Source organism: Desulfovibrio faecalis (genome assembly GCF_053570625.1).
Genome location: NZ_JBRBQR010000001.1, coordinates 1,750,001 through 1,865,343, shown reverse-complemented (window position 1 = coordinate 1,865,343; position 115,343 = coordinate 1,750,001). Strand labels below are relative to the sequence as shown.

General features: G+C 54.9%; 89 protein-coding genes, 1 tRNA gene, 2 rRNA genes and 3 pseudogenes (2 of these 95 running past the window's edge). 47 read left to right on the top strand and 48 right to left on the bottom strand.

Features of this window, described 5'->3' with window-relative positions; all coding sequences use genetic code 11:
- The 3 genes from ACUZ79_RS08330 to groL all read left to right on the top strand — a co-directional run.
- On the top strand, nt 1–1,515 hold the 3' end of the coding sequence (locus ACUZ79_RS08330; protein ID WP_449251296.1) for a hypothetical protein. The gene continues 1,563 nt to the left of window position 1, outside the view; 1,515 of the gene's 3,078 nt are visible here — the last part of the coding sequence; its start codon lies off the left edge, out of view; the stop codon is at nt 1,513–1,515.
- A 382-nt stretch (nt 1,516–1,897) separates the two neighbouring features.
- Complete coding sequence (gene groES, locus ACUZ79_RS08325; RefSeq protein ID WP_022659228.1) at nt 1,898–2,185, top strand: co-chaperone GroES; 288 nt, start codon at nt 1,898–1,900, stop codon at nt 2,183–2,185.
- Between the two features lie 42 nt (nt 2,186–2,227).
- Nucleotides 2,228–3,880 (top strand): chaperonin GroEL, encoded by a 1,653-nt coding sequence (groL, locus tag ACUZ79_RS08320; RefSeq protein WP_192112017.1) that lies wholly within the window; start codon nt 2,228–2,230, stop codon nt 3,878–3,880.
- Nucleotides 3,881–4,210: 330 nt separating this feature from the next.
- Here the strand turns inward: groL and ACUZ79_RS08315 are convergent, their stop codons facing one another.
- From ACUZ79_RS08315 to ACUZ79_RS08195, 25 genes are all read right to left on the bottom strand, one after another.
- Entirely contained in the window at nt 4,211–6,823 is a 2,613-nt protein-coding gene (locus ACUZ79_RS08315; protein WP_449251295.1) for a PEP/pyruvate-binding domain-containing protein, read from the bottom strand.
- Nucleotide 6,824: 1 nt separating this feature from the next.
- Nucleotides 6,825–7,202, bottom strand: a complete 378-nt coding sequence (locus ACUZ79_RS08310; RefSeq protein ID WP_449251294.1) for a response regulator — start codon at nt 7,200–7,202, stop codon at nt 6,825–6,827.
- A gap of 50 nt (nt 7,203–7,252) precedes the next feature.
- A complete protein-coding gene (locus ACUZ79_RS08305; protein WP_449251293.1) occupies nt 7,253–8,956 on the bottom strand; it encodes a sensor histidine kinase in 1,704 nt (567 codons plus the stop codon).
- Nucleotides 8,956–11,598, bottom strand: a complete 2,643-nt coding sequence (locus ACUZ79_RS08300; RefSeq protein WP_449251292.1) for a PEP/pyruvate-binding domain-containing protein — start codon at nt 11,596–11,598, stop codon at nt 8,956–8,958. Before ACUZ79_RS08300 ends, ACUZ79_RS08305 begins: the two co-directional genes overlap by 1 nt.
- 166 nt (nt 11,599–11,764) lie before the next feature.
- Nucleotides 11,765–13,282, bottom strand: a complete 1,518-nt coding sequence (locus ACUZ79_RS08295; protein WP_240824567.1) for a FliI/YscN family ATPase — start codon at nt 13,280–13,282, stop codon at nt 11,765–11,767.
- A gap of 6 nt (nt 13,283–13,288) precedes the next feature.
- The gene (locus ACUZ79_RS08290; protein WP_449251291.1) at nt 13,289–14,908 is read right to left on the bottom strand and encodes a FliH/SctL family protein; all 1,620 of its coding nucleotides are present in this window, start codon (nt 14,906–14,908) and stop codon (nt 13,289–13,291) included.
- A gap of 37 nt (nt 14,909–14,945) precedes the next feature.
- Nucleotides 14,946–15,941 carry a flagellar motor switch protein FliG gene (gene fliG, locus ACUZ79_RS08285; RefSeq protein ID WP_240824569.1) on the bottom strand — a complete coding sequence of 332 codons (996 nt, stop codon included), beginning with the start codon at nt 15,939–15,941 and terminating at the stop codon, nt 14,946–14,948.
- A 46-nt stretch (nt 15,942–15,987) separates the two neighbouring features.
- Nucleotides 15,988–16,191 carry a flagellar M-ring protein FliF gene (locus tag ACUZ79_RS08280; RefSeq protein ID WP_449251290.1) on the bottom strand — a complete coding sequence of 68 codons (204 nt, stop codon included), beginning with the start codon at nt 16,189–16,191 and terminating at the stop codon, nt 15,988–15,990.
- Nucleotides 16,172–17,815 carry a flagellar basal-body MS-ring/collar protein FliF gene (gene fliF / locus ACUZ79_RS08275; protein ID WP_240824571.1) on the bottom strand — a complete coding sequence of 548 codons (1,644 nt, stop codon included), beginning with the start codon at nt 17,813–17,815 and terminating at the stop codon, nt 16,172–16,174. Before fliF ends, ACUZ79_RS08280 begins: the two co-directional genes overlap by 20 nt.
- 315 nt (nt 17,816–18,130) lie before the next feature.
- Nucleotides 18,131–18,577: a flagellar hook-basal body complex protein FliE gene (gene fliE / locus ACUZ79_RS08270; RefSeq protein ID WP_449251289.1), complete on the bottom strand. Its 447-nt coding sequence runs from the start codon at nt 18,575–18,577 to the stop codon at nt 18,131–18,133.
- A 207-nt stretch (nt 18,578–18,784) separates the two neighbouring features.
- Complete coding sequence (flgC, locus tag ACUZ79_RS08265; protein ID WP_240824572.1) at nt 18,785–19,222, bottom strand: flagellar basal body rod protein FlgC; 438 nt, start codon at nt 19,220–19,222, stop codon at nt 18,785–18,787.
- Nucleotides 19,223–19,294: 72 nt separating this feature from the next.
- Nucleotides 19,295–19,708: a flagellar basal body rod protein FlgB gene (gene flgB / locus ACUZ79_RS08260; RefSeq protein ID WP_240824573.1), complete on the bottom strand. Its 414-nt coding sequence runs from the start codon at nt 19,706–19,708 to the stop codon at nt 19,295–19,297.
- Nucleotides 19,709–19,932: 224 nt separating this feature from the next.
- The gene (locus tag ACUZ79_RS08255; RefSeq protein WP_449251288.1) at nt 19,933–20,463 is read right to left on the bottom strand and encodes a 3'-5' exonuclease; all 531 of its coding nucleotides are present in this window, start codon (nt 20,461–20,463) and stop codon (nt 19,933–19,935) included.
- Between the two features lie 2 nt (nt 20,464–20,465).
- Nucleotides 20,466–20,888 (bottom strand): hypothetical protein, encoded by a 423-nt coding sequence (locus tag ACUZ79_RS08250; RefSeq protein ID WP_022659212.1) that lies wholly within the window; start codon nt 20,886–20,888, stop codon nt 20,466–20,468.
- Nucleotides 20,889–20,919: 31 nt separating this feature from the next.
- A complete protein-coding gene (locus ACUZ79_RS08245) occupies nt 20,920–21,408 on the bottom strand; it encodes a thermonuclease family protein (protein WP_240826053.1) in 489 nt (162 codons plus the stop codon).
- A gap of 122 nt (nt 21,409–21,530) precedes the next feature.
- Nucleotides 21,531–23,762, bottom strand: a complete 2,232-nt coding sequence (gene feoB / locus ACUZ79_RS08240) for a ferrous iron transport protein B (protein ID WP_449251287.1) — start codon at nt 23,760–23,762, stop codon at nt 21,531–21,533.
- A 436-nt stretch (nt 23,763–24,198) separates the two neighbouring features.
- Nucleotides 24,199–24,474, bottom strand: coding sequence for a DUF2325 domain-containing protein (locus tag ACUZ79_RS08235; protein ID WP_022659208.1), 276 nt, complete (start codon nt 24,472–24,474; stop codon nt 24,199–24,201).
- Between the two features lie 208 nt (nt 24,475–24,682).
- Nucleotides 24,683–25,450 (bottom strand): tryptophan synthase subunit alpha, encoded by a 768-nt coding sequence (gene trpA / locus ACUZ79_RS08230; RefSeq protein WP_240826055.1) that lies wholly within the window; start codon nt 25,448–25,450, stop codon nt 24,683–24,685.
- A 2-nt stretch (nt 25,451–25,452) separates the two neighbouring features.
- Nucleotides 25,453–26,646, bottom strand: a complete 1,194-nt coding sequence (gene trpB / locus ACUZ79_RS08225; protein ID WP_240826056.1) for a tryptophan synthase subunit beta — start codon at nt 26,644–26,646, stop codon at nt 25,453–25,455.
- Nucleotides 26,643–27,275 (bottom strand): phosphoribosylanthranilate isomerase, encoded by a 633-nt coding sequence (locus ACUZ79_RS08220; RefSeq protein ID WP_449251286.1) that lies wholly within the window; start codon nt 27,273–27,275, stop codon nt 26,643–26,645. Before ACUZ79_RS08220 ends, trpB begins: the two co-directional genes overlap by 4 nt.
- Nucleotides 27,269–28,102 (bottom strand): indole-3-glycerol-phosphate synthase, encoded by an 834-nt coding sequence (locus ACUZ79_RS08215; protein WP_449251285.1) that lies wholly within the window; start codon nt 28,100–28,102, stop codon nt 27,269–27,271. Before ACUZ79_RS08215 ends, ACUZ79_RS08220 begins: the two co-directional genes overlap by 7 nt.
- Entirely contained in the window at nt 28,092–29,684 is a 1,593-nt protein-coding gene (gene trpD, locus ACUZ79_RS08210; protein WP_449251284.1) for an anthranilate phosphoribosyltransferase, read from the bottom strand. Before trpD ends, ACUZ79_RS08215 begins: the two co-directional genes overlap by 11 nt.
- The gene (locus ACUZ79_RS08205; RefSeq protein ID WP_449251283.1) at nt 29,665–31,122 is read right to left on the bottom strand and encodes an anthranilate synthase component I family protein; all 1,458 of its coding nucleotides are present in this window, start codon (nt 31,120–31,122) and stop codon (nt 29,665–29,667) included. Before ACUZ79_RS08205 ends, trpD begins: the two co-directional genes overlap by 20 nt.
- A gap of 345 nt (nt 31,123–31,467) precedes the next feature.
- A complete protein-coding gene (locus tag ACUZ79_RS08200; protein ID WP_240826063.1) occupies nt 31,468–33,660 on the bottom strand; it encodes a glutamine synthetase III family protein in 2,193 nt (730 codons plus the stop codon).
- 348 nt (nt 33,661–34,008) lie between these two features.
- Nucleotides 34,009–34,431, bottom strand: a complete 423-nt coding sequence (locus ACUZ79_RS08195) for an FKBP-type peptidyl-prolyl cis-trans isomerase (RefSeq protein ID WP_298998664.1) — start codon at nt 34,429–34,431, stop codon at nt 34,009–34,011.
- Nucleotides 34,432–34,842: 411 nt separating this feature from the next.
- Here ACUZ79_RS08195 and lysA point away from each other — a divergent pair, with 411 nt between their 5' ends.
- The 4 genes and pseudogenes from lysA to ACUZ79_RS08175 form a co-directional block, all read left to right on the top strand.
- Entirely contained in the window at nt 34,843–36,111 is a 1,269-nt protein-coding gene (gene lysA, locus ACUZ79_RS08190; RefSeq protein ID WP_449251282.1) for a diaminopimelate decarboxylase, read from the top strand.
- 1 nt (nt 36,112) lies between these two features.
- Entirely contained in the window at nt 36,113–37,525 is a 1,413-nt protein-coding gene (locus tag ACUZ79_RS08185) for an MATE family efflux transporter (protein WP_449251281.1), read from the top strand.
- Between the two features lie 87 nt (nt 37,526–37,612).
- Nucleotides 37,613–38,506: a DUF2156 domain-containing protein gene (locus tag ACUZ79_RS08180; protein ID WP_240826067.1), complete on the top strand. Its 894-nt coding sequence runs from the start codon at nt 37,613–37,615 to the stop codon at nt 38,504–38,506.
- A gap of 577 nt (nt 38,507–39,083) precedes the next feature.
- Nucleotides 39,084–39,128 (top strand): annotated as a pseudogene (locus tag ACUZ79_RS08175) (SEC-C metal-binding domain-containing protein); the annotation flags it as partial.
- On the opposite strand, the gene ACUZ79_RS08170 reads toward ACUZ79_RS08175, so the two are convergent.
- Together ACUZ79_RS08170 and ACUZ79_RS08165 are read right to left on the bottom strand one after the other, a co-directional pair.
- Complete coding sequence (locus tag ACUZ79_RS08170) at nt 39,125–39,388, bottom strand: hypothetical protein (protein ID WP_449251280.1); 264 nt, start codon at nt 39,386–39,388, stop codon at nt 39,125–39,127. The pseudogene ACUZ79_RS08175 and the gene ACUZ79_RS08170 overlap by 4 nt on opposite strands.
- Before the next feature lie 210 nt (nt 39,389–39,598).
- Nucleotides 39,599–40,960, bottom strand: coding sequence for a methyl-accepting chemotaxis protein (locus ACUZ79_RS08165; RefSeq protein ID WP_449251279.1), 1,362 nt, complete (start codon nt 40,958–40,960; stop codon nt 39,599–39,601).
- A 107-nt stretch (nt 40,961–41,067) separates the two neighbouring features.
- Here ACUZ79_RS08165 and ACUZ79_RS08160 point away from each other — a divergent pair, with 107 nt between their 5' ends.
- Nucleotides 41,068–42,309, top strand: coding sequence for an ISL3 family transposase (locus ACUZ79_RS08160; RefSeq protein WP_449250523.1), 1,242 nt, complete (start codon nt 41,068–41,070; stop codon nt 42,307–42,309).
- Here ACUZ79_RS08160 and ACUZ79_RS08155 read toward each other — a convergent pair.
- From ACUZ79_RS08155 to ACUZ79_RS08145, 3 genes and pseudogenes are all read right to left on the bottom strand, one after another.
- Complete coding sequence (locus tag ACUZ79_RS08155; protein WP_449251278.1) at nt 42,257–42,763, bottom strand: Tll0287-like domain-containing protein; 507 nt, start codon at nt 42,761–42,763, stop codon at nt 42,257–42,259. The genes ACUZ79_RS08160 and ACUZ79_RS08155 overlap by 53 nt on opposite strands.
- 779 nt (nt 42,764–43,542) lie before the next feature.
- A pseudogene (locus tag ACUZ79_RS08150) lies at nt 43,543–43,940 on the bottom strand (transposase); the annotation flags it as partial.
- A gap of 170 nt (nt 43,941–44,110) precedes the next feature.
- Complete coding sequence (locus tag ACUZ79_RS08145) at nt 44,111–45,232, bottom strand: DegT/DnrJ/EryC1/StrS family aminotransferase (RefSeq protein ID WP_449251277.1); 1,122 nt, start codon at nt 45,230–45,232, stop codon at nt 44,111–44,113.
- Between the two features lie 930 nt (nt 45,233–46,162).
- On the opposite strand from ACUZ79_RS08145, the gene ACUZ79_RS08140 reads away from it, so the two are divergent.
- The 24 genes and pseudogenes from ACUZ79_RS08140 (at nt 46,163) to ACUZ79_RS08025 (ending at nt 77,065) form a co-directional block, all read left to right on the top strand.
- Nucleotides 46,163–47,605, top strand: coding sequence for a ketoacyl-ACP synthase III (locus tag ACUZ79_RS08140; protein ID WP_449251276.1), 1,443 nt, complete (start codon nt 46,163–46,165; stop codon nt 47,603–47,605).
- Between the two features lie 3 nt (nt 47,606–47,608).
- Nucleotides 47,609–47,836: an acyl carrier protein gene (locus ACUZ79_RS08135; protein WP_449251275.1), complete on the top strand. Its 228-nt coding sequence runs from the start codon at nt 47,609–47,611 to the stop codon at nt 47,834–47,836.
- Nucleotides 47,833–48,591, top strand: a complete 759-nt coding sequence (locus ACUZ79_RS08130; RefSeq protein ID WP_449251274.1) for an SDR family NAD(P)-dependent oxidoreductase — start codon at nt 47,833–47,835, stop codon at nt 48,589–48,591. Before ACUZ79_RS08135 ends, ACUZ79_RS08130 begins: the two co-directional genes overlap by 4 nt.
- Before the next feature lies 1 nt (nt 48,592).
- Nucleotides 48,593–49,582 carry a glycosyltransferase family A protein gene (locus ACUZ79_RS08125; protein WP_449251273.1) on the top strand — a complete coding sequence of 330 codons (990 nt, stop codon included), beginning with the start codon at nt 48,593–48,595 and terminating at the stop codon, nt 49,580–49,582.
- 3 nt (nt 49,583–49,585) lie between these two features.
- The gene (locus tag ACUZ79_RS08120) at nt 49,586–50,221 is read left to right on the top strand and encodes an acetyltransferase (protein WP_449251272.1); all 636 of its coding nucleotides are present in this window, start codon (nt 49,586–49,588) and stop codon (nt 50,219–50,221) included.
- A 103-nt stretch (nt 50,222–50,324) separates the two neighbouring features.
- A complete protein-coding gene (locus ACUZ79_RS08115; RefSeq protein WP_449251271.1) occupies nt 50,325–51,887 on the top strand; it encodes a radical SAM protein in 1,563 nt (520 codons plus the stop codon).
- A gap of 101 nt (nt 51,888–51,988) precedes the next feature.
- Nucleotides 51,989–54,118, top strand: coding sequence for a hypothetical protein (locus ACUZ79_RS08110; protein ID WP_449251270.1), 2,130 nt, complete (start codon nt 51,989–51,991; stop codon nt 54,116–54,118).
- Between the two features lie 82 nt (nt 54,119–54,200).
- Entirely contained in the window at nt 54,201–54,884 is a 684-nt protein-coding gene (locus tag ACUZ79_RS08105; protein ID WP_449251269.1) for an acylneuraminate cytidylyltransferase family protein, read from the top strand.
- A 32-nt stretch (nt 54,885–54,916) separates the two neighbouring features.
- On the top strand, nt 54,917–56,761 hold the full coding sequence (locus ACUZ79_RS08100; protein ID WP_449251268.1) for a glycosyltransferase: 1,845 nt from the start codon (nt 54,917–54,919) through the stop codon (nt 56,759–56,761).
- A gap of 436 nt (nt 56,762–57,197) precedes the next feature.
- Nucleotides 57,198–58,001, top strand: coding sequence for a radical SAM/SPASM domain-containing protein (locus tag ACUZ79_RS08095; protein WP_449251267.1), 804 nt, complete (start codon nt 57,198–57,200; stop codon nt 57,999–58,001).
- A 206-nt stretch (nt 58,002–58,207) separates the two neighbouring features.
- Nucleotides 58,208–59,455, top strand: a complete 1,248-nt coding sequence (locus ACUZ79_RS08090; protein ID WP_449251266.1) for a class I SAM-dependent methyltransferase — start codon at nt 58,208–58,210, stop codon at nt 59,453–59,455.
- Between the two features lie 892 nt (nt 59,456–60,347).
- Nucleotides 60,348–62,078: a hypothetical protein gene (locus ACUZ79_RS08085; protein ID WP_449251265.1), complete on the top strand. Its 1,731-nt coding sequence runs from the start codon at nt 60,348–60,350 to the stop codon at nt 62,076–62,078.
- Between the two features lie 11 nt (nt 62,079–62,089).
- On the top strand, nt 62,090–62,842 hold the full coding sequence (locus ACUZ79_RS08080; protein WP_449251264.1) for a methyltransferase domain-containing protein: 753 nt from the start codon (nt 62,090–62,092) through the stop codon (nt 62,840–62,842).
- Nucleotides 62,839–64,887, top strand: coding sequence for a glycosyltransferase family 2 protein (locus ACUZ79_RS08075; RefSeq protein WP_449251263.1), 2,049 nt, complete (start codon nt 62,839–62,841; stop codon nt 64,885–64,887). The genes ACUZ79_RS08080 and ACUZ79_RS08075 overlap by 4 nt, the downstream gene beginning before the upstream one ends.
- 574 nt (nt 64,888–65,461) lie before the next feature.
- The gene (locus tag ACUZ79_RS08070) at nt 65,462–66,265 is read left to right on the top strand and encodes a class I SAM-dependent methyltransferase (protein WP_449251262.1); all 804 of its coding nucleotides are present in this window, start codon (nt 65,462–65,464) and stop codon (nt 66,263–66,265) included.
- A 143-nt stretch (nt 66,266–66,408) separates the two neighbouring features.
- A pseudogene (locus ACUZ79_RS08065) lies at nt 66,409–66,611 on the top strand (transposase); the annotation flags it as partial.
- Nucleotides 66,612–66,862: 251 nt separating this feature from the next.
- Nucleotides 66,863–69,157, top strand: coding sequence for a phage/plasmid primase, P4 family (locus tag ACUZ79_RS08060; RefSeq protein WP_449251261.1), 2,295 nt, complete (start codon nt 66,863–66,865; stop codon nt 69,155–69,157).
- Nucleotides 69,158–69,376: 219 nt separating this feature from the next.
- On the top strand, nt 69,377–69,664 hold the full coding sequence (locus tag ACUZ79_RS08055; protein ID WP_449251260.1) for an HNH endonuclease signature motif containing protein: 288 nt from the start codon (nt 69,377–69,379) through the stop codon (nt 69,662–69,664).
- Nucleotides 69,665–69,883: 219 nt separating this feature from the next.
- Entirely contained in the window at nt 69,884–71,506 is a 1,623-nt protein-coding gene (locus ACUZ79_RS08050) for a terminase large subunit (RefSeq protein WP_449251259.1), read from the top strand.
- 67 nt (nt 71,507–71,573) lie between these two features.
- A complete protein-coding gene (locus tag ACUZ79_RS08045; RefSeq protein WP_449251258.1) occupies nt 71,574–72,101 on the top strand; it encodes a hypothetical protein in 528 nt (175 codons plus the stop codon).
- Between the two features lie 628 nt (nt 72,102–72,729).
- Nucleotides 72,730–73,944: a phage major capsid protein gene (locus ACUZ79_RS08040; RefSeq protein ID WP_449251257.1), complete on the top strand. Its 1,215-nt coding sequence runs from the start codon at nt 72,730–72,732 to the stop codon at nt 73,942–73,944.
- Nucleotides 73,945–73,993: 49 nt separating this feature from the next.
- Nucleotides 73,994–74,470, top strand: coding sequence for an HK97 family phage prohead protease (locus ACUZ79_RS08035; protein WP_449252172.1), 477 nt, complete (start codon nt 73,994–73,996; stop codon nt 74,468–74,470).
- The gene (locus ACUZ79_RS08030; RefSeq protein WP_449251256.1) at nt 74,467–75,666 is read left to right on the top strand and encodes a phage portal protein; all 1,200 of its coding nucleotides are present in this window, start codon (nt 74,467–74,469) and stop codon (nt 75,664–75,666) included. Before ACUZ79_RS08035 ends, ACUZ79_RS08030 begins: the two co-directional genes overlap by 4 nt.
- 235 nt (nt 75,667–75,901) lie before the next feature.
- Nucleotides 75,902–77,065 carry a tyrosine-type recombinase/integrase gene (locus ACUZ79_RS08025; protein ID WP_449251255.1) on the top strand — a complete coding sequence of 388 codons (1,164 nt, stop codon included), beginning with the start codon at nt 75,902–75,904 and terminating at the stop codon, nt 77,063–77,065.
- A 41-nt stretch (nt 77,066–77,106) separates the two neighbouring features.
- Here ACUZ79_RS08025 and ACUZ79_RS08020 read toward each other — a convergent pair.
- A tRNA-Glu gene (locus tag ACUZ79_RS08020) sits at nt 77,107–77,182 on the bottom strand.
- A gap of 151 nt (nt 77,183–77,333) precedes the next feature.
- On the opposite strand from ACUZ79_RS08020, the gene ACUZ79_RS08015 reads away from it, so the two are divergent.
- From ACUZ79_RS08015 to ACUZ79_RS07995, 5 genes are all read left to right on the top strand, one after another.
- On the top strand, nt 77,334–78,719 hold the full coding sequence (locus tag ACUZ79_RS08015; protein WP_449251254.1) for an NlpC/P60 family N-terminal domain-containing protein: 1,386 nt from the start codon (nt 77,334–77,336) through the stop codon (nt 78,717–78,719).
- Nucleotides 78,716–80,290: a dephospho-CoA kinase gene (gene coaE, locus ACUZ79_RS08010; RefSeq protein ID WP_449251253.1), complete on the top strand. Its 1,575-nt coding sequence runs from the start codon at nt 78,716–78,718 to the stop codon at nt 80,288–80,290. The genes ACUZ79_RS08015 and coaE overlap by 4 nt, the downstream gene beginning before the upstream one ends.
- A 139-nt stretch (nt 80,291–80,429) precedes the next feature.
- Nucleotides 80,430–82,487: an ATP-binding protein gene (locus ACUZ79_RS08005; RefSeq protein ID WP_449251252.1), complete on the top strand. Its 2,058-nt coding sequence runs from the start codon at nt 80,430–80,432 to the stop codon at nt 82,485–82,487.
- A 15-nt stretch (nt 82,488–82,502) separates the two neighbouring features.
- The gene (gene ybaK / locus ACUZ79_RS08000) at nt 82,503–82,991 is read left to right on the top strand and encodes a Cys-tRNA(Pro) deacylase (RefSeq protein ID WP_240825856.1); all 489 of its coding nucleotides are present in this window, start codon (nt 82,503–82,505) and stop codon (nt 82,989–82,991) included.
- 134 nt (nt 82,992–83,125) lie between these two features.
- A complete protein-coding gene (locus ACUZ79_RS07995; RefSeq protein ID WP_449251251.1) occupies nt 83,126–83,977 on the top strand; it encodes a PhzF family phenazine biosynthesis protein in 852 nt (283 codons plus the stop codon).
- 115 nt (nt 83,978–84,092) lie between these two features.
- Here ACUZ79_RS07995 and ACUZ79_RS07990 read toward each other — a convergent pair whose 3' ends face one another.
- From ACUZ79_RS07990 to ACUZ79_RS07945, 10 genes are all read right to left on the bottom strand, one after another.
- Entirely contained in the window at nt 84,093–84,281 is a 189-nt protein-coding gene (locus ACUZ79_RS07990) for a rubredoxin (RefSeq protein ID WP_022659169.1), read from the bottom strand.
- Between the two features lie 15 nt (nt 84,282–84,296).
- Nucleotides 84,297–84,836: a bacterioferritin gene (locus tag ACUZ79_RS07985; protein WP_449251250.1), complete on the bottom strand. Its 540-nt coding sequence runs from the start codon at nt 84,834–84,836 to the stop codon at nt 84,297–84,299.
- Nucleotides 84,837–84,941: 105 nt separating this feature from the next.
- The gene (locus ACUZ79_RS07980) at nt 84,942–85,349 is read right to left on the bottom strand and encodes a Fur family transcriptional regulator (RefSeq protein ID WP_022659167.1); all 408 of its coding nucleotides are present in this window, start codon (nt 85,347–85,349) and stop codon (nt 84,942–84,944) included.
- A gap of 287 nt (nt 85,350–85,636) precedes the next feature.
- Nucleotides 85,637–86,629, bottom strand: a complete 993-nt coding sequence (locus tag ACUZ79_RS07975; protein WP_449251249.1) for a glucokinase — start codon at nt 86,627–86,629, stop codon at nt 85,637–85,639.
- Between the two features lie 27 nt (nt 86,630–86,656).
- A complete protein-coding gene (gene rfaE1 / locus ACUZ79_RS07970) occupies nt 86,657–88,114 on the bottom strand; it encodes a D-glycero-beta-D-manno-heptose-7-phosphate kinase (protein ID WP_449251248.1) in 1,458 nt (485 codons plus the stop codon).
- A gap of 19 nt (nt 88,115–88,133) precedes the next feature.
- Nucleotides 88,134–90,119, bottom strand: coding sequence for a glycosyltransferase (locus tag ACUZ79_RS07965; protein ID WP_449251247.1), 1,986 nt, complete (start codon nt 90,117–90,119; stop codon nt 88,134–88,136).
- 60 nt (nt 90,120–90,179) lie between these two features.
- A complete protein-coding gene (locus tag ACUZ79_RS07960) occupies nt 90,180–91,370 on the bottom strand; it encodes an ABC transporter permease (RefSeq protein ID WP_449251246.1) in 1,191 nt (396 codons plus the stop codon).
- A 258-nt stretch (nt 91,371–91,628) separates the two neighbouring features.
- The gene (locus tag ACUZ79_RS07955) at nt 91,629–92,816 is read right to left on the bottom strand and encodes a glycosyltransferase family 2 protein (protein ID WP_240825865.1); all 1,188 of its coding nucleotides are present in this window, start codon (nt 92,814–92,816) and stop codon (nt 91,629–91,631) included.
- 139 nt (nt 92,817–92,955) lie between these two features.
- Complete coding sequence (locus ACUZ79_RS07950) at nt 92,956–93,441, bottom strand: hypothetical protein (RefSeq protein ID WP_240825867.1); 486 nt, start codon at nt 93,439–93,441, stop codon at nt 92,956–92,958.
- 185 nt (nt 93,442–93,626) lie between these two features.
- Nucleotides 93,627–94,718 carry a glycosyltransferase gene (locus ACUZ79_RS07945; protein ID WP_449251245.1) on the bottom strand — a complete coding sequence of 364 codons (1,092 nt, stop codon included), beginning with the start codon at nt 94,716–94,718 and terminating at the stop codon, nt 93,627–93,629.
- Nucleotides 94,719–94,947: 229 nt separating this feature from the next.
- Between ACUZ79_RS07945 and ACUZ79_RS07940 the strand changes: the two genes are divergently transcribed.
- From ACUZ79_RS07940 to ACUZ79_RS07930, 3 genes are read left to right on the top strand one after another with little or no spacing between them, the layout of a single operon-like run.
- Nucleotides 94,948–95,973, top strand: coding sequence for a hypothetical protein (locus ACUZ79_RS07940; protein WP_449251244.1), 1,026 nt, complete (start codon nt 94,948–94,950; stop codon nt 95,971–95,973).
- Nucleotides 95,973–96,740 (top strand): alkaline phosphatase family protein, encoded by a 768-nt coding sequence (locus tag ACUZ79_RS07935; RefSeq protein WP_449251243.1) that lies wholly within the window; start codon nt 95,973–95,975, stop codon nt 96,738–96,740. Before ACUZ79_RS07940 ends, ACUZ79_RS07935 begins: the two co-directional genes overlap by 1 nt.
- Complete coding sequence (locus ACUZ79_RS07930; RefSeq protein WP_449251242.1) at nt 96,703–97,632, top strand: DMT family transporter; 930 nt, start codon at nt 96,703–96,705, stop codon at nt 97,630–97,632. Before ACUZ79_RS07935 ends, ACUZ79_RS07930 begins: the two co-directional genes overlap by 38 nt.
- A 170-nt stretch (nt 97,633–97,802) precedes the next feature.
- Here ACUZ79_RS07930 and ACUZ79_RS07925 read toward each other — a convergent pair whose 3' ends face one another.
- Nucleotides 97,803–98,231 (bottom strand): cupin domain-containing protein, encoded by a 429-nt coding sequence (locus ACUZ79_RS07925; protein WP_449251241.1) that lies wholly within the window; start codon nt 98,229–98,231, stop codon nt 97,803–97,805.
- Between the two features lie 363 nt (nt 98,232–98,594).
- Between ACUZ79_RS07925 and trpS the strand changes: the two genes are divergently transcribed.
- From trpS to ACUZ79_RS07890, 7 genes are all read left to right on the top strand, one after another.
- Nucleotides 98,595–99,662 (top strand): tryptophan--tRNA ligase, encoded by a 1,068-nt coding sequence (gene trpS / locus ACUZ79_RS07920; RefSeq protein WP_209819116.1) that lies wholly within the window; start codon nt 98,595–98,597, stop codon nt 99,660–99,662.
- Between the two features lie 164 nt (nt 99,663–99,826).
- Nucleotides 99,827–100,267, top strand: coding sequence for a MarR family winged helix-turn-helix transcriptional regulator (locus ACUZ79_RS07915; RefSeq protein ID WP_449251239.1), 441 nt, complete (start codon nt 99,827–99,829; stop codon nt 100,265–100,267).
- An 84-nt stretch (nt 100,268–100,351) separates the two neighbouring features.
- Nucleotides 100,352–100,753: a pyridoxamine 5'-phosphate oxidase family protein gene (locus tag ACUZ79_RS07910; RefSeq protein ID WP_449251238.1), complete on the top strand. Its 402-nt coding sequence runs from the start codon at nt 100,352–100,354 to the stop codon at nt 100,751–100,753.
- Nucleotides 100,754–100,948: 195 nt separating this feature from the next.
- Entirely contained in the window at nt 100,949–101,602 is a 654-nt protein-coding gene (locus ACUZ79_RS07905; protein WP_449251237.1) for a DUF599 domain-containing protein, read from the top strand.
- A 548-nt stretch (nt 101,603–102,150) separates the two neighbouring features.
- Nucleotides 102,151–102,651 (top strand): hypothetical protein, encoded by a 501-nt coding sequence (locus ACUZ79_RS07900; protein WP_449251236.1) that lies wholly within the window; start codon nt 102,151–102,153, stop codon nt 102,649–102,651.
- 48 nt (nt 102,652–102,699) lie between these two features.
- Nucleotides 102,700–103,266 (top strand): lipid-binding SYLF domain-containing protein, encoded by a 567-nt coding sequence (locus tag ACUZ79_RS07895; RefSeq protein ID WP_240825879.1) that lies wholly within the window; start codon nt 102,700–102,702, stop codon nt 103,264–103,266.
- Nucleotides 103,267–103,735: 469 nt separating this feature from the next.
- On the top strand, nt 103,736–105,907 hold the full coding sequence (locus ACUZ79_RS07890) for an EAL domain-containing protein (protein ID WP_449251235.1): 2,172 nt from the start codon (nt 103,736–103,738) through the stop codon (nt 105,905–105,907).
- Between the two features lie 159 nt (nt 105,908–106,066).
- Here ACUZ79_RS07890 and ACUZ79_RS07885 read toward each other — a convergent pair whose 3' ends face one another.
- The 6 genes from ACUZ79_RS07885 to ACUZ79_RS07860 all read right to left on the bottom strand — a co-directional run.
- A complete protein-coding gene (locus ACUZ79_RS07885; protein WP_449251234.1) occupies nt 106,067–106,870 on the bottom strand; it encodes an ATP-binding protein in 804 nt (267 codons plus the stop codon).
- Nucleotides 106,871–106,957: 87 nt separating this feature from the next.
- Nucleotides 106,958–108,853, bottom strand: a complete 1,896-nt coding sequence (cooS, locus tag ACUZ79_RS07880; RefSeq protein WP_449251233.1) for an anaerobic carbon-monoxide dehydrogenase catalytic subunit — start codon at nt 108,851–108,853, stop codon at nt 106,958–106,960.
- 240 nt (nt 108,854–109,093) lie between these two features.
- Complete coding sequence (locus tag ACUZ79_RS07875) at nt 109,094–109,798, bottom strand: Crp/Fnr family transcriptional regulator (protein WP_192113761.1); 705 nt, start codon at nt 109,796–109,798, stop codon at nt 109,094–109,096.
- A 1,067-nt stretch (nt 109,799–110,865) separates the two neighbouring features.
- On the bottom strand, nt 110,866–112,056 hold the full coding sequence (locus ACUZ79_RS07870) for an IS256 family transposase (RefSeq protein WP_449250312.1): 1,191 nt from the start codon (nt 112,054–112,056) through the stop codon (nt 110,866–110,868).
- A gap of 269 nt (nt 112,057–112,325) precedes the next feature.
- A 5S ribosomal RNA gene (gene rrf / locus ACUZ79_RS07865) occupies nt 112,326–112,440 on the bottom strand.
- Nucleotides 112,441–112,486: 46 nt separating this feature from the next.
- A 23S ribosomal RNA gene (locus tag ACUZ79_RS07860) occupies nt 112,487–115,343 on the bottom strand; it runs 77 nt beyond the window's last position.

The window sequence follows — 115,343 nt, the reverse complement described above, 5'->3', positions numbered from 1 at the left end:
ATACCGCAGCTGCAGGAATTTTATGCGCTTTCGCCGCTGGGTTCGCGCATCGGCACGGACTCCACCAGCCGCTCGCACCACACCCACGGCATGGGGCTTGTGTTTGTGGAAACGCTGCCCCCCAAGGCCCGCGCTGTTCTGCGCCGCGAAGACAATGCCCTGCGCCTCACCCTGCCCGTGCATACGGATATTTACCGCTTCACGCATTACCATGAGCCAGCGCAGCCGCAACCATGGTGGCAGCGCCTGCTCAGGCACGTTCCCGGCCTTGGCAATCTGGGCTGCCACCGGGTGCGCGGTTGGGGCCTTGAAAAAAATACCACCAGCGTGGGCCATGACGGCAACCTTGTGACCCTGGGCGGTGTTGACGCCAAGGGCGTGAACCGCGAAATGCAGCAGACGCCCGGCCCGGAAAAAGGGGAAATCCCTTTCTGGTCGCCCGAATACATGAACAGCGACATTGTCAATGTTCTCAAAATCCTGGCAGGTTTTTTGCCCGCGCAGTGGGCCTTTAGCTATGTGGACGGCTGGTGGGTGCTCACATGGTTTGGCGCGCTTATATGGTTTGCCATTACAGCGGTGCGCAACGTGGGGCAGGCTGTTGTGGGCGGTGGGGCCTTTACCCGCTCTGTGCTTGTGCCGTGGAAACGCTATGTGAGCTGGAGCCGCATGGCTGATTCACTGTTTTACACGGGCATATCCGTTCCGCTGCTTGAGGTCGTGGTGCGCCTGTGGCTCTTGCAGGACTTCATGGGCTTGACGGTGCAGGACAACGCGCTTGCGGTCTATACGGTCATAGCCATGATCAACAGCGCCTATATTTCAGGGCACAACATTTACCGTGGCCTGCCCAAGGAAGCCATTGTCGGCAACCTCTTTCGTAGCGCGCTTTCCATTCCGCTTTCCATGATCATGGGGCAAGGCTTGCTGCTCTGCTTTACCGCGATGCACCTGCCTGATCCCATAAACCTGATGCAGAACTGCGCGGCCATTGTTTCCAAATGTTCGTCCGACATGGTGGCATCCATCATTGAAGGTTTTGCCGACCGCAACATGTATCTGCGCATGCGGCAATGTGATTACGACAGCAAGTTTACGCAGATATACAAAAGCCTGGCCCGGCAGGAACTGCTGTTCCCCAGCAAAGACCTTGAAACAATGCTGCAAGACCCTGCGGAATACTGGCGCATGCTGTACGGCAAAGACCGCGCAGCAGCACGGCAAATAGTAACGCACCTTCTGGACATGATGTACATGTGGTATTATCAGCCCCGCGCCCGGGAGGTATTCTGGCGCAAGCTGTGCGCTCTGCCGCAAGAGGAACGGCGCATTGTCATTGGCATGCACGCCCTGCTCTCGCTCGAACGGGAAATCAGCACCCTCATTCTTGAGGGCCTGCTGAAAAAAGATTTTGCCCGTGCATTGGCCTTTTATCTGCAAAATAACAGGGCCTATGTGAAGGAACTCCGCCGCGAGGCGCGGTCAAAACTGGGCACATGCCCCTGCCTGTGCTGACTTTGCATGGGCCGAGGCACGAATAAGAAAACAGCATCAGGACAAGTCGAGCTTGACTGCGCGCTCTGCCTCCGGTAGTGCTCCTTGCCCAAAGTATTGAGCGCGGTTACACCGCAGAGAAAAGGCATCCGGAGCGGGGCAAAACTCAACATGCTTGATTTGTTTGATTTTTTATTTTTTTACAAAAAAAAGTAAAAAAATCAGTCCAAACCCCTTTTCAAGCTCCGAGCGCGTCTTATTTCTATGCCGGTGCGGAACTGAAGCGAAGTGTAACTGGCTTCGGTTCATAACGCGCAATATTTCCAGCGCGGCCTCAGCGATGCGGCCGCTGCTGCGTCCTAAATGGACAATAATAATATCATTTCCGGGAGGATTTGACGTCATGAAGCTGAAGCCCCTTAACGACCGTGTGCTGGTCAAACGCCTTGAATCCGAAGAAAAGACCGCCGGTGGCCTGTTTATCCCTGATACGGCCAAGGAAAAGCCTTCCAAGGGTCAGGTTGTTGCTGCCGGTCCCGGCAAGGCTGGGGAAAATGGCGAACGCGTCGCTCTGGCTGTGAAAGCGGGCGACATGGTGCTGTTCAACAAGTATGCTGGCACCGAAGTCAAGCTGGACGGCGTTGATCACCTTGTGATGCGCGAAGAAGACATTCTCGCCATTATTGACTAACTCCCACTGCTGCCGAATTATATTTCAGGAGGAAAATTTCCAATGTCCGCTAAAGAAATTCTTTTTGACGTTAAAGCCCGTGAAAAACTTGCCCGTGGCGTCGACAAGCTCGCCAATGCCGTTAAAGTGACCCTTGGCCCCAAGGGCCGCAATGTCGCCATTGAAAAGTCCTTCGGCGCTCCCGTCATCACCAAGGACGGCGTGACCGTGGCCAAGGAAATCGAACTGACCGACAAGTTCGAAAACATGGGTGCCCAGCTCGTCAAGGAAGTGGCCTCCAAGACCTCTGACGCCGCTGGCGACGGTACCACCACCGCCACCATTCTGGCCCAGGCCATCTACCGCGAAGGCACCAAGCTTGTGGCCGCCGGCCGCAACCCCATGGCCATCAAGCGCGGCGTGGACAAGGCTGTTGAAGCCCTGATCGCCGAGCTGTCCAACCTGGCCAAGCCCACCCGCGACCAGAAGGAAATTGCCCAGATCGGCACCATTTCCGCCAACTCTGACGCCACCATCGGCAACATCATCGCCGAAGCCATGTCCAAAGTGGGCAAGGAAGGCGTGATCACCGTTGAGGAAGCCAAGGGTCTGGAAACCACCATGGATGTGGTGGAAGGCATGCGCTTTGACCGTGGCTACCTCTCCCCCTATTTCGTGACCAACACCGAAAAGATGGTCTGCGAAATGGACAATCCTTACATCCTCTGCACCGAGAAGAAAATCTCCAGCATGAAAGACATGCTGCCCGTGCTTGAACAGGTTGCCAAGGTGAACCGTCCGCTCATGATCATCGCCGAAGACGTGGAAGGCGAAGCCCTTGCCACTCTGGTGGTCAACAAGCTGCGCGGCGCCCTGCAGGTTGTGGCCGTGAAGGCCCCCGGCTTCGGCGACCGCCGCAAGGCCATGCTTCAGGATATCGCCGTGCTGACCGGCGGCCAGGTGGCTTCTGACGACACCGGCTCCAAGCTTGAAAACATGACCCTTGCCGAACTTGGCACCGCCAAGCGCATCGTCATTGACAAAGAAAACACCACCATCGTTGACGGCGCTGGCAAGGGCGACGACATCAAGGCCCGCGTGAAGCAGATCCGCGCCCAGATCGAAGACAGCACCTCCGACTACGACCGCGAAAAGCTCCAGGAACGCCTGGCCAAGCTCGTGGGCGGCGTGGCCGTTGTGCATGTGGGCGCTGCCACCGAAGTGGAAATGAAGGAAAAGAAAGACCGCGTTGAAGACGCCCTGAACGCCACCCGCGCTGCCGTTGAAGAAGGCATCGTGCCTGGCGGCGGCACTGCGCTGATCCGCGTTTCCAAGGTGCTGAACGACATCAAGCCCGCCGACGACGACGAACTTGCTGGCGTGAACATCATCCGCCGTTCCATTGAAGAACCCCTGCGCCAGATCGCCCACAATGCCGGCTTTGAAGGCTCCATCGTGGTCGAAAAGGTTCGCCAGGGCAAGGACGGCTTCGGCTTCAACGCCGCCACCGGCGAATACGAAGACCTCATCAAGGCTGGCGTTATCGACCCCAAAAAGGTTACCCGCACGGCCCTGCAGAACGCCGCTTCCGTGGCTTCCCTGCTGCTGACCACCGAATGCGCCATTGCTGAAAAGCCCGAACCCAAGAGCGCGGCTCCTGCCATGCCCGACATGGGCGGCATGGGCGGCATGGGTGGCATGGGCGGCATGTACTAAGCCAGCCCTACGGCTCATACGCTTGAATAATGAAAAAGGCTCCCGTTTCGGCGGGAGCCTTTTTTGCGTTGACGAAGTGAGCGCTATCAGAAAGCAGGAGTAGGCTGACTTTGCACCAACCAGTCAATTTTCATGGAAAACAAAGGGGAAAAATCAGGCCAGACAATTCCAGTTGTGAGCGCTACAGGGTAATTCAATGTGCCCCACCAGAGCAGATATCTCTGGAACCTTTACTTGCGGCAGGCAAAAGCCTGCCTGTTCACATTTTGTATCAAGGATTTTCAGGAAAAACCTTGCAATGCGGTTAACTCATATCATTCATAACCTGCTCTAATTGCCCGACGGTAAAGGTCTGTCGAGCAGCGAGGCCATGTCGCCGCCCAGTTTTTCCCTGAGGGCTGCGGCGCGCTCCTGCTCAAGCATGATCATGTCCACCTGCCGGGTGTGAATGAGCAGGTAGCCGAGCATACGGGTTTTTTGCAAAATTTCGGCAGCGGGGAAGTTTTCCGCCACGGCAAAGAGCGAATCGTCCTTCACGTCAGCGCGGAAGCCATGCGCCTCCAGCAGGTCAGCCACCATGCGGGCGCGCAGGCGGCGGCGCTGGCGGTCGGCGGCCCCGCCCTTGAACTGGAAGCTCACAAAATTTTCATGATTATTTGCGCCTGCAAGGCTTTCCACCGTACAGAAGTGGTAGCCGTAGCGGGCCTGCAAAATCATGTAATTATCAGAAATAATAAAAAAGTTTTTGTTGGACATGGCATTGGGCGCAGTGCTTTCCAGGTCCGGATTCATGGTGCTTTCAATCATCACGCTCATGAAGCCCGAGGCGCTTGCCGCAGGCGGCCCGGCCCAGGGCACGGCCACCATGCCGTCCCACAGCGCCAGCATGGGCGTACTGGCAATATCGGCGATATCCACCACCGCGCCGCCCACATGCCGCCTGAAACCGCCGCCCATGTCCACAATCCAGTACTGAAGCTTGACCCCGGCCTTGAGTTGTTTGCCCATGCGCTGGTTGACGTCCGAGCCCTCCTCAAACATGAGCTGTACGGATTTCTCGTGGCAAAAGCGGGTAATGTCGTGCAGGGTCTGGCAATGCTCCGGCGCAAACTCCGGTGATTCCGGGTCCAGCAGATGCAGGGGAACCATCAGGGTCGCCAGGGCCTCAAGCCGCTGGTGCACCGGGCTGCCTTCCATGAGATTGGGCGGCTCCGTCACCTGAGCGGCAAGCTCGGGATTCAGCCCCGCAAACACGGCGCAGCGCACGGCATCCAGAGTGGCGTCTCCGGCATTGTCCAGCAGGCTACAGGCATTGGGCAGGCTGAACACGGCAGGCAGGCGGTATTCCCGCGCCACAGAGGCCAGATGCCCCGCCATGCCGCCCGTTTCGCTGACCATGCCAGACGCACGCGAAAGCAGAGGGGCCCAGCGGGGCAAGGCCCGTTCGACCACCAGAATACCGCCCTTGGGGAAGGAAAGCATATCCGCTTCCTTGCGGGCCACAAACACAGGCCCCATGCCCACGCCGGGGCTTACGGCAACGCCGCCGCAAGCCAGCATGGAAAGGCCTTCAGGCAAATCTTCCGCCAGGATTTTACACTCGCCCGGCCCCACCGCTGCACCGTCAGCAACATCGGCCCGATTTTCAGTGGCGGCATCCGCCTCGTGCAGGGGGCGACTTTGCAGCACCACAATACGCCCATTGCGGGAATCAAGCGCCCATTCCACATCCTGCGGCTCGGCGTAGTATTCTTCCAGCGCCAGCGCCACCTGGGCAAGGTCTGCGGCCTGCGCATCGGTGAGGCTGGCTGGCACACCTGCAAGCCCGGCGAGAGTCTTGCTTATGGGCTGCGGCGGATTGGTGCGGGTAAAAATAAAAACATCAGGTGTAACCGCGCCGTCCACCACTGCCTGAGGCAGCCCCGGCACGGCATTGAGCAGCACCTGTTCCTGCCCGCGCGCGGCAGCAACAGGATCCCGGCTATAGGCCACGCCGCCAGCGGCAGCTGGCACCATGGCAAGCACCCCCACGCACATGGGCGCAGCATCGTCTGGGATACCGTGCTGATACCGATAGCTCATGGCGGTTACGGCATACTTGCTGGCGATAATTTCTTTCCAGACTTCGCAGGCTTCTTCCGGCGGCACGTTAAGTTCGGAGCGGTACTGCCCGGCAAAGGAGACGCCAAGCGAATCCTCGCCCACGGCGCTGCTGCGCAGTGCAAGGGCAAGACCCGGCCCGGCCCGGCGCTGCATGGCGGCCACAGCCTCGGTAATTTCCTGCTCCAGTTCCGGCGGCAACGGCGCGCTGAGCACGGCCTGCTGCAATGCCGCAGAAAGGCTGAAAACTTCATCCAGGCTGTGCATATCCGTAGCCTGAATGCGGCGGTTCAGTTCGCTGTGCAGGCCGCTGTATTCCATAAAGCGGTAGTAGGCGCTGACCGTCACGGCAAAACCGTCCGGCACGTCCAGACCTGCATGGGCCGCCACTTCGCCCAGATTGGCCATCTTGCCGCCCACAAGGGTGATGTGGTGCAGGCGGATATCGCCAAGCGGCATGATATTGGGGCCGTCCTGATGCGGCTGATCTTCAAGCAGATTCTGCATCTGCTCACGAATGCGGTCAAAGGCCTGCTGCAAAGGCTCGTAGCCTTCATCTGAAAGTGCGTTGAGGTCGCGCACCATCTGAAAAACCGCCGTTACGGCGCGAGTGCTTACGGCATGCACATAATCCATGCCGAAAGGCTGCGCGCCAGAGAGGTGCTCCTCCACATCGCTCATGGCCTCAAGGGCTGTCTTGTTGGACGACAGCAAGCGGCGGAAGCGCGTGCAACGCTCCCTCAGGTGGGCCTTGAAAGCCTCCTCACGGGCAAGCTGTTCCGCGTCCGGCTCACCCGAGCCATCGCGCCCCAGCCACTTTCGCAGGCAGTCGAGCACCGTCATGTCACATAGCGGACCGGGCCGCTTCCTCCATCTTGATAATCAGCTCGCTGATGGCTACGGGTTTGAGCATGTAGTCATACGCGCCCAGATCAAGCCCCTGCACGGCCACGCCCATGCAGGCATGCCCCGTAAGCAGAATGACAGGCAGATTGGGGGCTTTTTCCTTCATGTGGCGCAGGGCTTCCAGACCATCCATGCCAGGCATGCGCACATCCATGACCACAATCTGGAACATCTCGCCCGATTGCAGGGCTTGGTCCAGCAGATCGAGGGCCGACTGCCCATCGGGCGCGGTTACAACTTCCATACCGCGCCGGGTAAGGCGTTTTTCCATCAGTTCCAGAAATTCCACTTCGTCGTCCACAAACAATGCGCGCATGGAGGCCTCCTTCATATGGCAGCATGCCCCATTGGGGCCGCCTAGTGGTATTATGCTTCTGCGCTTTCTTCAGGCGCGAGCTGCGGCGGTTCCGCAGGCAGAAAAATATTGAATGTGGTGCCGTGCCCAAGTTCGCTCTGCACGTCTATGCGCCCACCGAGCTTTTCAAGAATGGTGTAGCAGATGGCAAGGCCAAGCCCCGTGCCCTCGCCCACCTTCTTGGTGGTAAAGAAGGGGTCGAAAATCTGCCGCAGGGTTTCCTGATCCATGCCCGGCCCGGTATCGGTAAAGGAAACGCGCACTCCGGCACGCCAGGGCTGCGTGCTGACGGTCAGGGTGCCATTCTTGCCCATGGCATCAATAGCATTGTCTATCACATTGATGAATATCTGTTCAAGCTGGGCCGGGTCGGACAAAATTACGGGAACATGCGCATCGTACTGCCGCACGATGGCGATATTGCGGTTGGCGGCTTCGGTTTTGAGCATCTCCACGGCCTGATCTGCCAGGGAGCTGATAAGAATTTCCGTACGGCCCGGATTCATGCGCCGCCCAAAGCCCAGCATGCGCTGGGTGATACCCTTGGCGCGCTTGACGTGCTGCTCGATTTTCTCCGTACTATCGAAAATTTCTTTGTAATTTTTCATGGTTGACGGGTCTTCATCGTCTAGAAGGTCGCGTATCCAGCCCGCGTTTTCCTGAATGAGCATCAGGGGATTGTTGACTTCGTGCGCTACGCCAGCCGCCATCTTGCCCAGAGCGGCCATCTTGCTTGACTGCAACATGCGCGCGTCAATGTGGGCCTGCTTTTGATCCGAGGCTTCAAGCGAAGCCACAAGCCGCCGGGTGCACAGCTCCGCGCCCATGCAGGTCAGCGCGCCGCCAAGCAGTGTAAAAAAGAGTATCAGCGCCTTGAGCTGACGCAGGGGCTTGAGACTGTCGCGCACATCATCCATGACCACCAGCACCCAGGGCATGGAATCCAGCCGCATCATGGCCACCAGCATTTCTTCCCCGCTGGGAACGACCGATCGCATGGTAACCACATTGTTGCGGGTCAGATTTTCCTGCGGCAGGGCAAAGTTACCCATAATAGAGCCGTAGAAACGCGAACCCGTCTGCAACACTCCAGTGTTGCTGACGATAAATGCGTCACTGTGCGGGCCGGAGTATATGCGCCGCAACAGGGCGTCAATGGCGTCCATGTCGATGGTGGCGCGCATGATAAAGGTGCGCCCGCCCTCGTGCCGCAGCACGGCAATGATAAAGTGCGGCACGTGGCGGTAGCCCATGAATACATCGCTGACATACACGCCCTTGCGCAGCACTTCCGAGAACCAGGGGGCCTCGGAATAATTGGCGTCCCGCAGGTCAAACGGCCCCACATAGGAAACATGGCGACCATCCATACCGATAATGCCCAGATCAACAAACGAGCGACTGTTGCTTTGCATTACGCTGAAAATTTCGCTCAGGCGCGCTGGATTGCTGAGATCAGAATATGGGTGGGTGAAGGCCAGATTTTTGACCTGCGCGATGCGCTCCACCATAAAGGTATCAAGGGCGCGGTGCTTGCTGCTGATGACAGCCTCAATGCCCGCAGTGATTTTTTCGTCATAGATGGCGCTGAGCCTGTCCAGACAAAACATCCCCAGAGCAGCCAGCGGCGTAAGCGCCATGAGCAGCAGCGTTATCAGCAAACGGCGGTATATGGCCCTGTAGCCTCTGTGGGATGCAGGCACGGTGGACGACATTAACGGGCCTCCTGGGATGGAGAATCAGCAACGCCAGCCAGGGATTCCCCCCTGAAAAGCGCCCGGCAGTGGGCCAGCATTTCCTGGCGGCGGGCCGCAACCTGGCCTGGGTCCTGCATGATCATGTCGAGCTGGCGGGTGTGGATGGTCATATACCCTGCCACCGCCAGCAGGCGCTCGCCTTCTTCCTTGTCCATATCCTTGAGCGTGGCGCTCACGGCATCATTGCGCACAACGGGTGAAAAACCGAACTCCCAAAGAATATCGGCCACAAAGCGTACCCGCAGAATACGGCGCTCAATGTCGGCAGCGCCGCCGCGCAACTGGAAATTCAGGTAGTTCTCGCTGGTGCGCTCTGAAAGGCGCGCCTCAACCGAAACAAAATGGAAGCCAAAGCGGGAATGCAGGCTGCAATAATCGCTGGAGATAAGAAAATAATTTTTTTCAGTGAAATACGCCGTCTGCGCGGCAGGATCCAGATTGGGATTGGCCGTGGCCTCAAAAAGCACGGAAAGAAACCCCTTGCCGTCCACAGGCGGCGGCCCCTGCCAGGGGTGGGCGTTCATGCCCTGCCACAAGGCCAGCATGGGCAGGGAGGCAATGTCTTCCACGTCAATGACAGGCCCGCTGGGGGTACGCACAAAGCCATCACTGAGGTTGACCACCCAGAACTGTTTGATCACCTTGTCGCGCAGTTGCTTGATGCGTTGCGGGGCGTACTTTTTTTCCGAGCCAAGGCTGAACATGGCGCTCACGGCCTTTTCGTGGCAATAGCGCACAATGTCGTGATACGTTGCGCAGTTAGCCGCCTTGAAGTCCACGCTGTCCACCTCAAGCGTCAGGGGCAGAATGCGGCGGGAGGCGGTTTGCAAAATCTGGTATACGGGGCTGCCGGGCATATAGTCCTTGCCCGGAGGTACCTTGGGCAACAGGGAATCCTGCCGGTTTTCGTATACTGTGCGCAGGTCAGCGCAAAGGGTGATGCGCTGACCGCTTTCCACCACTTCCGTGGCCCATTTAAGGCCAAAGATGGCGGGCTTGCCGAACTCCCGCGCCAGCGAAGCCAGACGCGACCCCTGAAAACCGCGCTCCGCCACAATCCCGGCGGCGCGGTCAATGAGCGAACCCCAGATGTAGTTGTCGTCCGGCACCACAAGGATGCCGCCGGTGGGGAACCTGCGCGCGTCTTCCCAGCGGCGGGCCACCCAGGCAGGGCCGGATACGCGGCCCGGATTGACAGTAAATCCCCCTTCCAGCAGCAGGGCATCGTCCAGCGCCCTGGACGGTTCAGGCAAGGCAGGCACCGGCAAGGCGGGGTCTTCCTCCTGCGGCAAGGACATGGGGCGCGCCATGAGCATAAAAACATGGCCTTCGGGGTTGCATGCCCAGGTGAGCACCTCGGGCCTTCCGGCGGCTTCTTCCACTGCGAGGGCAAGTTCTGCGGCACGTACGGCGGTGGCATCGTCCAGCACCGGGCGCTTGGCTTTATAAGGACGGCGGTCTGTCACCGTGTGCGGCGCCGCGCGCGAAACACTTATGGCGTCAACAGGCATGGTGGAATACTCCACCTCCTGCGGCAGGCCCGCGCATCCGTAGACATGCACGTTTTCGCTGTGCGGGGTCAATGGCGCAGATGACTGGGCAATGCCGCCAAAACAGCCCTCATCCACCGCCATACAGGTGAGGCAGACGCCAGCCCCTCCTTCTGTCAGCCCGCGCGCACGACGGTAAACCAGAGCCTGAGCGCGCTGCTTGCTGGACAGGGTTACGCGCACCGCGCGCAAAATATCATCGTCATGCGCCTGCAACGAAACAGGCGGCCCCCACAGCACAACGCCGCAGCCTTCGCCCTCACCTGCGGCAGGCGGCCATACGCGCCCGCGCAGCAAAAGCTGCATGGGCTTGCTGCAAAGGCCACGTAAACGCTGCACCTGCTCAAGGATGGCAGAAGCAAGGTCTTCCGGCAGGGGGGTTCCCTCCACCAGCGCGCCCAACTTTTTGGAAAGCCGCGCAAGATGGTTGGGGGCCAGGCCGCCAGCAGCCTGAATGCAGCGGTTGATCTCGCTTTGCAGGTCGCCGCTCTGAAAATAGTGCTGACACCCCGCCGCCGTGACCACAAAGCCCTGCGGCACAGCACCGGGGAAAATGGGGCGCAGTTTCTCAAGCCGGGCGGTTGCAGGATCCACCAGCACCCGCCCCTCGCTGTGCAGAGCGGCCAGGCATCCGGCATCGTCCTGACACAGGGGAACAACCAGCGGCCCGAGCAGGCAGGCTTCCGGCTCGTACACTTCTTCCGCCACCAGCTTTTGCAATTCGCCAAAGCGTGCGTAAAGGGCCGGGCAAGGCGCGGGATCAAGCCGCTCAAGCTGCTTGATGCACTGAAAAACCTGAGTGGCCATAGAGGTACAGAGCGCCCGCACACGATACAGGCCAAAGGGATGATCGCAGCAAAGCGTGTATTCCAGATCGGTCATGGTTTCCTGAAAGGCGTTCCATGCCGTGAGAAACAGACGGAAGGAGTGGTGCCGCAAGGCAAAAAAGCGTTGGGCTTCCTCCGCCGCGCTGACGGAAGAAGAGGAAACGGCTTCGTCGCCCCGGCGGGCGCCTCGCGTTAAAAAGCCCAACAGACGGCTCAGGGACATGGCGGCTCCACAAGATAAGGCTGTAAACCTGGGGCAACGCAAAAAACCGCGCAGCGCCAACAGTTACACATTGAACCTAGCACAGCACTAAGCCGCCTTCAAGCTGCATGTGACAGAATTCCCATTCTCAAAAAAACAAATGTGGAAAAGAAAATTATGGATAAAACTACAGCGGCGCAACGCCGTTGGGCTGTTGCGGTACAGGCATGCCGCCCTGCGGATTGCCTTGGGGATCGCCCTGCTGGCCATCATCCATATCGGCCAGAGCGCGCATTTGGGCCATGCACTGCTCCACAAACTGGGGTTCGCCCACATCCTGCCGCAAAAAGGCGTTGATGTCCGGCATCTTGGCAATGGCCGCGTCAATCTCCGCATTGGAGCCTTTGGCGTAGGCGCCGATGTTGATCATGTCTTCCACGCGGCGGAAGGTGCTCATGCAGCGGGTGACAACACGGCCCGCGAGAACATCCTGCCGGTCGCAGATGTCGGAACGCAGACGGCTGATGGAACGCAGCACATCAATGGCGGGAAAATGCCCCTGATCGGCCAGATCGCGGGTAAGCACAATATGCCCGTCAAGGATGGAACGCACGGAGTCGGCGATGGGTTCGTTAAAGTCGTCGCCGTCCACAAGTACGGTATAAATCCCTGTGATGGTCCCCTTGGCGGAACGCCCTGCCCGTTCCAGCAGCTTGGGCAACTGGGCAAAAACCGAGGGCGTATAGCCCTTGGTGGTGGGCGGCTCGCCAACAGCCAGCCCCACTTCGCGGGCAGCCATGGCAAAACGGGTTACGGAGTCCATCATCAGCAGCACGTCCATACCCTTATCGCGGAAATATTCCGAAACAGCCGTGGCGGCATAGGCCGCGCGCATACGCACAAGAGGAGACTGGTCTGACGTGGCGATAACCAGCACGGAGCGGGCCATGCCCTCGGGGCCGAGGTCGCGCTCCATAAATTCCACAACTTCGCGCCCGCGTTCGCCAATGAGGGCAATGACGTTGACATCAGCGCGGGTGTAGCGGGCCATCATGCCCATGAGCGTGGATTTGCCCACGCCCGAACCGGCCATGATGCCCACGCGCTGCCCCTTGCCAAGAGTCAGCAGGCTGTTGACCGAGCGCACGCCCACATCAAGAATATCGGTAATGCGCGGGCGTTGCAGGGGGCTTGGCGGATCGGCATAGATGGGCACCAGCTCCGGATTCCAGTTTTTGCGGGCCTCCTCAAGCCAGTGGGGCACAAAGGGGCGCTGCTCTTCCTGCTGGCGGAGAAAATCTTCTCTGGAGCTTTCCCCCGCTGGAAGAGGTGAAACGTAGAGTTCCGCACTTATGGGCGCACCGGCATCCAGCGGGGTACCGAAAGCGTCAAAGGCGCGGCCCAGCAAATCCGGCCCTACCGGGAATACCGGGGGCAGACTTGTGTTGCGGATACGGCTGCCGGGACGGATGCCCCGCATGTCGCCATAGGGCATGAACAGCAGATTGCCCTCGCGAAAGCCCACAACTTCTGCGGCGATGCCGTCGTCGCCTTCATCGGGCAGCATATGGCATACGGCCCCAAGGGGCGCGCGCAAACCGCTGCCCTCGGCCACAAGGCCCACAACCTTGTTGACCTTGCCGTAGAGACGAACAGGGGTGCTTGTTTTGAGCAGCTTTATGCAGGAATCAGGGTCAAGCTTCATGGCTGGCTATCCCTGCTGGCCGTTGCCCGAGCCGGGCAGGAAGCCCCCGCTGACAAAGACGCTGGAAGAAGATTGCGAGACGTGTTCCTTTTCCTCTTCCGGCAGGGGAAATAACTCGTCCTCAAGCTCGGCAAGGCTGGGATTGGCGTTGAGCTCCGCTGCCTGAGCATGGGCAGGTTGCGGAGCCTGCTCCTGCACGGGCTGCCCTTCAATACCATCAACAGGCTGCGCCATCGGGGCCGGGGATGATTCTGCAACCTGCTCGTCTGCCTGCACTCCGGGTTCGGGCATGGAATCCTGCATTATTTCGGGCGAGGCATTGGCAGAAGGAACTACGGCATCTGGCTGTGCGGCAACATCAACTGGCGCAGGTTCCTGCCCTTGCTCAAAAGATTCAGCGGCAGCAGCCACATCAACAGGCCCGGATGCGGGCAAAATTTCGTCATGAGCGAGGCCAGCGCCATCCTGACCGACAAAAGCGGCCTGCTCTGGCAGCGCACCTTGGGCCATATCTGGTGCAGATTCGGGCGCAAATTCCGGCCCGGATTCCGGCGAGGTATCAGCCGCCAGAGTTTCAGCAGAATGTTCTGCCAGATGTTCTGGCAACAGTTCCGGCTGGCCCATCGTATCGACAGGCTCAACGGGCAGTTCAGGCTCTGGCTCCACCACAGGTGCAGCCTCGGGCACGACTTGCGTCAGCCGCGCAGATTCACGCGCAGCGGTGGCGCTCACCTCTTCCCCCGCCTTTTCTTCCTCTGAGCGCGGCGGCAAGGTCAGATGCTCCAGAATGCCGTTGACCATTTCGCGGTAATGTTCGCGCAGATTTTCCACCGAACCGCTGACGCTCTCGGCCACAAGGCCGCCAGCCTCAACAGAAGGATCGCCGTTCACGATCCACTGGCTCAGTTCGGGCACACGCTCGCGGGCGGCCCGAAACAGGTCGCTCACGGTGTCTTCGTCATCGGGGTGCACGCGGATGCTCACGGTGGCGCGGTCTTCCAGCAATTGCAGGGAACCAAAGACCAGATTCTGCAAAATGCGCTGATGTTCTGCCTGCAAAATCCAGCCAGTTCCGGCCTCAACGGCCACGCGGGCCAGCTCGGCCAGTTCGTCGCGCCAGGCTTCACCAAGGCTGTGCCGCTGCGCCTCAAGAGCGCGCAGCATGTTGCCGAGCATCTGCCCCACATCGACGCGGAACTCCTTAAGCTCGGCCCCGGCCTGCTCCATGCCCGCCTGAAAGCCCTCATTATGCGCATTGCTGCGGATAAACTCGGCTTCTTCGCGCAGATCACGGGCCTTGCCGTGCTCGGCCTCGGCCTCGGCCAGTTCTGCCTGCGCCTGAGCCTTCAGCTCTTTCGCTTCGCGCGTGAACTGCTCCACGCGGGCCTGAGCCTCTGCCCCGGCCTCCTCCAGAACCTTCTGCCTTTCGGCATAGGCTGCGCCAAGAATTTCGCGCGCGCGTTGCTCGGCCCTGGCGCGCACCCGAGCAAGATAGTCCTCCTGCTGCTGGTGCTGGGCGCGTTCACGGAGCAAGGGTTCCTGCATGGCGTCAAGCTGCTGAGGTGTAGCCTCGCGCTCGCCCATGAAGATGGTGCCCCATTTTTTGCGCAACTGGTCTGACGCCATGCCGGGTTCCGATGGTTACAGATTCTGCGGCTGGCCGCTACACAAACACGTCGCCAGCGCCACGGCTGATGACAAGCTTGTTTTCGCCTTCAAGCCGCCGCACGATCTTGACGACATTCTGCTGGGCCGATTCCACGTCCGAGAGTTTGGCTGGCCCCATGAATTCCAGTTCTTCGCGAATCATGTTGCCCGCGCGTTCCGACATATTCTTGAAGAATTTTTCCTTGAGGTCGTCGCTGGCACCGCGCAGGGCCAGGGTAAGATCTTCGTTGGAAATTTCCTTCAGCATTTCGCGTACGCCACGGTCGTCAATATTCTTGCAGTCCTCAAAGACAAACATGAGGTTGCGGATATCTTCGGCCATCTGCGCGGAATCTTCTTCGATTTCGGAGAGCACTTCTTCTTCTGTGGCGCGGTCCACAGCATTGAGAATTTCTGCCACAGACTGCACGCCGCCCACTTTTTTGCCTTCCTTGCCGCCCATGGCGATAAGCTGGCTTGTGAGCACCTTGTCCACTTCCATGAGCATTTCTTCCGGCACGGCTTCAAGCCGCGCAAGGCGCATGAGCACCTCTGCGCGCACACCTGCGGGAAGGTTTGTCAATAAATTGGCGGCCTGATCCGGATGCAGATGACCAATGATCAAAGCCAGGGTTTGCGGATGCTCGTTGCGCAGAATCTGTGAAAGCAGCTTGGGGCTGACCGATTCCAGCTCGCGGAAGGGCGCGGGGCCGGTTTCAAGGCTCAGGGAGTCCATAACGTACTTGGCGGTTTCAGGATCAAGGTTTTTGACCAGCAGACGCTTCAGCGTGTCGCTGCCGCCCGTGATCATATCCACGCCTTCAACCAGCGATTCGTGGAACTCGCGCAGCACTTCTTCGACTGTTTCGCGCGGCACAGGCTCCAATTCCACGATAGCTCTGGAGATGTCGGCTATTTCCTGCCGGTCCATGCGTTTGAACACGTCAGCCGTGAATTTGTCGCCCATGGCGAGCAGCAGCACTGCAGTACGCTGTTTGCCGGTCAACTCCATCTCCCTACTCCTTCACCGAGATCCGCACGAGGCTGCTCGGGGTTGCTCATTCCTTGTCTGCAAGCCAGCGCTTGATAAGCCGCACGGCCTGATCCATATGCTGCTCGGTAATGTGGAAGAGCCGCATTTTCAATTCCTCAACGCGCTGATTGCTTTCTTTTTGCGCAAGGCGCAAGGCCTTGAGCTGCGAGAGCGTCGAGCTGCTTTCCGTCAATTGACGGTTTGATGCTTTAGGCGGTAGCTGTTTCATCGTTTTTCATCCAGCCGCGCACCAGCATCACCACCTGCTCCATATGATTATCAGAAAGGGTGAAAATGTGCGACTTCAAGGCTTCAATATCTTTGAAAACCAGTTCATCGTCTTCTTCGTCCGCGCCGATTTCATCATCTGCCTTGGAGGCCTCTTCAAGAGCCTCATACAGAGCCAGCTGTTCTTCGGCTGCGGGCAGGCCTTCAAGCCCCTCAATCATCTCACCGGCTTCAACCTTGGGCCGGATGAGGGCCAGAACCACAGGCCGCACCACAAGCATGAGGAACAAGAAGGCCAGCAGCGCGTTGAGCAGGGGCTTGCCCAGCCGTTCGGCATAATCGGCCAGCATTTCGGCAAAATTGGGATCCTTGGGCGGCTCGGAATCCGTAAACGGAGCGGAGCTTACTTCCAGAGCATCGCCACGGGCCTTGTCCAGACCCACGGCATTGGTAACAAGCTGGCGCACTCGCTCAAGGTCATCGGCCTTGCGCGGCACAAATGTCCACGCTCCGCTGGTCTTTTCATACGTCCCATCGATAAGGACTGCAACCGTCATGCGCTTTAAATCGCCCACATTGGATACGATTTGCTGCTCTTCCTTGTTAATTTCGTAGTTGGTGGTGCGGGTTTCGCGGCTGCCGTTCTGCTGTGAAACAGATCCGGCTATGCCATCACCACGAAAGTTGGCGTCCGGCGAGCCGCCCTCAAGATTCGAGCGGCCCTGCTGGGTTTCTTCACTGCGCTGCTCGCTGCGTACTGCGGTTTTTTCGGGGTCAAACAGTTCGCGGCGGATGGTGCGCTGGCTGAAATCCATATCCACGTTGACCTTGGCGATAACTCGGCCAGGGCCAAACATGGGCTGCAACATTTCTTCAATGCGGCGTTCAAGGTTGCGCTGCACCTGCTGGCGGTGTTCCATCTGGGTGGTGCTTGCACCGGCGAGGCTGTCTGATTCCGGCTGATACAGCACCTTGCCGCCATTGTCTGAAATGGAAACATGCGTTTTATCAAGCCCTTCCACAGCCATGAGCATCATGTTGAGGATGGCGTTGATTTCTTTCTGGTCAGGCTTGAGGTTGGGCCGCTTGAGCTTGAGCACAACCGAGGCAGAGGGGGACTGGCGTTCTTCCACAAACAGGCTGCGGTGCGGAATGACCAGATGCACGCGCGCGCTTTCCACATTGGGGAATTCGCTGATGGTGCGCGAAAGTTCACCCTGCAAGGCGCGGGTGTAGTTTATTTTCTGCACAAAGTCGGTTTGCCCTACCTTGACCTTGTCAAAAATTTCAAAACCAATGCCCTGCCCCACAAGACCGCCTTCGCCTGCAATCTTGATGCGTTCATCATACACAACTTCCTTGGGAACAAGAATGGTTTTTCCGTTGTCCGTAAGCTGATACATGACCTTGTCGGCCTGAAGCGACTTGATGACAACGCTGGCGTCTTCGGCGCTGAGGTTGGAATACAGCACTTTCAAGTCGGGCCGCGAGGCCCAGACAGAAAGGCCAATGGCCGCAGAGCTGATGAAGACAAATCCACCCAGAACCATCACGCGCTGCGCGACGCTCATTCGGGCCCAGACTGCCTTGATGGAATTGACAAGTTGCATAAGAAAAGCCGGCATATGGTTGCTCCTGCGAAGACGTGGCGTAATTCCGGCACGTTGGCCGGGCATATGCCCTGGCAAAGCAATTGCCATGCCACTTTTTAACACACTGCAATTACAGTATTTTTAAAAATTCCCGCCGACTCGTTCAAATTTGTGACACTGCGCCAGAAACGCCGAATCCCCCAGGGCAAAGCCAGTGGGGGATTCGGCGTTCAGGAGTATCACGCGCGGAAAGGAAAAGCTGGAATTTGAAAAATTATACCTGCCCGGGCGTATCGCAACGTAAATAAACGCGCCGCGCCAGGCTGGAACAGGTGCTCACGCAGTTTCCTAGAACTGCATGCGGGAAATTTCCTTATAGGCCTCAAGCACCTTGCCGCGCACGGCAGAGGTCAGCTTCATGGCCATGCTGGATTTCTGCATGGTGATCATGAGTTCGTGCACATTCTGGGTGCGGCCTGCGGCGAAATCTTCGATAGCCGTATTTTTAAAGTTGTCCAGTTCGTTAACCTTGTTGAGCGAACTTTTGATGGTGCCGGAAAAACTGTTCTGCGGCGTCACCGGCGTGTGCGCCTGCGTGGGATATTTGATAAAATCCGCTTGGGCGCCAAAATTTTCGCCCCGGTCAACGCTGTCACGCAAAAGGCTCTGGTCAAGAGTTTTGGCAAACTGGGTCTGGCCGCCGATGGAGCCGCCCTGCTGCAGGGTGCTCTGCACCTTGCTGAAATTCTGCACTGCCTCGCTGTACGCCCGCATGCCAACTGCCTGAATGCTCATAACAACCTCCGCGCTCCAAAAAAAACTTTTTTATGCTGCAACCGTGGTCATACCTTAGGGGCTGCTTCCAAATAAAAGATTTTGCGCCGATGACAAAGTAAAGCAGTGTTTTTTTTACGACAGGAGTGGACGCTTTCTGTCCATGCCTGGAGTAAAAAATGCTGGATGACGCAGTGATCGACCACAATAATTATTTAGTAACAGACCCTAGCGGCCAATATCCAACGCCTTGATAAACATGCCCTTGACGGCATCCACCGTAGTGACGTTGGCCTCATAGTTGCGCTGGGCAGTCATGAGGTTGGCCATTTCCTCAACCACGTTGATATCGGGGTACATGACGTAGCCTTCCGCATTGGCGTCAGGGTTGCCTGGTTCGTACACCCGCTTGAAGGGTCGGTTGTCCATGGTCACGGCAGAAACACGCACGCCCTGGACCGCCCTGTCGAGGGCCGAGCGCATGTGGATGGAAAAAGGATCATCCACATCAGCCGTTTGCTGCACCACGCTACGCCGACGGTACGGCCCGCCCTGGGGCGTGCGCGTTGTCTTGGCGTTGGCAAGGTTCATCGAAATGGTGTTGATGCGGGTGCGGTCGGCTGCAAGGCCGGACGCGCTGATATCAAATGCCGTCATGAAGTCCATGGCTTCCTCCTACACTGTCCGCTGCCGGGGTTCTTATGCCGCGTATGGAAGCGGCGCGGCTGCGGGCAAAAATCAGGACTGCTTGCCATCCTGGATGATGTTGTTCAGTCCTTCAAAAGACTTGCTCATCACTTGGGTAAGCGCTGTGTACTGCAACTGGTTCTTGGCATGCTTGGCCATTTCTTTATCAATATTCACGCGGTCCTCGCCGTGAACAACACGCGGCTTGATCGCCATATCCCATTCCGGCCCAAAAGAATCAGGCCTGAAAGCCGTGGGCATGTGAGAAGATTCCGTGCGGGTCATCTCCCCTCTTGCGTCAAGACCAAGGGCCGATTGCAGCTCTTTTTCAAAAGACAGTTCGCGCGGCTTGTAGTTGGGCGTCTCCACGTTGGCGATATTGCCCGAGATGACGTTCTGCCGCTGCAACTGCATATCCATGACCTTGCCCACAAGGCCTATCTGCATATTGAACATTGATTTCATACTACGTACCCCCGTGGTTCACGGAAATCTGCTTGCCAAGCCTTTAGCAACAAGCGTTCCACAGCATAAAAATCACGTAATTAAAGCATGTTAAAAAAAAGAACGGGCAGAGGGTCGGTATTTTGACAGATGCAGGCAGTTCCGCCAGGCCAGACCGCAAGCGCAAAAAAAAACCGCCCGTAAATCCGGGCGGGGTCAATCTGCGGGAATGGACGAACTGCGGCTTACAGTTTCATCTGTGCGTCGGTTACGCCCAGAGCGCGCAACTGCAAATAGATGCGGGCGCAGGCCTCCGCATCCGAACCGGCATGGTGGTGGTTCAGCGCTATGCCAAAGTAGGCACTCACGCTGCTGAGCTTTTTGGAGGCAAGCGGCAAACTGCGGCGGGAGCCTTTGAGCGTGCACAAAAAAGGCGCACGGGGTTCCTGTACTCCCACTGCATGGCAACTTGCGGCAAGCACACGCTTGTCAAAGGAGGCATTGTGCGCAAGCAGGCTGCCCGCCCCTTCAACAAAGGCCTCTATCTGCGGCCACAGTTCGGCAAAAGTGGGCGCATCCTTCAGCATGGGCCAGGTCAAACCGTGGATCTCGGTAAACATCACGCGCGATGACGGCGGCCTGATGAGACTGTAAAAAACATCGGTCACACTGCCCTGCTCAATACGAGCAAGGCCCACGGCGCAAGCGCTGTGGGCCGAGTAACCGGACGTTTCAAAATCAATAGCTACACTACGGCTCAAATCTGTAGAAACCACACTTACTCTTTTGCGGCTTTGTGGGCGGCTTCGGCCAAACGCGCCTTGATATAGTCGCGCATGACGGCATCGTCGTCCTCGAGGTTAAAGCAACGGGCATCTTCGCCCATGAGGCCGCCGGGCACAAAGTCGCCCTTTTCGCCAGGGTCAGAGACCATTTCGTCATAAAAACAAATGGAAAGCCAGCGGCTTGCCGGTTCATCATCCACCACATCCAGCAGCACAAAAAGTACACGTTCGGTCTGCACGCTGTGGCGCGCGCGCAGGGAATAACTTACGCCGGGCCGAGCCTTGAAGGTAAAGGAAATGTTGCTGTGCGCGGCCAGAAAATCCATGTATTCCGTAAATGATTTCTTGATGTTAAGCGGGTCATCCTGCCAGGAATCAAGAAATTTACGCAGTTCTTCGGAACCTGTAACTTCCATACGCGCTCCTTTTATGGGTTACGGCGGCGTGTCAGCGGGTCCATTGCCAGGGGGGGGTGCCAATGTTCAACCCCCAAATGCCACGCCTGTCCAATACCGCCTGATGTTCCTGAATAAGCCAGCGGCGGCAAAAAATGGCCCTGCACTTCTGCCTGTCCACCCAGGCCAGACCTTCCATCACCAGCTTGTAGTTGACGGAATCACCGCCCACCTGCACAAGTGCGGTAATGGGGCCAGCTTCGAGCTGCCCCACGTCTTCAACGTCCACTTTGGCTCCCTTGGGCATCATGCGCTGCAAATAGGCCAGCGCCTGAGGCCCGTAAGGCTGCCTGAGACTGGGAGCTTCAATGCCGTAAAAAACCAGCACCTTCTCAGGTTCTTCACTGTCTTTCTTGGTGCTGACTGAAATGGTATTGCCGTCTTCCACTCTTACCACATACGCATTCCACGTTGTAGCCGCAGCAGATGGAGACACAGCCAGAACCATAAGGATTATACTTGTAAAAAGCTGGTTAAGCATTGCTGAATCCCTCGGTAAAGGCCTGCAAATGTGCGCCAGCAGATAATGCCTGTGCCGCCAGACCTTTGTCAAGGCAGGCGGCACAGGCATCAAGGAGGGGAATCAGAAATCAAACAGTATTGCTACCCCCAGACAGTGCGTCCTATCTGGTAGGCGGCTGTGGCTACAGCAAAGGCCAGAGCCGTGTTGAACACAATGCTGAACGCCACCCAGCCCCAGCTGCCAGCCTCCTGTCGAATGACCACCAGGGCCACAAAGCAGGGGGAATACAGCAGCACGAAGAGCATCAGGGAAAGTGCAGTGGCCTTTGACCATGCTTCATCACCCTTGAGACGTTCCGCAAGAGGAGCGGCGTCTTCGGGATCCTGATCGCCCATGGCATAGGCAGTGCCCATGGTGGCCACAACAGCTTCCTTGGCGGCCACACCGGCCAGCAGGGCTATGTCGGTGCGCCAGTCAAAGCCCATGGGGCGCGTGGCGGGTTCCACAGCCTTGCCAAGACGGCCTGCCACGGAAAAGGCCAAGGCTTCTTCCTTAAGCTCGTTGCGCACGTTGCCGAGTTCATCTTCAATGGGGGCGCGGGCTTCGTCACCTTCAGGGATAGCCGCGATCTTTTCCTCAAGCTGGGCAATCTGGGCGTCAAAGGGGGCGGACTTGTCTTCCGGCAGACCGGGGAAGGTCATGGCGGCCCAGATCAGGATAGAAATGGCCACAAGCACGGTACCGGCCTTCTTGAGGTACATCCAGGCGCGTTCCCAGCAGTGCAGCAAAAGGCTCATGAGGGTAGGCATGCGGTACGGGGGCAGCTCCATAACAAAGGGAGTGGCCTCGCCCTTGACGATGGAAGAGCGCAGCAGGCGCGCCACCAGCAGAGCCATGACCCAACCGGTTATCATGATAAGAAACATAACCGTGGGGGCATTGTCAGGAAAGAATGCCCCGGCCAGCAGCAAAAACACGGGCAGCTTTGCGCCGCAGGTCATGTAGGGCAGCGTGAGCAGGGTTGCCAGTTTTTCCTTGGGGCTGCGCAGGGTACGGGTTGCCATGACGCCGGGGATGGCGCAACCGCCCGCAATACCGCCAGCGATAATATAGGGCATGACCGATGCGCCGTGCAGGCCGAAAAAGCGGAAGATGCGGTCCATCATGTAGGCCACGCGGGCCATGTAGCCGCTGTCTTCCATAAAGGAGATAAGCGCAAACATGATGAGAATGAGCGGCACAAAGCTGACCACGCCGCCAACACCCGCGATGATGCCGTCCACAATAAGCGACTGGGCAAAGCCCTCGGGCAGCAGCATTGTGCAGGTATCACCCAACCATTTAAAGCCGTCTTCAACCCAGCCTTTGGGGTAATCGCCCACAGTAAACGTCACCTGAAACATGAGGTAGAGCACGCCGATCATGATCAGCGGCCCAAGGAAGGCGTTGGTGAGCACCTTGTCCAGCTTGTCGGAAAGGGCCAGACGGTCCTTGCCGGCATCCTGGGTCACGATGCCGTCGCGCAGCAGGCTGCGGATAAAGCCGTAACGGTAATCTGTGATGATGGATTCAAGATTGCCGTTGAGCGTGCTGCGCACATGAGCGGCAGCCTTTTTGCGCATACCCTCAAGCTCTTCGGCCAGAGCGGCATTGGCGGCGCGAACCTCGCTCATGATTTCGCTGTCGCCTTCAAGCATCTTTAGGGCAACCCAGTGAGGCATATACTTTTGGGCCAGCAGGCCATTGTCGGCAATGTTCTTTTCCATGTCCAGCAACACGGGGTCAATATCGCTGCCGTAAGAAATACGCAGGGCATTGGCTTTGCCAGCCTGCGCCAGCTTCATGGCTACGGCCATGGCTTCATCCAGACCTTCGCCGGAGCGGGCCACCATGGGCAGCACGGGGATACCCAGCAGCTCGCCAAGGCGCTCCATATCAATATGGATGCCTGCGGCGCGGGCTTCGTCCATCATGTTGCAGCCAAGCACCACGGGAATGCCCATTTCGAGCATCTGCACGGTAAGCAGCATGTTGCGTTCAAGGGCCGAGGCGTCAACAACGTCAATGACGGCCTGCACGTTGCCAGCCGCCAGCTCTCGACGCGCCACCAGTTCTTCCATGGAATAGGCGGTCAGCGAGTACGTGCCGGGCAGGTCAACCACGGTAACGTGCTTGCCGCCCACGGTGATGTGCCCTTCTTTTCTGTCAACCGTAACACCGGGATAGTTGCCCACATGCTGGCGCGCGCCAGTGTAGCCGTTGAAAACCGTTGTTTTGCCGCAGTTGGGATTGCCAGCAAGAGCTATCCGCAGCTTTCCATCAGCGTTGAAATTGGCATCATCGGGATTATTAAACTGCCGAACCGCGCTCATGCACGAACCTCCCCCATGCTATAAACAGACTGACGCCGCGCTTGCGACATCCCAGCCATTACCGCGAACAAAAATTTGTTCATACCAGCCTACCTGCCAGCAGCCTTGCCGCCATACGGCTTGCTTTACCTGACCTTTTGTCGATCCTGCCGACGGGTCCTCTGAAAGGGCTGCTCAAAAAATTGAAATTCAATTCCAAAGTCCTGATTGATTTAGCTACCTGCTCCATAAATGTCAAGCGCTGGTCATCAATTTTACGCAACTTTGCTCAACCCAATTGAGTCTATGTCAGAACAGGAGCACCACAGTCAGCCTCCTCCACAGAGGTTCCCCTGGCCTTGCTCTCAAAAAGCAGGAGGCCGCCGACCTTGGTCAGCGGCCTCCCTTCCCGTCACCGGGTTGGCAGTTCTGCATTAGAGAACTCTCCTTCAGCAGCCTATGCGCCCTTGAGGCATTCACGCAAGGAAGACACGCCGCACGAATGAACCATCTGCAAGGGGATATTGCGCGAGCGCGCCACTTGAACGGCCTTGCGCTTGGCTTCGTGCGAAATTTTGTTGGTGAACACGATCATTGCGTCAGGGTTGCCGATTTTGTCCACAAAATTGCGCTCATTGCGCGTGATGAATTTCAGGGAATGTCCGTCCTGCTCTGCCGCTGCCATGTAATCTTTTTTCAGTCGGTCCATACCGCCTATCAGGGTTACGCACATATGATCCTCCGTCTTTTGCCGCACTGCTCGATTTTGCGCGGGTGGGGTTGCTCTGTGCCCTTCTTTTAATTGAAAACGAATTTCAAAGTCAAGAGGTCTGGATAATATTTTTGAAAATAAATTTCAATATAAATAACAAGGACGCTCTCCCCTGTGGAAAAGCGCCCTCATTTTGTGCGTAGAACAAGAAAAACGCTTCTATTCTCAGCTACTTCCAGCGGGCCAGAAATTCTGCGGCGCTGTTGCCAGCATCAATATGCTTGAGCAGGGCGCTGCCGAAAACAACGGCGTCGGGCCGAGCATCGGGCGAAAGAGCCTCAAGCTGCGAAGGCTCGCGCAGGCCAAAGCCAAGGGCCAGCGGCAGCTTGAAGGCAGACCGCGCACGCCGCATGGTCACCGCCACCTGGGGCGCAAGGTCGTTGCGCTCGCCAGTGATGCCCATGACCGAAACCACGTACACATAGCCCTCGCCCACGCTGTCATAGAGGGCCATGCGCTCGGCGCTGGTATTGGGGCCAACCAGAGGGATGAGGGCAATGCCTTCCTTTTTCAGGGCTTCACGCAACGGCCCGGCTTCTTCATAGGGCAGATCAGGCACGATAAAACCGTGCACGCCGCCGCGCGCGGCATCCCGCGCCAGCTTTTCATAGCCATATTGCAGAAAAGGATTCAGATAGCCCATGAGCACCACGCCAGCCTGAATAAGCCCCTTGCGTTCAATGAGTTCCTGCAGAATGCCACGCAGGCTTACGCCATCGCTCAGGGCGCGGCGCGAGGCTTCTTCCACCACCGGGCCATCTGCCACAGGGTCGGAAAAGGGCACGCCGATTTCGATAATATCCGCGCCGCCTTCGTCCAGTTCCATCAGCGTGGGCCAGAAGGTGGACTGATCGGGAAAGCCCGCCGTCAAAAAGGGAATCAGCGCCGGACGACCGGCTGCCTTGGCATCGCGGATTTTCTGTTCAAGAATATTCATGACTACACCTCTTCCTGGCCCTGCGCCGCAAAGCCCAGCGCCTTGTTGACAATGCCCAGATCCTTGTCGCCGCGACCAGACAGGTTCACCACCACCTGATCGCCCTTCTTGAATTCCTGCGGGTGGTCGAGCACCCAGGCGAGTGCGTGCGAAGATTCAAGCGCGGGCAGGATGCCCTCTGCGCGGCACAGGCGTTGGAAGGCGTTGAGCGCGTTGGCGTCCTTGACCATGCCGTAATGGACGCGCCCGATTTTTTGCAGCCACGAATGTTCCGGCCCCACACCGGGATAGTCCAGCCCGGCAGAAATGGAGTGCGAGGGTTCAACCTGACCGTCTTCGTTTTGCAGCAGCATGCTGTACGCGCCGTGCAGCACGCCGGGGGTGCCAAGATTCAGCGGGGCGGAATTGAAGCAGCCCGTCTCGCCCGTACCTGCCGCCTCCACGCCGATGATGCGCACGCTGGCGTCATCCACAAAGGGATGGAACATGCCTATGGCGTTGGAGCCGCCGCCCACGCAGGCCACCACGGCATCAGGCAGCCGCCCGGTTCTTTCCAGCATCTGGGCGCGGGTTTCGCGACCAATGACGCTTTGCAGCATGCGCACCAGCTTGGGGAAGGGGTGCGGTCCGGCAGCGGTGCCAAAGCAGTAGTGGGTTGTTTTCTGGCTGCCGATCCAGGCGCGCAAGGCCTCGTTGATGGCGTCCTTGAGGGTACGGGTGCCGCTTTCCACCGCATGTACGGTAGCGCCCAGCAGCTTCATGCGCATGACGTTGGGGGCCTGCCGCACAACGTCTTCCGCTCCCATATATATGGTGCATTCCATGCCCAGACGGGCGGCGGCCGCCGCCGTGGCAACGCCGTGCTGGCCCGCGCCGGTTTCCGCCACCAGGGCTGTTTTGCCCATATACTTGGCAAGCAGGGCCTGCCCAAGGGTGTTGTTGACCTTGTGCGCGCCCGTGTGGAGCAGGTCCTCGCGCTTGAGCCACAGGCCAAAACCCAGCTCGCCCGAAAGCGTGGGGCAATAGGTCAGTGGCGTTTCGCGTCCGGCATAATTGAACAGCAGGTCTTTCAGCTCTGCCTGAAACTTTTCGGTGGGATAAATGTCGCGCATGGCCGCTTCCACTTCCATAAGGGGCGGCATAAGCAGTTCGGGAACAAAGCAGCCGCCGAACTCACCAAAGTAACTGTCTTTCATAGCGAATACCCATTGCCTTTGGAGTTTGCGGCCATAAATGCAGCCGCCATTTTTTCCCTGTTTTTACACCCCGGCGCGTCTTCCACGCCGGAATTGAAATCCACCCCGGCAGGCGCGCACATGCCTACGGCCTTTGCCACATTGGCTGCGCTCAATCCCCCGGCAAGCAGCCAGGGATGCGCCGGGCGCAGGCTGGCCAGATCCGACCAATCCAGCTTGTGCCCGCTGCCGCCACCTTTCAAGCCCGCGTCAAGCAGGTAATAGGCGCAGGCTTCGGCATTGCGTTGTAAATCATTATACAACAAAGCACGGTGGGTGTAACGATCAGGCCAGAGCACCCGAATGACGCGCTCCGCGCCGATGGCGCGGGCGCATTCCACACTCTGGTGACCGTGCAGTTGTGCATAATCAAGCCGGGCTTCGTCCATGATGCGCCGGATTTCGTCCGAACCCTGATTCACAAAAACGCCCACCCGCAGCATGGAGCCACTGTCCAGGGCAGCAGCCTGCGCAACGGTCACGCCGCGCGGGCTGCGGGGGTGAAAGATAAAACCGCACATGGCAGCACCAAGGCTGGCCGCATGGTCAACATCCTCTTGCCGTGTGAGGCCGCAGAACTTGATCAGCATGTGCAATCTCCCTCAGTTTTGGCCGTGGCTCCCAGCAGGGCCGCCAAGGCCTCGCCCGGAGTGCCGCCTTCCATCAGGGCGCTACCCACAAGGGCCGCGTGATACCCCGCAGATGCCGCAGCCAGCAGATGCTCCGCGCTGCTCATGCCGCTGGCTGCAATCCACAGTTCGCCACTGGCTGGCGGGCAGGCCTGTATCAGTTGCAGGCAGGCATCGCGGTCCACCCCCAGACTTTCCAGATCACGGGCGTTGACCTGTATGATGCGCGCTCCGCTCTCACGGGCAAGGCGCAGGTCTTCCGCATCAAATATTTCCACCACAGCCTGAATGCCGTAGCCTTCCGCCTGTTCACGCAGGGCCCGCAGGGTCGCTGCGTCCGGCGTCAGCCGCACGATGAGCAGCAGGGCCGAGGCTGGCGTGGCTGCCGTGGCCCGCACCTGCAAAGGATCAAAAATAAAATCCTTACGCAGCAGGGGCGCACGCGGCCCAGTGTAGAGCGCCGGGTCGGCGGCGCGGGCCAGATATTCCAGCCGCCCGCGAAAGAAAGTTTCTTCCGTCAGCACCGACACGGCGCTGGCCCCAGCGGCGGCATACTGGCGCGCCACATCTTCCACATCCAGATTCTCGCAGATCACGCCGCGCGAGGGCGAGGCCCGCTTGTACTCCGCCACCACAGCCAGGGGGCAGCCGGGCGCGCGGAGGGTCAAGGCCGCTGCAAAATCTGGCCGCTGCCCTTCATACACCGCTGGCAGAGCGCCCTGAGCTTCCAGCGCTCGCAGGGCCTCGACCTCAGCCTCCTTGGCCTTGCGAAAGCGCTCAAGCAGCATTGAGCACCTTCCTGCCCACACCGGCGCTCACGGCCTCGCGGGCGCGGGCCATGCACAGGGCCATGTCCATCTTTTCTTCCAACAGATAGATTGCAAGCCCCACGTTGAGCACCACCATGTCCATCATGGCGCGCGGTCCATGCCCGTCGAGAATATCTTTGAGCACGGCCACGGATTCTTCCTTGCCGCTCACGGCCAGGTCTTCCACAGTGCAGGAGGCTATGCCGAATTCCTGGGGGTCAAGCATCATGGGCGTCACCTTGCCATTGTGCAGCAGGGCCATCTTGGTGGGGCCGATGGGCGTAACTTCATCGTAGTTGCCCGAACCGCAGACCACGGCGGCGCGATGCAGGGGCGACTGCATGAGGGTTTCGGCCACCAGCTCCACCAGCTCGGGCCGCGCCACGCCCATAAGCAAATGGCTGGGCCGCGCCGGGTTGATCATGGGGCCAAGAATGTTAAACAGGGTACGCACTCCCATTTCCTTGCGCACAGGGCCGATATTGGCAAAGGAAGGATGGAAGTACGGGGCAAAGATAAAGGCGAAGTTGCGCTTATTGACCATCTCCGCCACGGAGGCGGGATCTTTTTCCAGCGTGATGCCGAGGGCTTCCAGAGCATCCGCGCTGCCGCACTTGGACGAAACCGCCCGGTTGCCATGCTTGACCACCCTGTAGCCCATGCCTGCCAGCGTCAGAGAAGAGGCCGTGGAGCAGTTGAAGGAATGACGCCCGTCGCCGCCGGTGCCCACAACATCGATGGTTGTTCCCGAAATGCCGTCCACGCGCACGGCGCGGGCCAGTGCAGCGCGCGTGGCGTGGGCCAGTTCAAGGGCGCTCTCGCCCTTCATGCGCAGCCCCATGAGAAAGCCGCCCGCCTGCGCCGGGGTCATCTTGCCGTCCATGAGGGCCGCAAAACCCGCCGCCGCCATTTCGGCGGAGAGGTCTTCCCTGCGGGCCAGACGCTCCAGAATACCGGAGAAGTCGGAGGTTTCCGCGCCAGTGCCAAGGATGCTCTGCGGGAAGTTGCCCAGCAGACGCAGGCCGTCCGGCGTAAGCACGGATTCGGGGTGGAACTGCACGCCAACCCACGGGCGGTCATTGTAGCGCAGGGCCATAACTTCGCCCTCTGGAGCGCGGGCAGTGACCGTAAAACGGGGATTTTCCGCGTCTTCATCGGCGCGCACAACAAGGGAGTGATAGCGGCCCACGCGCATGGGGTTGGGCAGGCCCAAAAACATGCCAGTGCCGTCGTGCACGATTTCAGACTGTTTGCCGTGCATAATGCACGGGCCGACTTCAACCTTGGCCCCGGCATGCAAGCCCAAAAGCTGATGTCCAAGACACACGCCCAGTACGGGAATGCGCGGGCTGAGGCGTTTGAGGAACTCCGGGCACAATCCCGCATCGGCGGGATGCCCCGGCCCGGGAGAAATGCAGACCATGGAAAGTTCGGGATTCACCGCCATGTCCAGCACGGCGGGATCATCGTTGCGCAGCACCACGGGCTTGTGGCCCAAGGCATAAAAAGCCTGCACAAGATTGTAGGTAAAGGAGTCGTAATTATCGATGAGCAGAAACATATTCTTCGTCCTCCGCACGCAGGGCCAGGCGCATGATGGCTGATTTGTTGCACACTTCCTTCCATTCCAGATCGGGATCGGAGTCATGCACGATGCCTCCGCCCGCCTGCCAGAAGAGCTTGCCGTCACGCATCCACATGCTGCGGATGGTGATGCCCGTATCGAGATTCACGCTGTCCTTGTCCAGACCAAGCCAGCCGATGCAGCCCGCGTAGGGGCCGCGCGCGCGGCCTTCCACCTCGCGGATGATTTCCATGGCCCGCACCTTGGGCGCGCCCGAAACCGTACCCGCCGGGAAGGTGGCCGCCAGCACGTCCAGAGCGTCCAGCCCTTCCTCAAGCCGGGCGCTGACCCGGCTGGTGAGGTGCATGACGTGGGAGTAACGTTCAACTTCCATGTAGCGTTCCAGATTCACCGAGCCGGGCTGGGCCACGCGGCCAAGGTCGTTACGACCAAGGTCAACCAGCATGACATGCTCGGCGCGTTCCTTGGGATCGTCACGCAGTTCGGCGGCAAGGGCGGCGTCTTCAAGGTCGTCCGCACCGCGTTTGCGCGTGCCTGCAATGGGCGAAAGCTGCAAATGCCCCGCCGTGCAACGCACCATGACCTCGGGCGAAGAACCGAAAAGCGTCAGCTCGGGAAAGCGCATGTAGAACATGTAGGGCGAAGCGTTGAACCGGCGCATGCGGCGGTACAGTTCAAAGGGGTTGCCCTCAAAAGGTGTGGAAAACCGCACGGAAGGCACCACCTGAATGGCCTCGCCCTGACGCAGCATCTCCTTGATGCGGCGTACGTAATCCTTGTAACCTTCCTCGCCGGGTTCGGCGCAGACATTGTCGGGATTGATGCGCACTGCCCCGGCCTGCCCTGTGGCGCGGGCCTCCAGCGATTCGCGCGAGCTTTGCAGTGCGCGGTGTTCGCCCAGGCTCACCTGACAGAGCCGGTTATACAGATGGTCGAACACAAGCACGGTTGACGGCAGCATGAGCAGGCAGTCGGCCTCGTTCTGCGGCATGACCGGGGCCAGTTTGGGATTGAACAGACCCGCCATGCCAAAACCAAGATACCCGTAAAGAGCGCGGGTAATAGGCGGCAGGTTTGTGATGTTGACCGGGCCTTCAATGGTCAGCGCAGCCATGAGCGCCCGCAGACCGTCCACAAAGGGTTTGCCCTCAAAGCGCGCCAGGGGCGTTAAGCTGTCGTTGCGGATGTCCAGCGCAAGCTTGCCATCGCAGCAGGAGATGAACAAAGCCGCATCGCAGGCCAGAATGCTGTAACGGCCCCAGCGACCATCCACCTCGGCGCTTTCAAGCAAGATGCCGTTACCGGCACCGACCATGCCCATGAACAGGCTGATGGGCGTGTCCATATCCGCTGGCAACCAGCGGGCGGTTTGTTGCAGCGTCAGCATATGCTGCGCATCACCGTTATCTTTCATCTGGCGCATCCTTTGGGTTTTTGTGCCTGAAAAACAAAAAACGCCGCCTCCCTTGGGGAGACGGCGTCTACTTACGACAATGCCAACGTACCGGAACTATTAAGCCCGCACGTCTCCCCCACGCAGTTGGATGCGCCACCACCAGCCTTTAAAGCTGTTAGAAATGGTGTTGGAGAAAACGTTCATATAAATGCCTAGTTCCTTATGTTTCAAGTTACTCTACGCATACAGCCGCAGGCTGTCAACAAGACAGAGCGGTTTTTCAGTAAATTTCCGTTACAGCATCAGCTATGGCAAGCGGGAGGGCGCGCCCGGAGCGGCTTTGCCCTCCCCTGCCGTACAGGCCTACTTGCCGAACAAAATTTCCTGATAATTGGGCAGCGCCCACAGGTCGTCAGCCACGCGCACTTCAAGCATGTCCGCGTAGCGGCGCACTTCAAGCATGCGGGGCAGCACATACTCGCGGTAGCTGAGGGCGGCTTCAAAGCCATAGCCCAGGCTGTCCGCCTTGGCCAGCACTTCTTCAAGCTGGCCGCAGGCATCCTGCATGAGGCGCAGATTCGAAGTGATTTCGGCCAGGGTCACAGTTTTGGGATCCTTGCCGATGGCGCGCATGTTGGCCGCCGCTGCCGCCAGTTCACCCTGATAGCGCATGCCCGCAGGGTAAATGATGGTATTGGCCATGCGGATAACCAGATTGGCCTCGGTACGCACGGTCTTGCAGTACTGCTCAAGGTAGATTTCCTGCCGTGCCTTGAGCTCGGCCTTGTTGAGTACGCCAGCCTTTTCATACAGGCTGACTACTTCCGGCTTGGTCAGTTCGGCCAGAGCCTCGGGGGTGGTGCGCAGGTTGGGCAGGCCACGGCGCTCGGCTTCCTTGTGCCACACTTCGGAGTAGCCGTCGCCGTTGAAAATAACGGCGCTGTGCTCGTCGATGACATGGCTGATAAAGGATTCCAGAGCCTGATTGAAGGTCTTGCCCTGGGCCAGTTCCTTTTCAAGCCAGTCGGCTGCAAAGCCCAGCGAATCAGCCATCATGGTGTTGAGCGCGGTGATGGAACCCGCCGCAGACTGGCTGGAGCCAAGCGCGCGGAACTCGAACCTGTTGCCGGTAAAGGCCACGGGGCTTGTGCGGTTGCGGTCGCCGGGATCGGCGGGCAGCGGCGGCAGCGTATCCACGCCCAGATTAAGGGCGCGGCCCGTGCGGCCACCGGCGGCGTTTTCAACGCGTCCGGCGCGGAAGGCTTCAAACACTTCCGTCAGCTGATCGCCGAGGAAGATGGACATGATGGCTGGCGGGGCCTCGTTGGCGCCCAGACGGTGGTCGTTGCTGGCGCTGGCGACGGTTGCGCGCAGCAGACCGCCAAACTTGTGCACGGCGCGGATCATGGCGGCGCAGAACACCAGGAACTTGGCGTTGGCATGCGGGGTTTCGCCGGGATCAAACAGGGTACCCAGCTCCGCATTGCCGATGGAATAGTTCAGGTGTTTGCCCGAGCCGTTCACGCCCGCAAAGGGCTTTTCGTGCAGCAGGCACTTGAGGCCGTAGCGCTTTGCCACGTTGCGCAGCTTGGCCATGATGATGTGGTTGTGGTCAACCGCGAGGTTGCTCACCTCAAAGAGGGGCGCGATTTCATACTGGCTGGGGGCCACTTCGTTATGGCGGGTGCGCACGGGCACGCCCAGCTTGTAGAGTTCGCGCTCCACTTCCATCATGTACGAAAGCACACGCTGGGGGATAACGCCAAAGTACTGGTCGCTGAATTCCTGCCCCTTGGCCGGACGAGCGCCAAACAGGGAACGTCCGGCGATCTGGAGGTCGGGGCGGGCAAAATTGAAGTTGTGGTCAATGCAGAAATATTCCTGCTCAAGCCCGGCGTAGGAAACAATGGGCAACGGAGTATCTTCGCCAAAGAGCGCCAGCACGCGGTGCGCCTCGCGGTTCAGGGCCTGGCCGGAACGCAGCATGGGCGTTTTTTTGTCCAGGGCAACACCCGTCCAAGAAAGGAACATGGTGGGGATGCACAGGAAGGTGCCGTTGGGATTCTCCATGATGTAGGCGGGGCTGGTCACATCCCATGCGGTATAGCCGCGCGCTTCAAAGGTGGAGCGCAGGCCGCCGGAAGGGAAGGACGAAGCGTCAGGTTCACCGCGAATAAGCATGGAGCCGGAAAATTCGGCGATCACGCCGCCAGAGCCGTCAGGCATCAGGAAGCTGTCGTGTTTTTCGGCAGTCTGCCCGGTGAGGGGATAAAAAATGTGGGTAAAATGGGTGGCACCCTTTTCAATGGCCCAGTCTTTCATGACTGCGGCAACGGTATCGGCGATGGCGGGGTCCATGCGTTCGCCGAATTCAATGGTTTTGCGCAGCGCCTTGTACACGCTCTTGGGCAGGCGTTCACGCATGATGCGGTCATTGAACACGTTGCACCCGAAAATATCGGTGGGTTTGGTGTCCACGAAATTCAGGGGGGCCGCTTCGGGTTTGTAGGTAGTGATGGCCTCAATGGCGCTTTGTCTGGCGGATTTGCTGCTCATGGACGAACCTCGCGTTCAGGGCTGACGCAGTGTTGGGGGTGCCGATATTCCCGCGTATGGCGGTTGGATTTATGCCGCTGCATGCAAACCGCAAAACGCCCGCGCCCGTGCTGCCCTGGCGCACGCGGACAAGGGGGGCTGGTGCAGAGGCTCGCGGACGCCGTGCAGACGCCCGCACCAAAGCCATTATCTCCGGGCCTGACCGTGAGGGGCCAGGCCCGGAACAGTATACACTAACGGAACGCGCTCTGGAGCTGCCCGCCACCACACAGAGCCAGCCATGCAGAATCAATCAGCACGTATAGGCAAAGGCAGCGGCAAAACCGGAAGCGCGAACCAGAAACCGCTTTAGTTCACGCTCACGATTTCGATTTCAAACGTCAGCGTCTTGCCAGCGAGGGGGTGGTTGGCGTCAAGGGTGATCTCGTCCGAGCCAACTTCAGTGATGGTCACGTCCATCTGGCCCTGCTCGTTGGAGAGCTGCAAGGGCACGCCCACGTTCAGGGGAATATGGTCGGGCACCTGGGCGCGGGGAACGGTGAACACCAGTTCGGGATCAGCCTCGCCGTAGGCATCATCAGGCGCAACGGTCACGGTAACGGTTTCACCCGCTTCGCGACCGTCAACGGCGGATTCAAAACCCGGGATCAGCATACCTTTGCCCATCACGAATTCCAGGGGTTCGCGCTCACGCGAAGAGTCGAACACCGTGCCATCGTCAAGGGTACCCGTGTAATGCGCGCGCACCGTATCGCCTTTTTTAATAGGCATAACTACTCCATTGCAGTGTGTGTGGGCGGTCTGCGGCAGTGAGCCGCATTGTCGGCAGAAGCTGCCAGGGCAGAAACCCGCCCGCGAAAAAATAACGCCCGATAATAAAGTGCAAGCAAAACACGCCGGGGGGCTTCTGTCAATCTGTAACGTTGCCATAAATGCCTCCAATCCCCCTTCCAGCGCGGGTTTGCGGGCTTTGATCTTTTGCGCGGCATTACGGTAAAAATACAACTGCCGCAGTTGCATTCCGCCCTGACGCGACACAGGTGCCACACCGCCGCGACAGCCGCTTGCAGGCTTGACAGAGTGCCATACGACACTAATAATTAACAATTACTCTCAACGGGAAAATCCCGCTCTTGTTCGGGCGGCACACGCAATCTTTCAGAGGTATCTCAGAGGTATTTTATGTCCGATATTCGCTCCACGTACACCGACGAATGCAATTTTTATGGCCGCCACACCCCCCGCGAGCTGGCTGAAACCTTCGGCACCCCTCTCTATGTATATAATGAGAACGTGCTGCGGCAGCGTTGCCGCGACCTTATGGGGCTTTCCAAACACCCCGGTTTCGGCGTGAACTATTCTGTCAAGGCCAATGCGACCCCCGCCCTGCTGCGCATAGTGCGCGAGGAAGGGCTGGTGGTGGACGCCATGAGCCCCGGCGAACTGTACATGGACGAGCTGGCCGGTTTTACGCCTGACGAAATTCTGTACATTTCCAACAACAACTCCGAAGCCGAGCTGAAAAACGCCGTTTCGCGCGGGCTGCTTATCAGTGTGGATTCTCTTTCGCAGCTTGATACCCTTGGCCGCATCAACAAGGGCGGCAAGGTCATGGTGCGTTTTAACCCCGGCATTGGCGCGGGCCACCATGCCAAGGTCATCACTGCGGGCAAGGACACCAAATTTGGCGTCACCCCCGACAAGCTGGACGAAGTTTTTGCCCTGCTTGAAAAACACGACCTCACGCTGGCTGGCATCAACCAGCACATCGGCTCGCTCTTTATGGAACCAGACGGCTACCTTGATGCCGCCGAAGTGCTGCTGCATCTTGCCGACCGCCTGCCCGCCAGCATGCTGGCAAAGCTTGAAGTCATCGACTTTGGCGGCGGCTTTGGCATTCCCTACCACAAGTACGAAGGTCAGGCCCGCCTGAGCATGACCGACCTTGGCAGCCGCCTGCACGCCCTCATTGCGGGCTGGTCTGAAAAATCCGGCTACAAGGGCCGCTTCCTCGTGGAACCGGGCCGCTATGTCGCCGCCGAATGCTGCGTGCTGCTGGGCACCGTGTTTGCCGTCAAAAACAATGGCGACAAGCGCTACGTGGGCACCAACCTGGGCTTTAACGTGCTTGTGCGCCCCGCCATGTACGATTCTTTCCATGATGTGGAAATCTACGGGGCTGACACCCAGACACGCAAAAACATGGTGCAGACCATTGTGGGCAATATTTGTGAAAGCGGCGATATTCTTGCCAAGGAACGCGAACTGCCCGTTATGTGCGAGGGAGATGTGCTTGGGGTACTTGACGCCGGAGCTTATGGATTTACTATGGGTTCCAACTACAACCAGCGTCGTCGCCCTGCTGAAGTTCTCATTCAAAGCGACGGCACTGCCAAACTTATCCGCCGCCGCGAAACCCTTGAGGATCTTGCGCGCTGCCTGATGGATTAATGTGACACAATTACGCGGCGCATCCGCGCAGCAGGCCCGGCCCGCGCCCGACCTGAGCACTTCCCCCCGCGCGGTCTGGCGGTTGACCTGGCCCCAGATGCTCATGATGTACCTTATGTTCTTCATGGGCTTTGTGGCTGTATGGGTTGCCGGACAGATCAGCGCGGACGTTCAGGCGGCGCTGGGCATGGTGAACCAGTGCAGCATCCTGCTGATGGTGGTCGCCATGGCTGTTTCAAGCGGCGCCACGGCGGCTGTGAGCCAGTCGCTGGGCGCGCTTAAAGTCATGCGCGCCCAGCGCTATATCGGCACAACTGTTGTCGGCTGCATGGGCCTTGGGCTTCTTGTGGCCCTGGCAGCCGCCCTTTTCAGCGACGGCATACTGCGCGTGCTCATGGTGCCTGAAAGCATCATGCCGCAAACCCGCGAAATGTGGGCAGCCAGTATGCTTGGCCTGCCCGCGCAGTATCTGTACGCCTCAACCGGGGTCATGTTCCGCGCCACACGCCAGGTTTTGCCGCCCCTGTGGGTTGCCTCCGGCGTATGCCTGTTCAACCTGCTGGCCTGCCTGGGCCTTGGGCTTGGCTGGTTTGGCATGCCCAACATGGGCTATATGGGCCTGATCTGGGCCAACGTGGGCGCGCAGTATCTTGGCGCTGTATGCAACTGCGTACTGCTGGCGCATTCCGGCTACCTGAACCGCAAATCCCTGCCCTCCCTGCGCTGGCTCCGCGCTGGCCTGCCCTACCTGCTCAAAGTGGCCCTGCCCGCAGGCGCGGCCCAGATCGTATGGCAGTCCGGCTACATGATGCTGTTTGTTCTGGTGGCGTCATTGCCCTCCGACAGCGTCAATGCGCTGGCCGGTCTTAATGCCGGTCTGCGGGTGGAAGCCCTGCTGTTTTTGCCGGGCATGGCCTTCAACATGAGCGTGGCCGTGCTGGTGGGAAACAGCCTTGGCGCGGGCAAATCCGCCGAAGCCCGGCGCGTGGCCCTCAATATGGTGACGCTTGCGGCTGTGGCCATGAGCTTTATGGCCGCCCTGCTCTGGCCCTTCCGGCAGGAGGTGGCCCACCTGCTCTCGCAGGAGCCGGGCACGCAAGCGCAAATTGTGAGCTACCTTACCTATAACCTGCTCTCCACGCCCTTTTCCATCGCAAGCACTGTCATGGGTGGCGTGATGACGGGAGCCGGTGCCACCAAGTACAACCTCATGATTTTTGGCGGCAGTTTCTGGCTGGTGCGCCTGCCCTTGGGCTGGCTGCTTGGTCACATGCTCTGGGGCACGGCCTCGGGCGTATTTGTGGCCATGCTCGTATCCCAGATTCTGCAAACCAGCATCATGCTTTATGTGGTGCTTTTCAGCGACTGGACGCGCTTTGCCATGAGCCGCTGCCGTCAGCCGCAAACCCCGTAAATACCGCCCGAGAGGCCGCAATGGCGGCACCCTGGCATGCGCCCGCGCACTGTTTGCATCTGCGCATTGAGACGCGAGGAGACGATTGTGAGCAAGACCTTTATCCCTGTCAGTCTGGACGGACGCCAACAGTATTACGAACTGTGGGGCCGCACCCCTCAGCGTTCACTGGACTACACCCTGGCAAACCTGTGGGGCTGGCAGGATTACTACGGGCTTGAATGGTGCTTTGAGGACAACCTCTGCTGGATCCGTCAGACCCGGCCCTATGCCGTGTGCTGGGCCCCTGTGGGGGACTGGAACGCGGTTTCGTGGAAGGATTTGCTGCCCTGCGGCTTCAACCCCGAAGCCCACAACATCACCCGCGTGCCGGAAAAGCTGCTGGAAATCTGGCAGCGCGAACTGCCCGGCCTTGTGGATGCGGATGAAGATCGCGGCCAGTGGGAATACCTGTACAAACAGGAAGAACTGGCGGAACTGCCGGGCAACCGCTTTCATAAAAAGAAAAATCATCTCAACAGCTATGTGAAGACCTACGGCCAGCCGGACTACCACACGCTGGACGACGCCATGGTTGAAGACGTGCTGGCCGTGCAGGACGACTGGTGCCAGTGGCACGAATGCGAGGAATCGCCTTCGCTCAGAGCCGAAAACGAGGCCATCAACCGTGTGCTCAGCCACTGGAACTGTTTCACCGGACTTGTGGGCGGTTCGCTCTATGTGGACGGCAAGATGGTGGCCTTCAGCGTGGGCGAGAATCTGGACGGCGCAAACCTTGGCGTGCATTACGAAAAAGGCCTCAATGGCTTCAAGGGCGTGTACCAGACCATCAACTGCCTGTTCTCGCGCAACGCTGGCGCAGGATTTACCTACATCAACCGGGCTCAGGATCTGGACGAAGAAGGCTTGCGTCAGGCCAAGATGACCTACCTGCCTGCCGACTTTCTGCGCAAGTACAAGGTGCGCATCCGCAAGAGCTGACGTTTGGCAGCCGCGCCGCAGCGTGGGGGCAAGCTTCTGTTCACCGCGCTTCGAGCCTGAAAGACATAAAACCGCGCAGCCGTCCTTTATCAGGGCGGTATGCGCGGTTTTTTATTTGTGCGGCCTTACTGTGTATTGCTATTTTCCCGGCGCGCAGCCAGTTGAAAAATGTCCTTTTGCTGACAACCAAAACAAATGCAAAACCCCGACAGAAGCCGGGGAATTGCACGAAAAAAACAGTTGAGGTGGTTGAATCATGCCATAATTGGTATTCCTGTCAACATGAGATACCAGTTGGCAAAAATGACCTTTCCTCCACCTTTATCTACTTGCGACACCCTGCCGTGATTTTTTTAATCTGCAATATTAATCTGATACGCGGCATGCGCAAATGTGCCCTCCAGAACCCAGCAAAAAATATTGCCTTCCGCTTCCACTAAGAAAAATATTTTTTAGCCCGCTGGCAAGCCGTATCTCTTTTTATTCATAAGTACACTCCCCAATGATGAAATTCACCAACACGTTGGGGAAGGGTCAATTCTGAAAAGGTAAAAAAACAGGACGTAATGAAACCCGCCCATGTGGTAGTGGGAAAAAATTCAAGAGATGTCATGACCGCTAACCATGCGCAGTGGTGCAACCGCCCAACCTTGAGGCTTTTCCATCACCAGCAGGGGATGTCTTCTTCCCGCTCGTTAAGGTTTGAATAGCTGTGAAAGACTTGCAGGCGGTGTCTGGCTCCACAAGCCATATGCGCACCAGCGCGGAATCGCGCGCGGTGCCGAGGCTTTTAACAGCCAGCGAAAGCACGTCTTCTACCGCGCGCTGCTGCGCCAGATCCAGAAGGAGGGTCTTGATGTCTCTGTCGCCAAGAATAATCATAGAACGGCAGTATATAGCACAGGCCAGCACTCCGCAATTCCGCATGCCTGAGGCAAAGTAAAGGCGGGCAATGCACTGCCCCCGGGAGCGCGCTCAATCGTTGTTTACGAACCATTGGCGTGCTGGGGGCGATATGCTTTGCCCGCCCGAGCTTATCCATGCAAATAAAAAACCGTAGCTATCGCGTTTTTCCGCGCTGCTTGCGCTCCGCTAATCAAACTTTGCCGTAATCTGCTTTGCGCCATTACGCAGCTTGGTAATAAGAGACTCAAGAACCTGGCTCTGCTGCGAAAGGTCAATCAGTGCCGTTGATATCTCCTGAAGCGCAGCCGAAGTCTCGGACGTGTTCTGATCAGCCGCAGAGATGGCTTGCGTTATTTCAGCAGAAGCGTGCGTCTGTTCATCCACAGCGCGGGCAATGGCCTGAATCTGGTCGGCCATTTCGTTCACATGGAGTGTGATCTGGCTGATGGCTTCCCCTGTTCCCTCGGCCATGTCATTAACTTTGGAAATTGCTTCAACCGCAACATCCACCCCGCTGACGTTGTTTCGCGTGCCTTGCTGCACGGCCTTGATGGCATCGCCCACTTCCGTTACGGCCAGCATGGTTTTTTCTGCGAGTTTGCGCACTTCGTCCGCAACAACGGCAAACCCTCTGCCGGCATCTCCGGCCCTGGCGGCTTCAATGGCTGCGTTCAAGGCCAGCAGGTTGGTCTGGTCTGCAATATCGTTAATGACATTCATAATTTTGCCAATGTCTTCCGCCTTTTGCCCCAACTCACTCATTCCTGTTTTCAATCCGTCTGCAATGGTTTGCACGGACTTGATGGCTTCAACCATATTACGAACTTCGCCAAGCTCCTTATTCGCATTGACTTTAACCAGTTCAGAAGAAGATGAAGCTTGCGCCGCATTGGTTGATACCTCCTGCACAGAGGTATTCATCTGCTCCATGGCAGCTGCAACAGAATTCATGCTGTTTGAGAGGCTTAATGCAAAATTGCTGGATTGCTCAACCTGAGCTGAAATTTCCTGCGATGCCGAGGTAACGGAACCGACAACACCGTCGAGCATATTGGCAGCTTCAACCATGCCCGCAGCACGCGATTTAAGGACATCGTCCCTGGCTTCGGACGCCTCCTGGGCATGCTGCTGTGCGCGGGCTTCAGACTCTTCGGCTTCTGCTGTTTTTTGCTCGGAAAAGAGTATCTTATCTTTCAGGCGTGAGACCATGGCCGTCAAAGAGCGCTCCAGAGCCTGCAGTTCCGCCTTAAAGGACCCCTTGGGCTGCGTATCCAGTTCCCCCTCAGAAACTTGCCGGGCGAATGTCTGAAGCCGCAAAAGAGGATTTACAAGACTGTTGCGCATGATAAACCAGACCGCGCATACAATTAAAATCAGTATGACAACTGTTTCTGTTCCAATAGCAACGGCAGTTTTCTTGGTTCTTTCAACGGCAAGATCAAGAGAATAAATAATTTCAAACGCCCCATGGATTTCGCCTTCCTTCCAGCCCTCCTTGATGCCGCCAATGGGGTCAGGCGCACCCTTTGGATCGCCATGGCAGTACATGCACTCTGCGGTCAGAGCTATTGGCTTAAAATAATGGTTCTTCGTCGTTTGATGTGGAATTGACCGACCTCAATCAGTTTGGATAGCCCTCCTTTAGGAGGACTGCCATGCAAGCTGAAGAAATCTTTGCCTTGGGCCTCGGCCTCACGCCGCCCTGGAAAGTTATGAGCCAACGTCTTGATACCGACCATACGCCAACCAAGCTCCACCTGGAGATCGGTGCCGACCGCGGAGCGCTGTATCCGTGTCCCGAGTGCGGAGCCGCGTGCAAGGCTCACGACTTCAAGGAATTCACGTGGCGGCATCTCAACTTCTTCCAGCATCACTGTTACCTCACAGCCCGACTGCCGAGGATCAATTGCCCGGAACATGGAATCCGACGCGTCGAAGCCCCATGGGCCAGGGAAGGCAGCCGGTTTACCCTGCTTTTTGAGCAGGTTGTCATGAGCCTCGTTCGAGAGATGCCGGTCAATGCCGTAGCGCGTCATGTCGAGGTCACGGATACCCGCCTGTGGCGCATCGTCCATCACTATGTGGCCAAAGCCATCAATGCGCTGAACTTGAAAGACATCAAGGCCATCGGTCTGGATGAGACCGCGTCCAAGCGTGGGCACAATTACATCACCGTCTTCATTGACCTGGATCGTTCCGACAGGCCCGTGATCTTCGCGACTCCAGGTAAGGGCAAGGAATGCCTGACTCAGTTCTGCGCGTTCATTGAAGCCCATGAAGGCTGTCCTGAAAACATCGTCGAGGTAGTTTGCGACATGTCGCCTGCGTTCCTCTCCGCCGTCGAACAGAAGTTCAAGTCTGCCTCGGTGACAGTCGACTGGTTTCATGTCGTCCAACTCTTCACCAAGGCCGTCGATGACGTCAGAAAGCTTGAGGCCAGGCAGTCAAAGCTGCCGGACCACACCCGTTGGGCCGTACTCAAGGGCGCCGAGACAATACGCACGCAGAATCAGGAGAGTGCTCTCCTGGAACTCGTCGAGCAGGGCTTCGCTACCGCCAAGGCCTACCGTGTCAAAGAACTTCTGCGCTGGGTTCGACGGGCCGAATCGAAGCAGGCCGCCAAGTGGCGCATAACCCATTTTCTCAAGCATGCCGCCGAGTACGCGGCCGACTGCCCGCTATTGGAACCCGTGCGCGGAGCATTGGCCAGCTTTGAGAGGCATTTGCCGCGAATCCTTCATCGTTGGCATTCCTTGCACACCAATGCGAGGCTCGAAGGCTTCAATGGCCTGTTCCAGGCGGCAAGGGCCAGGGCCCGAGGATACCGGAACGTGGAGAACTTCATCACCATGGTCTACCTGATTGCGGCCCCGATTCAGGTCGTAGTGGCTTCATGAATTCCACATCAAACGACGAAGAACCAAAATAATGGATGGCGTCGGGCTGTCGCACCACAAGTTCAGTAAGACCCTGCGCCTTGATTTTGTCCAGGGCGGCTTTTTCCAGCTCGTTGGGTGTATTTTCCGGATTGCGCGGGGAATATTTGGGCACACGAAACCGGTAACCAAGCTTGCTCGCATTTTGTCGCGCCATTTTTATGGCCGTGATGATTGGCACGGCATCAACCAGTTTATCGCGCGAGATTTCATCAAGCGGCTTGATAACACCGTTGAACTTAAGGGCCATTTCCTGACGTGCCGATTCAGCCATGCTGACAATGCCGCGTGCTGATTGAAGGACGGCCTCTTCTTCAGACTTCCATATGCTCTGCATTGCGTACGCAAATACCAGGATGGCAAGAAGCGTTGGCCCGAGTATTGATAGAAGCAAAACTTTCAGCTTGATACTCATAAGTCCCCCACAATTGCGAGTCACAAAACGTTAGGGCCTCAAATCTGCACAACTAAAGATGCTCACTCAGGATTTTGAAAAAATCAGCCACAGGACCCGCAATATTGCTAGGGTCCACGCTTTCTGCCATCGAGCTAGATAAAAATTCATATAAATACAAACAATAAACTGTTCCTGAAGTCAATATAAACCGCACAATATGAAGTATATCGGCACAAACTATAACAACATTAGAAGGAAAAATAATTTTTTTATCATGCAATATTAGAAAGTTACACAATTTTTCAATACAATATTTCATAAAAATAATTATCTTATGAAATAAATATGTTGCATTAATAAACAATAGCGTGCTATCAACTTGTTATTTTTCAGCAATAAAATCTACTTTGCAGAAGCAATAATTCAATACATACTGCTAATACACAAATATACAGACAATCTCCAACTCCCTCAGGCAACATAATAACATATTTTTTAATATATGATAATACGTTAACAACTACACATAAAACAATGGCGCACCAAGATTGCTCTCAGGGCGCCACAGACAGAAATCCCACGGGCATGCTGCCCACAATAAATTCTAAAAACTAAAAGCCTACCACTCGTTTTCGACGGCACCACTACACCCTACGGGCCTTGTGCGCAGCTTGTCGCCGGGAACCATGCACAACTCTTGCTCAAAAAGGTTCCGGCCCGTTCCCCGGGTTTCAGTAGCTGCAGATTGGCTGACGTTGACGCGGCGGATGGCGCCGTTCTTATACTTTATGGTGAAGGGAGTGGATAATACTTTCGAGTTCTACCCGACAACGAATTATGCCTTGGAGGGTGACCTTTGAGTAGTCGGGGACAACCTCTGCGTAGACTCTGCTATTTTGTTTGGATAGTCCAAAAACAATGTTTTTCCTCAGGCTCCACGGCCTCGAAGGCCCCTAACTCGGCGAACGACGAAGTAGCTTTCGTCAACCTCAACTTTTCCTTTTACAGGAGATTCTGCCTCGCAGAAATGGACAATGCGTTTGCGAAATGCAACCAAATACCTGTTCACAGTATTTCGGTTCACACCTGCGATTTGCGCAATCTGCAAGCCATCCAAGTCAACGGCAAGCAGCCTCACTATTTGCCGGATTTTGGCCTCTGAGATTTTTGAACGAATTTCATACTTGCCTTTCATTGTTATACCTAGCTAAGCCAATCATGGATGGCTCAGCCAGGCAAGACTCAAAATAAAAGCTTGCCAGAAAAACAAACCTATTACCAGCGCGACCGCATTTACTGCCGCGACATGTTTTCTCATATTACCGGGATTGCCCGGCGTTATGCCGCAGCGCTGCCCGTCAATCTCTACTCCTTGCCCAGCGACAGACCCGCCAATGCTTTGCCCAGGCTGGCCGCAATCCTGACGATCTGTTTTTCCTCAAGGTCGCCGTATAGGGGCAGGCAAAGAGCGCGACTGGCAAGATTTTCTGCCACTGGGCACGAAACCTGCCACTCTGCCTTGAGATAGGGCAAGGTGTTTAGGGCAGGATAAAAGTATCGCCGAGTGTATATATCTTGTGCGGCCAGCGCTTCCTGCACCCGCAAAATACTGTTTTCGTCGGGCAGCAACACCGGGTAGTAGGCGTAGTTCCAATCCAGTTTACTGCTGCGTCTGGGGAAAGCCAGGTCCACGCTCGTCAGCAGGGCATCATAGGCGGTGTGCACATTTTTGCGCCGATCAATTTCTTCTTCCGTTCCCGGCAAAAGCGAGAGGCCCATTACAGCATGGAGTTCGCTCATTTTTGCATTGATGCCCAGGCAATAGTGGGTGTCGCCCTCATGACCGAACGCCCGAGCGCGCGACAAAGCCTGATGGGCAGCGGCGGAATGGGAAACAACGCAGCCCCCCTCGGCGGTATGAAAAAGTTTGGTGGCATGGAAGCTGCAAATTGAGTAATCACCGTAGTTCAGCAAACCTTTGCCAGCATAACGGCAACCGAAAGCCTGTGCGGCGTCATAAATGAGCGTGGTGCCATTCTCGCGGCAGATAACGTCAAGGGCTTCCACATCGCAGGCAAGTCCGTAGACATGCACGGGGAGTACGCCTGCAATATCAGGCGAATCCTGAAGGCATTTGCGTAGTTTTTCAGGAGAAAGACACATGGTTTCAGGATCGACATCCACAAAAACAGGCGTACATCCCATCCAAAGGATTGCAGAAAGTGTTGCAACGTAAGTATATGGTGTTAATGCAATTTTTTTTCCTGCAAGGCCAGCGCACTGCAAGGCCAGCATAAGCGCCGTAGTGCCGTTGTTGCAGAGAAGAAGTTCATCAACATCAAGATAATCGCAAAGAGACCTTTCCAGATTTCGAACATGACAACCGTGGTTTGTTATCCACGCTGTCTGAAAAATTTCCTCCAGCCGCCGGAAAAATTTTTCTTTGTCGGGCAATCTGGACTTTGTGACATAGAGTTTGTTTTCCATAAATTGATGTTCCCTGTTGGTACGTGGGGACGCGTAAATTTATTGAGATATTATGTAAAAAGGGCAAAGAAAAAAAGAGAAAAATCAATTCTGGACAAACAGCCGAGCATAAAGCATGCCTAACAAAAACATCGTTTAAAGAGATAAAAAACAGATTAACATCATACAGCCATTCTTTACTAATCAATTTCATTGACTTTGCCAAGAAAACGGCGTCGATCCAACCTGCGTTTGTCAGATTCACTGAATATGATGAAGTAACAATATTTACGATTGCAGCTCAAAATTCTTCATGAAAGGATAGACTGATAAAAGAGAAGTTGATCCAGCAGATGTATTTATTGCTGGAAATGAAGTTTTCTTAACGTATAGGTGCCGCTTGAAGCGAATGGGCGCTATTGCTGATTTTCCGTTACAAAACAATTGAATCAATAAAAATGGACTTTTTCAACTCAGCTCTACACTACACAAAATGTCATTCTTTCGTTCTCTTGGTGTGCATAACGACTACTGACAATAAACAGACATCTATAGGCGCGGCGCGGTAGCCGACGCACAGTATAGTGTCACTAAGACTGCACCTCTGTCCAAAATAACGATGCACAGCCTCTTGAACTGAAAATACAAACGTTCTCGTATCCCCTCTTTCAAAATTCTGCAAATCTCAATGAAAACAGAAGCATTTCACGTTCGGCCTGAGGCAACACAGATGGGGGGGCTTCAGGATCTTGCAGCACACTGAACACTGTTTTCCATCTGGCAAAATACTTATGTCGTGCGGGCAAAATACAATAACCTCAAATCCATCACCAAGGTCGCAAAGCACAAGAGCAATTTACTGTAGCGCAGACGAATTGACAGCCATTTTCAATTGCTTTAGCCATCTAAAATCCAGCCCGGTTATACAATGCTGGAGCTGTGCAATTGCGTATGCCTGCAAAAGGACTTGGGGCGGCTTTCTCCCAATGCAGACTCGATAAAATTTGCCTGAGCATGCCAGAAAACATGATCAGAGCTCAGGCAAATTATGCCGTATCTACCAACCAATACTGCCAGCGAAACGTAAGAGTTCATACGCAGCAGCGCCTTACTTTTGACACGGTATGTATTTTGCAGTTATGCTTTGAGCGTGGTAAGAATATTCTCGCAGGGTTGCGAGAATTCCCTCTCCCCCTGTTGCCCGTGCACGATAAAGGTTGTCACATGCCTAACAGTTTTTTTAGCCATGTCAGAATATCGGCTATAAGCGTGGTGGTTCCTGACAAGGAAGCTCGCCTTATAGACGAGTTATTCTATTTTAACGGTGATGCAAAAAAAGCCCAGCGCATGACCAAGGTTACTGGCGTTGACAGGCGTCGGATAGCAGATAGCGCCACCACAGCTGCAGATCTGTGCTGCCAGGCTGCAGAGCATCTTTTTGCAGGCATTGGCTTTGACGCGCAGGCACGGGCTTCCATTGACGCACTGATTTTTGTTTCTCAGCAACCAGACTACTTTTTTCCTGCTACGGCCTGCATTCTTCAGCACAGGTTGGGCCTTGCCACGCAGTGTGCCGCCTATGATGTAAATCAGGGATGCTCTGCCTATACCTATGGTCTGTGGCAAGCCAGTGCCCTACTGGAATCGGGGGCCGTGCGGCGAGTACTGTTGGTGGTGGGCGACACCCCAAGCAAACTGGCCCCAGAGGGGAACCGTATCGTGGCCCCCATTTTTGGCGACGGTGGCTCGGCAACACTGCTCGAATATGACCCGACACCGCGACCCTCGTGGTATACGCTAGGCACGGACGGTAGCGGCTATGAAACGCTTATTGTGCCGGGCGGCGCGGCGCGCATGCCTCTGCCCGCAGACAGTGCAACCCGCGAGGAATTTTGCTCAGCGCTGACGGACAGCGCGGGCAACCCGTGGAGCCTCCTGCGAACCTATATGGATGGCGGTGCAATCTTTGACTTCACACTGAACCGAGTCCCTGAAACTATTGGCGAGTTGCTCTGCTATGCTCAGTTAACGCCAGAGGATATTGCCTTTCTTGCGCTGCATCAAGCCAACAAGCAGATTGTGGAGGCGGTCACACAAAAGGCGGGCTTTCCCCTGCACAAGGTTTCCACCGAATGTCTGAGCGCGTATGGCAACCTTGCGGGCTGCTCTATTCCCGGAGTGTTATGCAGCATGACAGGACAAGGTGCGTTTCCTTCGGGCAACATCCTTTTATCAGGCTTTGGCGTGGGCCTGTCGTGGGCATCCGCCATTCTATCGCTTGAAGGAACCATAAATATTGGTATCCACGATTATGAAAAACCAGAAACGCAACTATCGCAAGAATCATTGCAAACGTATTGGAAAAACAAGCTTTCTGGAAATGATATGGAGTAACGCATGACGCTTGCACAATTTTTGATAGACCTTCAGGACATCTTGCAGAGGGATGAACCCCTCACGCCTGAAACTCTTTTGACTGGGGTAGAAGAGTGGGATTCTCTGGCGGTAATGGGTTGTCTGGCCTACTTTGACCGCAAATTTGGCGTCAAAACCACATTTGCCCAGTACCAACAAATTCGCACCGTGGCAGATGTGGTAGCCATGGTGTCGGGTCACGTCAAATGATCACATTTAACGCGAACGACAGAATACTGGTCACAGGGGCAAGCTCGGGCATTGGCAAGGCCATTGCACTGCAATTGAACGCCCTTGGGGCCACGGTCGTCGCCAGTGGTCGGTCGCAGCAGCGACTGGAGGAAATGCGCGCGCAGTGCGCCCACCCCGATGCTCTTTTTCTGGAGCCGCTGGACCTTTTGACCGACATGGACGCTCTGCCCTCATGGGTGCGCTCGTTGCGAGAGCAATACGGAAAGCTGAGCGGGCTTGTGCCGTGCGCAGGCACGGCCCTTATCAGCCCATTGCGGGAATTTGACCGCACGATGGCAACTTCTTTTTTTGACATTCACTACACGGCGGCCATGCTGTTGGCAAAGGGTTTTGCCGACAGGCGCAACAATGTGGGCAGGGGGGCCGCCATTGTCTTTATCGGTTCACGAGCCCCGCTGGTAGCGCAGGCAGGTCTGAGCATTTATGCTGCAGCCAAGGGAGCCATTTTGGCTGCCACTGGCGTGCTGAGCAAGGAGCTGGCCTCGGTAGGCATCCGCGTTAATGCCCTTGCACCTGGCCTGGTTAAGACCCCCATGGCGGAAAAGACCTACCTGTCTTTTTTGCCAGAAGAGAGAAGGCAAGAAGAAATTGCCTCCTACCCTTTTGGATTGGGCGAACCGGAAGACGTGGCATCCATGGCAGTCTTTCTTCTTTCCCGCCACAGCAAATGGATTACTGGGCAAACTATTGTTCTTGATGGCGGAAGATACTGATATGGAATGCGACATTTCGCTCATCGTGCCCAATCGCAACCACGCGCACAAGCTGCCGCGCCTGTTGGACAGCGTGCTGGCCCAGCAGGGAGTGCGTATAGAAGTGGTCATTGTGGACGATGATTCTGACGAGCCTTACAACGAACTCCTGGATGGCTACAGATCACAAGGCCTGCACATCAATTTTGTTCGGGGGAAAAAGCGGCTATACACAAAAAACGCTCGCCTTGCGGGCATCTACGCTGCGCAGGCGCCAATTGTGGCCTTCGCCGATGCCGACGATGCCCTTGTGGGCACGCAGACTCTGGCGCGGCACTGGCGGCGCATGGTTGTTGAGAACGCTCAGGTGCTGCACTTCCGCTCGTACATTGCCGCGCCAGATGGGACGCTTGAGCGCTACTTTTACGTGGCGGATCCTTTTGCGGAACGATTGGAAGGCATTGACATTTTTTTACATTTTTTGAAAAATGACATACATGGGACCAGTGCCATCTGGAATAAGCTTTTTCATAAACATATTTTTCTGCAATTCATTGACCATGCATCGCAGAGTTCTGTATTGCGCTATGTAGAAGACTTATATCTCAACTCTCTCTACCTCATGCACGCCAAAAGATACATTGGCAGCCACGAGGTTGGCTATGCCTATAGCTATGTGGAAAAAGATCGGATTGATGCCACAGAAAGAGCCGTTTACACCTACGCCATGCGCAATGAATTGCTGCCCTATATGCAAGGCCTGGGTTTTTGCGAAGATATACGCGCCCAGTATGCAGCCTATCTGGAGCACTACCTCAGCCTGTGCGTAGGCAGGCTTGCCATGGCCCTTGGGCGGCAAGATGGCAACGATATTTCTGATGCCACCCTCCAAAGCCTGCTTGAACATACCGACAAAGATACCCTCCTCAAGGTCTTGCTGCTGGGCTGCCGCCTCAATGCAGAAAAAATCGTGCATGCAACGCGCTTACTACGTACAGGAAGGGCATATTAAGTCATGCCACAGCTCGTCATTATAGGTAATTCGTCAGCAGGGCGCGAAACGCACGAGGTTTTTATGGATGGGCTGTCTGGCGAGGCTGAGCAATCCATGACCTTTAAGGGTTTTCTTTCCCACATGGGCTATGCGGGAAATTTGGGCACGTTGCAGCACCTATTGCTGGGTTCGGATGAAAGCTACGCCATTACACCGCAAGACCGTTTTGTAGTTGCCATTGCTGACCCCACCCTCCGGGCAGCGGCCCATACCATGATGCGTCAACGGGGAGCACAGTTTTGCAATATCGTCAGCAAGCGCGCCTATGTTTCCCCTGATGCAGTATTGGGCGAGGGCAATATTTTGGGCATGTGCTGCACTGTGACCAGCGGCGTATGCATGGGGCATGGCAACTATTGCAACGGCGCGTGCAAAATTGGGCACGATGTGACGCTTGGGGACTTCAACTTTCTTGGCCCTGGCGTGAGCATCCTTGGCTCGTGCACTGTGGGCAGCAAAAACCGCTTTGGCGTAAATAGCGTGCTCATGGACAAATGCACTGTGGGTGATGAAAATGTTTTTGCCCCTGCCAGTGTTATCTACAAAGGGTGCAAATCCAACAAGCGCATGGCTGGAAATCCAGCATATTGCATATAATTTTAAGACATCATGAGCGGAAACATGAATTTTTCCCGGCTGGCCCGTGGCAGAATCAATCCAAGGCAAACCCGGAAGATCCGAATCATCTAAGGAATTACATATGGATTACATTTACAATAGTTGGGTTGTGCAAATAGATATTACCAGCGTTTGCAAAAAACACTGCATCTATTGCACGCGCCACTTGGGCCATGTTTCCATGCAAAACCGTTACACCATGAACCTGGATCAGGTAGCGCAGGCCCTGGATTCTCTGGAAGGCTGGCCCAATGTGGTGGGCATTATGGGCGGTGAGCCGCTCCTGCACCCGCAATTTAAAGAAATCGTAGCCCTGGCGGCAGAGCGTATCCCCAAAGAACGCCTGCAACTGTGGACTTCTGGTTTGCCCAACACTCCTTGGGAAAATCCCCGTTTGGTTCCAGAAATTGCCAACAATTTTAGCCATATCCACTATAATCCCCACGACGCCACACAGCTTTCTGTGTGCCGCCACCAGCCGCTGACCATTGCCGTGGATGAGGCCGTGCCCGACAAGGGCATCATGTGGAAGCTCATCAACGATTGTTGGCTGCCCCGCTTGTGGGCACCCACCATTGTGTCTGCCGGCGCCTATTTTTGCGAAGTGGCTGGCCCCCTTGACGCCGTTCTCTACGGCGGCAAACACGCCTGGAAGGTTGAGCCGGGCTGGTGGAGGCGCGCGCCAGAAGCTTTTCAGGAGCAGGTAACCAAGCTCTGCCCGCAGTGCGGCATGTGTCTGCCCATGGAGCGCCAGCACCTTGAGGAGAGCAAAGAAAAATTTTCGCCCAAGCTTGCAAAGGCTTTTGCCGAGGCAGGGGCCATACGCATTGAAGAAAAAAGTATTGAGATATTTGACGGTACGTTCACCAAGGAGCAAATCATTGCCGCTGCGCGTGACTGGTACCCCACCAACTACAGGGACGATCTGAAGGCCGATGAAGCCCTGCCCAAGTGGGAAAAAGGCGTGCAAACCTGTCTGGAGCCTAACCCCGCGGCTACGGATACCTTTTGCCTGGATACGGAAGAAGACTTTGCCCGCGCCTTGGCAGGCATTAGTCAACTGCCTTCACCGGAGCTTCCGCAAGAGTTTGCATTTTTTTACAAAAACTGGCCCTTCTATCCCCTGCGCGAACCCTACCCCTTTGTGATGCCCAACATGCCCGTTGAAAACGAGCTGTATTTCAGGGGCATGCTGTTGCACTTCCGCCAGCTTGTGGACGACGCCACATTTGGGGCCCTGCAGGCGCAAAAGCCCACTCCCCAGCTTTTGACGGAGCTGGCCCACCAGTACAGACAACTGGTTGAAGACCGTTATGAGGCTCATGTGGAGGCCCTTGGGCAATCCCTGGCTGGGCAGGAAGTCTATTTTTGGGGATACGGCGCCGCGTGGAAGCATTTTGGAAAATATTTTGCGCAGACCAAAGCCCGCTGCTTTTTGGCCGATACATCCCCATGCTGCGATTCCCAGACGGTGGACGGTATCGCCGTAATGTCTCCGCAAGAACTCGTGCGCCAAAATGCGCCTGCCCTGCCCAGCGTCATGTTTGTCAGAAACGGCTTTGTTCAGTGGGGCGACAAGGTGACTGCCGAATATCCCTCTCTGTTAAATGGAGACCTGCACATCGTGCGCTTTAAAGACATTTAATGGTCTTTGAGGGTCGCATGGTTGCAGTGCAGGAACATATATTATTGTCTTGATGAAACCGTTCGTCGATTTTTAGCACTTATAATCGTTTCAGAGGCGGTATGTCACATTTTTTCTTTGAGTCTTTTGTTATCCTGCCCGATTTAAGCCGAGTAGCATCAGGCGAAGAACAGATGTGGGCTCGCTCATTCCGCCGCGATCCGTGGGTTTTGACAGCCGAGATACTGCACAATATCTATGCCGTCCCCCTCAAATACGGGACTGGCTTTGCTGTGGAGAAACTCGAAAGTATCCTCCCCTCCAATTTTCAGGATCGTTACTATGCCTGTCTTGGCCTGGAGAACAGAAAAGCCACGCGCGAGGATTGGGTTGCCTCGCTGGGCGATTGCCCCCCTTCGGACCAGCTTGTGGAGCTTTTTTCCTGCTTCAAGGGCAAATTTGTCATAGGTTCGGCACTACCGCCCCGCTTTAAAAGTGTGCTGAACGCCCTTGATATTCCATGGCTCGACATTGTGCTGCACCCAGTGCGCTACCTGGAAAACCTGATGCATTCCTTTAGTTCCAATGTGCCGGAAATTGCCGCACTGCTGGAAAGGGAATCCATCAAGCAATATTACCTCGAAGCGGCAGCCGCCAACGAAACAGCGCGCTATGTCATTAATATCCAGCATGCGGATTTTTGGCTGCCAAAGAATACTGCTTTGATCGTAGGACGCAGAAATACTATCCCCGGATGTGATGCCAGCGGCAGAGAATTCAGCTTTATCTCCGCAAAAGAAAAATTGATCGAACTTCTGGGGCAATATAAGCGTGTTTTTTCTGTTGCAGATATTTCACCAGAAGAAACAAAGCTATTAAAGAGCCTGGGCGTCATATGCCTGCCCGATCCACACTACGGTAAGTTCCGTAACCACTACATGCTGCTGGCGCATCCATCAGTCAAAAAGGTTATTGGTCGCACGGCAGAAGATGGCTACGAAGCCACATTGTTTGGAAAAACCTACGAGCAATGGGCCTGCCCTGCGCCAAGGCAGGCCTCGGCCTGGCCCATCTATGAAAAACCCTTCACGGCGGCCTTTTGGCATGCTGTTGTTGCCGCTTTTGCCCAGCCCCGCGTGGACGCACCTGCACAAAACGAGCAATGGCCCATCCCCAAGTTGCGTTTCGCATTGCGGGGAGAGGGAGACTTTGACGATTGCACGTCTTTTGGACACGCAATGGCCATCGGCACCCTGGAAAAAAATGTTAAGGCCGTGCAGCGCGCCATAATTGAAAAGCCATTGATGGAAGAGTGGCTGACGCGGCACAATGAGGAACATGCCCCTGCCAGCACCCAGCGCGTAACGCACATCACCGCTGGCAAAACGAGCGATCACGCCATTTTTTGCGCGGGCGACGACCGCGTGGTGGTTCAGGCCATTGTAACGCTATGTTCGTTCAGAAAAAATGGCGTAGGAAATGACCTTTTCTACATCACAAACACAGAAGCGCTTTCTGATGAAAGCCGCAATCTCTTGTCGCAGTTTAATATAACCCCCCTGCATACACGGTATGCAGACAAATTTGCCATTCAGTACTGTGCCACTACGCCAAGCGCGTATAATCAGTTTGCCGGGCCATCGCTGTTGGCAGAGCGCGGCTATCCATACAGCATTGGTGTGCAAACAGACGTATTGTGCCTGCGGCGCTTTGATGCGGCAAAGGTTTTTGCCACGTCTAACATGATCGCACTGACATATAACAACAAGGCCTTTAACCGGGCAGGAACATACCAGAACCCCTCAGAAGTGGTAGAACGATACGCCATTGATGAGGGTCTTTTTGATACAATACGCCTGGTGCCTGCTGTCGTGTTTTTTAAAAACGACCAGTATGTAAAGTGCGCTGTGCAAGACAAACTGCTTGAGGTGTATTCTGCGCTCGATAAGCATAAAATTTTGCAAGAAGAAGAAACAGTAGTGAACATACTGCTGTCGCAACACCCCTCATGGCTGACGTTTTTAGAACAGGGGTACAACTGCCACACCACCTACATATTTGGCGATAAAATGCCCTATTGCCTGCACTATGCATGGATTGATTCCAAGCCATGGCGGAGCCTGTCTGCGGAAAAAAATATGACTTCGCCCATGCCCTACTATTGCAAAAAATTGTGGCATGACGCGGCGCAGCAAATTCTTGGAACTGCACTGTATAACCAGCAGATGCAGCGCATTATGTATTACGAATAATCATTCTGTTACCAGGATATATTGTGAAACTGCTGGCAATTTTTGAATTGCCCAATGAATGCACTACCGTAAAGGAAAGATTATGGCTAACCCTACCGTAACAGCTCTTGTCCCGATCAAGGGCGCATCTGAACGTGTGCCGGGGAAAAACCTTCGCTCCTTTTGTGGACAGCCATTGCTGTGCAAGGTTCTTGAAATGATGCAACAGTGCCCTGGCGTGGATCAGATTATTGTCAATACAGATAGCGATATTGTGGCCAAACTATCCTCACAATGGAGCAAGGTCGTTATTCACGAAAGACCAGCCGCATTATGCGGTCACCATATCCCTATGAACAGCATCATTGCGCATGACATTGGCTTGTTGGGCGATGGGCACTATCTGCAAACGCATGTCACCAATCCCCTTTTGCGCAAAGAAACAGTCTCCGCTGCCATAGCGCGCTATTTTGGCAGCCTCAACGACCATGATTCGCTTTTTTCTGTGCGTGAAATGCAAACGCGGTTTTGGCGCGTCGATGGAACACCCATGAACCATGATCCGTCACGCCTGATGAACACCCAAGACCTTGAGCCTATCTACGAAGAAAACTCTTGTGTCTACATTTTTTCATCCCGGTCTTTTCTGCAGGCTGGCAATAATCGTATTGGTCAACGCCCATTATTGTTCCCCATTGCGCAAAGTGAATCATTTGATATCGACACCGAAGACGATTTCCATATTGCAGAGCTTGCCTGGAAGGCATTTCGCGAATCTGCAATCTAGCCCAAGTTCCATCTACAGTTCCCGAGGTGTATATGCTTCCATTGCTCTCTATTGCCGTTGCAAACTATAATCATGCACATCTGTTGCCCACATTATTTGAGAGCATTCTACAGTTGCGCGTGCCTTCGCTAGAAGTTGTTCTTGTGGATGACGCTTCTGATGAGCCTTGCGATGCCATTGTGGATCAATGGAGAGAAAAGGGGCTGGATATCCAGCTCGTGCGACATGCGGAGAGAAAATATACCAAAAACGCGAGAATTTCAGGCATACTTGCCGCGCATGGAGAATACATCACCTTTGCGGATGCAGACGATACCTTTTTGTGCAATGGAGTACTGGAAAAAAACTTGCAACTGGCCCATGAACAGCAGGTTGATATAGTCCACATGGCCCTTGCCACACGGCTGCAAGCAGATGAAGCTGGCATCATGTGGGAATGGAGCCAGCCTTTTGCAGAAAAACTTAAAGATAATGAGATTTTTACCGCGTATCTTGAAAAGAATCTGCGCGCCCACTGCATGTACGGAAAACTCTTTCGCCGTGCCCAATGGCTAAAAATCATTGAAACAGCCAAGGCAAGTTCTATCCGCCATTGGCGAGAAGACCTATGTTTGGTGTCGCTATTTCTGTTTCATGCGCAGTCATACGTGGGCTCCATGGACATGGCCTATGCTGTGTCGCGGTTTGACCTGCCAACAGATGCTCGCTCTCCTCTCGTGTATAAGGGCGAGCACGCTGAAACTGCCGAAGCTGCGTATATCCTTTTGCATGAGATGGTTCCGCACTTTAAACAGCAAGGCTGCCCGGATAAACTGGTCGACATGTTTTCTTCCTATCTTCTTTCATATCTGTACAAGTCACTACGAGGATTAACTGAGCAGGCAACTGCCACCACCAACGACCAGACCATGGAAAACATCATTGCCCGAGCCACGCGCAATGTCAGTTTGGAAATGCTGACTAGGACCCTTTTGCTTGGCTATCATGAGGCTCTTTATATTTATGACAGAAAGAGCCGGATATTGCTTGAAGACAGGCAAAAGATGGCCAATCTGCAAAGCGAGTTGACTGCCTGGGAGACGCAATACCCCACAGTGGTCGTTGAACCCGAAAAACAGCCACACACCATTCACTACATACGAAATCACTGGCCTGCGGGCGCAACAGATACCGCAAGCCTTAAAGATGCATACAAGGGGCGGCGTTGCTTCATTATCGGCAACGGCCCGTCGCTTAACAAAATTGATTTCAGCCTGCTGCGTGATGAAGTAACCATTGGCTGCAATGGGATTTTTTATAAGACGCGGGAAACCGGATTTATCCCCACACTCTACACTGTGGAGGATAATGAATTTATCGCCGCCAATGCTAAAGAAATAAGCGACTACACGCAGCCTCTTCGCATTATCCCCATCTGTTACTGGAATTTTTTGGAGAACAGAGAAAATACACAATGGTTTGAGATAGACTCGGATTTTTATTCAGCAGGAACAATCTACTACCAGCGACCGCGCTTTAGTCGCAATTTTGCTGATTGTTCTTTTGCTGGGCACACTATTTCGTACACCAACATGCAGCTTGCCTACTGGTTAGGCTGCACCAAAGTGTATCTGATCGGCATGGACCATCAGTATGTAATCCCCAATGATGCTGTAATTTCTGGCAATTGCATTGTTTCGCAAGAGGATGACGCCAACCATTTTCATGCAGAGTACTTTAAGGGAAAAGTCTGGCATGATCCACGGCTGGACATGGTTGAACTGAATTTCAAACTGGCGCGCCGCTACTTTGAGGCCGATGGCAGGCACATTTATAATGCCACCATTGGCGGCAAGCTGGAGATATTTGACAGAGTGCCCTTCGCTTCGCTTTTTTAGGCACGGCGCGGATCGACCCCCTTGACTGAAAAACCTTGATTTGCTGTAGCGTCTAACGAGTTTTAGCGCAGATATCCGCCCGGCTGCCGTCGCCTGCGCAGCCCGGCACATGGAGACCTCACCGGCTGACGGCTACAACATGCGCAGATATTCTGGCGACAATGTTTTATTGAGTAGTTCACACATGACGTGCCTCAACAGCTCTGGTGTGTTTACGCGCATCATTGCCACATGCATTGAGCACGCTATTTCCTGACAGTAACAAGCATTTCATGTGTACAAGTATAATGAGGAACCACCAATGGAAAATACTTCTGAATACCCTAGCTTCGCAACACGGAGCCTGAATGTCCAGATACAGACTACTTCTGTCTGCACAGGCAAATGCATTATCTGCCCCTATTTGGAAAGCTGGCACAAAAACAATCCAGGGGTGATGTCAGACGCTATTTTTCATTCAATACTCGAGCAGCTTTCCAGTTTCCCCGTGCGCAAAGTATGCCCCTATCTGGAAAACGAGCCATTGGCCGACCCGCAGATATTTCCACGCATTGCCAAAATCCGCGCAGCCTTTCCCTCGGCATTGATAGAGGTCTCTACAAACGCCCTGGCGCTGACAAAAGAAAACGTGGACAAACTGATTGCGGCAATGGATGGCGGCCCCCACGAGATATGGATCAGTTTTCACGGCGTGGATCAAAGGTCTTTTGAGGGCATTATGGGCATTCCCTTTGATGTCTGCCTCAACAACATCATTCACTTGCTCAAGGTTGCCCAGTCTGTTCCCCTTTCGATCAAGATCCGCGGGGCTGGCCTAGGCCGGGTAGCAGCGCTCAAGCACGATTTCTCTTTTTCTGAGCATACCTACCTGACATTTTGGGAGAAGGTTTTTGCAGATAATGGCATTACCAATCGCCCGCAGGTACAATTTTTTACCTATCATGACCGGGCCGGAGCCATCTCTCGCAATGCCATTCGCCTTGAAGAGCCAGTGCGTCCAGACCTGACCGGTTTTACCTGCTCGCGCCTCACGGATTGGCTGCACTTTCTGTATACGGGCGAGCTGATCCTGTGCTGCATGGACTACCACAGGGAAACTGTGTTTGGTGACCTGCGTACGCAATCTTTGAACGAGATATTGCAAAGCAGCTCGACAGCCACCTTGGCACAAAAAATTTGTGGACGAGTAGAATCTTCGCCCGGTTTTATCTGCAAGCGCTGCATTAGCCCTGGCGGATAAAATACCTTGCGGTTGCCATTGGCCAATACTGCACACACGTGTAAAAAATAAATGTTATTATTGCTAGCGTTGCGATTTTTCTACGCAATGGACACGGATAACATAGAATCAATGCTTTCGTAAGCAGGCGAACAACATTTAGATCAGCCAAATTCTTTGCTCGTGACACGCACATTTTGCGCACACCGCACATTTAGGATCGAACAATGAAAATAAAAAATGAAATGCATATTTTGACAGAAGATCTTATAGATGAAGCGCCCCAAATCGCTCTGGACGTCATGGGCTTTTCGCAAAAGTTTCAGATCCAGCTAGGCTGGCATTATATTCTTGATTTATCATGGATTTTAGAACGACTGCAGGATTTACCCGTTCCATCGCGCATTCTTGATGCTGGTGCGGGAAACGGCTTGCTGCAATACATTTTGGCTAGCATGGGGCACACCGTTGTAAGTGTGGATGTATTTCCGCGCACTGCGCCATCCAGCGCCACGGCATGCGTTCCGGTGCACTACTCGGCATGTCCATTCGTCAAAAAGACTTCCTATCTGGCATACCGCAATGGCAACGTGGAGCATTCTGCGGCGCTACCAACACGTGTAAAAGTTCAACCGGGTGAGATCGAATACCATCAAGCATGCCTGGATGATCTGGCCTGCCTGGAATCGGGCGAATTTGACGCTGTTGTTTCTGTTTCTGCCCTAGAGCACAACAGCCCGGAAAAAATCCCCCAGATCATGTCCGAACTGCGGCGCACGGCCAAGTGCGGCGCCCCCATGCTGCTGACCATTTCAACCTCGCCAGAAGGCGGGGAACACAGCCCCAGCCATAGCTGGCTGCTGACAGAAGACGAAATAGTCAAAGCCTACAGCATGCCCGAGGGCTATAATACCAATTTTGCGCACATGGCGCAGATCAACCAGGAAATGCAGACCCCATCCCGCATGCACCGCTGGCTTGCCTCTTCCTATTACCGTGGCGGCGACAACGGCATGCCGTGGGGAAAGTGGGCACCCCAGTATCTGCCGATGGCTCTGGCGATTATCAATGCTGCTTCCTCGCAGAGGGATGCCGATTGCGAACGCCACGCCAAACGCGCGATCCCGGCTGCACCGCTCGACGATGCCCCGTCCGCCGCACCCCAGCCCCCCGCTTTTCTTGAGGAACCCATTCGCCGCATTGAAGGAAAAGAAGTGTATTTTTGGGGATGTGGGGAGCTTTATCGGCAGAAAAAACAGTTTTTTGCGTCTGCCCGCCCGCGTTGCATCTTGCTGAACAGCGCAGGCGAACTGCCCAAGGACATAGACGGCATACCAGTGCGCCATCCCGATGATGTATTGGTGAATGGAGACATCTTACCCATTGTCATCTTTGTCCAAGACGTAAATAAAATTTACAATACAATTCGGGCATACTATCCTGGGCATACTGATCTTATTTTTACTGCGGGTTAAGTTTTTACTCACTCCAACGACAGCGACCAAGGTAAAAAAATGAATGCTGAAAAATACACTTTTGCCGTCAAGATGGTAAATAAAATAAAACTTTAGGCCAGAACGACACATGGCATGGAACTTTACGCCACGAAAAATTTACAGAAAAATTTATTGAACAAGTCAGTAGATCGCACTACTTTATTGATGCTGGTGCAAAATTTGGCTTTTACACCTGGCTTGCATTAAAATATATGCCCAGTGATGGCAAAATTATTGTCTTTGAGCCGGAGATAGAACGTTTTATCGCCATTGAGTAGGCGCTGGCTCCTTATGATTTGGTTTCAGTATACCCCCATGCGCTAGCCGAATGCGAAAAAACATTATTTTTTTACAAACAGTCAAAAGCACACTCTGCAACAATTGATAAAGACCTCTCGCAGGCAAAAGTTGTTACGCCTTGCGAGAGCTTTACATCGCACGCGGTTTCCATTGATACCTTCCTGGCAGAAGATATCAGCAGTATTGGTATCATAAAAATGGACATTGAAGGCGCTGCGATTTTTTTGCATTTCAAGACATGGAAGAAATGCTTTCCAAACAGAAGGCGTATATTTTTATGGAAGTGCATGGGGCATATGTTGAATCCTGCTATCGCGGCGGCATGAATGTTTTGCGCGAAATGATAGCAAGTAACAACTACACAATACTTGCATGCGATGGCCTTGCATGCCACCTTCCGCACTTACGGGCAGGGTCTATATCGCTCCCCCTGCTGATCTTGCATAAGCGCATGCGCAGAACAATCAGACACAATTAAAGCACGCTGTCTATGTCGATTTGCTGAATGCCATCGGCGAATCATCGCAAGCCCACGCACAATAAAAAACCGTACGATTCAAGAAGTCTGGCTATGAAAATTGTTTTTATATCTGCATATGATCTGGACAACTATGGAGTGCGTTGGCTTGTCAGCGTGGTGAAGGCGCATGGGCATGAGGCGCACGTTATCCAGTTTAAAAAGCTGGTGCGGCAAACATCTCGCACTGTCCCTAGAAAAAAAACGCCTCTACTCTATTATCAAGATGGCGCGTATGTGGGCACAGACCCCGCAACCAACCCCATAACAAATATTGAGCAAGCATTGTTGGCAGAACGCCTGTCGCTGCTCAACCCTGATGTCATAGCCATCAACCTGTGCGACATGTTTGGCGACCTCTTCCCCCTGCTGGGCAGCATTGCCCACAGGGCCTGCCCACGGGCTTTTCAGGTGGTGGCGGGGCATGGCCCCACGCGCACCCCTGTGTTCTATCTACAGCACAGGGTGGACGCCGTTATTTGCGGAGACGCTGAAGATGCGCTGGCAGATTTGCTGGCCGCACTCTCCCAAGATCAGGAATGGCGGGGCATTGCCAACATTGTGTGCATGGATCAGGGGACACTGCGTATCAATGCAACGCGGCAGCATGAAACAAACCTTTCGCGTTATCCTATACCCTGGCACGGCAAGGAAAACACCTATTATATAGAGAATAATAGCTGCCAGACATCGCCCCTACGCGAGGCGGATATTGTGGGCCATACAACATTGACCGAAGGCGTGTACCACTGCTTAACAAGCAGGGGCAGCTTGGGGGCATCCTCGCGCACTCTAGATCATATCTTGGATGAACTTCATGAAATCAAGCAGCTTGGCGCTCAGTATATTTGCATCGATGACGATTATTTTGTGCGCCCCGATAAAGAACTGCATTCATTCCTTGATAAATATCATGCGGAAATCAACATCCCCTTCCATGCTTACTTTTATCCGCAGCAATTGCTCAATGACCAAGCAATAATCAATAAAGCAATCCATGCCGGATGCAGCACCTTTTCATTCAAAATCCAGCATGATTCTGAGCCGCTTGGCGCAACTGACCATGAAAAAAAGCCAACTGCCAGGCAGTTTGGAGAGCTTTTTCACACTATACAATCTTTGGGCGGCAACGTCGCTGTGCATATGATTGGTACAAACTCGTTAGAGTCGTCACAATGCTTTACGGACAACCTTAATTTCATTACTCAGATTCCCTGTGATAGGTCGGAAAAAACAAATATTTCGCTAAAAATTTTTTATCCCACGCAACTTCCGGACAATGATACTACCAAAATAGATCCAGACACACGCACTACTGCTGATTCTTTGGCTTATTTTGCATGTAGCTGTCTGCTTATAGACATCCGGCATAGGGTTTTGCAATCGCAATTTGTGCAAATCATGCAGAATACATCCCTTGTTCGCTCACCAGAATTACTGCACAGACTGCGAGCGCATTTGAAAAATGACGCCTATAACGCCTATCTTTTTGAAAAAGTGCGGGACTTGCGCCATAAAAGCGTCTATTTTTGGGGTTGCGGCGAAATATACACCATGCGCAGACACCTTTTTAGCGATTCCCTTCCGCAAGCAATATTGGTGGACACGCCATACAGTGGCCCAAGCCACGTTAATGACATTCCAGTGCTGCATCCCGACACGGTTCTTGGCAACACCACCTTGCCCATCATTATCTTCAGCAATGCTGGTGTTGAAATATGCCGCAGAATTAAAGCGAAATACCCACAGTATTCCGATGACAATATCATTATTTGCAAGCTGTGATTGAGGAAATTATGCCGACGCCATCAGCAACTGTGACAATTCCAGTTTTTACTCTGCTAGAAGATGGATCTATTGCTCCAAACCTACTTTTTCACCGCCCGGCTATCAAGTTGCACAGTCGCTGCATCGAATATCCTTTTGCGGCACAGTTTTTACATACTCAGGAACGCGTGCTTGATCTCGGTTCGGCGCAGGCTTCCCCCCTATGGCACTCCATCCTCAACGCAGAAGTAAAGGAGTGCATATTCACAGATTATATTTGCAATTTCCCTACCCCTTCTTCATTGTTCATTGCAGCAGACTGTCGAAAATTACCTTTTTTGGACAATACGTTTGACCGTATTTTTGCCATATCATTTATTGAGCATATTGGACTGCTGCAAGCGCAAACCCTGGACCACGATGCGGCATATAGCCGCAATGGCGATCTGGAAACATTAGAAGAATGCAAACGGATTCTTAAAGTGGGCGGAGAACTGATCCTAACTATTCCATTTGGCCCTAAAAGAGGCTATTCGCAGTGTGCCTCTGCCCGCAACTATTCTTACGAAGACATAGATGTTTTTTCAAAAATCTTAAGGCCAACCACGCTTGACTACTATGAATATCAGTTAATGACCCATGAGGGATGGAAGCCAGCCCCCGTGGCATCGACCACATTTTACGGATACTCCTCATGGCGGCGCATCCCCATGACAGATGCAACGGCCCGCAACGACAAGTGCACTGACGGAATTTTATGTTCTGTTTGGAAACGAGAATGAAAGGACGTCAATTGAATACTCTTACGAATATATATGTAAATTGTGGGATGCTTTGCTCGTCGCAGCATATTCATCATTTTCTTGAACGCAATAGCGAAAAATTGCGCAACAAGTCTATTTATTATTCTATGCAGCCTGACGAATACGACGTATATAAGCAGCACGCTCAATATCAGATTGTTCAGGATTCTTTTTTACCCTTTGATGAATTTACTAAAAAATTAGATGAAATAGTTTTTACCAATCTGCACCTTGTACCACACCATACAACAAGCACACTTATTCTTTCATGCCCATTTCTTTACAGACGTCACGAGGCCTTGAAGTTTTTAAACACATATTTGCGAGAACGTTTCCCCAACGCAAAGCAGCATTTTTTTGTCAGTTTTGCGCCCCAGTATCAGGAACTGGAAGCCTTCACAACTTTTGTGGCATGGTGGCAATCATGCCCCGAGCTCAATCGTATTCCTGCATTTCTGCACGATGAAAAGGATCGCCACCTCTTCTATGATACTTTTTTTGCCTCATTAAAGAAATCTTTTGGCGAAGATATTCATGCCTGCATGGTGACTGACGGGCGTGACGCCCTCTATGCTTTTCTTAGTTATATTGGCGTGCTCATGGAAGACTTGGAGACTGCGGGGTTGGATATTACGCCCCCACCCTACCTTCTAGAATCTCAACCATCTCACTTTTTAGCCTGCACCAATCACCTGAACGGCCTTCAAGATAAGGATTCGCCATCGCATGTTGGGGAATTCTTGTGGTCTACCCAGGCCCCATACTTCACACCTGCAAGCACCACGGAGCCTACGCCCATGTTTGGGCATGCGTGGCGTACCAGTATCCACAAGTTTTATGCGACCTCTAATCGTCGGCTTGCACGTATGCTGGGCTATGAGCAGGCATTCCCCCACACAGAAATTCCAGAGCAGCCCACACCTGCCACACTGTCCATTGCGCAAGTCAACGATGTTGTGGATAAGCTCGATATGCCCATTGTGCAGTCACTCTTTGATGCCGTACAGAAACCAGCTCGCCCAAAAACTTACCTGCACCACTTGATCACGCATGCGATTAGACGCCGCATGTGCAGCAATGTGAGCGACGTACCTTACTATAAGGTAAGCGTGCTCACCTTAGCCTATCGCCATGAACAGTATATTGCTGACTGTATTGAGAGCGTATTGGCACAAAAAACGTCTTTTCCTTTTGAGCATATTATTGTGGATGACGGTTCAGACGACAAGACAAGTGAAATCATTGCTGCCTATGCGCAAAAACACCCGCACATTCACCCCATCTATCTGGAAAGACGCAGGAATTTTAACAATGTGCGCTATTTATTTGCGGCATGCCATAGCCCGTACGCAGCACTGTGCGATGGGGATGACTACTACACGGACCCCCTCAAGTTACAGACTCAAGCGGATTTTCTGGATGCGAACCCAGACTGCGCCCTGTGTTTTCATCCCGTACAAGTCGTGTATGAAGACGGCAGTAAGCGTGGACATGTATATCCTCCATTGGATCAACTCCCACGAGGCATTAAACCATTTTACTATTTGAGTGATCTGCTCAAGTGTAACCTTATCCAAACGAACTCTGTTATGTACCGTTGGCGTTTTAGAGACGGTTTGCCTGCATGGTTTCGACCAGACTGCTGCCCTGGTGACTGGTACTGGCATTTGCTACATGCTGAATTGGGGAAAATAGGCTTTATAAACAAGGTGATGAGTGTGTATCGCAGGCACGAGGAAGGTATTTATTATCTTTCTGAAGTTGACCGCCTCAAGCACAGGGCCAAGGTTGGGCAAGAAGAAATTGAAGTTTATAATGTCATTAACAAACATTTTGGGAGAAAATACGAGTCTATTTTGCTGGATCTGGTCAACGGCGTCTTTGCAGACTGCCTAATGTATGACACCCAGCGGGCTGAAGAAGATGGCGCAGAGCCAATATTACCGAAACTTGTTGAAATGTATCCTGATTTTGCGCATCATTTTCTCAATTCGCTGAAGATAGTAAGCTCAAGAGGGAGTTAACGTTGCGCGCATAAATGCAGTCATGGTATGATTCCGATAAATTACCACTCCATGTACCCCGCAATGAATATGGACTTGTTCGTCCCCTTTTTTTGTATCAGGTTAAAAGCTAGTTTTGGATTCTTTGCGTTTCTGCTTCTGCCGCCTGCCTGGTCGATAATTCTGACGGAGGCGAGATTGGTTACATTTTTCGCTGGGAAGGGGGCCGAGGCTCTAATTGAGGCAAACAATCGCAATCTTAATTAGACAGCAACAACTTTCAGCAAAAAGGTTGGAAAAATCCCCCCCACTAGTGGGATGGTATGATGGTATTCCCCACAAGGGGGAGATTTTGGGGCGGAGGGATTGGGGAGAGAGTATCAGCAGGCTTACCTTGTCAGGCAAAAATCGGAAGGGGGAAATATTGGTTCATGGATTCTGCATATACTGCATTTGAGTTTTATGTTAAAAATATTCTTGAAATGCAGTGTGTTAAAAAATAACACCAGCATTTTTCAGCGTGATTTTAAACATTTTTATGGCACATTGCCGATCACTGACACCTCAAGGCATCTTCTAACTTGCGGAGATTCCGATGACTACTGATATGCAACAACTATGGAATGAATTGAACAAACTAAACGAATTTGCTTTCATTTCTCATCTTCAGAAAGATGAACAGTGGGATCCGATTGAGTTCCATCTATCAGGGATACGTTTTGTTGATAGGATGATGGAAAGAATTTTAAAATTTGGCACATTTCAGCCAAATCGATCCAATATTCTTGAAATCGGCTGTGGTGTCGGACGTTTTCTCAGGCCGCTCGCAGGCCGCTTCCACATGGTATGCGGGGTGGACATTGCCGAGGAAATGCTCAAAAGCGCTGCGAAGCATTGCTCCTGCCTGCCAAATATCGTTCTACTCCAGTCGGATGGAAAAACACTGGATATGATCGAACGCGACTCCTTCAACTATTGCGTTACCGCAGGGGTTTTTCAGCACATAACCGATTTTGAAGCTATATCTTCCTATATTAGGGAAGCGCTGCGAATCCTTAAACCCGGCGGCATTTTTCTTTTTCAGTTTGAGGGGAACAGAACTGAAGACCAAGGGTCCGGGCAACACGGCGCGAGGATCACAGCGGACAAGCTGGACGCCGCCTTGCTTAATGAAGAATTCCAAATTCTCGAAATTTCCCAGGACCCCACCGACAAGGTGAGATCTTTGGTCATTGTGCTTCAGAAAACGCCTGGCGTTAAATGGACGGGATCCTTCCGAACCTTTCCCATGACAAATGAGGGATGGCTTGAGGGCGTGTATGATGACTTTAAGACCAAAACCCAAATGCACAAACGGCAAGCTGACCATCAACTGCGTCTGACCTTCTACGACAAGTAGGCAAACATACTTTGCGACAGGCCGGACATTGAATCGCTGTACGAATTTTTGCATGAAACAGCGGAGTTATTACGCGTGTGGGCGCAAAGTGTGGATTCATGCCGCAAATATGTGACTGAGTTATTGGACAAACTTGATCAACTTCGAAATCGCCCTTCCCGCCGTTGCGCACCTTGGGCAAGACGTTGCATAATTGGCGGGAAGAAGTGGCCCGAATGTTCTGTTTTACCCAGAATAAAAGGATCACAGATGGTTTTCACCGTAAAATGAAGTTCATCCAGCGGCGTGCGCATGGCTTTCACAACTTCAAAAATACCGCCTGCGCGCACGTATTTTGTGCTGCTAACATGGCTGAAGAATTGATCAGAAAACTGACGGATAAGCTCCCCATCCAAGGGCTTGCCACTGTCTTTGGCGCAGAGCCTACCCTTCCAAATATAATTAAAGAAAAAAGGCGCTTACAGCCATAAACTGCAAGCGCCTTTGAATTTGGCGTCACCAACGGGATTTGAACCCGTCTTAGCGGCTTGAGAGAACCCGCAAAAAACGCTTACCACCAAAAAAACAAAGGTTACGCATGCTCTAAAGGGCATGAGTATGCATCAAAATGCACCCACTATTGTAAATTCGGCTTGTAAAATGCAAAGCCCCCCCAGCACGGCTAATGCTGAAGGGGAAAAAAACCAAAAAGCTATCGTGAAATGCAGCGTAAAAGGCTTGGCCACAGATGTCAACCCCCCGCTTGCCGCTGCGCTCGCGTATGCTGAGGCTGGTAAGCCTGTTTGCCCGTTTGGAAAGTACGGAGAAAAAAGACCTTTCACAGAACATGGGATACGTGAGGCTTCCACTAATCCAGCGCAGATACGAAAATGGTGGGGGGAACATCCTAACGCATGGGTTGCGCTTGCTTCTGGTAAGGATGCTGGCTTCTTTGTGCTGGATGTTGACCGGCCAAAGTTCCCCGGTGATGCGGATGGCTTTGATACGCTGCGCGAACTTGAAGAAAAATATGGCCCCTTGCCCGTAACTGCCTCTGAAACTTCCCCATCTGGTGGAAAACATTTCTTTTTCAAGTATGTTGAAGGGTTGTCTAGCGTAGCAGGATACATGGGGCCAAAGCTGGATATACGCTCCGACGGTTATCCCATTATCGTGGCCCCTAGTGTTACTGACCGTGGTAATTACACGGCTGGGAAGCCCATTCAAGAATTTATTGCCGACCTGAACAACGTTGCAGAAGCCCCTGCGTGGTTTATCGAACGTGCAAAAAAGAAAGAAGCCCCTAAAGCAAAAAAGACAAAAGCCCAGCCTCAAAAAAACGGCAATACCCCTTACGGTAAAAAAGCTCTTGCTGGTGAAGTGGCAAAAATCGAGGCCGCGTGCGAGGGTGAACGCAATGACACGCTGTATTCAGCGGGCGTTCATATTGGACAGCTTGTCGGTTCTGGCCACCTTGGCTGGCAGTTTGCTTATGACGAGCTGATAGCACCAACAGCCCACTGGGGTGAAGACCGCAAGAGTGCTGACACGTTAAGGCGGGCGCTGGACGCCGGTATACAGAACGCAGAACAGCAGAAAGCGGATGGCAAGTCCGACCTTACAGAGGATTTACTGGCTCTGGCCTTTACTGACCGCTATGCAAACAAGTTTTCATTTTGCCATGGTACAGGGGCTTGGTTTGTCTGGAATGGCCAATGCTGGCAAAAAGACCAAACACGGATGCCGCTTCAGGCCATGCGTGAACTTTGCCGAGAAATGAACCAGCCGCAAAAGGCAATTTTTGGGAAGTTGGTTACGGCTTCTGGTGCGCTAAAATTCGCCGCGGGTGATCGCCGGATGGCCGTTGCGATTGACGAATGGGATACAGATCCCATGCTTATTGGTACGCCGGGGGGCATTGTCGATCTGCGTACCGGCATTCTTGCCCAGGGCGACCCTGCCCAGCGCATAACAAAGCTGGCTGGAATTGCCCCAAGCGAAAAAGCAGATTGCCCTATGTGGCTGCAATTCCTTGAGGAAGCCACAGACGGCGACAAAGGCTTGCAACGCTTCATGCAGCAGATGGCGGGCTATTGCTTAACCGGCCAGACGAAAGAACATGCCCTGTTCTTCATTTATGGCCCCGGTGGGAATGGCAAGAGTGTTTTCCTGAATATCCTCACTGCCCTACTTGCACAATATGCCACCACTTCGGCCATGACTACGTTCACGGCCAGTAACAACGACCAGCACCCTACCGACCTTGCCATGCTGAAGGGCGCAAGGCTTGTATGCGTATCTGAAACAGAAGATGGCCGTGCTTGGGCTGAAAGCCGTATAAAACAGCTAACGGGTGGGGACAAGATTACAGCCCGTTTTATGCGGCAAGACTTCTTTGAATTTACACCGCAATTTAAGCTAGTAATCGTGGGCAACCACCAGCCAATACTGCGAAACGTAGACGCTGCTGCCCGTAGGCGGTTCAATATCATTCCCTTTGTGCATACGCCGATCAATCCAGATAGTGAGCTGGAAAGCAAGCTGAAAGCAGAGCTTCCCGGCATTATGCGCTGGGCTATTGATGGTTGCCTTGATTGGCAATCTAACGGCCTTGTGCGTCCAGAAGTCGTGCTTGCCGCAACAGATGAATACTTTGAATCACAAGACCTGTTCGGCCGCTGGTTCGAAGAACAGTGCGACACAAGCGACAAAAAAGCATGGATTGCCACTAAAGACCTATACGCAAGCTGGGCCGCGTATGCCCGCCGCAGTGGAGAGGAACCGGGGGACGTGCGCCGCTTTGGGCCGATGATAGCCCGCCGTGGTTTACCACCAAAAAGAATAAAGGTTGACCGAGGTTTTAGCGGCGTGTGCCTAATCAAAACAGATGGCTTCGATGAATTTGAAGTATAACAGCTAGTTTTACGGCTATGGGTGTCCATCTGTAGTTCACCCATAGCCGTAAAAAAAACCATCTAACCATCTAATCCATCTTTTTTGTTCCCGCGTATCACGCGCACGCACGCTCGCGCATGCGCGCACGCGCGCACGATCTTGCTTATACGGAAAGTGAAGGTTTAGATGGTTTAGATGGTTTAGATACGAAAAAACATTTATAACTAGGCACAATATATGGGAAAACACGCCAATATCTACAAGTCGGCTAGGTGGCAACGGCTGCGCCGCTTGAAGCTGACCCAGCAACCCTTGTGCGAGTATTGCTTGCCACTGGGTAAGAAGCGGCCAGCAACCGAGGTTGACCACTGGATAGCGATCAGTGACGGGGGCGCACCGTTTGACCTGTCTAATCTGCGGTCGGCGTGTCAGAAATGCCATGCCCTGAAGACCCGCAACCAAGAGCGGGTAATTGGCTGCGGTCTGGACGGGATGCCGCTTGACCCTCGCCATGCGTGGGCATGAGGGGCTTACATACGGCCAGATAGGGCATGGTGGCGCGAGAATGGCTTGAGCGCGCTTTAGGCAAAAAAGGTGATGCGTGGGTAGGGTCGCCACAAGATCGGGGCTTATACGGGCTGCCAGTAAAAATCTCTCAGAGGTTTTTACGTAGTACCGACACCGAACCCACAAAGATACTTACTTTTACACGCATATTCACAAAAATATCAAGGGAAATTATATATGGGACTCAGAGGCATTGGCGCAAAGCCAAAAAAGCAGACCGTAAAAAAACGGCAAAAGATTAAAGGAACGTGGCGTGATGAAAAACTATCAATGCCAGATCGTGTAATTTTATTCCTAGAACAATTGCCTATCACATCTGGTACTCTTTCCGGCCAGAAAATGCAATTACGGGAATGGCAGAAAGAATTTATCCAAGGGGTTTACGGGCCATGCCGTAATGGATTGCGCCTTGTCAGAACAGGGCTTTTGAGCCTGCCCCGCAAGCAAGGCAAGACCGCGCTTGCGGCTGGGCTTGCGCTTGCCCACTTGTGCGGCCCCTGCGCCGAACAACGCGGCCAAGTATATAGCGCGGCAAGTGACCGTAACCAAGCGGGCATTATCTTCAAAGAGATGGTGGCAATTATTGAGCGGGTTGAATGGATGGCCTGCCGCTTAAATATCAAAGCATTCAATAAAATAATTGAAGATTTGGAAACGGGCAGCACCTATTCTGCCCTGTCCAGCGATGCCCGAAAAGCGCACGGCCTTTCCCCTTCTTTTGTGGTCTGTGATGAAATCGCACAGTGGAAGAACCGCGACCTGTACGATAATCTAGTATCTGGTATGGGCGCACGTTCTGAACCGCTAACGGTCTGCATTGGAACGCAAGCGGCTGATGACGTAAACTTGATGAGCGAATTAGTGGACTATGCCGAAAAGGTAAATTCTGGCGAAATAGAAGATGAAACATTTCATGGCGTAGTTTATGCGGCCCCTATGGATGCAGACCCGTGGGCAGAAAGCACATGGCGTGCATGTAATCCCGCGCTTGGCGATTTTAAGAGCCTGACGGACATGAAGGCGCAAGCCGATCAAGCCCAGCGCATTCCTGCGCGTGTCGGCCCTTTCCGCAATCTGCAATTGAATCAGCGTATAAGTGCAGCGGAACACTTTATCTCACGTCAAGACTGGCTGGCCTGCGCAAGTGAGATTGACGTTCAATCCCTTTACGGTCGGCCATGTTGGGCGGGGCTGGACTTGTCAGCAACAAACGACCTTACGGCCCTAGTGCTGTATTTCCCTGAAGACGGCGGCGCGGTTTTGCCGTTCTTTTGGTTGCCAAAGGAAGACGTAAGAGGACTGGAAGACGCGGCCCGCGTGCCTTATCGCGTTTGGGCAGATGAAAAATTCCTTGAGCTAACACCGGGGCGCACCGTGGATTACAGGTATATTGTGCGCCGCTTGGCCCAGGTCGCCAGTGACTTTGATATTCGTGGCATTGCCTATGATAGATGGCGCATAAAGCAACTTCAACTTGTTCTTTCAGATGAAGGCATTACTTTGCCGCTTATTGAGCATGGCCAAGGCTTTAAAGACATGGCCCCGGCTGTTGATTCTCTTGAAAAAGCTGTTTTGAGTGGAGAATTACGGCACAATAGCAACCCAATACTTACATGGAATTGCAGCAATGCAGTTGTAGAAAGCGACCCAGCAGGGAATAGAAAGCTGAACAAGAAACGCTCAAAAGAGAAAATTGACGGGATTGCAGCTCTGACAATGGCAATTGGCCTTGCTGGACGCGAGAAAAAACCACAACATCTTGATATAAATGAAAATACTATTCTAGTTGTGGGGCTATAGGAAAAATAATTACAGAAATGTAGTTTTTCATATTGACAACAATTGTTGATTGTGGTAAGTAGTTTTCATGAGCAGTTTTGAAGAGAAATCATTTTTAGAAAGCAGCTTTCCTAGCAGTACTTTCCTGCCAGCGATTTGTTGCGATGGCCGCAAAATGCACGCTTGGGCAGATCGTGGTATTATTGATCTTCCTGAAACCGGGCAGGGCCAAAAGCTGTATTTACACGGAGATGATATTCTGTTTCTCAGATGTCTTGTTATATCTTCTAATGCAGGACTTGCACCCAAAGCTGGCATTAGGCGTGCAAATAGGCCTGCCATTAGGGGGTTGGAGCAATGCATAAAAAGATTTTCCCAGAACATTATTGATGATTACGAGCAAGACAATCCTTCTGGTGAAATCTTTGCCGTATATAGAATAGCGGGGGAAAGCGGGGGAATAGATGGCGAGTGGCAGCTTGCTTATTCAAGGCACGATATATTGCAAGCACTACATATAGTTGAAAATGGCGTAAAAGCAGCACCTTTTTGGGCGGTTCTCTCGCTTTCGGCGATATTGGACGATGTACAAAAAAAAGTTTGGGCTGCGCTGTAAAATTTTTTTACCCCATAAAAACAACAATTGTAGTCAATCGTTTGACAGAAAAACTTACTTTTCCTTGGGTGCAGCGCAATTCGCCCTTGCGCGTAAGCGGCTGGAATGGCCGGCCGCTTAAAATTTCCTTCTTTGTGGCGCTTCCGTTTCGCCTCCCTTCTGGAGCGCATAGAGAAGGAATCAAATTCCCCCACTGAGCCGGGGGTGGGCTTCTTGGATGAACCTCCATCCATGAGGCCAGAAGGGATGAGCGGGGTAATGGCTTGCCCCGCTCATTACAAAAATTTTCAGACTGCGCGAGTAAAAAACCTCCTACCGGCGCGGTCTGATTGCCAAGCAGAGTGACTCTGTGCGGCACGGTAGCCTAGTGCGTGTGAGCAAGCGGGCTAGGCTACCGGATAAATTTGCTGATTAGGTTTTTTCTTTTCCCTAATCAGCTACGCCAGCCCTTTTTGTTGAAGGAAAAAGTTCTGGCAACCCCTCGCATATGCTCCCCATTCCTGCGTGTGCGAGGGACAAGGGTGGCCAGCTCTCCCCTTTGAGCTGGCCACAACAAAAAAAAATGCAGTTTTTGGGCTGGCCAGAAGCCGCAAGAATACAAAACATTTTAACAATAACAGGTAGATACATGAGAGAACTTCTTGATAAACGAAACGCGATTGTGAATGAAATGCGGGGCATCTGTGAAAACCCGTCCAGTGCCGATCTGACCCCAGAACAGGAACAGCGTTTTGACGAACTGAAAACAAATCTCACGCGGCTGGATTCTATTATCGACAGAAAGCGCACGCTGGACGAAGCCGAACGCAGAATGGAAGGCACACCGATCAGTGGCGACCGCAATCTTGAAAGGGAAATGCGGTCGTTTAACGTCTGTAAGGCTGTGCAGCACATGCTTGGAGCGCGGGTTGACGCAGGCCGGGAACTTGAGATCAGTGCCGAGCTTGCCCGCATGGAAGGCCGCAGCACAGACGGCATTTTGATGCCCTACAGCGTATTTGAACGCCGTGCCGACACCATTACGACCACGGCCCCCACTGCTGGCCCCGGTGGCAATCTTGTGGGTACTGACCACATGGGCGGCCAGTGGGTCGATATGCTTCGTGAGGCGAACCCGCTTACCGGCTTGGGTATGCGCGTTATGAGCGGCCTTGTGGGTAACTGCGAAATTCCCCGCCTGAAAGGTAGTACTTCGGTGGGCTGGTTTGGTGAGAACAGTGCTATTCCCCAGACTGATGCGCAGATGGATAGTATCACGCTTTCACCTAAACACGTTGGCGCATGGACTGAGTACAGCCGTAATATGCTGCTTCAGTCTAGCCCTGATGTGGAAAGCCTGCTGCGCTCCGATCTTGCCCAGGTGCTTGCCCTTGAAGTGGCCCGCACCGTTATCAACGGTTCTGGCGTTGGTTCCGAACCCAAGGGCATCTTGGCCACTTCGGGCATTCTGGAAGTGGCAAAGCCCGCCAAGGAAATGGGGTATGCCCCCGCTCTTGCCAATGCCCTGTATGTAAAGAACGTGCCTAGCGTGTCTTTTGTCTGCAATTCTGCCTTTAAAGCGACCGTGGACGATCTGCCGACCACTGACGGCTTGCCAATTGGCGATGCCGCTTTCTTCCGCAATTACCCGTACAAGTATGCCTCTGCCGTGCCTTCTGCCCGCGTGATGGTTGCTGGTGACTTCTCGCAGGTTCTTCAGGGTACTTGGAGCGCGGTTGAACTGACGGTAAACCCGTTTATGGAATCGGCATACAAAAAGGGCAATGTGGCCCTGCGTATCGTGCTGACCACAGACGTTGCTATCAGGCATCCTGAAGCCTTCGCCACTTTTGAGGTAGCGTAAAATGTTGGCCGGCGGCGTTATAGAACGCCGGAGGGCTGCGGATTTGTCCGTGGCCCCCGGCCGCAAGTTGGTTGGTTATGCGGCTGTTTTTGGGCAGGAAACCCGCATTTCAGACTTTACCGAGGTTATAAAGCCCGGTGCGTTTGCGGCCAGTCTTAAAGGCCGCGACATTCTCGCGCTGGTAGACCATGACCCCGCACGGCTTTTGGCCCGTACTAAGTCTGGAACCTTACGGCTTGAGGAAGATTCAAAGGGGCTGCGCTTTGAACTGGATGTGCCTGATACGACAGAAGGCCGCGACCTTCTGGCCCTTGCAGAGCGTGGCGACCTTGGCGGTATGAGCTTTGGCTTTACCGTGGGGCGATCTGGTGAGCGGTGGGACGGTAAAAAGCGAGAACTGCGAGCCGTAACCTTGCATGAGATCAGCGTTGTACATGCGTGGCCAGCTTATGAAGGTACGACCGTAGAACCCCGCGCAAAGCGGCCCCGCCTTGAGCGTGTAAAAATGTGGATGGAAACTATATGAATATAAAGAACCTATTTAAAAAGCGTGAGGAACGCAGCTTGGTAGATGCTGGTGCATGGGTAAACATGGGTGAAAACCGTTTGCCTTCTTTTGTCCCAGGCGCAGTGACCCCCGAAACAGCAGAAGCCCTTTCCACTGTGTTTGCGTGCGTTACAGCAATTTCCAGCTCAATTTCTGCGCTGCCTGCCCGTTTGTATCAAACTAACGGCAAGACGCGGCAGGAAGTCACTACGGGGCAAATTGCGGCACTTCTGCGTAACGGCCCCAATGCGTATCAAAGCACGCCTGAATTTATGGAAACCCTTACGGCGCAGATTCTTTTGCGTGGCAATGGGCTTGTAGAGGTTACTTCAGACAAGTACGGAACTGTAATTGGCCTGCGTGTAATCCCTTGGAATTGGGTAAACGTCCAGATGCTCCCTAACGGGCGGCTTGTGTACGATGTATTTGCCCAGCCGGGGTTATATACGCCTGAGAATGGCCGCGCACGCCGTTTGTTGCAAGATGAAGTAATCCATATCCGCGACCGCTCAGATGACGGGATAATCGGCAAGAGCCGTTTACAGCGCGGTGCGGCAACGATACATTCCGCACACACCGTTAATGAATACGCTACAACAACTTTTCATAATGGCGTGAACCCGTCTGGCGTTATCAGCACAGATGCACAGCTTACGCCTGAGCAGAAAACGGCCCTTCAAAGTGGCATCACAAGGGCTTTTGCAGGGGCAAAGGGCGCGGGCAAAGTTCTGGTGATTGACCAAGGCTTGCAGTGGAACGGCAACGCGATCACAAGCCCTGAAGATACCGAGCTGCTGGCCAGCAGAAAGTGGAGCGTTGAAGAACTGTGCAGGCTGTTTCAGGTTCCCCCGCCTATTATCCAAGACTATTCACACAACACGTTCACCAACTCCGAACAGGCGGGCCGCTGGTTTGCCCAGTTTTGTTTGCTGCCATTGGTGAGCAAGATTGAAGCCGCTTTCAATCGGGGGTTATTCCCTAATGGTGAATATGAGCTTGATCTTGATATGTCCGGCTTTGACCGTGGCGACCCTGCAACGCGCTGGCAAACTCATGCGATTGCGGCACAAAACGGCATTTTGACGGTAGACGAGATCAGGGAAGTTGAGGGGTATAGCCCTATGGTGGGCGAAACCATCAAAAAACCATCAAAAATTATTGAAAATATTGAATAAAACCATTTAAAAACCATCTAAACCATCTAAACCTAACTTTCCGCATGAACGCGGTTAAGCAACTTTTTAGAATAAAATATGGCCCGCGAACCAGACACCATTTTGAACCTGAAGCAGCTATCCGAGGCGATGGGACTAGACCCGCGCACGCTGAGGATGATAGCTGACCAGCTAGGTGGTAAGCGTGTCGGCAGGCTTCTTTTATTCCGCTGGGGATCAGTAATGGAGTATTTTAATGCCAACACTGCTGAAAAAAATGGGGAATGCGTGGCAAGCGCGAGTGTTCGCGGACGGAAAACAGATAGCCAGCAAGATATTTCCGAGCGGGAAAAAGGGCGGGCCAGAATGGAGAGAAGCAAAAGCATGGGAAGAACAACAAAAGGCGGCATACCTTGCGGGGGTGAAGACCCGTTCGGCCTTCGATCTTCTCTTGGCTTGGGGTGAGGGCTTTCTTGAACATACCAAGCGAACCACAAGCCAGAAAGACCTTGCTGAAAAAACGCGCATTATGAAGGCTTTTTTCGTCTATTGCCGTCAATCAGGTATAAAGCGGATTGAAGAGGTAACACCGCCAAAAGTTTACAGCTTCTTGTCTGGCATATGCGATACCAAAGGCGGGAACGTGGCAAACAAGTACCGTAAACGGCTTATGACTGCATGGACGTGGGGAATTGACTTTATTGAAGGCTTCCCGCAAGGCGCTTCACCATTCAAGAAAGTGAATACATTCCCCGGCATAAAGAAAGAGCGTTACGTTCCTTCTGAATCAGATGTTATCAAAGTTATGGGGGAAGCTAAAGGGCAAGACTTTGTAATGCTGATGGCTTTTTACTATACCGGGGCGCGTGCTAACGAGATATTCAGGCTTACATGGTCTGATATTGACTTTACCACCAATATGATACGCCTTACGGATAGAAAAACCAAAGGCAAGGGCATGCGTGAAAGGTTCCTTCCCATGCACGCAGAACTTGTGAAGGCTTTGAAATGGTGGCGTGGTGCGCGGCCATGCATGGTAAACAATGTTTTCATGCGGGTTGACCATCATGCAGGCTTAGGGCAACCCTTCACTGCCCGCGCTCAGCTCATGCCAAAGCTGTGTGAACGTGCTGGCGTGAAACCCTTTGGCTTTCATGCGTTGCGCCATAAGGCTGCTGCTGTAATCTTTACCAATGGAGGGTTGAACGCTGCACAGGAACTTATGGGGCATAACCGAGCAACCACAACGGATGGTTACGTTCGATCTGCGGGCCTTTATTCAAACAAGCAAATTATTCCTGAAATTTTGTCTAACAACCCAATAGGACAAGCATTTTCAGAAATGGCAGGGGAAATAGAAATGCCCCTTGAGGTGCGAACTCAAGAGGCAATTTGTAAACAGGCACTTGTAATTCAATAAGTGCCATAAACAAAGAGCATGTGTAACCCTTTGAAAACATTTGGCGTCACCAGAGAGGCTTGAACTCTCCTTAGCGGCTTGAGAGGCCGCCGTCCTAACCGGATAGACGATGGTGACAACGAGGAGTTAAATAAGGCTCTCAAGCCTTATTTGTCAAGCAGTTCATACACAGGGCAGTAAAATCAGCCGTTGCCGTACCTGCGTCCAAGGTGCTAGGTATGGAGTTGCCGCTGGCGGCGGCCCAAATCTGAAGGAAGGAGCAGCCCTCATGAAATCTCGTCTTCACCTTCCCCTGCTTATCGCCTGTTTTGCCTTGTTGGCCGCATGCGGCGGCAAGGTTATTCCCACTCGCGATGGTGACATGCCCACGTGGATGGGAACCCTGGAAGACCTCCGGCGCTACCCGCAAAATCTGGACGTGTACGCCAAGGCCGCCGGAGAGGACAAACTGCTTGTTTCTCCTGCCGAGCAGGCCAATCAGGCGGCCAGATTTATGCGCATCACCTTTGGCCCGTGGGAAATGACCAAGACCTCAATCCGCAAGCGTGATGTGGCCGTGCTCTTCAACAAGGCACGCGGCTACAAAATTGGCGATGTGCGCTGGACGCAGCCGGAATGGGATGCCATGAGCGCCAACGCGGCTCTGGGTTCCTACCCTTCGCGCAGCCAGGCAGCCATAACCGTGCGCAACGCGAACCTGCGCGAACTGCCCACCAATGAGGCGCGTTTTTCCGAGCCCACGCCAAATCCCAAGGCCAATCCCTTTGATTATTTTCAGTATTCCCTGCTACCCGTGGGCACACCGGTACTTATCGCGCACACAAGCCGCGATGGCCGCTGGCACTATGTGGAATGCCCCGTGGCTGGCGGCTGGGTGGCGGACGAAGATCTGGCCCCTGTCAGCACTGAATTCAGATACATGTACCGCAACAGCACATTTGCGGCCCTTGTGCGCGACAGGGTGAACATTGTTACGCCAACAGGTTCCATACTAGCCAACATCGGCGCATTGCTGCCCATGCGTAGCGGATACTCTTCGCCTGCGGACGCCGGTTCCGGCGGTCAGGCCGCAATCGAACTGCTTGTGCCCACACGCGGTGGGGACGGCATGGCTCAACTGACCCCGGTGTCGCTTACCACGGCAGACGCCGTTCCGTGGCCCATGCGCATGACCCCTGGCAATGTGGCCAAGGTGGGCAATTTCATGATCGGCCAACCCTACGGATGGGGCGGCATGTTTGGCGACAGGGATTGCTCTGCCCTCACGCGCGAACTGTTCACGCCCTTTGGCATCTGGCTGCCGCGCAACTCCGTGGCGCAAGCGCGCACAGGCGCGGTCAACATGCTTGAAGGCATGACGACGGCGGAAAAAGAAGAACAGATTATGCGCAACGGCGTTCCCTTCCTCAGCCTTGTGGGCATGCGCGGGCACATCATGCTGTATGTGGGCAAGTATAATGGCCGCCCCGCCATTTTCCACAATGTATGGGGCGTGCGCACAGTTGAGGGCAGCGACACTGATGGCCGCTTTGTCATCGGCAGGGCCGTTGTCACCTCCATCACCCCCGGCGCCGAGCTGAAAAACCTTTACCGTACAACGACGTTTGCCGACAGGCTCCGCACGTTGAGCACTCCGGCGGATACCCTTCAGTGACAGAACTGCGCCATACAACAACAGCCGAAGATGCGGGCCAGCGGCTGGATCGCGTGCTACATCAGGTTGCCCCCGAGATGTCGCGGGCAGCGTTGCAAAAAGCTGTTCAGGCTGGGCACTGCCAGGTGGACGGTCTGCCGGAACCCCGCGTAAATGCTAAGATGCGGGCCGGACAGACAATCACGCTCCGCCTGCCGGAGACCTCCACGACCTTGCAGGCGGAGGAAGGACACCTCGAGCTGCTCTGGCAGGACGAACACATGGTTGTGTGCAACAAGCCTGCGGGCCTGACGGTGCACCCCTGCCCTTCCTGCCCGGAGCAGACCCTGGTGCAACGCCTGCTGGGGCGGTTTCCGCAACTGGGCAGGATTGAAGGGCAGCGCCCCGGCATAGTGCACCGGCTGGACAAAGACACGAGCGGCATCCTGCTGGTGGCCCTGACAGAGCAGGATCGCCTTGTGCTCAGCGAGGCCTTTGCCCAGAGGGAAGTACATAAGGAATATCTGGCCCTTGTGAGTGGTAGGCCTCCCGCAGCGGGTGAATGCCGCGAACCCATTGGCCGCCACCCCACAGCCAAGATCAAGATGGCCATTGTGCCGGAATCGCGCGGCGGGCGCGCAGCCCATACGGAGTGGAAAACCCTGTGGACAGCTCCGGACAAGCGTTTCTCCTTGCTTGCCGTGCGCATCCATACCGGGCGCACGCATCAGATACGCGTGCACATGACCCACCTTGGGCATCCCCTGCTTGGCGACAGGCTCTATGCGCCCAAAGCCGTGCAGGCCCTCGCCCCGCGCCAGATGCTGCACGCATGGCGCATCAGCTTTATCCACCCGGCCACGGGCAATCTTATGAATTTTGCCTGCCCGCCGCCGGACGACATGCTCATGGCCGCGCTTCAGGGCTGCCGCCGCATGCGCCGCGTGGTGGTAACGGGCAATCCCGGCAGCGGCAAATCTGCCTTTTCCCAATGCCTGGCAGATATGGCCGTGCCAGTGTTCAGCGCCGATGCAACGGTTGCCGCCCTGTACGCCCCCCGAGGGGAGGCTGCGCAATGGATCGGACAGATCGGCGGCAGCGCCCTGCTTACTCCAGCAGGCGCCGTGGATAAAACCGCGCTGCTTGAGGCCATGCGCGCCAACCCCGTGCTGCGCCGCGAGGTGGAAAACATGGTGCACAGCCTGACGCACAAGGCGCTGGAAGCATTCTGGATACAGCAGGAATCTCTGGGCGTGCCGCTGGCCGTGGCCGAGGTGCCCCTGTATTTTGAAACAGGCTGGCAAAACAGCTTTTCACCAGCACCGCACGTTGTCGGGGTGCGCTGCGCCATACCCCTGCGCGCACAGCGCATAGAAGCGAACCGTGGCTGGACGCAAGACAAGCTGAAAGCTATTGAAGGCTGGCAATGGACGCAAGACCGCAAAATGGCCGCCTGCAACACCGTTGTGGATAATGAAGGTACGCTGGAAGCTTTATGCGCCCAGGCCCAGGAATTTTTGACAAGCATGCGCACTCAGGATCAGAAGGATGAACAGGCCCTTGCGCTGCACCTCGCAAGACTGTGGCAGTAACTACTGGAGTCAGATACTGTCTATCCACTCAAGTTCCATGAGTTTTTCACCTAATTTGTCATTTCTTGACACAATTCGCGGTATTCGCGTATAGGCTATCTTTAAATTTTCAGACCAAAAGCATCCGTTGAAGCAAAACATGTCAGACGCACAACAGCCGCATCAGGGCAATCTAGCCAATCCCCTGGTGCTGGCCTTGGAAATATCAAGTTCAGCCCTTCTGCACGTCAGCAAAGAGCCTTTTCTCAGAGCAGCCATGGCCAGTATTGGCGAATCCTTGCACTGTGAGCAGGTGTCTCTTGTGGAATTTGACGATGAGCAGTGGTCTGCCCCAGTAGTCTGGCGGTCGGGCATTCGCAGTGCAACTGGTGATATGCCTGCGGCAACGCTCAACGACATGTCGCCGGTGCTGAACATGTTTGAAGAGGGCAAAAGCCTGTGCGTTGCCGATACCTCGGCCATGCCTGAAGGCCCGCAAAAAGCCCTGTTTCTCTCCCGTGGCATCAAATCGGCAATCTGCGTGCCCATCGCCCACGATGGCCAGCTTTTTGGCGGCATCTGCCTTTTGCGGCATCGCTATCGCGGGCAATGGTCCATTGAGGATTCCAGCCTTTGCCACCTTTTGAGCAGCATCCTTGCCATCACGTTGACGCATTTCCGTCTTTACGGGCAGTTGCAGCGCAAGCACAGGCAACTGCACGACATCCTTGATGCCTTCACTGATCCTGTCTGCATTGTGGACATGGAGACATACAAGATTCTTTTCGTCAACAACAGTGTTGAAGAAACATATCCGCGCAAAGACGGCACGTTGTCCAACATCTGCTACAAAAGGCTCATGGGGCGGGATACGCCCTGCCCCTTTTGCACCAATGCCATTATTGCCGCCTCCAGCGAGCCCTATCAGTGGACGTATGAAAACAAGGCCACCAGACGCACCTATACGGTCGTGGACAAGGCCATCAAGTGGGACAACGACAAAACGGTTCGCCTCAGCATTTCACGCGATGTGACTGATCTGCTGCAAACCCAGCACGAAAAGCAGGATGCCGTGGTGGCCTCGCAGGCCAAAAGCGAATTTCTGGCGCATATGAGCCATGAAATTCGCACGCCCATGAACGGCATCATCGGCCTCACCCATCTGGCCCTGCAATCCAATCCCAGCGACGAGCAGAAAAACTATCTGCAAAAAATCCGAACTTCCGCCACAAACTTGCTGGCCATCATCAACGATATTCTGGATCTTTCCAAAATCGAAGCCAACAAGATGGTGCTGGAAGACGCCAACTATCCGCTGGAAGACGTGCTTGAATTCGTACACACCTCGCTGCGCTTTCCCATTGAGCAGAAGGGGCTTGAGTATGAATGCAAACTTGGCGACGATGTGCCGCTGAAGCTCTGGGGTGACAGTCTGCGCCTCAAGCAGGTTTTGCTCAACCTCATGAACAATGCCGTCAAATTCACCGCCGAGGGGCGTATCACCCTGCGAATTGACCGCGAGCTTTCTGGCGACAAAGACAGCCTGCACTTCAGAATTGCCGATACGGGCATGGGTATCAGCCGCGAATACCAGCAGCACCTTTTTGATCCCTATACCCAGGCCAATGCGAGCATCAGCCGCCGCTTTGGCGGCACCGGCCTTGGGCTGAGCATCTGCAAACGCATTGCGGAACTCATGCACGGCACGCTGTGGTGCGAGAGCGAGCTGGGCAAGGGTTCCACCTTCCACCTGAGCATTCCCTGCACGGCTGCCCGCAATATCTATTGCCCTCAGGAGCAGGCCGTCGCCACGGCAGAGCCGCTGGACGGAGCGGCAGAGTGCAGCATTCTGGTGGCGGAAGACAACGAGATCAACGTGGAAGTATTGCGCGCCATGCTGCGCCAGCTGGGCTTTGAGTGTGATGTTGCGCCCAACGGCAAGGAAGCCCTGCGCATGGCCATGGAAACCCCATATGATATTGTGCTGATGGATGTTAACATGCCCGTCATGGACGGCCTGACCGCCACGCGCGAACTGCGGAACATGCTGCCGGAAAATGACGAGCAAAAAGCCCTGCCCATCATTGCCCTCACCGCCGCGACACTGCCTGACAACATTGCCGAAATCATCAACGCGGGCATGAACGACCACATTGGCAAGCCCTTCAGCATGGCTACCCTGCGCAATAAACTCGCCAAGTGGCTCAAGCTCCACTGAACATCCCGACAAATCATGGCTGCCGCAAAAGTCTCCAAAACCAATGCCGCCAGAATTCTTGAAGGCCTGGGCATTTCCTACGAACTGCACACTGCTGACGTGGACGAAAATGACCTGTCAGCCGTGACCATGGCGCACAATCTGGGGGTTGACCCTGCCTGCGTTTTCAAAACTCTGGTAGCCAGAGGCGACAAAACAGGCGTGCTCATGGCCTGCATCCCTGCTGCGGCGGAGCTTGACCTCAAGGCGCTGGCTGCCGCATCTGGCAACAAGCATGTGGAAATGGTTCCGCTCAAGGATGTTCGTCCCCTCACCGGCTATATGCGCGGCGGCTGTTCCCCCCTTGGAGCCAAGAAGGCCTATCCGGTTTTTTTGGACGAAAACGCCATCCTGCTTGAAACCATCTTTGTGAGCGCAGGCCAGCGCGGCGTTCAGCTGTGCCTCAAACCGGACGATCTGCTGCGCGCTGTTGAAGGGCAATACGCCCCAGTGGCGCGCATTTAGTAGTCCCGCCCGCTAGTTCCTGCATAAAATCAGCCCACCGGGGCAGACACGCACAAGCTGCCACGTGGGTATCATCACCAGCACTTCACGGCGCATGCTCGGCCCATCTGCCCATCGGGCAAGGAGATCCATCCGTGCAGTATTACCACGCAGATGTGTTTTGCAATGAGCCCATGACCGGCAACGGTCTGACTGTTTTTATTGCCAAGGCCTTTCCGGAACGAACCGTCATGCAGCAGATTGCCCGGGAGTTCAGGCAGTTTGAAACAATATTCCTTGTCCAACGCAGTGATGCCGTTTTTGACGCGCGCATCTTTACGGTTGAGGAAGAACTGGATTTCGCCGGGCATCCCGTTCTAGGCGCTGCTGCGGTTGTGCAACGCGAATTTTTTCAGGAGGCCTCCAGCACGATTCTGTTCACCCTGAACAGCAAGCAGGTTTCTGTTTTTTGTTCGGCGCATGGCGATTTTTATGATTGCTGCATGGATCAGGGACCAGCGGAATTTATTTGCGCCCCGGAGCCGGAAGCGTACACAACGTATTTGCAGCCGCTGAATCTTGCACCGCACAATATTGCTGCCGGATTTCCCCTGGAAGTAGTTTCCACAGGGCTGCCCTATCTTCTGGTGCCCCTTGCCTCAGGCCTGGAGCAGGCCCGCATTCTCGTGACGGATTACGAATCAAGGCTCGCACAGATCGGCGCAAAATTCGCGTATATTTTTGACGTCAACGCGGTTGAAGGCAGAACCTGGGACAATGCGGGCATGGCGGAAGACGTAGCCACAGGCAGCGCCGCAGGACCAGTTGGAGCCTACCTGTACAAGCACAACAAATTTTCGCCCGCACAGGAAATACTTATTCGGCAGGGGCGCTTTGTGGGGCGTGACTCGGAAATCAGCGTCCGCAGAGACAAAGCCAGCGGCAACATGCTGGTGAGCGGTCAGGTTCGTTTGCTCGTGCGCGGGGAATGTCTTCAGGGCATGTAAAACCCATCCTGTCAAAAGCTCTCAAAAAAACAAAGGCCCGCTTCCTTCTCTGCTATTGGCAGCACAAGGAAACGGGCCTTTTCAAAACTCACCACAAGGGTGTTGGATTCTTGGCTTAGCCTTCGTCACTCAAAGGACGAAAGCTCTTTTTTGTTGCCCCGCATACAGGGCATTTCCAGTCTTCTGGCAGATCTTCAAAACGGGTTCCAGCCGGTATTTTATGGCGTTTGTCGCCCCGGTCGGGGTCGTAAACATAGCCGCAATTGACCATCTGGCAACGCCACATATCCTTGGGTTCAGCCATGCTCTGCCCCGCCTCTTAGCCCGCTGCGGGCGTTGCGGTCACAAAGCCCTTGCTGGCCGGGCCAGTGGTGGAAGGCGTACCGGCAATCTTGGCAAGGTAGGTATCGCCAAGTTTTTTGATATGCCCGTCAATATTGTCGTAATAGGTCAGGTGGGCCTGCTCCTCGTCAATGATCCGTTCAAAGAGCCGGGCAGAAACAATGTCGCCCGCATCCTTACAGATGGCGAGAAAACCGCTGTAAGCCTCAATGGTGGCTTCTTCCTGATTGGCGTCAGCCTCGTAGATAACGGTCACTTCCTGCCCGGTAACGATCTTGCCGTCTTTCTGGGTAGTGGGCTCGCCGCCCAGTTCCTTGATGCGTTCGGCAAAATTTTCGGCATGACGCATTTCGTCAATGGCGATAAGCTTCATGTTGGCAGCAAGCTCGCCATAATCCATATCGTCCAGATTGTAGTGCTGGTTCATATACTGATGGATGGCGAACAGCTCCATGGCGCGCGCCTTGTTCAGTACTTCGATGACTTTAGCCTTCCGGCTTTCCCTGTTTTCAGCCATGACGCAAGCTCCTTGGTTATAACAGGTTCAAGATGCTATTTGCATAATACGAATAGCAAAATCTCACAAGCAGCCACAGCGCACACGGAAAATATTCGACAATAGTTACTGGGTTATTTCAAGCGATCTCGCGCAGGTTTCGCACACGCCATCGTATTCCACCCGCGAACTCAAAATACTCGCAAAACCCATTGCCTGCATGCCTTCAACTGTGGGGGCCTGCTTGACGTCTTCAACATCGCCAACCCGGCCGCAATAAATGCAGCGAACATGCTGATGGTTTGAAATATCGCCATCAAAACGTTTGGTTGATCCTGCGGCTTCAAGACGGCGGATCTCTCCGCTGTCTGCCAGAAAATCCAGATTCCGGTACACAGTGCCCAGGCTTATTCGGGGCAAACGCTCGCGCACGATGCTGTACAGCTCATCCGCAGTAGGATGGCTCTTGAGCTTGCGCAGTTCTTCCAAAATGACTGCCCGCTGCCGGGTCATTCGTGTTTGTGTTTGAGCCATGCCAGCCTCCAGTGTTGCTAAAAATTACTGTTATCGCGGAATACTGTCAAGCCCAAACTCAACCAAAAGACTAAGACTTCTGCCTGGCGAAAAACAGTGCGCAATGGCTGCTTATCGGGAATATGGTTCCCATGCGGAAAAAAGCCGTGAGGCGGCTCCAGTCCAGCCAGAACGCGCGCCACAAGGGCATAAAAAACATACCATCGCAGTGCGGGTAAATAAATAACTTTCAGAAAAGCGTCAAGGCGTAACCCCAAATTACATCAGTCTACAGGGGCCGCGCTTGCCTAGCCCTTTTCCGCCTGGGGCATATGGCAGAAATGCTCCACAGCTGCGCACGCCGCACCCCACAGGCCACTATTTCCATCGGCGATAAGATAAATAGGAACAGAGGCCGCAATGCCGCCAATATCGGGCACCAGACCAAGTTCTTGCAAAAAGGCCGGATGCGTCAGGCACAGGGGATTTTTGGCGGCGATGCCGCCAGCAATCCACAATCCGCCACGGCAGAGCGTGGTCAGGATCCACTGGCGGCAAAAACGACCCCAAAATCTGGCATACCACAACAGCGTGGGCGTTTCGTGCGACAGCGCCTCTGCACCCACGGCGGGGGGGTAAAAAAACTGGCCGGAAAGATAGTAGTGCAGCACGGAGAGACCCTCGCCGGAAAGCACATTTTCCGCCGTGGGGTAATCTCGTCCCAGTTCGCGCGCTAAAAAAGCCTGATAGGCCTGTTCTTCCGGCCCCACAAAAGCAAAGGCCGTATGCCCGGCCTCCGAGGGCACGGCCAGCCAGCTTCCGGCAGAGTCAGGCCCGCCCGAGCGGACCAGCATGGCAGCGCCAAGGCCAGTGCCAGCGCCAAGCACGGCCCGGGTTTCTCTGGATTCGTCAATGGATCGGGTGCTGCTGCGTACAAGCGCGGCCGCTGTAGCGCAGGGCGTCAGCGTGGCAAAGGCCTGCGCGCTGAAATCGTTGAGCAGCAGGCAGCAGGCCAGGCTGTACTGCTGTGCTACGCCATCAAGATCAACACGCAACTGCCCGTTGGTGAGTTTGCCGCGCAGACCCTTCACAGGCCCGGCAAGGGCAATGACGAGAGAATCACCCGCAGAAAATGGAGACTTCAAAAGCTGCTGCATGGATTGCAGCATATCCTGATCATTACCCAGATCAGCCGACTTTGCCCACACCGCAGTCATAAGCGTGAGATTGCCCTCATACACTATGAACAGGGCAAATCTTGCGTTGGTTCCACCTATATCTGCTGCGAAGATGCGTTGCATGTACGGCTGAAAACTCCGGCGGCTGGTCTAGGTGACATCCCGCTGGTTATCGATTTTGCGCACTATGCCCGTAGTGCTGCAACCGTCTACCAGGCGGGCAAGATAGACCCTGCCGCCCCCCTGCTGCACGACATCGGCCCCAACCACAGTATCAATGGTGTAGTCGCTGCCTTTCACGAGCACATCAGGCCGCAGGGCCGAGATGAGTTCAAACGGGGTATCTTCGTCAAAAAGCACAATGGCGTCCACGTCTGACAGAGCAGCCAGCAGCAAGGCGCGGCTGTTTTCGTTCTGGATGGGACGGGTCGGCCCCTTAAGGCGGCGCACAGAGGCATCGCTGTTGAGTCCCACAATCAGGTGGTCGCCCTGAGCAGCGCTCTGCCGGATAAGGGAAATATGGCCAGGATGCAGCAGATCAAAGCAACCGTTGGTAAAAACCACAGTTTCGTTTTTTCTGCGCCATTCTTCAATTTTTTCAACAAGATTCTTAACGCTAAAAAGCTTGGGATTGTCGGCCTGTTCGCGCAGCGCCTCGTTAAGCTCTGCAATAGACACGGGCGCAGTGCCCATTTTACCCACGGCGACCCCTGCCGCCGCATTGGCAAGGTGCATGCTTTCGGCCCAGGGCAGGCCTTTGCCCACGCATGCTGCCAGAGTGGCAATGGCGGTATCGCCTGCGCCGGAAACATCGGCCACTTCGCGCACTGCGGCGCGGCAGTATACAGGTGCTTCATCAGGGGTGAACAGGGCCATGCCCTTTGGCCCCCGCGTTATAAGCAGGCGGTCAATGCCGTAGCGGGAGCGCAGCTCCCCGGCAAGGGTTTCGCGGCGGGGCCTGCTGAGCGTTACGCCAGCGTCCAGACCGCAGGCGGCGTCAAATTCCCCGGCATTGGGGGTAACGCAGTGCGCTCCGGCATAGCGCCGCCAGTCGCTGCCCTTGGGATCAACCAACACGGCGATGCCAAGACGGCGAGCTTCTTCAATGATTATCTGGCACAAATTGCAGCCGCTGGCCGATTCAAGCAGCACGCCCTTGGCGTAGTCAGAGAGAATAACCGCATGCCGCCCCGGCAACAGGGAAAGAACCTGTTTTTTCAGAGCTTCTGCTTCTTCCGCACCGAGGGGAGCGCTTACTTCCTCGTCAAGACGCAGCAATTGCTGCCCCTGCGCAAGAACGCGCGTCTTGCAGGTGGTGCGGCGGCTGGGCGAAACGGACAGCCCGTCTGCAATTCCCTCAGCCGCGAGCGCCGCGCGCAGGTCGCTGGCTGCGGCATCCTGCCCCACTACGCCAGCCACTGCCACATCAACGCCAAGGCGCACAAGGTTACGCGCCACGTTGGCAGCACCGCCCGGCACAGACCAGCGTTTTGCCGCAGACACCACAGGCACCGGGGCCTCGGGAGAAATCCTTTTGACCTGTCCTGCAATGTAATGGTCAAGCATCACATCGCCCACAACCAGTATGCGTACTCCGTCAAAATTCATGACGCTCTCCCGGCGTGGTTCAGGCCTTGCCGCAGGCTTTTTTGATCAGCTCGGTCAGGCGGGCTTCGGTGCGGTCTGTATCGACAAGGGTGACTACCGACTTGCGGGCGGCCTCGCCAAGACGTTTGCGCTCCTCGGGACGGGAGGCAAGTGCTTCCAGAACGTCCGCCAGCGCGCCCACATTGTCTTGCGGCACAAGGCGTCCATTGCCGCCGTCCGTAATGGCTTCCGCATGGCCCGGCAAATCGCTGGCAACAACCGCAAGACCAAAGGCCAGGGCTTCCACCAGAGCCGAGGGCACACCATCGGCCTCCCCGCCGGTGGTCTTGCGTCCAGGAGCCACAAAAACATCCGCACGGTTGTACATATCCGCCATGTTTTCATGGGGAATCTGCCCGGCAAACTGCACCGAACCACGAAGCCCAAGCCGCCAGACAAGCCAGCGCAAGCGCAGCTTTTCCGGCCCCTGGCCCACAAAGGCCAGTGAAAAGTTCACATTCCTGTCGGCCAGCAGGCGGCAAGCCCGGAGCAGCAGATCGTACCCTTTGCGGCGCGCAATGGTGCCCACTGCCAGCAGGTTGAAATCCGCAGCCTTATCCACATCATTGGCGGCATCGCCCCCAGCGGGAACAGGCATCTGCTCTTCCATATCCTCCGGAGGCGTGAGGGTAAGGGGATCGCGCAGCACGAGCAGTTTGTCTTTCAGCTCGGGCAGCAATTGCAGCATGGCATCGCGCGTGGCCTCTGTATCGCAGCGCACAAATTCTGCATCCGCGCCCTTGGCGGCCCAGTTGAGGCCGGGCTCAGTCATATCCTGAGCGCGCACGGCAAAAGCATACGGCACATGCAGCAGGCGCGAGGCAACCCAGCTGGCGGTTGCCGGGCCGTGGGCCCCTGCCGCGTAGAAAAATTCGATCTTTTCTTCCTGGCCCCAACGCGCCAGCATGGCCCCGGCGCAGAATGCGCGCAGGTGATCCCACCAGCGACGGCCCCAGCGGCCCCGCCCCGGCAGTTTGCGCCAAAGCGCCCATAACTGCGATGAAGATCCACGCATGAGCCTGAGCATACCCAGGCAGGCCGCAAGCACACGCAGCGCGCCAATGCGCCGCACAGCCAGCGGCAGGGCATAGCCCTCGGGATTTCCCAGAAATCCATTATCGCGGATGGCGTAAATACGGGTAAGCAGGCCCGACGCATGCATACGGTGGGCCTCATCCATCAGGCACTGACCGGAGGCCTCTGGAAAGCTCTCGGCAACCATGGCGCCGCGCACCACAGGGGCAACCCCCTGGAGCAGGTTGTGCGAAATGGTGTCGGGCATTTGCGGCAGGTTTCGCTGGCGGCAGTGCAGAATGCCGTCTTCAAGGGTATAGATGCTGTCGCAAAATTCGGCCATCTTGGGGTCATGCGTAACCATAACCATGGAAACGCCGCCCGTATGGCAAAGCGAACGGAAATTATCCATGATAAGGCGGCTGGTTTTGGCGTCCAGCGCGCCCGTGGGTTCGTCAGCCAGCAGGATGCGCGGATTGTTGACCATAGCGCGGGCAATGGCCACGCGCTGCTGCTCGCCGCCCGAAAGGCGGTTGCTGCGGTAGTGCACACGCGCAGAAAGGCGCACAAGTTCAAGAGCGCGGATAACCCGCTCCCAGCGTTCTTCTGGCGGAATTTTCTCAAATATCAGGGGAAATTCAACATTTTCAAACACAGTCGAGTGGTCAAAAAGGTTGCTCGACTGCATGACAAAGCCCATGGTCCCACGGCGAAAACTGGCAGTCTGCTCACGGTCAAGCGTCAGGACATCCTTGCCAAGAATTTGCAAAGAGCCGGAGTCGGGCGCGTGCAACATGCCCAGCACGTGCAGCATGGTGGATTTGCCGCAGCCCGAAGGCCCCATGATGGCCACCATCTCGCCGGGAACAACTTCAATATTCACGCCACGCAGCACCGGTGAAAAACCGGCGTAGCATTTATATAAATCTTTGGCGACTATAACGGGTGCCATGATCCACCTTGTGCATGTGCGGCAGAGCCGCAAGAACGCGGGAAACCCGCGCATTGTGTGCTATTCGAATCGCAGAGCGGTTACCACGTCCATGCGGCTTGCCTGCATGGCAGGGAACAGACCGCCCGCTATGCCAATGACGGCAGAAAAAACGATGCTTCCCACGCTGCTGAAAAACAGCAGCGAATACGAAACACCCGTTCCAAGCGATAAGGAACCGATCTCAACCAGCGCGCAGCCAATAAGAATGCCAAATATGCCGCCAGCAACCGATTTGCACAGGGCCTCGGCCAGAAACTGCGCCAGGATGTCTATATCCGAGCCGCCCATGGCCTTTTTAAGGCCCACTTCGCGCGTTCTGGCCCGAACTGCGGCAAATGTGCCATACCAGATGCCGAAACCGCCAAGCATGAGCGAAGCGGCGATACCAAGCCACAGCAGAGCCTCAACCCACATGAAGGTGGTTTTGATGCGATTGAGTTGATCTTCCTGCGTCTGCACCACGATATAGGGGGCGGACTGATGCTCGCGCACCATCTGAGGAATAATTTTGACAAGCGGCGGCACGTCTTCCCACCCGATGGCGCGGATAAAGAGCCTGCGCACCTTGCCCCGGCCCCAGTTGCGGTCGGCCATGGTGGTATAGGGCAAAAAGCCGCCCTGGCTCCAGCTGCCGAGCATGACGCCGCTGACAACGCCCACCACTTCAAAAACATCCTGCTCCAGAAAGAGCAGCTTGCCTATGGCTTCTTCCGAACCGCCGAATAAATTTCTGGCCGCATCCCTGCCTAGCAGGCATACGCGCCTGTGAGAGTCCACATCTTCCTGATTGAGCAGCCGCCCGGCCGTAAGATCAATAGAGTAAACCTCGGCGAAATACTGGTCGATGCCGATAAAATCCACATTCAGCGTGCGTTCGCCGGTGCCGCGTATGGGGAAAGTTTTATTGTCGCGCAGGTTTCTGCTCACCAGGCTGACGCCGGGCAACTGAGAAAGGGCTTCCACAGTTTCAGGATAAAATTCGCGGTCGGGCTGGCCGGGGTACTGGGCATCATCCATGTATACCTGGATGACGTTGACGCCACCCATGAGCACCATGTCCTGCCCCACCTTGTACCGGATTTCGCGGCCAAGTACCGCCAGGACGATAAACGCCGTGATGCCAAGGGCGATGGAAAGCATCACCCCGAAGCCGCGCTGGCGCACAACCTGCCTGAGGCTGACGCGAATAAGGTCTGACATTGCAATCATGGCGCAATCACTACTCTGACAAAAAACGATAAAAAAAGCCGTGGCTTATGCCGCGCACATGCGCAACGCCATTGCCGCATCCTGCTGTCGGGCTGCATACGATATATTGCATCCGGCCCGTGACAAAAGGGCAAAAGACGATACACGCCACCATGGGTGTATGTCAAAGCCTCTATTTCCATACCCTGTCACGGGCCACATGCGCAAATAAGAAAGAATCTGGCGCACCACGCCTCCATCAGGTGTGGTTTCAAATTGCTACTTCGTTCCCTGACAATGTTCAGAGCGCAGCACTACCCCGCCCTTGCCGACTTCATACCGTATGCCGTGCCAGACAATATCCCACGACTTTATGCTCTGCCAGTAAACAGAGGTGAACATGCGTACGGCGTCCACAAAGGCCATGCACCAGCGCCACAGCGGCACGGGCTTGACAAGCAGACCACGCCACAGATGCAGCGCGCTGACCACCGCCGCCAGCCAGAACAGGCCAAGCAACACTCCAGCGCCGCTGCCCACGTTCACAATCCAGCCCAGAAAGGCCAGGGCCGCGCACACCATGGGCAGGGCCATCATAACACACATGAGACCCAGCAGCTTCCACTGGCCGGGCATGCAGAACTTGAGAAAAAGCACCTGCCTGTCCATCCAGGCCCGCCAGACGGGCGTGGAGTGGTTAACAGCATCGGTCCGCAGCAAAGCACCGGGGCAAAGACGCACCTTTGCGCCACGTACCTGAAGCAAGGCCGTGAGCGAGCAGTCGTCCACCACGTTTTCAAGCCACAACTGCGCCACGCCGTATTTTACGTAGGCCGCTCGGGTCATGGCCATAGCGCCGCCCCACAACTGGGTAAAGGCAGACATGGCTTGCAGGTAGCGCATAAGCATGACGCACAGCGTATAGGCCAGTGTTACGGGCTGGTCGTCGCGCGGCTCCACCACATGATAACCGGTGCTGAACGAAGCCTCGCCCCTGGCCATGGGCGCCGCCAGATGCCGCAGAAAATCAGGTTCCGCCATGTGGGTGCTGTCGCAAAACACATAGACGTCCACTTCATCGCCCAGAGCGGCAATACCCTGAAGGCTGTTATGGTTTTTTTGCCCGCAACCCGTGGCGGTGCCTGCCACCACATGGCGCAGAGCGGGAAAATCCTGCTTGAGTCTGCCCACAAGCTCGGCGGCGGGTTCATTTTCTTCCGCAGTAACGAGCACGGGGACAAAACGGGGATAATCCTGGGTCAAAAGGCTGCGCAACGCGCCTTCCATACGCGGATCGCGCCCGGCCACAGGCACAATCATACCCACCGATGGCCATTTGTCTTCAGGTATGGCGCGGTTGGCCTCGGCTTCTTCCTCAATACGGCGGGGCATGCTTTCGCCCCTGCGGGCCAGAATATACAACAGAGCGCATTGGGAGGTGGCCAGCAAAAACCATATCCAGAACATAGGCACTCCTTCATGTTATTGTTGAATGGATCAGCAATCGGCAGCAAGGGCATGACCCTTTGCAGCGCTTGCAGCAACCGCGTATTCAGGCAAGCCATGCCGGAGCAGGACGTAAAAACGCCCTGTCCCAGCTCAAATTCTATTGGGGCAAGGGGGCGCAGTCTTCCGGCGCAAGCGGCGCATCGTGGATGCGCTTGCCCTCCAGACGTACGTTCATGCCGTTCTTCAGGCTGATGACGCCCTCGACTTTTTCGGCAGAAGCAAGACGCCCCTTGAATGAATGCCCGGATGAATGGTGCGCCTCAATATCATTGTTACGCACCGTTCCATCTATGTGGTACACGTCAACCTTGCCGTTGTACAGACGCAGGTGCACCACGCCGCGCACCGTGCCCTGAGCGGAAACACACACGCCCACACGGTATGTTGATGAATAGAGCGAGCCTGTCCAGAGTTCGCGCACTTCCACAGGGGCGTTGGCAGCAGACGGCGTTGCCGTGGCTGTGCCTCCGGCAGTAGGGGGCGTACTTTTCTGTTCGCCGTGCTGTTCCACCTGGGAGCCGGGATTTTGGTCCTGCGTGGTTTGAACTTCGGCAGCGCGAGCCGCAAAAACACCCACGGTCATCAGGCAAAAGCAAACGCAAAGCGCCGCAAGACACAAAACTGCATATTTCAGCCGCGCGCGCCTGAGCCGTATTGCCCGCGTTGCCTGTGCAGCCCTGGAGCATACACGCAGTGAATTTTGATCTAATTCCATATATACCTGCGCCTTCCGCACTTGGGCAGAAGACTGATTGACAAGTTCAGCCGTCAGTTGCGGCGCAAGCCGGCAAAAACGGCCTGATGCGCCTCCACCATGGCAGTGAAGGAAAAATCCCGCTCCACGCGCAAACGCCCGGCCTGCCCCATGGCATCGCACAATGCGCCGTCTTCAAGCAGACGGCAGCAGTTCTCCGCCAGGGCCGCCACATCGCCAGCATGCGAAAGCAGGCCATTCTGGCCGTTTTCCACCAGCCGGGGAATGCCGCCAACAGATGTAGCGCACACAGGCAGGCCGCAGGCCATGGCCTCAAGGATCACATTGGGCTGGCCTTCGCGCACGGATGACAGTGCGAAGATACGTCCAGCTGCATAGTGCCCGCGCATATCAAGCCCACCGGGGATAAAGTCCACGTTGCTTCCGGCGGCATGATCCTTGGCCCACTGGTGCAGATTGGCTTCTTCCGGGCCATCCCCCACAATGCGCAAACGCGCCGAGGGGTAGCGTTGCAGCACAATCTCAAAGGCGCGCAAGAGGGTCAGGTGATCCTTGTCGCCCGCAAGGCGCGCCACGCAGACGATCCCGGGGGCACGAGCCGAGGGCGCAGCCCCGGACGGCGCAAAAAATTCCGTATCCACCCCGTTGGGGATGTAACTCAAACGGGATTGCGGCAAGCCGAAATACAACAAAATTTCATGCAGTGCTTCGGAATTGCAGATCATATGATCCGTAAGCCGCCAAAGCCAGCGTTCATGCTGTCGCTTGGGGCCGCCGCCGCCACGGCAGGTTCCCACAATACGCGGGGCTTTTTTTTCGCCAAGCCAGCCCAGCCGCCCCCAGATGCGCCCCCAGATATTGGGTAGGGCCGTGCAAGGCACGATGACATCTGGCTGCAACCTGCGCAGCTTTGAATACAGGGCGGCAAAAAACAGGGGCGGCACCTTGCGGTCATGCCCCATGTGGTGCAGCTCTATGCCCGCATCCCGCGCGGCTTCATCCAGGTCAGTGGGGCCAGTGAGCGTAAGCATGACCGGCGTAAAACGTGTGCGGTCCAGGCGGCGGGCCAGTTCAAGGGTCTGGCGTTGCGTTCCGCCATAACAAAGATCCTCCATAAAGAAGAGGATGCGCTGTGGGATGGTCATGCTTCTCCTTCAGATAACCGGACGGCTGAAAGTTGCGGCGCAAAAGCCGAACAGCCGTATGCATTATTGTATGCATTCCGCCCGGTTTTGCAAGACCGCCCAAGCCACCACCTAATATTACACTTAAAATACACGCAATTTTTTATACCGCCTGAGGCAGGCCCCCCAGGTGAGCGGCTCGAGAGCGCCCATGATTGCCATGCGCCCTGCTTGGGCTTACAGTTAAGGAATGACTGACTGCACCAATGACACATCCTTTAATAATCAGGCTGACAAACCCGCCCTGCGGGTGATTGTGAGCCTTGATGTGGAAGAAGAGGGGCTATTTTCCGGCAATTATGCGGCGAGAGGTTGCGGCGTGCGCAATGTGGCCCTGCTGCGCAGGCTTGCCCCCCTCACCAGTGAGCTGGGCTTCCCGCTCACGCTGTTTTGCGCGCACACGGTTTTTGCCAATGCCGAGGCCTGTTCCCATCTGGCCTGGATGCGCGACCACTGCGATGCGGAAATAGCCGCGCACCTGCACCACTGGAGCACGCCACCGCTTGGGGACGACACGACCCAGCCCGCCCCGGAAAAACAGGGGCCGCCCACCCGCACAGACCGCCTGCCGCGAGAATTGCTGCGCCAGCGCCTGCGTACCCTGCTGGATGCCGGACGCGAATTCCAGGGCGCGGATCTGACCAGCTTCCGCATGGGACGCTGGGATCTCAAATCCACTGTTCGCCCCCTGCTGGCGGAGGAAGGCATCACCTTTGACAGTTCGGTGTGCCCCTTGCGTGTTTTCCATGACGGGCCGGATCATTTCCTTGCGCCCTCCGACCCGTACTGGCTTGAGGACGCCCCCGGCCTGCTGGAGTCGCCGGTCACACAGATTCCGCTTTCGCGCACGCTGGCCCGGCTGTGGCATGGTTGCGCCAAAGGCGCGGCCTGGACCGATTCCTTTCATTTCTGGGGAGCATTGAGCCCCAACCCGGTATGGCACAGCACCGCCGTCATGCGGGCGGCTACGCGCCTGCACATGGCACGCGGCGGACGGGTTTTGAGCCTGTTCTGGCATTCGTCAGAAATGCTGGCCGGCGGCTCGCCCAATATCCCCGATCAAAAAGCCGCCGATGCCCTGTACACAAAAATTTATGATTTTCTGGCGTGGCTGACGGGCAATTACGCAGTGCGCGGGCTCACCGCCGCCCAACTGCGAGAGCAAGCCCCCGGCCTTGATTTCGGCCCTCGCCCGGCAGGCAAAGGGGACTGGTGATGCAGCGCGTGGTCTTTGTGCTGCTTGATGGCCTTGCCGCCGCCACGGCCCGCCGCTGCATGAGTTACATGCAGTCGCTCGCCGATGCGGGGCTGGCACGCCATACGGAGTTGCAAGGCGAACTGCCGCCGCTCTCCCGCCCCATTTACGCCACACTGCTCACAGGTCTGCGCCCGGCGCAAAGCGGCATTATGCATAATGATGATGCCCGGCTCTGCCCCGCGCCAACCATTTTCAGCCGCGCGCAGGCCGCAGGCCTGACCACCGCCGCCGCTGCCTACCACTGGATGAGCGAATTGTGCAACGTGGCCCCCTTTGAGCCGGGGCGCGACCGTATTACAGACGATGCGGCCCTGCCCATTGCCCACGGCCTGTTTTACTGCACCGATGCCTACCCGGACGATGAGATTTTTCACGATGCGGCCTGCCTGCGGCGGCGCCATGAACCGCATCTGCTGCTGGCGCACAGCATGGGCATTGACAACGCAGGCCATCTGCACGGCGCAGACAGCAAGAAATACCGGGATGCCGCCCGCAGGGCCGATGGGCTGCTGGCCCGCTGGCTGCCGGAATGGACGGCGGCAGGCTATGCGGTTCTGGTCACCAGCGATCACGGCATGGACGATGACGGCAGCCACAACGACAACAGCGAAGCCACCCGGCGGGTTCCCCTGTGGCTGACGGGCGAAGGATTTAAAAACACCCCGTTGCCCACAGATCAGACGCAGATTGCAGGGCTTGTATGCCGTGCGCTCGGCATTGAATAACCCCTGCACCTCCACCAAGCTCATGCGACAGAACATGTTTAACGGCTATGTATGGATTTTGCTGGCGGCCCTGCTGTGGTCGCTGCTGGGTGTTGTTTCCAAGTTTTGCCAGTATGCGGGCGTATTGCCGCTTGAAACGGCCTTTTGGCGGGCGGCCATAGGCTGCGCTTTCTTTTTGGCGCACGCCGCTTTGACCGGGGGGCTGCGCATTCCCTTACGCCATGCCCTGACGTTTATGCTTTTTGGCGCATGGGGCGTTGGGGTGTTTTTCGGTGCCATGCAAATGGCCATCAAGCTCAGCGGCGGCGCAACCGCCGTGGTGCTGCTGTATACTGCCCCGGTGTGGGTGGCTGTTTTTTCGCGCTTTTTGTTTGGCGAACACATAACACGGCGCAAGGCGCTGGCCGTGCTCATTGCCCTTTCCGGCACGGCGCTGGTCTGTTTTTCCGGCGGCAGCCTGCCAGGCGAAACATCCCTTGAGGGCATTGGCTTTGGCCTGCTCTCCGGCCTGTGCTATGCCACGCACTATCCCTTTTACCGCTGGTGGCAACGCCGTTATTCCACAGCCAGTATTTATGGCTTCATGCTGCTGGGTGGTGTGGTGGCTCTGGGCTTCAGCGGCCCGGTGCATGTGGATCACGCCCCGGACACATGGGGTTGGCTGTTCGCCCTGGGGCTGCTCACCTGCTACATGGCCTACATCTGCTACGGGCAAGGGTTGAAACGCATCAGCCTTGTGCGGGCAGCAGTTACCTGCCATCTGGAGCCGGTGCTCGGCACTCTTTGGGTCTGGCTGTTCTGGAATGAAAGTTTCAGCGCGTCCGGCTGGTTGGGCGGCGCGCTGGTTCTCAGTGCGGTATTTCTGCTGACCACTGACAAAACCAGCGAATAGTGCGGATCGCTGGATGCCATTGCGCTGACACCCCAAGCCACCAAATACAACCTCGTCCACCAAATACAAACCCCATCAGACTTTCAAAGAAGCAGCGTACGGACTGCCGTGCTTTGTTTGCCTGATGGGGTATATTTATCGGGCTGATCTTGCCCTGACAGATTGAAGTATTAGTGCTGACCGATCACATCCAGAAATACCAGCGGTACGCTACCGCTGCATTTGAGCGCATGAGCATCGCCAGGACGGGCGATGGTGATGTCGCCGCCTTTCACCGGAGTTTCCTTGCCCGCGCTGTCGGTGAACACGCCCTCGCCGGAAACGATGATGTAGGCGTCTTCATTGTTTTCATGCTTGTGCATGCCAATGGAAGCGCCCGGTTGCAAAGTCATCCAGCCGATTTCCTTGATGACCATGTCCTTGGAGGCGTCGTTGCGGGTAAAGCCGAACTGACCAAACAAGGTTCCCTGACCGCCCGCCACGTTATCGCGGTTCCAGGTTTTCAAGGAATCCTTTGGGTAGAGCTGCGGTTCGCCCGCAAGAGCCGTTCCGGCAAATACCAGTGAACACAGCGCTGCGGCAAAAAGCATCTTTTTCATGATCACACTCCCGTTACATGAACACACTCTATAAATGCATATAACGCAATGGAATCAAAGAACAATAAACACATATCGGCACGCAGGCGGCAAACTGCTGCTGACGGCCTGACCATACGCCCGCTCAATACCGCCCGCAAGTGAATAATTTCCCAATCAAAGCGCCATACTGTCACCCTTACAGGCCTTGCCCCTTGTGGCCTGCGCATGCTTGGTGTATAGGCAAAAGCCTACGCCCTGCCGAATGTGCAAACATGGCGGCACGGTTGCATATTTATGGAGCAAGCCCGCTCCGTACAGCAAAAAATTCACGCATGGAGGCTGCGTTCCTGATGCCCTTGCCCAGGGCATACGCAGAACATTATGAGCAATATCATTCTGACCGGGGATCGCCCCACGGGTAAGCTGCACATCGGACACTTCGCCGGATCGCTCAAGCAGCGCGTTTTGCTGCAAAATTCTGGCAAATTTGATGAAATCTACATCATGCTGGCCGATGCGCAGGCTCTGACCGACAATGCCGACAATCCTGAAAAAGTGCGCAACAACATTCTTGAAGTGGCGTTGGACTACCTTGCCTGCGGCATTGACCCGGAAAAGTCCTCCATCTTCATTCAGTCCCAGTTGCCGCAGCTTTATGAACTGAGCTTCCACTACATGAACCTTGTCACCGTGTCGCGCCTCCAGCGCAACCCCACGGTCAAGGCAGAGATTGCCCAGAAAAATTTTGAGCAGAGCATCCCCGTGGGATTCTTCACCTACCCCATCAGCCAGGCGGCAGACATCACGGCTTTTGAAGCCACCGCCGTGCCGGTAGGCGAAGACCAGAAGCCCATGCTGGAACAGACCGTGGAAATCGTGCGCAAGTTCAACAGCACCTACGGCGAAACCCTGGTGGAACCGCAGATCCTGCTGGAACAGAACGCCGCCTGCCTGCGCCTGCCCGGCATTGACGGCAAGGCCAAGATGAGCAAGTCCATCGGCAACTGCATCTATCTGAGCGACTCCGAGAAGGAAGTTCACGACAAGATTTTCAGCATGTTCACCGACCCTGGCCACCTCAAGGCTTCCGATCCCGGCAAGATTGAGGGCAATACCGTGTTCACCTATCTGGACGCCTTTGCCGTGCCGGAAGACTTTGCCAAGTTCAATTCACCCTACCCCAATCTGGACGAAATGAAGGCCCACTACCAGCGCGGCGGCCTTGGAGACGTGGCGGTGAAGAAGTTCCTCAACGAAGTCATGCAGCAGATCCTCGGCCCCATCCGCACCCGCAGGCAGCAATACGAACAGGACATTCCTTTCGTCATTGACGTGCTCAAGAAAGGTACGGAAAAGGCCTATGACAAGGCCGCCAAAACCCTTGAAAAGGTTCGCCGGGCCATGAAGCTGAACCACTTTGAAGCGGGCCTCAAGCTGCAATCCAAGTAAACAGCCCACTCAGACGGGTTGCCCGAAGCGCAAATGATTGTGCGCCGTACCATACCAGCCATCCCCGGCAGTGCCAGCAGGCAGTGCCGGGGATTTTTGCTTCTTCTGCGGTGCGCTACGCATACAGGCTTGACATTAGTTCTATATCGAAATAAATTCCCCACATGAAGACCGATCACATTGTTGCCCTCATAGGCCGGGTGCGCGAGCAGGCCAACAATCTTATTGTCGCTGAGCTTGAAAAGCGAGGGCACGGCGGCATGGCCCCATCTCACGGCGCCATTTTGCAGGCCCTGTTTACGCGCGGCCCCATGCATATGAGCGCGCTTGCCGAGGCCATAGGCAAACAAAAAAACACCGTGACCACGCTGGTCGGCAAACTGGAGCAGGCGGGCTACGTAACCAAATCTCCCTCGCAGGAAGATTCGCGGGTTACGCTGGTTTCGCTTTCCGGCAAAGCGCTTGCTGCCAAGGCTGATTTTGACGCCATCTCCCAGACGCTGCTGGAAGCCGTGTGGGGCGACATGCCCCACGCCGACAGGGAAGCCCTTGTTGCAGGGCTGGAAAGAGTGCTGCGCAACATCAGCCTGAAAACCATATTCTGATACCCGCAAAAGCATCCAACGCGCGGTGCCTTGGATGTTTTTTTGTGAAACAATAGTTCGACATAGAACAAAAAGGAGAACATCATGCAAAAGGTTATTGATTTTCTTGCAGCCAACACCACGGTTTTTCTTGCCACTTCTGATTCCGGCGCGGCCCGCGTACGGCCCTTCCAGTTTCAGTTTGCGGAAAATGGCCGCCTGTGGTTCTGCACTGCGCGCTCAAAAGAAACCTTTGCCCAGTTGCAGAGCGATCCCCGGCTGGAACTTGCCTGCATGTCGCCCAAGATGGAAACCCTGCGTGTAAAAGGTCAGGCCAATCTGGACGATGACATGGCGATCAAGCGACGCATCATTGAAAGCAACGGCCTTGTGCGCTCAATCTACGGCTCGGCAGAAAACCCTGATTTTACGGTTTTCAGCGTTGATCACGGTACGGCCTTCATGTTTGATTTCAGCGGCAATCCGCCTCAGTCTTTCAGCTTCTAACACGATAAAAACGCACCTTCAGTTCCGCATGTCACGCAGGGGTACTCTCTGTGGCTGGCATGAGTGGCTGAAGGTGCAGCCTCGGCAATAGTCATACCCTGCCTCTATGAGCACATCGGTTGCTTCGGATCGGCTTGCGGAGGTATACAGGATTGCGGGCAAAAGCTCAGTGACTTTTTCTCCCTCGGGGGCTGCATGTATACTTTTGATCTTTTATGTTTCTGCATTTCCGTGACTCTGTACACCGCTTATAATCTCTACATCCGTTTAAGGGAATCATCCAATCCCGGCTACACAATCCACGGCATATCGCGGACCGCAAGGGTTAAGTGGGTGGCGTCCATTCTTGAAAAAAAGAATGGCATTCTTGCCGTGCAAACCCTGCGTAACGCCACCATGGCCTCCACCTTCATGGCCTCAACAAGCGTTTTGCTGGCTGTGGGGGTGCTCTCCCTTACAGGCAATGGGGAAAATGTCAGGCATACATGGCACTCGCTTAACTTTTTTGGTTCTGTGGAGCCGGGCATGTTTGCCTTCAAGATTCTTGCCCTTTTGCTGAATTTTTTTCTGGCTTTTTTTTGCTTTGCCTCATCTCTCAGGCTCTACACGCATGTGGCCTTTATGCTGGGCGCGGAAGCCGACCAACACGATTCCGATCAGCTTGGCAGCATGTCAGAAAAATACCTGAATATGGGCGCAAACCATTTTTATTTGGGAATGCGCGCCTTCTATTTCACCGTGCCGCTGGTTTTCTGGATTTTTGGCGCGCAGTTCATGATTTTTGGCACTGCGTTTCTGATCAGCATCATCTTTATTCTTGATAAAACGCCACAACACAAAGAGAGTTAGATATTATCTTGAAATATCTTTCCATTCTATTCTTAATAATCTCGTAAAAAAATTCTGAATTTAAGTACAAGTTAACGCAGCTATATGTGTATTAATTTTAATTTTTTATTAATACAATCATGTAAATAAAGCATCCTGACAAAAATAACAGTACGTGCGAGAACATTATCAAATTTCTATAACTCACTTCAATCTTCATCTTTGCAGTACAGCGTATTCAACTGCCTAATATAAACGCTTCGTGCAAGCATAATTAACGGCGTACTCACCACTGTTATCACTAGCATGCAGTTTTTATATGCAGTTTATTTAGGTATGCGCATTGTTTTAACCTTGACGCAAGTCAGATAGAATTGACGGCTTAGTAGGCAAGAGGTACTTTCTTTTTGTCAACGAATGTTTGTAATCAAATGGAAAAGTCAACCATGGGAGGGAAAGGCATGAAGATTGTATTTTCTGGATTGGTGCTAGGGCTTATGACCATATGTTTGATGGCTTGCAGCAAAAATGTCCCTCAACCTTCTGCCCAGCCAAATGAAACGCTGGTGATGAGCTCTGAGATTGAGAGCACGGTGGCAAAGGTTGAAGCTGTTGATCTCAAAGCGCGCAAGGTAACCTTGAGCAGCCTTCAGGGTGATTTGTTTATTATTCATGTGAGCAAGGAAGCCGTTAATCTGCGGCGCGTAAAGAAAGGAGATATGGTCGATATTTCCTACGGGCGTGAACTGACAGTATGGTTGGCTGAGCCTGGTTCTGTGGCTGACGAACAGGCTACTGCTGTTGTCAGGGCCAAACCCGGATCCCAGCCGCAGGGCATGGGAGTAAGGGAATCGAACTTTACCGCCAAGATACTTGCCATGGATAAAGTCAACGAGCTGGCCAAGCTTGAACTCGCCAACGGTTCTGTGGTGGTGGTCAAGGTGCAAAATCCTGAGAACCTCAAAAAGCTTAAGGTCGGGGATACGCTGGGCATAAGCTACCTTGAGGTTGTTGATATCGCCGTACGGAAGGCCCCCAAGCAGGGCGCCAAGCAGGGTTCCAAGCGTTGATTCCATAAGTCTGGTGTATTCGGCCATATTTAATGAGGGGAATGGTCAATGAACGGGAAAATGCTTCGGCGTTTGATGATCTTCTTATCCCTGCTTGCACTCATGGTCGTTGCTCTTCCAGCACCCTCCGTGGCAGACAGCGCGGCATCCATCAATTATGATGTTACTGCTGCGTTGAACCAGTTATATGCTTCCAGCCCTGCGGCGAAAAAAATGGGAAGCACGGCCAAGGGAATCCTTGTCTTTCCCAATATAGTCAAGGGCGGCCTTATCATTGGCGGTCAATTCGGCGAAGGCGCCCTGCGGGTTGGAGGCAAAACCAAGGGCTTCTATCGTAGCGTGGCAGCATCCTACGGGTTGCAGGCCGGGATACAGAAGTTTGGTTATGCTCTGTTTTTTCTTTCGGATGACGACCTGAAGTATCTGAAAAGCAGTGGAGGATGGGAGATAGGTGTCGGCCCCAGCGTAGTTATAGTGGATGAGGGAATGGCCAGATCATTTACCACTACCACGGCTCGCTCAGGGGTGTACGCATTTTTCTTCAACCAGAAGGGGCTGATGGCTGGCTTGGGTATTCAGGGCAGCAAAATAACTGAAATACATCCGAGCAAGTAGCCTCTGATTTTGTTCTACTTGAAATAGCCTTTTAAAGTGCATAAACGGCGGCTTACGGTTCAAGGTAGGCCGCCGTTTTTTACGCTTGCGGTTGGGATAGTGCCCCCTTGATGCGCCATACTCTTTTGTGCTCAGGTTTACATGCGCAATCGCCACCTGAACTGCCTGCCGATCTGCCCTATTCCCTTTTTTCTGAAAATCGTACGATCTTTGCCGCTAACATCCCTGACCCCTTGATTGTTTTTTGGCCTGATATTACATAGGTTGATAATAAGTCACCCAACATGCATTGCAGGATCGCTCAAATGGGCCTCCTTGCCGGGTGCGATTGCAGACAGCTTGCAGGCTGGCACGGCAACCCCTGATGCCGGTGCCTTTATGGGTCTTTGACACGAATCCGAGCAAACGGCTCACAGTCTGACCATAACACTGAGCCGTAGAAGGTGGACTTGCAAGCGACACTCTGCATATGAACAGCAAACCGCTAGCCCAATCCCTCTTGTGCCTGCTTGATAATTTGAGCGGAAGGCCATTTTTTCTTGCCATACGGCGAGGGCTGTTCATTGTTTTACCGCTCATAATGATCGGCTCATTCACCCTTCTGCTGCGCAATTTGCCCTTTGAAGCCGCGCAAAATGCCGTTGACGCCCTGCTTGGCCCCGTGGGGATGCGCGCGTGCGACACCCTTGTGGCAGGCACATTCGGCATATCCGCTCTGGCCCTGGCCTGCGCACTGGGCGGCGCCAGCGCCATGCGGGCCAATCTGACCAATCCCTCTGCCCCTGCAGTCAGCCCCATGCTGAGTTCGCTGGTGGTTCTCTCCTGCTTTTTTGTCATTGTTGCGCCAGAAGAAACAAGTTCCTGGACCATCAGCTTTTCCATGGACAGAGGCCTTCTGCTTGCCATGTGCGTGGCCATGGCGGGCAGCGCCGTATTTGTGCGTCTGGCGCGGTACCGGATTTTTCATCTGTCGGAAGAAATGGCCGGGCATGATCCGGTTGTCCGCGATGTGGTCACGGTTATGCCTGCGGCCATGTTAACAATCTTGCTCTTTGGGTTTATCCGCTTTCTGCTGACACTATGGGGGGCACCAGACCTGCATGCCGCAACAAGCAAACTGCTTACCCTGCCCTTTCAGCATAGCGGCAATGGCCTCGGCTTTGGCCTGCTCTACAGCTTCACCTCGCAAGTGCTCTGGTTTTTCGGCGCTCATGGCCCCAACGTGCTCAATTCGGTGGATGTGAACATCCTCACCCCTGCGGGCCTCGTTAATGCCAAAGCCGTAATGTATGGCAACGAGCCGCCTTTTGTGTTCACAAAAATATTTTTTGATACATTTACGCGCATGGGCGGCTCTGGCTCCACCCTGGCCCTATGCTTTGCCGTTCTGGTACGCTGCCGCGACTGGGGTATGAAAAAACTCTGCCTGTTTGCGCTGGTTCCGGCCATGTGCAACGTTAATGAGCCGCTTATTTTTGGCATTCCCCTGATGCTCAACCCCGCCTTTGCCATTCCTTTTATTCTGGTGCCGGCGGTACAAACCGTAGTGGCCTACCTTGCAACAATTATTGGCTTTGTGCCGCATACCACGGTGGGGGTTGCCTGGACCATCCCCCCGCTGGTCAGCGGCTATGTCGCCACTGGCAGCATCAATGGCTCCATTTTGCAGATGATAAACCTTGGGCTGGGCTTCCTCATCTATCTGCCCTTTGTGGCTCTCTCTGACGCAGTGCGCGAAAAGCACGGCAAACAGGTTATGCACAGCCTGCTGCAAATTGCCAACCGCTGCGATTCTGGGTCTCCCGACAACCGCAAGTGCCTGAACATTCCCGGCGAAGTGGGCCGCCTTGCCCACACGCTTGCCTCAGACCTTGAGCGGTCGCTAAACGCCAATGACGGTCAGCTTTATCTTGTATTCCAGCCACAGTGCGACCATGCAGCAAAACGCGTGGCAGGCGTGGAAGCCCTGCTGCGGTGGGATCACCCCATATATGGCCCTGTGGCCCCGCCCATTATTGTTGCGCTTGCCGAAGACACAAACCTCATTGACCGGCTGGGCAAATTTGTTCTGCTTGAGGCCTGCAAACTGCGCGCTGCATGGCAGCCCACAGTTCCGCATGACCTTGTGATCGCCGTCAATATCACTCCCAGCCAGTTGCGTAATGCCAACTTTGCCCAAATGGTGCTCAGTACGCTGCACGGTCTGGGCCTTACCCCCACCCAGCTTGAACTGGAGATCACGGAATCTTCCATTCTGGAGCCGGACGCCCGCACCCTCGATCTGCTTACCCGCCTTCGTGTGCTTGGAGTACGCCTTGCCATTGATGATTTCGGCATGGGTCACACATCGTTGCGCTACATCCGCGCCTTCCCCGTGACCACGGTCAAGGTTGACCGCTCCCTCACAGAAAGCCTCAACAGCAACGTGCAGGAGCAGATCGTGCGCAGCATTCTGGATTTGAGCCGCAGCCTGCGCATAACCACCGTGGTGGAGGGCGTGGAGGACGAGCAGCAGTTGCGCGTTTTTACGGGCATAGGCTACCATACGTTTCAGGGCTATTATTTCAGCCGCCCGCTTTCTGGTGCGGACTGCCTGGACTTTGTGCTGCGCTACAACGAGCAGAAGGATCAGGAAGCCTAAGGCAGCAGCAGACGTTTTTTCTGCATGCCCCATCACGCAAAAAGCCCCGGCATAACCGGGGCCTGAACTTAATAGCTTGAACTCTCACCAATCTGCCGCAATCATACCCGGTCAGACAGGGCCAAGGCCGCGTGACGGGCAAAGCCTGCGCTACCTTCTTCAGACGGATTCGCCTTCGATTTTTTGCAACAGGCTGGCGCAAAAGCTATCCAGCATTTTTTCTGTTTCGTCGCCCAGCCCCAGAACAGAGCCAGAGCGCAACTGGCGTGCACGTAGCGGCTCAAGATCAGGCATGCTGACGCGTTGTTGCGGCAGATCGGCTATAGGCGGCAGATCTGCTGTCTGATCAGGAGTAGCCTTGTTCAGCACCAGCACCTGACGGTGCAGGCCCAGATCGCCAGCCATGCGAGCAACCTCCGCCGCTGTTTCCAGCGAGCGCATGCTCGGCTCGGATACCACCAGCAAGGCATCCACATGGGCCACGGTTCCTCGGCCCAAGTGCTCCACACCGGCCTCCATGTCCACCAACACCCATTCACGCCTGTCGAGCACCAGGTGCGCCAGCAGGGCCTTGAGCAGGGCGTTGCTTTCACAAGCGCAGCCGCCCCCGGCGCTGGTCAAGGGCCCCATGACCAACAAACGTTTGTCTCCAGCGGTGTTCCCCCCATCCCCTGCAACAGGCAGGAGGGCTGACAGAGCCTCGGGCAGATCGCTGACATGCGGATCAAGGTCCATCATGCCGCCCTTGCCAGCGGGGCGAATGCGTTCTTCAATCAATGCGGCGCGCTGGGTGAGGGCCTCCGGCAAATCAGCCCGCGCCAAACCAGAGGCCTGCCCGAGCGAAAGCGCCGTGTCGGCATCCACAAGCCAGACTTTTTCTCCGCGCCGCGCCAGATAATCGCCAAGCCAGGCGGTGATGGAGGTTTTGCCCACGCCGCCCTTGCCAGAAACGGCAATCTTCATGCAATCCCCCTGTGGTTTATGTATTAGTCCTTGAGCTTTGCACAGAGCGGGCAGGCATTGCCCACCCGCCCTGCAAAACACGCTGGCCTAAGGTTGCAGGCCAAGGCCCTGCCGCTTCAGCCGGATGCGCGCATCCAGCAGGTCAGCTGCCTTTTCGGGATCGTCATTCACCACAAAGGATGCACCCACAATCTGTTCCAGACCGTTCAGGGCGATATCTGTCACCTTTTCCGAGCCAAGAATGTTGGGCGGCAGGCCCAGATGCGTGTAAATGCCGCTGGCAACGGCATACAGACCGATGGCCGCCGCTTTTTCAGAGTACCATTCCGGCGAGGACGCGCCCACAGGCAGATCGGAGATATCCACGCCCAGAGCATTGGCGATCAGCGCGCACAGCTGCAAAATACGGGCGTTATCCACGCAGCTGCCGAGGTGCAGCACGGGCGGAATGCCCAGCGCTCCGCACAGGCTTTGCAGCCCTGGCCCGGCCATGGAAGCGCCCTCGGGCACCAGCAGCCCGGCCTTGCCCGCCGCAGTGGTGACGCAACCTGTGGCCAGAACCATAATATCTTTTTTGATAAGCGCCTTCATGAGGCCCACGTTGGCCGAGTCGTGCTTGATCTTGGGGTTGTTGCAACCAACCACGCCCACAAACCCGCGCACAGTGCCAGCCTTGACGGCATCCAGCAAGGGATCAAGCGAGCCGCCCAGAGCCTCAAGAATGGCCTCGTTGGAGAAACCGATCATGATATTGACAGGTTCACCGGGGATTTCCACACGCTTGGGGTCACGCTCCAAGAACGCATCCACCGCCATGCGTACGATCTTGCGGGCTTCTTCCCTCGCATTTTCGGGATGGAAATTAAAATGGATGGCCCCGGTAAAGCGCGCCTTGGCTGCTGTGTCGATAAAGCGGGTGTGGTAGCAGCCAGCCACCTGCACCAGACTCGGCATGATGCACTGATAGTCCACCACCACAACTTCCACAGCGCCGGTCACGATTGCCAGCTCCGTCATCAGGTGGTTGCCAGCCATGGGGATGCCCTGGCGCATGAGCAGCTCATTGCCGGTACAGCACAACCCGGCAACTGTGATGCCGGTTGCTCCGTTCTTTTTGGCAAGCTCGATCATTTCAGGGTCGCGAGCTGCGTCCAGAATCATCTCGGACACCACAGGATTGTGGCCGTGCACCAGTATGTTGACCGTGTCTTTTTTGATGACACCAAGATTGGCGGTGGACATCTTGGGTTTGGGAGTACCGAAAAGCACGTCGCACAGCTCAGTGGCAATCATGGATCCAGCCCAGCCATCAGCCAGGGCGCAGCGCGCCGCATGCAGCATGGTATTGGGTGCATCGTTATCGCAGCCCATGTGGGTGCGGTGCATCATTTCGGCAATTTCGCGGTCAACCCCGCGCGGAGTGATGTCGAGATTTTCCCACAGCTCGCGGCGCTTGGCCGGAACACGGGAGACAAAATTGACCGCCTTGCGCCTGCTGCCAAAATCGCTGTAGCAGGCATCCACCACATCGGAGGCCACATCAAGCGTCTCGCGCCCTTCTGTCGCAACGCCCAGTTCAGCGGCAATGCGCCGCAGTTTGGCCTCGTCCCGAATCTGATAGCCGGGGGCACGGCCTTCCACCACTGCCTCCAGGGCCTCGATCACATCACGCCCGTGATCCGAATGCCCGGCTGAACCGCCTGCGATGAAGCGCCCAAAGTTGCGGGCCACAATCACATCGGCGTCTGCGCCACACACGCCGCGAGAAAGTTTTCCGCCGGGTTCGGCCTTGGCACTGATACGGCACGGCCCCATGACGCAGTTGCGGCAGGTGGTGCCAAGCTCGCAAAAACGGCAATGCGGCGTTTGCTGATCCAGCCTGTCCCAGGCAGTTTCTACGCCATCTGCTCTGGCCTTTGCCAGCATACTTTTGGCATCATCCCATATGGACATGTCATTGATGTCTCGCTTTTTGCTTTCCATAGCTGCCCCACAAAACTTGAGGTTACACGGCGCGCCAAGTCTGCACCGCAATCTTTGTCATACTGGTATCACAGTCAGGCAAGGGCGTCTGTCAGATGTGCGACAAAGGAACGGTGATGATTTTTATATCAAGTTAATCGCATAAAATAATTATATTTTTACCATGAACACAGTAAAAAATAGTAAAAAAGTCTGAAATTGATAACTGGAAAGAGCTGAGCAGAAGAAAATTTTGGCGGGTTAGTCCAGAAGTTCGCGAAGACGACCTTCGTCGAGAATGCAATACACGCCGCGCTGCTCCTTGAGCAGAATGCCGGAGCGGGTCAAGTCGGTCAGCAAGGTGGAAATGGTCTGGCGGGACGCCCCGAGGGTCTGGGCCAACATCTCGCCTGAAAGCTGCAGGCGGACGCGGCGGCGGCCATCGGGACCAGGAGCGCTTTCTTGCGCGGCAGAAACAAGATGACGAGCCAGGCGGGCAGAAACATCGCGAAGCGCAAGGCCATCAACAATGCTGAATGTATTTTTGAGAATACCGCCAAGCACTCGTACAACAGTTACCGTAAACTGCGGCACAGACATCATGCGCTGGTTAAACGTGGGCGTGTCCACCAGCAGGATTGTGGTATCTTCCACAGCCTGCACCTGCGCGCTTGAATGGCTGACGTACACATCGCCCGGTTTGAGAAAGGCGAGGGTAAATTCCTTTTCGCCATAGGCAAGATATACGCGCACAAGGCCCTTGCTCACAATGAACACGTAATTGCCGGCTGTCAGCCGCTCCCCTGCTGAAGAAACTGGCGTTGGGGAACTTTCCAGCTCTTCATCATAGCTGGGCGTAAAAATCATGCTGTTTTTGGGGAAACTGCGCTCATGAAAAGCGGAAAGCAACGAGGAGAATTCCGGCTTGGCCAGTTCATCCAGCAAATTGACTGAGGTAAACTTCATGGGATTCTCCTGCTTCCGGCATGCTCACTGATTCACGGGGATACTCAGCATGACGAAATTTGATCGGTCATTCCACAGTAATCCCTCACTACTGATTTAAACATATAGCCCATGTGCAAATTCGTCAAAGATTTCGCAACACGGCAAGGTTTGGGTCGCCTGAGTGGTCACTGTATTCCGCCATCCGGCGAAGTTTGGAGGCGATGCAGAGCAATTTTTGCCCATTGTAGAGCAAATCCTTTCTGCCCTTCGGTCACTGTATTCCGCCGTCCGGCGGAGTTTGGGACGCCTGTGCGGCGCGCAGCAAGGCGGGGCCTGTTATGGGGCTACGCCCCCTTCTCGGCCCCCCTTGCATCCCCCCCCGAAGCACCCCGAAGAGGGACTACCAATTACCCCAGTGTGGCGAGGGCAACGCGGCTGTAGCTTCAGGAGCTTCCTTCCCTCGCTGCGCTCGGTCAGGCGATCTCCCTCCGCGCCGCGTAAATGCCAGATGGCGCATTTGCTTTGGATAAAGTCCGTTTCAGCCAACTCCCCTGATAACAATTATACTGTTAAAGCTGGTCGTTGGCTCAAGATGTCTCGCCACAATCGCGGGAATGATGTGAAATGGTTGTGGTGCCGTTTTCCATCTTGCCTTTTGCAGGACGTGACCAGAAGATGGTTGTGGCGTTGCCTTCCTTAGACTCGCCGGAGCGGAGGCGGAGGCGATGTGCTGGTGTTGGGCGAGTTTGCAAAATACGCATTTTGCGACCTGAAAAGGAAGCGCCGGGATTTTGAGCGCAGCGTACTCAAGTACGTGAGCATCAAAATTTCGGCGCTGACGCATTCAGGGCGTAAAAGACGGGTTTGCGTAAATGCGGCTGACAGGCTCTGGCAGAACTGCAAGCGATGAGGTTCAAGGGATTTCGGGCAGAGGGAGGCTGTGAGGTAGTGTCCAGAATTTTTCGCACATTTTGTAGCTGTCAGTCAGTGTGAGTTTTGGCGGTGTCTTGAGGAGCCGGCGCGGAGCCTTGCGAGCGATACCCCACAAAGATATCGCGGCTGCAAGGGGCGTGACGGCTCCGGTTCTATATCAACACTTCTTGCTTCATATTCATGTACCGTTGTGTTCCCCACTTTTGACCCGCCATATACCGCAGGCGAGCCGATACCAGCATGAGCGCTGCATGACCATCCGGAAAGCTGCCTACCACACGTGTCCGTCGGCGGATTTCCCGATTCAGGCGTTCAAGCGGGTTATTTGTCCGGATATGCCGCCAATGCGTTGAGGGAAAGGCATAATAGGAAAGTGTTTCATCGCATCCGGATTCCAAAATCCTGGCTGCTTTATCAAGGCGTAATGCCTGGAGTTTTTTCACCACCTCAATCGCTTTCTGGCGGGCGGCTTCTTTGTCTTCTTGCGCGTGGATAGCCTTGAGCATCAAGGCGACCTCCTTGGCTTTGCCGCGAGGCGTTGCGTGCAATACGTTACGGTAGAAGTGCACCACGCAACGTTGCCATTTCGCATCGGGATAAAATTCTCCAAGCGCATCCAGAAACCCAAGACTTTTGTCTGATATCATCAGGTCGACCCGCTCAAGACCGCGCTCGCGCAAATAGCGCAGGAATTGCCGCCAGCTCTCGCTGTCCTCTCGGGAGCCTTCAGCTACACCAAGAATTTCACGAAAACCGCTTGTATTCACACCGATAGCCACAAGAACAGACACGTTCTGCACTTCCCCGCCCCAGGAGCGCTTCAGCCAGATGCCGTCCACGAAAACATAAGGGTACCTTGGTTCAAGCGGACGATTGCGCCATTCTTCTACACGTTCAAAAATTTTCTGATTCAAGTCACTTATGGTACTTGGACTGACACGGCTGCCCCACAGCGCTTCTGTGATGTCTTCCACACGACGTACGGAGACGCCCGCCAGATACATTTCCACCAGCGCTTCTTCCACGGAACTTTCACGACGACGATACCGCTCGATTATCGCGGTTTCAAACGGTACATGCCGCAGCTTGGGGACCTTAAGCTGAACCGTTCCGGCTTTGGTCTGCAAATCCCGTTCATAGTGACCTGCTCGGGTGCTGGCACGTTGCGCATTACGTTCATAACGCCTGGCCTGGCATAAAGCATCCGCTTCTGCATCAAGTAGGCCGTTTAGTGTTTCCTCAACGCTCTGGCGCACTACCTCGGACACATGCGACCGCAATTCTTGCTCATCAACCTCAATAACCGGAACTTTCCTTTTCTCACGCTCACTGATAATTTTCATCTGTAGCCTTCCTTGATGGAGTGTTTTGATGGTGGTTCACCAAAACATAACCAACTTGGCGGGCTACTTCCATTTTTTAAATGTGCGAAAAATACCGTACGTTATCGGCTGTGAAGCAAGAAGGAGAAGGAAGAAGAAGGCCACGCCCAAGGTGGCGTTGCGGTAAAGCGGAGGGATGTTGGCAGGCGAGAAGGCCGCGAGGAAGGAGCAAGGGGGGGATAAACGACAAAGCCCCTTGCGCTAGTAGCAGCAAGGGGCTTTGGAGCAATCGTTGACAGCGGCCTACTTTCCCACATGACGTTATGCAGTATCATCGGCGATGGAGAGCTTAACTTCCGAGTTCGGAATGGGATCGGGTGTACCCTCTCCTCCATGGCTATCAACGAAATTTGTCAAAATATTAATTGACAGGGACGGAAGGATTTTTTTCAAACACAAGCCGCACGGGCTATTAGTACTGGTCAGCTCCACACCTCGCGGCGCTTCCACCTCCAGCCTATCAACGAGGTAGTCTACCTCGGCCCTTTAGGGATTGCTCCAGGGAGAACTTATCTTAAGGCAGGCTTCCCGCTTAGATGCTTTCAGCGGTTATCCCTTCCGCACATAGCTACCCTGCTGTGCCGTTGGCACGACAACAGGTCCACCAGGGGTGCGTCCATCCCGGTCCTCTCGTACTAGGGACAGGCCCTTTCAATTCTCCAGCGCCCACAGAAGATAGGGACCAAACTGTCTCACGACGTTTTAAACCCAGCTCGCGTACCACTTTAAACGGCGAACAGCCGTACCCTTGGGACCTGCTTCAGCCCCAGGATGTGATGAGCCGACATCGAGGTGCCAAACCGCATCGTCGATGTGAACTCTTGGATGCGATCAGCCTGTTATCCCCGGCGTACCTTTTATCCAATGAGCGATGACCCTTCCATTCGGGATCACCGGATCACTAACACCTACTTTCGTACCTGCTCGAGATGTCTCTCTTGCAGTCAAGCTCCCTTATGCGTTTGCACTCGACGGCTGGTTTCCAATCAGCCTGAGGGAACCTTTGCATGCCTCCGTTACTCTTTAGGAGGCGACCGCCCCAGTCAAACTACCCACCAGACACTGTTCCCTCACCGGATAACGGTCGAGGGTTAGGGACCTGAAAAAACAAGGGTGGTATTTCAACAATGACTCCCCCCATACTAGCGTACAGAGTTCACAGTCTCCCACCTATCCTACACATGCAGTTCCAAATCCCAATGTCAAGCTATAGTAAAGGTGCACAGGGTCTTTCCGTCTTTCTGCGGGTACACGGCATTTTCACCGCGACTTCAATTTCACCGAGTCTCTGGCCGAGACAGTGTGGAGATCGTTACGCCATTCGTGCAGGTCGGAACTTACCCGACAAGGAATTTCGCTACCTTAGGACCGTTATAGTTACGGCCGCCGTTTACCGGGGCTTCAATTCGAAGCTTCGCTTGCGCTGACCTCTCCTTTTAACCTTCCGGCACCGGGCAGGCGTCAGTCCGTATACGTCGTCTTTAGGACTTCGCACAGACCTATGTTTTTAGTAAACAGTCGCCACCACCATTTCTCTGCGGCTCCCTCAGGCTCGTTAAGTGAATTAACTTCACCCGGAGGAGCACCCCTTCTTCCGAAGGTACGGGGTTATTTTGCCGAGTTCCTTGGCCAGAGTTCTCTCGAGCGCCTTGGATTATTCATCCCACCCACCTGAGTTGGTTTGCGGTACGGTTTGCACATCCTAAACTTAGAAGATTTTCTAGGCAGTATAGGCTCAACAGCTTCAGACCTTACGGTCACGGACTCGCGTCTCGACGTAGAGCAGTACGGATTTGCCTGTACCACACGTCTACCTGCTTGCACCGGGACAACCAACACCCGGCCTGTCTACCTTTCTGCGTCCCTCCATCGCACAGATGTACAAGTACGAGAATATTAACTCGTTTCCCATCAGCTACGCCTTTCAGCCTCACCTTAGGGACCGACTAACCCTGGGAAGATTACCTTTACCCAGGAAACCTTGGGTTTACGGCGAACGGGTTTTTCACCCGTTTTATCGTTACTCATGTCAGCATAATCACTTCTCCACAGTCCAGCATGCTTTACAACACACCTTCAGCCCATGAAGAACGCTCCCCTACCAGACCACATACGTGGAATTCAAAGCTTCGGTACTATGCTTAGCCCCGTTACATTTTCGGCGCAACGTCATTAGACCAGTGAGCTATTACGCTTTCTTTAAACGATGGCTGCTTCTAAGCCAACGTCCTGGGTGTCTCTACAACGTCACCACCTTAACCACTGAGCATAGATTTGGAGACCTTAGCTGTTGATCTGGGCTCTTACCCTCTCGACAATGGACCTTAGCACCCACTGTCTGACTCCCATGGTACATCTGACCGGCATTCTGAGTTTGAAAGAGTTTGGTAATCTGGTAGGACCCCTAGCTCTGTCAGTGCTTTACCTCCGGTAGACAATCCATGAGGCTATACCTCAATATATTTCGGGGAGAACCAGCTATCACCGGGTTTGATTGGCCTTTCACCCCTATCCACAAGTCATCCAAAACGTTTTCAGCCGTTAATGGTTCGGTCCTCCACAAGGTTTTACCCTTGCTTCAACCTGCTCATGGATAGATCACCCGGTTTCGGGTCTAATCCGCACTACTAAACGCCCTTATCAGACTCGCTTTCGCTACGGCTCCACTTACGCTTAACCTTGCAGTACAGATTAACTCGCTGACTCATTATGCAAAAGGCACGCGGTCACACCACAAGGGTGCTCCCACAGCTTGTAAGCATCAGGTTTCAGATTCTATTTCACTCCCCTGACAGGGGTTCTTTTCACCTTTCCCTCACGGTACTGGTGCACTATCGGTCGTCGGTTAGTACTTAGCCTTGGAAGATGGTCCTCCCAGATTCCCACGAGGTTTCACGTGCCTCGCAGTACTCAGGTACCGGCTGTGTCCTTTTCAGTTTCGGGTACGGGGCTATCACCCGCTCTGGCGAAGCTTTCCAGCTTCCTTCCCCTGCCTACTCCAGAATCACGTATGCCGGCCCTACAACCCCGCATGGACGGATCCACACGGTTTGGGCTATTCCCCCTTCGCTCGCCGCTACTGAGGGAGTCTCGTTTGATTTCCTTTCCTTCAGGTACTGAGATGTTTCACTTCCCTGAGTTGGCTCTTGGCAGACTATGTATTCGTCTACCAGTGACGGGACATGACTCCCGCCGGGTTTCCCCATTCAGAAATCCTCGGATCAAGGGATGTTTAGCTCCTCCCCGAG

Bases quoted from the DNA above. Each gene is read 5' to 3' on its own strand.
- ACUZ79_RS08200 (WP_240826063.1), bottom strand. From the start codon at position 33,660: ATGAGCAGCAAATCCGCCAGACAAAGCGCCATTGAGGCCATCACTACC.
- ACUZ79_RS07945 (WP_449251245.1), bottom strand. From the start codon at position 94,718: ATGACCATCCCACAGCGCATCCTCTTCTTTATGGAGGATCTTTGTTAT.
- ACUZ79_RS07890 (WP_449251235.1), top strand. From the start codon at position 103,736: ATGAACAGCAAACCGCTAGCCCAATCCCTCTTGTGCCTGCTTGATAAT.
- ACUZ79_RS08090 (WP_449251266.1), top strand. From the start codon at position 58,208: ATGAAAATAAAAAATGAAATGCATATTTTGACAGAAGATCTTATAGAT.
- ACUZ79_RS08030 (WP_449251256.1), top strand. From the start codon at position 74,467: ATGAATATAAAGAACCTATTTAAAAAGCGTGAGGAACGCAGCTTGGTA.
- ACUZ79_RS08100 (WP_449251268.1), top strand. From the start codon at position 54,917: ATGCTTCCATTGCTCTCTATTGCCGTTGCAAACTATAATCATGCACAT.
- ACUZ79_RS07905 (WP_449251237.1), top strand. From the start codon at position 100,949: ATGTATACTTTTGATCTTTTATGTTTCTGCATTTCCGTGACTCTGTAC.
- ACUZ79_RS08195 (WP_298998664.1), bottom strand. From the start codon at position 34,431: ATGCCTATTAAAAAAGGCGATACGGTGCGCGCGCATTACACGGGTACC.
- ACUZ79_RS08235 (WP_022659208.1), bottom strand. From the start codon at position 24,474: ATGTGCGTAACCCTGATAGGCGGTATGGACCGACTGAAAAAAGATTAC.
- ACUZ79_RS08055 (WP_449251260.1), top strand. From the start codon at position 69,377: ATGGGAAAACACGCCAATATCTACAAGTCGGCTAGGTGGCAACGGCTG.
- ACUZ79_RS08170 (WP_449251280.1), bottom strand. From the start codon at position 39,388: ATGATTATTCTTGGCGACAGAGACATCAAGACCCTCCTTCTGGATCTG.
- trpS (WP_209819116.1), top strand. From the start codon at position 98,595: ATGAGCAATATCATTCTGACCGGGGATCGCCCCACGGGTAAGCTGCAC.
- ACUZ79_RS07955 (WP_240825865.1), bottom strand. From the start codon at position 92,816: ATGTTCTGGATATGGTTTTTGCTGGCCACCTCCCAATGCGCTCTGTTG.
- ACUZ79_RS08220 (WP_449251286.1), bottom strand. From the start codon at position 27,275: ATGCTGATCAAGTTCTGCGGCCTCACACGGCAAGAGGATGTTGACCAT.
- fliF (WP_240824571.1), bottom strand. From the start codon at position 17,815: ATGCCGGCTTTTCTTATGCAACTTGTCAATTCCATCAAGGCAGTCTGG.
- ACUZ79_RS07975 (WP_449251249.1), bottom strand. From the start codon at position 86,629: ATGCAACGCATCTTCGCAGCAGATATAGGTGGAACCAACGCAAGATTT.
- ACUZ79_RS08215 (WP_449251285.1), bottom strand. From the start codon at position 28,102: ATGCTGCTTGAGCGCTTTCGCAAGGCCAAGGAGGCTGAGGTCGAGGCC.
- ACUZ79_RS07980 (WP_022659167.1), bottom strand. From the start codon at position 85,349: ATGGCTCAAACACAAACACGAATGACCCGGCAGCGGGCAGTCATTTTG.
- ACUZ79_RS08050 (WP_449251259.1), top strand. From the start codon at position 69,884: ATGGGACTCAGAGGCATTGGCGCAAAGCCAAAAAAGCAGACCGTAAAA.
- ACUZ79_RS08060 (WP_449251261.1), top strand. From the start codon at position 66,863: ATGCATCAAAATGCACCCACTATTGTAAATTCGGCTTGTAAAATGCAA.
- ACUZ79_RS08145 (WP_449251277.1), bottom strand. From the start codon at position 45,232: ATGGAAAACAAACTCTATGTCACAAAGTCCAGATTGCCCGACAAAGAA.
- lysA (WP_449251282.1), top strand. From the start codon at position 34,843: ATGTCCGATATTCGCTCCACGTACACCGACGAATGCAATTTTTATGGC.
- ACUZ79_RS08280 (WP_449251290.1), bottom strand. From the start codon at position 16,191: ATGAAACAGCTACCGCCTAAAGCATCAAACCGTCAATTGACGGAAAGC.
- ACUZ79_RS08155 (WP_449251278.1), bottom strand. From the start codon at position 42,763: ATGAGTATCAAGCTGAAAGTTTTGCTTCTATCAATACTCGGGCCAACG.
- trpB (WP_240826056.1), bottom strand. From the start codon at position 26,646: ATGAAAGACAGTTACTTTGGTGAGTTCGGCGGCTGCTTTGTTCCCGAA.
- ACUZ79_RS08125 (WP_449251273.1), top strand. From the start codon at position 48,593: ATGGAATGCGACATTTCGCTCATCGTGCCCAATCGCAACCACGCGCAC.
- ACUZ79_RS08140 (WP_449251276.1), top strand. From the start codon at position 46,163: ATGCCTGCAAAAGGACTTGGGGCGGCTTTCTCCCAATGCAGACTCGAT.
- ACUZ79_RS08295 (WP_240824567.1), bottom strand. From the start codon at position 13,282: ATGAAGCTTGACCCTGATTCCTGCATAAAGCTGCTCAAAACAAGCACC.
- ACUZ79_RS08205 (WP_449251283.1), bottom strand. From the start codon at position 31,122: ATGAAAGATAACGGTGATGCGCAGCATATGCTGACGCTGCAACAAACC.
- ACUZ79_RS08105 (WP_449251269.1), top strand. From the start codon at position 54,201: ATGGCTAACCCTACCGTAACAGCTCTTGTCCCGATCAAGGGCGCATCT.
- ACUZ79_RS08070 (WP_449251262.1), top strand. From the start codon at position 65,462: ATGACTACTGATATGCAACAACTATGGAATGAATTGAACAAACTAAAC.
- ACUZ79_RS07925 (WP_449251241.1), bottom strand. From the start codon at position 98,231: ATGAAAAAGATGCTTTTTGCCGCAGCGCTGTGTTCACTGGTATTTGCC.
- ACUZ79_RS08130 (WP_449251274.1), top strand. From the start codon at position 47,833: ATGATCACATTTAACGCGAACGACAGAATACTGGTCACAGGGGCAAGC.
- ACUZ79_RS07985 (WP_449251250.1), bottom strand. From the start codon at position 84,836: ATGGCTGAAAACAGGGAAAGCCGGAAGGCTAAAGTCATCGAAGTACTG.
- ACUZ79_RS08080 (WP_449251264.1), top strand. From the start codon at position 62,090: ATGCCGACGCCATCAGCAACTGTGACAATTCCAGTTTTTACTCTGCTA.
- ACUZ79_RS08315 (WP_449251295.1), bottom strand. From the start codon at position 6,823: ATGACGGTGCTCGACTGCCTGCGAAAGTGGCTGGGGCGCGATGGCTCG.
- groL (WP_192112017.1), top strand. From the start codon at position 2,228: ATGTCCGCTAAAGAAATTCTTTTTGACGTTAAAGCCCGTGAAAAACTT.
- feoB (WP_449251287.1), bottom strand. From the start codon at position 23,762: ATGAGCGCGGTTCGGCAGTTTAATAATCCCGATGATGCCAATTTCAAC.
- ACUZ79_RS08005 (WP_449251252.1), top strand. From the start codon at position 80,430: ATGTCAGACGCACAACAGCCGCATCAGGGCAATCTAGCCAATCCCCTG.
- ACUZ79_RS08120 (WP_449251272.1), top strand. From the start codon at position 49,586: ATGCCACAGCTCGTCATTATAGGTAATTCGTCAGCAGGGCGCGAAACG.
- ACUZ79_RS07915 (WP_449251239.1), top strand. From the start codon at position 99,827: ATGAAGACCGATCACATTGTTGCCCTCATAGGCCGGGTGCGCGAGCAG.
- ACUZ79_RS08045 (WP_449251258.1), top strand. From the start codon at position 71,574: ATGAGCAGTTTTGAAGAGAAATCATTTTTAGAAAGCAGCTTTCCTAGC.
- trpD (WP_449251284.1), bottom strand. From the start codon at position 29,684: ATGTTTCTGCTCATCGATAATTACGACTCCTTTACCTACAATCTTGTG.
- ACUZ79_RS08115 (WP_449251271.1), top strand. From the start codon at position 50,325: ATGGATTACATTTACAATAGTTGGGTTGTGCAAATAGATATTACCAGC.
- ACUZ79_RS07885 (WP_449251234.1), bottom strand. From the start codon at position 106,870: ATGAAGATTGCCGTTTCTGGCAAGGGCGGCGTGGGCAAAACCTCCATC.
- ACUZ79_RS08075 (WP_449251263.1), top strand. From the start codon at position 62,839: ATGAAAGGACGTCAATTGAATACTCTTACGAATATATATGTAAATTGT.
- ACUZ79_RS08245 (WP_240826053.1), bottom strand. From the start codon at position 21,408: ATGCTTAACCAGCTTTTTACAAGTATAATCCTTATGGTTCTGGCTGTG.
- fliG (WP_240824569.1), bottom strand. From the start codon at position 15,941: ATGGAGTTGACCGGCAAACAGCGTACTGCAGTGCTGCTGCTCGCCATG.
- ACUZ79_RS08015 (WP_449251254.1), top strand. From the start codon at position 77,334: ATGAAATCTCGTCTTCACCTTCCCCTGCTTATCGCCTGTTTTGCCTTG.
- ybaK (WP_240825856.1), top strand. From the start codon at position 82,503: ATGGCTGCCGCAAAAGTCTCCAAAACCAATGCCGCCAGAATTCTTGAA.
- ACUZ79_RS07895 (WP_240825879.1), top strand. From the start codon at position 102,700: ATGAACGGGAAAATGCTTCGGCGTTTGATGATCTTCTTATCCCTGCTT.
- ACUZ79_RS07960 (WP_449251246.1), bottom strand. From the start codon at position 91,370: ATGATTGCAATGTCAGACCTTATTCGCGTCAGCCTCAGGCAGGTTGTG.
- ACUZ79_RS07935 (WP_449251243.1), top strand. From the start codon at position 95,973: ATGCAGCGCGTGGTCTTTGTGCTGCTTGATGGCCTTGCCGCCGCCACG.
- ACUZ79_RS07965 (WP_449251247.1), bottom strand. From the start codon at position 90,119: ATGGCACCCGTTATAGTCGCCAAAGATTTATATAAATGCTACGCCGGT.
- ACUZ79_RS07950 (WP_240825867.1), bottom strand. From the start codon at position 93,441: ATGACCGTGGGTGTTTTTGCGGCTCGCGCTGCCGAAGTTCAAACCACG.
- ACUZ79_RS08135 (WP_449251275.1), top strand. From the start codon at position 47,609: ATGACGCTTGCACAATTTTTGATAGACCTTCAGGACATCTTGCAGAGG.
- ACUZ79_RS08250 (WP_022659212.1), bottom strand. From the start codon at position 20,888: ATGGAAGTTACAGGTTCCGAAGAACTGCGTAAATTTCTTGATTCCTGG.
- cooS (WP_449251233.1), bottom strand. From the start codon at position 108,853: ATGGAAAGCAAAAAGCGAGACATCAATGACATGTCCATATGGGATGAT.
- ACUZ79_RS07940 (WP_449251244.1), top strand. From the start codon at position 94,948: ATGACTGACTGCACCAATGACACATCCTTTAATAATCAGGCTGACAAA.
- flgB (WP_240824573.1), bottom strand. From the start codon at position 19,708: ATGAAATCAATGTTCAATATGCAGATAGGCCTTGTGGGCAAGGTCATG.
- ACUZ79_RS08290 (WP_449251291.1), bottom strand. From the start codon at position 14,908: ATGGCGTCAGACCAGTTGCGCAAAAAATGGGGCACCATCTTCATGGGC.
- ACUZ79_RS08310 (WP_449251294.1), bottom strand. From the start codon at position 7,202: ATGCGCGCATTGTTTGTGGACGACGAAGTGGAATTTCTGGAACTGATG.
- ACUZ79_RS08095 (WP_449251267.1), top strand. From the start codon at position 57,198: ATGTCAGACGCTATTTTTCATTCAATACTCGAGCAGCTTTCCAGTTTC.
- ACUZ79_RS07870 (WP_449250312.1), bottom strand. From the start codon at position 112,056: ATGAAAATTATCAGTGAGCGTGAGAAAAGGAAAGTTCCGGTTATTGAG.
- rfaE1 (WP_449251248.1), bottom strand. From the start codon at position 88,114: ATGAATTTTGACGGAGTACGCATACTGGTTGTGGGCGATGTGATGCTT.
- ACUZ79_RS08085 (WP_449251265.1), top strand. From the start codon at position 60,348: ATGAAAATTGTTTTTATATCTGCATATGATCTGGACAACTATGGAGTG.
- ACUZ79_RS08160 (WP_449250523.1), top strand. From the start codon at position 41,068: ATGCAAGCTGAAGAAATCTTTGCCTTGGGCCTCGGCCTCACGCCGCCC.
- fliE (WP_449251289.1), bottom strand. From the start codon at position 18,577: ATGAGCATTCAGGCAGTTGGCATGCGGGCGTACAGCGAGGCAGTGCAG.
- trpA (WP_240826055.1), bottom strand. From the start codon at position 25,450: ATGAATATTCTTGAACAGAAAATCCGCGATGCCAAGGCAGCCGGTCGT.
- ACUZ79_RS08025 (WP_449251255.1), top strand. From the start codon at position 75,902: ATGCCAACACTGCTGAAAAAAATGGGGAATGCGTGGCAAGCGCGAGTG.
- ACUZ79_RS08300 (WP_449251292.1), bottom strand. From the start codon at position 11,598: ATGTCCCTGAGCCGTCTGTTGGGCTTTTTAACGCGAGGCGCCCGCCGG.
- ACUZ79_RS07990 (WP_022659169.1), bottom strand. From the start codon at position 84,281: ATGGCTGAACCCAAGGATATGTGGCGTTGCCAGATGGTCAATTGCGGC.
- ACUZ79_RS08165 (WP_449251279.1), bottom strand. From the start codon at position 40,960: ATGTACTGCCATGGCGATCCAAAGGGTGCGCCTGACCCCATTGGCGGC.
- flgC (WP_240824572.1), bottom strand. From the start codon at position 19,222: ATGGACTTCATGACGGCATTTGATATCAGCGCGTCCGGCCTTGCAGCC.
- ACUZ79_RS07900 (WP_449251236.1), top strand. From the start codon at position 102,151: ATGAGCTCTGAGATTGAGAGCACGGTGGCAAAGGTTGAAGCTGTTGAT.
- ACUZ79_RS07875 (WP_192113761.1), bottom strand. From the start codon at position 109,798: ATGAAGTTTACCTCAGTCAATTTGCTGGATGAACTGGCCAAGCCGGAA.
- ACUZ79_RS08040 (WP_449251257.1), top strand. From the start codon at position 72,730: ATGAGAGAACTTCTTGATAAACGAAACGCGATTGTGAATGAAATGCGG.
- ACUZ79_RS07910 (WP_449251238.1), top strand. From the start codon at position 100,352: ATGCAAAAGGTTATTGATTTTCTTGCAGCCAACACCACGGTTTTTCTT.
- ACUZ79_RS08305 (WP_449251293.1), bottom strand. From the start codon at position 8,956: ATGTCGTCCACCGTGCCTGCATCCCACAGAGGCTACAGGGCCATATAC.
- ACUZ79_RS08110 (WP_449251270.1), top strand. From the start codon at position 51,989: ATGTCACATTTTTTCTTTGAGTCTTTTGTTATCCTGCCCGATTTAAGC.
- groES (WP_022659228.1), top strand. From the start codon at position 1,898: ATGAAGCTGAAGCCCCTTAACGACCGTGTGCTGGTCAAACGCCTTGAA.